Source organism: Luteibacter yeojuensis (assembly GCF_000964085.1).
Lineage (GTDB): Bacteria > Pseudomonadota > Gammaproteobacteria > Xanthomonadales > Rhodanobacteraceae > Luteibacter > Luteibacter yeojuensis_A.
Window position 1 is genome coordinate 1 of sequence record NZ_JZRB01000004.1, and the last position, 111073, is coordinate 111073.

At 67.7% G+C, this 111073-nt stretch carries 111 protein-coding genes and 1 tRNA gene (1 of these 112 cut by a window edge); 53 read left to right on the top strand and 59 right to left on the bottom strand.

From position 1 onward, the window contains the following. Positions 1-31: 31 nt before the first annotated feature. From VI08_RS02660 to VI08_RS02675, 4 genes are all read right to left on the bottom strand, one after another. Entirely contained in the window at positions 32-1054 is a 1023-nt protein-coding gene (locus tag VI08_RS02660) for a class I fructose-bisphosphate aldolase (protein WP_045827997.1), read from the bottom strand. A 114-nt stretch (positions 1055-1168) separates the two neighbouring features. After that, entirely contained in the window at positions 1169-1612 is a 444-nt protein-coding gene (locus tag VI08_RS02665) for an energy transducer TonB (RefSeq protein WP_045827998.1), read from the bottom strand. Positions 1613-1757: 145 nt separating this feature from the next. After that, the gene (gene pyk, locus VI08_RS02670) at positions 1758-3227 is read right to left on the bottom strand and encodes a pyruvate kinase (RefSeq protein WP_045827999.1); all 1470 of its coding nucleotides are present in this window, start codon (positions 3225-3227) and stop codon (positions 1758-1760) included. A 49-nt stretch (positions 3228-3276) separates the two neighbouring features. Beyond that, positions 3277-4101: a S1/P1 nuclease gene (locus VI08_RS02675; RefSeq protein ID WP_045828000.1), complete on the bottom strand. Its 825-nt coding sequence runs from the start codon at positions 4099-4101 to the stop codon at positions 3277-3279. Positions 4102-4267: 166 nt separating this feature from the next. Between VI08_RS02675 and gap the strand changes: the two genes are divergently transcribed. Further along, on the top strand, positions 4268-5284 hold the full coding sequence (gap, locus tag VI08_RS02680) for a type I glyceraldehyde-3-phosphate dehydrogenase (RefSeq protein WP_045828001.1): 1017 nt from the start codon (positions 4268-4270) through the stop codon (positions 5282-5284). Positions 5285-5389: 105 nt separating this feature from the next. Then, positions 5390-6286, top strand: coding sequence for a hypothetical protein (locus tag VI08_RS02685; protein WP_045828002.1), 897 nt, complete (start codon positions 5390-5392; stop codon positions 6284-6286). A 79-nt stretch (positions 6287-6365) separates the two neighbouring features. On the opposite strand, the gene VI08_RS02690 is transcribed toward VI08_RS02685, so the two are convergent. From VI08_RS02690 to hppD, 3 genes are all read right to left on the bottom strand, one after another. Further along, positions 6366-7346 carry a fumarylacetoacetate hydrolase family protein gene (locus VI08_RS02690; RefSeq protein WP_045828003.1) on the bottom strand — a complete coding sequence of 327 codons (981 nt, stop codon included), beginning with the start codon at positions 7344-7346 and terminating at the stop codon, positions 6366-6368. 18 nt (positions 7347-7364) lie between these two features. Beyond that, positions 7365-8675 (bottom strand): homogentisate 1,2-dioxygenase, encoded by a 1311-nt coding sequence (gene hmgA, locus VI08_RS02695; protein WP_045828004.1) that lies wholly within the window; start codon positions 8673-8675, stop codon positions 7365-7367. 122 nt (positions 8676-8797) lie between these two features. Beyond that, positions 8798-9886: a 4-hydroxyphenylpyruvate dioxygenase gene (gene hppD / locus VI08_RS02700; RefSeq protein ID WP_045828005.1), complete on the bottom strand. Its 1089-nt coding sequence runs from the start codon at positions 9884-9886 to the stop codon at positions 8798-8800. A gap of 90 nt (positions 9887-9976) precedes the next feature. On the opposite strand from hppD, the gene VI08_RS02705 reads away from it, so the two are divergent. Beyond that, positions 9977-10429, top strand: coding sequence for a MarR family winged helix-turn-helix transcriptional regulator (locus tag VI08_RS02705; RefSeq protein ID WP_045828006.1), 453 nt, complete (start codon positions 9977-9979; stop codon positions 10427-10429). A 102-nt stretch (positions 10430-10531) separates the two neighbouring features. Here VI08_RS02705 and VI08_RS02710 read toward each other — a convergent pair whose 3' ends face one another. After that, positions 10532-12037, bottom strand: coding sequence for a peptide MFS transporter (locus VI08_RS02710; RefSeq protein WP_045828007.1), 1506 nt, complete (start codon positions 12035-12037; stop codon positions 10532-10534). Between the two features lie 54 nt (positions 12038-12091). Then, positions 12092-12940: a tryptophan 2,3-dioxygenase gene (locus tag VI08_RS02715; RefSeq protein WP_045828008.1), complete on the bottom strand. Its 849-nt coding sequence runs from the start codon at positions 12938-12940 to the stop codon at positions 12092-12094. 224 nt (positions 12941-13164) lie between these two features. Between VI08_RS02715 and pdhA the strand changes: the two genes are divergently transcribed. The 4 genes from pdhA to VI08_RS02735 all read left to right on the top strand — a co-directional run bounded on the left by pdhA (position 13165) and on the right by VI08_RS02735 (position 17205). Continuing rightward, positions 13165-14244 (top strand): pyruvate dehydrogenase (acetyl-transferring) E1 component subunit alpha, encoded by a 1080-nt coding sequence (gene pdhA / locus VI08_RS02720; protein ID WP_045828009.1) that lies wholly within the window; start codon positions 13165-13167, stop codon positions 14242-14244. Positions 14245-14256: 12 nt separating this feature from the next. Beyond that, positions 14257-15237, top strand: a complete 981-nt coding sequence (locus VI08_RS02725) for an alpha-ketoacid dehydrogenase subunit beta (RefSeq protein WP_045828010.1) — start codon at positions 14257-14259, stop codon at positions 15235-15237. A gap of 13 nt (positions 15238-15250) precedes the next feature. After that, positions 15251-16636: a dihydrolipoamide acetyltransferase family protein gene (locus VI08_RS02730; protein WP_045828011.1), complete on the top strand. Its 1386-nt coding sequence runs from the start codon at positions 15251-15253 to the stop codon at positions 16634-16636. Between the two features lie 104 nt (positions 16637-16740). After that, a complete protein-coding gene (locus tag VI08_RS02735; RefSeq protein ID WP_045828012.1) occupies positions 16741-17205 on the top strand; it encodes a DUF1456 family protein in 465 nt (154 codons plus the stop codon). A 137-nt stretch (positions 17206-17342) separates the two neighbouring features. Here the strand turns inward: VI08_RS02735 and VI08_RS02740 are convergent, their stop codons facing one another. The 4 genes from VI08_RS02740 to VI08_RS02755 form a co-directional block, all read right to left on the bottom strand. Next, positions 17343-17669 (bottom strand): hypothetical protein, encoded by a 327-nt coding sequence (locus tag VI08_RS02740; protein ID WP_045828013.1) that lies wholly within the window; start codon positions 17667-17669, stop codon positions 17343-17345. Between the two features lie 5 nt (positions 17670-17674). Further along, on the bottom strand, positions 17675-19045 hold the full coding sequence (locus tag VI08_RS02745) for a tryptophan--tRNA ligase (protein ID WP_045828014.1): 1371 nt from the start codon (positions 19043-19045) through the stop codon (positions 17675-17677). A 109-nt stretch (positions 19046-19154) separates the two neighbouring features. Beyond that, entirely contained in the window at positions 19155-20075 is a 921-nt protein-coding gene (rocF, locus tag VI08_RS02750; protein ID WP_045828015.1) for an arginase, read from the bottom strand. An 8-nt stretch (positions 20076-20083) separates the two neighbouring features. After that, the gene (locus VI08_RS02755; RefSeq protein ID WP_052697638.1) at positions 20084-20476 is read right to left on the bottom strand and encodes a rhodanese-like domain-containing protein; all 393 of its coding nucleotides are present in this window, start codon (positions 20474-20476) and stop codon (positions 20084-20086) included. Positions 20477-20646: 170 nt separating this feature from the next. On the opposite strand from VI08_RS02755, the gene VI08_RS02760 reads away from it, so the two are divergent. Then, the gene (locus tag VI08_RS02760) at positions 20647-21102 is read left to right on the top strand and encodes a hypothetical protein (protein WP_045828016.1); all 456 of its coding nucleotides are present in this window, start codon (positions 20647-20649) and stop codon (positions 21100-21102) included. 107 nt (positions 21103-21209) lie between these two features. On the opposite strand, the gene VI08_RS02765 is transcribed toward VI08_RS02760, so the two are convergent. From VI08_RS02765 to VI08_RS02785, 5 genes are all read right to left on the bottom strand, one after another. Beyond that, the gene (locus VI08_RS02765; RefSeq protein ID WP_052697639.1) at positions 21210-21968 is read right to left on the bottom strand and encodes an alpha/beta hydrolase; all 759 of its coding nucleotides are present in this window, start codon (positions 21966-21968) and stop codon (positions 21210-21212) included. Between the two features lie 49 nt (positions 21969-22017). After that, positions 22018-22093: transfer RNA gene (locus VI08_RS02770), tRNA-Thr, on the bottom strand. A 16-nt stretch (positions 22094-22109) separates the two neighbouring features. Next, the gene (locus VI08_RS21605; RefSeq protein WP_045828017.1) at positions 22110-22955 is read right to left on the bottom strand and encodes an SPOR domain-containing protein; all 846 of its coding nucleotides are present in this window, start codon (positions 22953-22955) and stop codon (positions 22110-22112) included. 64 nt (positions 22956-23019) lie between these two features. Continuing rightward, the gene (locus VI08_RS02780) at positions 23020-23757 is read right to left on the bottom strand and encodes a type III pantothenate kinase (protein ID WP_045828018.1); all 738 of its coding nucleotides are present in this window, start codon (positions 23755-23757) and stop codon (positions 23020-23022) included. Further along, complete coding sequence (locus tag VI08_RS02785) at positions 23754-24734, bottom strand: biotin--[acetyl-CoA-carboxylase] ligase (protein ID WP_045828019.1); 981 nt, start codon at positions 24732-24734, stop codon at positions 23754-23756. Before VI08_RS02785 ends, VI08_RS02780 begins: the two co-directional genes overlap by 4 nt. Before the next feature lie 180 nt (positions 24735-24914). Between VI08_RS02785 and VI08_RS02790 the strand changes: the two genes are divergently transcribed. Both VI08_RS02790 and VI08_RS02795 read left to right on the top strand, forming a co-directional pair. Then, the gene (locus tag VI08_RS02790; RefSeq protein WP_045828020.1) at positions 24915-25274 is read left to right on the top strand and encodes a hypothetical protein; all 360 of its coding nucleotides are present in this window, start codon (positions 24915-24917) and stop codon (positions 25272-25274) included. Between the two features lie 23 nt (positions 25275-25297). Next, the gene (locus tag VI08_RS02795) at positions 25298-26041 is read left to right on the top strand and encodes a zinc-dependent peptidase (protein ID WP_157006265.1); all 744 of its coding nucleotides are present in this window, start codon (positions 25298-25300) and stop codon (positions 26039-26041) included. 5 nt (positions 26042-26046) lie between these two features. On the opposite strand, the gene VI08_RS02800 is transcribed toward VI08_RS02795, so the two are convergent. From VI08_RS02800 to VI08_RS02825, 6 genes are all read right to left on the bottom strand, one after another. Then, positions 26047-27435, bottom strand: a complete 1389-nt coding sequence (locus VI08_RS02800; protein WP_045828022.1) for an ATP-binding protein — start codon at positions 27433-27435, stop codon at positions 26047-26049. A gap of 54 nt (positions 27436-27489) precedes the next feature. Then, entirely contained in the window at positions 27490-28182 is a 693-nt protein-coding gene (locus VI08_RS02805; RefSeq protein WP_045828023.1) for a response regulator transcription factor, read from the bottom strand. Then, complete coding sequence (locus VI08_RS02810; protein WP_045828024.1) at positions 28182-28469, bottom strand: PepSY domain-containing protein; 288 nt, start codon at positions 28467-28469, stop codon at positions 28182-28184. Before VI08_RS02810 ends, VI08_RS02805 begins: the two co-directional genes overlap by 1 nt. A 115-nt stretch (positions 28470-28584) precedes the next feature. After that, entirely contained in the window at positions 28585-29565 is a 981-nt protein-coding gene (gene dusA, locus VI08_RS02815) for a tRNA dihydrouridine(20/20a) synthase DusA (RefSeq protein ID WP_157006268.1), read from the bottom strand. 100 nt (positions 29566-29665) lie between these two features. Further along, the gene (locus tag VI08_RS02820; protein WP_052697640.1) at positions 29666-30106 is read right to left on the bottom strand and encodes a hypothetical protein; all 441 of its coding nucleotides are present in this window, start codon (positions 30104-30106) and stop codon (positions 29666-29668) included. Between the two features lie 42 nt (positions 30107-30148). Continuing rightward, entirely contained in the window at positions 30149-30721 is a 573-nt protein-coding gene (locus VI08_RS02825) for a PH domain-containing protein (protein ID WP_157006271.1), read from the bottom strand. A 302-nt stretch (positions 30722-31023) separates the two neighbouring features. Between VI08_RS02825 and VI08_RS02830 the strand changes: the two genes are divergently transcribed. Then, positions 31024-31551, top strand: a complete 528-nt coding sequence (locus tag VI08_RS02830) for a hypothetical protein (protein WP_045828026.1) — start codon at positions 31024-31026, stop codon at positions 31549-31551. A gap of 21 nt (positions 31552-31572) precedes the next feature. On the opposite strand, the gene VI08_RS02835 is transcribed toward VI08_RS02830, so the two are convergent. Continuing rightward, the gene (locus VI08_RS02835; RefSeq protein ID WP_045828027.1) at positions 31573-31959 is read right to left on the bottom strand and encodes a VOC family protein; all 387 of its coding nucleotides are present in this window, start codon (positions 31957-31959) and stop codon (positions 31573-31575) included. A 95-nt stretch (positions 31960-32054) separates the two neighbouring features. Here VI08_RS02835 and VI08_RS02840 point away from each other — a divergent pair, with 95 nt between their 5' ends. Continuing rightward, complete coding sequence (locus VI08_RS02840) at positions 32055-32732, top strand: class I SAM-dependent methyltransferase (RefSeq protein WP_045828028.1); 678 nt, start codon at positions 32055-32057, stop codon at positions 32730-32732. Here the strand turns inward: VI08_RS02840 and VI08_RS02845 are convergent. Next, a complete protein-coding gene (locus tag VI08_RS02845; protein ID WP_045828029.1) occupies positions 32717-33640 on the bottom strand; it encodes a LysR family transcriptional regulator ArgP in 924 nt (307 codons plus the stop codon). The two genes, VI08_RS02840 and VI08_RS02845, sit on opposite strands and share 16 nt — an antisense overlap. A 77-nt stretch (positions 33641-33717) precedes the next feature. Between VI08_RS02845 and VI08_RS02850 the strand changes: the two genes are divergently transcribed. From VI08_RS02850 to VI08_RS02860, 3 genes are all read left to right on the top strand, one after another. Continuing rightward, positions 33718-34335, top strand: a complete 618-nt coding sequence (locus tag VI08_RS02850; RefSeq protein ID WP_045828030.1) for a LysE/ArgO family amino acid transporter — start codon at positions 33718-33720, stop codon at positions 34333-34335. Positions 34336-34354: 19 nt separating this feature from the next. Further along, positions 34355-34990 carry an FMN-binding negative transcriptional regulator gene (locus tag VI08_RS02855; protein WP_045828031.1) on the top strand — a complete coding sequence of 212 codons (636 nt, stop codon included), beginning with the start codon at positions 34355-34357 and terminating at the stop codon, positions 34988-34990. A 202-nt stretch (positions 34991-35192) separates the two neighbouring features. Continuing rightward, positions 35193-36197 (top strand): beta-propeller fold lactonase family protein, encoded by a 1005-nt coding sequence (locus VI08_RS02860; protein WP_052697645.1) that lies wholly within the window; start codon positions 35193-35195, stop codon positions 36195-36197. Between the two features lie 43 nt (positions 36198-36240). Here the strand turns inward: VI08_RS02860 and VI08_RS02865 are convergent, their stop codons facing one another. From VI08_RS02865 to VI08_RS02885, 5 genes are all read right to left on the bottom strand, one after another. Continuing rightward, positions 36241-36693, bottom strand: a complete 453-nt coding sequence (locus VI08_RS02865) for a DUF1801 domain-containing protein (protein ID WP_045828032.1) — start codon at positions 36691-36693, stop codon at positions 36241-36243. Beyond that, on the bottom strand, positions 36690-37073 hold the full coding sequence (locus VI08_RS02870; RefSeq protein ID WP_045828138.1) for a VOC family protein: 384 nt from the start codon (positions 37071-37073) through the stop codon (positions 36690-36692). The genes VI08_RS02865 and VI08_RS02870 overlap by 4 nt, the downstream gene beginning before the upstream one ends. Before the next feature lie 28 nt (positions 37074-37101). After that, positions 37102-37326, bottom strand: coding sequence for a helix-turn-helix transcriptional regulator (locus VI08_RS02875; RefSeq protein WP_045828033.1), 225 nt, complete (start codon positions 37324-37326; stop codon positions 37102-37104). Then, positions 37319-37735, bottom strand: coding sequence for a DUF2178 domain-containing protein (locus VI08_RS02880; protein WP_045828034.1), 417 nt, complete (start codon positions 37733-37735; stop codon positions 37319-37321). The genes VI08_RS02875 and VI08_RS02880 overlap by 8 nt, the downstream gene beginning before the upstream one ends. Positions 37736-37799: 64 nt before the next feature. After that, positions 37800-38477, bottom strand: a complete 678-nt coding sequence (locus VI08_RS02885) for a phytanoyl-CoA dioxygenase family protein (protein ID WP_052697647.1) — start codon at positions 38475-38477, stop codon at positions 37800-37802. Between the two features lie 155 nt (positions 38478-38632). On the opposite strand from VI08_RS02885, the gene VI08_RS02890 reads away from it, so the two are divergent. The 3 genes from VI08_RS02890 to VI08_RS02900 all read left to right on the top strand — a co-directional run bounded on the left by VI08_RS02890 (position 38633) and on the right by VI08_RS02900 (position 40990). Next, complete coding sequence (locus VI08_RS02890) at positions 38633-39442, top strand: plasmid replication/partition related protein (RefSeq protein ID WP_045828035.1); 810 nt, start codon at positions 38633-38635, stop codon at positions 39440-39442. A 94-nt stretch (positions 39443-39536) separates the two neighbouring features. Beyond that, the gene (locus VI08_RS02895; RefSeq protein ID WP_045828036.1) at positions 39537-40034 is read left to right on the top strand and encodes a hypothetical protein; all 498 of its coding nucleotides are present in this window, start codon (positions 39537-39539) and stop codon (positions 40032-40034) included. Between the two features lie 41 nt (positions 40035-40075). Continuing rightward, positions 40076-40990 carry a hypothetical protein gene (locus VI08_RS02900; protein WP_045828037.1) on the top strand — a complete coding sequence of 305 codons (915 nt, stop codon included), beginning with the start codon at positions 40076-40078 and terminating at the stop codon, positions 40988-40990. A gap of 66 nt (positions 40991-41056) precedes the next feature. Here the strand turns inward: VI08_RS02900 and VI08_RS02905 are convergent, their stop codons facing one another. Further along, positions 41057-41896, bottom strand: coding sequence for a methyltransferase domain-containing protein (locus VI08_RS02905; RefSeq protein ID WP_052697649.1), 840 nt, complete (start codon positions 41894-41896; stop codon positions 41057-41059). A 119-nt stretch (positions 41897-42015) separates the two neighbouring features. Here VI08_RS02905 and VI08_RS02910 point away from each other — a divergent pair, with 119 nt between their 5' ends. Beyond that, positions 42016-43797: a glycoside hydrolase family 97 protein gene (locus VI08_RS02910; RefSeq protein WP_052697650.1), complete on the top strand. Its 1782-nt coding sequence runs from the start codon at positions 42016-42018 to the stop codon at positions 43795-43797. Here VI08_RS02910 and VI08_RS02915 read toward each other — a convergent pair. Genes VI08_RS02915 through VI08_RS02925 form a run of 3 tightly spaced genes read right to left on the bottom strand, consistent with a single transcriptional unit; the run spans position 43775 to position 49887 of the window. After that, positions 43775-46804 (bottom strand): sensor histidine kinase, encoded by a 3030-nt coding sequence (locus tag VI08_RS02915; protein ID WP_052697652.1) that lies wholly within the window; start codon positions 46802-46804, stop codon positions 43775-43777. The two genes, VI08_RS02910 and VI08_RS02915, sit on opposite strands and share 23 nt — an antisense overlap. A 39-nt stretch (positions 46805-46843) precedes the next feature. After that, the gene (locus VI08_RS02920) at positions 46844-47719 is read right to left on the bottom strand and encodes an alpha/beta hydrolase (RefSeq protein ID WP_052697653.1); all 876 of its coding nucleotides are present in this window, start codon (positions 47717-47719) and stop codon (positions 46844-46846) included. Beyond that, the gene (locus VI08_RS02925; RefSeq protein WP_052697654.1) at positions 47716-49887 is read right to left on the bottom strand and encodes a hybrid sensor histidine kinase/response regulator; all 2172 of its coding nucleotides are present in this window, start codon (positions 49885-49887) and stop codon (positions 47716-47718) included. Before VI08_RS02925 ends, VI08_RS02920 begins: the two co-directional genes overlap by 4 nt. A gap of 689 nt (positions 49888-50576) precedes the next feature. On the opposite strand from VI08_RS02925, the gene VI08_RS02930 reads away from it, so the two are divergent. After that, entirely contained in the window at positions 50577-53606 is a 3030-nt protein-coding gene (locus VI08_RS02930) for a TonB-dependent receptor (RefSeq protein WP_045828038.1), read from the top strand. A gap of 105 nt (positions 53607-53711) precedes the next feature. Here the strand turns inward: VI08_RS02930 and VI08_RS02935 are convergent, their stop codons facing one another. Both VI08_RS02935 and VI08_RS02940 read right to left on the bottom strand, forming a co-directional pair. Continuing rightward, a complete protein-coding gene (locus tag VI08_RS02935; protein WP_052697655.1) occupies positions 53712-54236 on the bottom strand; it encodes a hypothetical protein in 525 nt (174 codons plus the stop codon). Beyond that, complete coding sequence (locus VI08_RS02940; RefSeq protein ID WP_045828039.1) at positions 54236-54625, bottom strand: hypothetical protein; 390 nt, start codon at positions 54623-54625, stop codon at positions 54236-54238. Before VI08_RS02940 ends, VI08_RS02935 begins: the two co-directional genes overlap by 1 nt. A gap of 242 nt (positions 54626-54867) precedes the next feature. On the opposite strand from VI08_RS02940, the gene VI08_RS02945 reads away from it, so the two are divergent. Then, positions 54868-55644: a ferredoxin--NADP reductase gene (locus VI08_RS02945; RefSeq protein ID WP_045828040.1), complete on the top strand. Its 777-nt coding sequence runs from the start codon at positions 54868-54870 to the stop codon at positions 55642-55644. A 112-nt stretch (positions 55645-55756) separates the two neighbouring features. On the opposite strand, the gene VI08_RS02950 is transcribed toward VI08_RS02945, so the two are convergent. After that, entirely contained in the window at positions 55757-56407 is a 651-nt protein-coding gene (locus VI08_RS02950; protein ID WP_045828041.1) for an RIO1 family regulatory kinase/ATPase, read from the bottom strand. 95 nt (positions 56408-56502) lie between these two features. Between VI08_RS02950 and VI08_RS02955 the strand changes: the two genes are divergently transcribed. From VI08_RS02955 to VI08_RS02965, 3 genes are all read left to right on the top strand, one after another. After that, the gene (locus VI08_RS02955; RefSeq protein WP_045828042.1) at positions 56503-57273 is read left to right on the top strand and encodes a DUF3298 and DUF4163 domain-containing protein; all 771 of its coding nucleotides are present in this window, start codon (positions 56503-56505) and stop codon (positions 57271-57273) included. Continuing rightward, positions 57273-57755: a DUF456 domain-containing protein gene (locus tag VI08_RS02960; protein WP_045828043.1), complete on the top strand. Its 483-nt coding sequence runs from the start codon at positions 57273-57275 to the stop codon at positions 57753-57755. Before VI08_RS02955 ends, VI08_RS02960 begins: the two co-directional genes overlap by 1 nt. A 72-nt stretch (positions 57756-57827) precedes the next feature. Further along, positions 57828-59594: a DUF885 domain-containing protein gene (locus VI08_RS02965; protein ID WP_045828146.1), complete on the top strand. Its 1767-nt coding sequence runs from the start codon at positions 57828-57830 to the stop codon at positions 59592-59594. A 25-nt stretch (positions 59595-59619) separates the two neighbouring features. Here VI08_RS02965 and trhA read toward each other — a convergent pair whose 3' ends face one another. After that, a complete protein-coding gene (trhA, locus tag VI08_RS02970; RefSeq protein ID WP_045828044.1) occupies positions 59620-60282 on the bottom strand; it encodes a PAQR family membrane homeostasis protein TrhA in 663 nt (220 codons plus the stop codon). A 113-nt stretch (positions 60283-60395) separates the two neighbouring features. Between trhA and VI08_RS20695 the strand changes: the two genes are divergently transcribed. Beyond that, on the top strand, positions 60396-61223 hold the full coding sequence (locus VI08_RS20695; RefSeq protein ID WP_198148826.1) for a universal stress protein: 828 nt from the start codon (positions 60396-60398) through the stop codon (positions 61221-61223). Positions 61224-61446: 223 nt separating this feature from the next. Then, entirely contained in the window at positions 61447-62112 is a 666-nt protein-coding gene (locus VI08_RS02980; RefSeq protein WP_045828045.1) for an energy transducer TonB, read from the top strand. Positions 62113-62206: 94 nt separating this feature from the next. Here the strand turns inward: VI08_RS02980 and VI08_RS02985 are convergent, their stop codons facing one another. Then, positions 62207-62497, bottom strand: coding sequence for a hypothetical protein (locus VI08_RS02985; protein ID WP_045828046.1), 291 nt, complete (start codon positions 62495-62497; stop codon positions 62207-62209). Positions 62498-62656: 159 nt separating this feature from the next. On the opposite strand from VI08_RS02985, the gene VI08_RS02990 reads away from it, so the two are divergent. Together VI08_RS02990 and VI08_RS02995 are read left to right on the top strand one after the other, a co-directional pair. Further along, complete coding sequence (locus VI08_RS02990; RefSeq protein ID WP_045828047.1) at positions 62657-63235, top strand: cysteine dioxygenase; 579 nt, start codon at positions 62657-62659, stop codon at positions 63233-63235. Between the two features lie 49 nt (positions 63236-63284). Then, positions 63285-64658 carry an FAD/NAD(P)-binding protein gene (locus VI08_RS02995; RefSeq protein ID WP_045828048.1) on the top strand — a complete coding sequence of 458 codons (1374 nt, stop codon included), beginning with the start codon at positions 63285-63287 and terminating at the stop codon, positions 64656-64658. Positions 64659-64727: 69 nt separating this feature from the next. Here VI08_RS02995 and VI08_RS03000 read toward each other — a convergent pair whose 3' ends face one another. Further along, positions 64728-65741, bottom strand: a complete 1014-nt coding sequence (locus VI08_RS03000; protein WP_045828049.1) for a zinc-binding alcohol dehydrogenase family protein — start codon at positions 65739-65741, stop codon at positions 64728-64730. Between the two features lie 100 nt (positions 65742-65841). Between VI08_RS03000 and cls the strand changes: the two genes are divergently transcribed. Further along, the gene (cls, locus tag VI08_RS03005; RefSeq protein WP_045828050.1) at positions 65842-67263 is read left to right on the top strand and encodes a cardiolipin synthase; all 1422 of its coding nucleotides are present in this window, start codon (positions 65842-65844) and stop codon (positions 67261-67263) included. A gap of 37 nt (positions 67264-67300) precedes the next feature. Beyond that, positions 67301-68068, top strand: a complete 768-nt coding sequence (locus tag VI08_RS03010) for a prolyl oligopeptidase family serine peptidase (protein WP_045828051.1) — start codon at positions 67301-67303, stop codon at positions 68066-68068. 120 nt (positions 68069-68188) lie between these two features. Here VI08_RS03010 and VI08_RS03015 read toward each other — a convergent pair whose 3' ends face one another. The 5 genes from VI08_RS03015 to VI08_RS03035 all read right to left on the bottom strand — a co-directional run bounded on the left by VI08_RS03015 (position 68189) and on the right by VI08_RS03035 (position 72893). Next, positions 68189-68581: a hypothetical protein gene (locus VI08_RS03015; RefSeq protein ID WP_045828052.1), complete on the bottom strand. Its 393-nt coding sequence runs from the start codon at positions 68579-68581 to the stop codon at positions 68189-68191. Positions 68582-68610: 29 nt separating this feature from the next. Beyond that, on the bottom strand, positions 68611-69837 hold the full coding sequence (locus tag VI08_RS03020) for an MFS transporter (protein WP_045828148.1): 1227 nt from the start codon (positions 69835-69837) through the stop codon (positions 68611-68613). A gap of 174 nt (positions 69838-70011) precedes the next feature. Beyond that, entirely contained in the window at positions 70012-71028 is a 1017-nt protein-coding gene (locus tag VI08_RS03025) for a Gfo/Idh/MocA family oxidoreductase (RefSeq protein WP_045828053.1), read from the bottom strand. 13 nt (positions 71029-71041) lie between these two features. Continuing rightward, entirely contained in the window at positions 71042-72034 is a 993-nt protein-coding gene (gene iolG / locus VI08_RS03030) for an inositol 2-dehydrogenase (protein ID WP_045828054.1), read from the bottom strand. Further along, entirely contained in the window at positions 72027-72893 is an 867-nt protein-coding gene (locus VI08_RS03035; protein ID WP_045828055.1) for a MurR/RpiR family transcriptional regulator, read from the bottom strand. Before VI08_RS03035 ends, iolG begins: the two co-directional genes overlap by 8 nt. 205 nt (positions 72894-73098) lie before the next feature. Between VI08_RS03035 and VI08_RS03040 the strand changes: the two genes are divergently transcribed. The 9 genes from VI08_RS03040 (at position 73099) to VI08_RS03080 (ending at position 84683) form a co-directional block, all read left to right on the top strand. Next, positions 73099-74142, top strand: a complete 1044-nt coding sequence (locus VI08_RS03040) for a sugar ABC transporter substrate-binding protein (RefSeq protein WP_045828056.1) — start codon at positions 73099-73101, stop codon at positions 74140-74142. A 19-nt stretch (positions 74143-74161) separates the two neighbouring features. Then, positions 74162-75322, top strand: a complete 1161-nt coding sequence (locus VI08_RS03045; protein ID WP_198148827.1) for an ABC transporter permease — start codon at positions 74162-74164, stop codon at positions 75320-75322. Between the two features lie 11 nt (positions 75323-75333). Further along, complete coding sequence (locus VI08_RS03050; protein WP_045828057.1) at positions 75334-76122, top strand: ATP-binding cassette domain-containing protein; 789 nt, start codon at positions 75334-75336, stop codon at positions 76120-76122. 15 nt (positions 76123-76137) lie between these two features. After that, positions 76138-78111, top strand: coding sequence for a bifunctional 5-dehydro-2-deoxygluconokinase/5-dehydro-2-deoxyphosphogluconate aldolase (locus tag VI08_RS03055; protein WP_045828058.1), 1974 nt, complete (start codon positions 76138-76140; stop codon positions 78109-78111). After that, positions 78108-79991, top strand: a complete 1884-nt coding sequence (gene iolD, locus VI08_RS03060; RefSeq protein ID WP_045828059.1) for a 3D-(3,5/4)-trihydroxycyclohexane-1,2-dione acylhydrolase (decyclizing) — start codon at positions 78108-78110, stop codon at positions 79989-79991. The genes VI08_RS03055 and iolD overlap by 4 nt, the downstream gene beginning before the upstream one ends. Next, complete coding sequence (gene iolE, locus VI08_RS03065; RefSeq protein WP_045828060.1) at positions 79988-80896, top strand: myo-inosose-2 dehydratase; 909 nt, start codon at positions 79988-79990, stop codon at positions 80894-80896. Before iolD ends, iolE begins: the two co-directional genes overlap by 4 nt. Beyond that, positions 80893-81690, top strand: coding sequence for a 5-deoxy-glucuronate isomerase (gene iolB / locus VI08_RS03070; protein ID WP_045828061.1), 798 nt, complete (start codon positions 80893-80895; stop codon positions 81688-81690). Before iolE ends, iolB begins: the two co-directional genes overlap by 4 nt. A gap of 24 nt (positions 81691-81714) precedes the next feature. Then, the gene (locus tag VI08_RS03075) at positions 81715-83238 is read left to right on the top strand and encodes a CoA-acylating methylmalonate-semialdehyde dehydrogenase (protein WP_045828062.1); all 1524 of its coding nucleotides are present in this window, start codon (positions 81715-81717) and stop codon (positions 83236-83238) included. 116 nt (positions 83239-83354) lie between these two features. Continuing rightward, on the top strand, positions 83355-84683 hold the full coding sequence (locus tag VI08_RS03080) for a carbohydrate porin (protein WP_045828063.1): 1329 nt from the start codon (positions 83355-83357) through the stop codon (positions 84681-84683). 93 nt (positions 84684-84776) lie between these two features. Here the strand turns inward: VI08_RS03080 and VI08_RS03085 are convergent, their stop codons facing one another. Further along, positions 84777-84968: a CPXCG motif-containing cysteine-rich protein gene (locus VI08_RS03085; RefSeq protein WP_045828064.1), complete on the bottom strand. Its 192-nt coding sequence runs from the start codon at positions 84966-84968 to the stop codon at positions 84777-84779. 39 nt (positions 84969-85007) lie between these two features. On the opposite strand from VI08_RS03085, the gene VI08_RS03090 reads away from it, so the two are divergent. From VI08_RS03090 to msrB, 4 genes are all read left to right on the top strand, one after another. Continuing rightward, entirely contained in the window at positions 85008-85715 is a 708-nt protein-coding gene (locus VI08_RS03090; protein ID WP_045828065.1) for an HAD family hydrolase, read from the top strand. Between the two features lie 40 nt (positions 85716-85755). Then, entirely contained in the window at positions 85756-86718 is a 963-nt protein-coding gene (locus tag VI08_RS03095) for a YihY/virulence factor BrkB family protein (protein WP_084621215.1), read from the top strand. Further along, entirely contained in the window at positions 86715-87038 is a 324-nt protein-coding gene (locus VI08_RS03100) for a glycine zipper 2TM domain-containing protein (RefSeq protein WP_045828066.1), read from the top strand. The genes VI08_RS03095 and VI08_RS03100 overlap by 4 nt, the downstream gene beginning before the upstream one ends. A gap of 123 nt (positions 87039-87161) precedes the next feature. After that, complete coding sequence (msrB, locus tag VI08_RS03105; protein ID WP_045828067.1) at positions 87162-87773, top strand: peptide-methionine (R)-S-oxide reductase MsrB; 612 nt, start codon at positions 87162-87164, stop codon at positions 87771-87773. A 144-nt stretch (positions 87774-87917) separates the two neighbouring features. On the opposite strand, the gene VI08_RS03110 is transcribed toward msrB, so the two are convergent. Together VI08_RS03110 and VI08_RS03115 are read right to left on the bottom strand one after the other, a co-directional pair. After that, the gene (locus VI08_RS03110; RefSeq protein WP_045828068.1) at positions 87918-90242 is read right to left on the bottom strand and encodes a S9 family peptidase; all 2325 of its coding nucleotides are present in this window, start codon (positions 90240-90242) and stop codon (positions 87918-87920) included. A 97-nt stretch (positions 90243-90339) separates the two neighbouring features. Beyond that, entirely contained in the window at positions 90340-91161 is an 822-nt protein-coding gene (locus tag VI08_RS03115; RefSeq protein ID WP_045828151.1) for an SDR family NAD(P)-dependent oxidoreductase, read from the bottom strand. Positions 91162-91316: 155 nt separating this feature from the next. Here VI08_RS03115 and VI08_RS03120 point away from each other — a divergent pair, with 155 nt between their 5' ends. After that, positions 91317-91778: a PA2169 family four-helix-bundle protein gene (locus tag VI08_RS03120; RefSeq protein WP_045828069.1), complete on the top strand. Its 462-nt coding sequence runs from the start codon at positions 91317-91319 to the stop codon at positions 91776-91778. 133 nt (positions 91779-91911) lie between these two features. Here VI08_RS03120 and VI08_RS03125 read toward each other — a convergent pair whose 3' ends face one another. The 5 genes from VI08_RS03125 to VI08_RS03145 all read right to left on the bottom strand — a co-directional run bounded on the left by VI08_RS03125 (position 91912) and on the right by VI08_RS03145 (position 96330). Then, positions 91912-92436, bottom strand: coding sequence for a hypothetical protein (locus VI08_RS03125; RefSeq protein WP_157006280.1), 525 nt, complete (start codon positions 92434-92436; stop codon positions 91912-91914). Between the two features lie 59 nt (positions 92437-92495). After that, on the bottom strand, positions 92496-93269 hold the full coding sequence (locus VI08_RS03130; RefSeq protein WP_045828071.1) for a YdcF family protein: 774 nt from the start codon (positions 93267-93269) through the stop codon (positions 92496-92498). A gap of 40 nt (positions 93270-93309) precedes the next feature. Next, positions 93310-93654: a response regulator transcription factor gene (locus VI08_RS03135; RefSeq protein ID WP_198148828.1), complete on the bottom strand. Its 345-nt coding sequence runs from the start codon at positions 93652-93654 to the stop codon at positions 93310-93312. Positions 93655-93748: 94 nt separating this feature from the next. Beyond that, positions 93749-94390 carry a response regulator transcription factor gene (locus VI08_RS03140; protein ID WP_045828073.1) on the bottom strand — a complete coding sequence of 214 codons (642 nt, stop codon included), beginning with the start codon at positions 94388-94390 and terminating at the stop codon, positions 93749-93751. Further along, entirely contained in the window at positions 94387-96330 is a 1944-nt protein-coding gene (locus tag VI08_RS03145; protein WP_045828074.1) for a PAS domain-containing sensor histidine kinase, read from the bottom strand. Before VI08_RS03145 ends, VI08_RS03140 begins: the two co-directional genes overlap by 4 nt. A 252-nt stretch (positions 96331-96582) precedes the next feature. Between VI08_RS03145 and VI08_RS03150 the strand changes: the two genes are divergently transcribed. From VI08_RS03150 to VI08_RS21610, 4 genes are all read left to right on the top strand, one after another. Continuing rightward, positions 96583-97137 (top strand): helix-turn-helix domain-containing protein, encoded by a 555-nt coding sequence (locus tag VI08_RS03150; protein ID WP_045828152.1) that lies wholly within the window; start codon positions 96583-96585, stop codon positions 97135-97137. Between the two features lie 144 nt (positions 97138-97281). Then, a complete protein-coding gene (locus VI08_RS03155) occupies positions 97282-97551 on the top strand; it encodes a hypothetical protein (RefSeq protein ID WP_052697660.1) in 270 nt (89 codons plus the stop codon). A 39-nt stretch (positions 97552-97590) separates the two neighbouring features. Beyond that, entirely contained in the window at positions 97591-98490 is a 900-nt protein-coding gene (locus VI08_RS03160; protein ID WP_045828075.1) for a hypothetical protein, read from the top strand. 4 nt (positions 98491-98494) lie between these two features. Then, positions 98495-98671: a hypothetical protein gene (locus VI08_RS21610; RefSeq protein WP_157006284.1), complete on the top strand. Its 177-nt coding sequence runs from the start codon at positions 98495-98497 to the stop codon at positions 98669-98671. Here the strand turns inward: VI08_RS21610 and VI08_RS03165 are convergent. Continuing rightward, positions 98649-100226 (bottom strand): alpha-amylase family glycosyl hydrolase, encoded by a 1578-nt coding sequence (locus VI08_RS03165; protein ID WP_045828076.1) that lies wholly within the window; start codon positions 100224-100226, stop codon positions 98649-98651. The genes VI08_RS21610 and VI08_RS03165 overlap by 23 nt on opposite strands. 148 nt (positions 100227-100374) lie before the next feature. Here VI08_RS03165 and VI08_RS03170 point away from each other — a divergent pair, with 148 nt between their 5' ends. The 3 genes from VI08_RS03170 to VI08_RS20705 all read left to right on the top strand — a co-directional run bounded on the left by VI08_RS03170 (position 100375) and on the right by VI08_RS20705 (position 103372). Then, entirely contained in the window at positions 100375-102024 is a 1650-nt protein-coding gene (locus VI08_RS03170) for an alpha-amylase family protein (RefSeq protein WP_045828077.1), read from the top strand. Between the two features lie 73 nt (positions 102025-102097). Next, positions 102098-102847 carry a helix-turn-helix transcriptional regulator gene (locus VI08_RS20700; RefSeq protein WP_052697661.1) on the top strand — a complete coding sequence of 250 codons (750 nt, stop codon included), beginning with the start codon at positions 102098-102100 and terminating at the stop codon, positions 102845-102847. Between the two features lie 81 nt (positions 102848-102928). Then, positions 102929-103372: a MarR family winged helix-turn-helix transcriptional regulator gene (locus VI08_RS20705; RefSeq protein WP_052697662.1), complete on the top strand. Its 444-nt coding sequence runs from the start codon at positions 102929-102931 to the stop codon at positions 103370-103372. Here the strand turns inward: VI08_RS20705 and rhtC are convergent. Next, positions 103369-104001 carry a threonine export protein RhtC gene (rhtC, locus tag VI08_RS03185; RefSeq protein ID WP_045828078.1) on the bottom strand — a complete coding sequence of 211 codons (633 nt, stop codon included), beginning with the start codon at positions 103999-104001 and terminating at the stop codon, positions 103369-103371. The genes VI08_RS20705 and rhtC overlap by 4 nt on opposite strands. Before the next feature lie 134 nt (positions 104002-104135). On the opposite strand from rhtC, the gene VI08_RS03190 reads away from it, so the two are divergent. Further along, positions 104136-105440 carry a NupC/NupG family nucleoside CNT transporter gene (locus VI08_RS03190; protein WP_045828079.1) on the top strand — a complete coding sequence of 435 codons (1305 nt, stop codon included), beginning with the start codon at positions 104136-104138 and terminating at the stop codon, positions 105438-105440. 3 nt (positions 105441-105443) lie between these two features. Beyond that, positions 105444-106295 carry a PfkB family carbohydrate kinase gene (locus tag VI08_RS03195; RefSeq protein WP_045828080.1) on the top strand — a complete coding sequence of 284 codons (852 nt, stop codon included), beginning with the start codon at positions 105444-105446 and terminating at the stop codon, positions 106293-106295. Between the two features lie 80 nt (positions 106296-106375). Here the strand turns inward: VI08_RS03195 and VI08_RS03200 are convergent, their stop codons facing one another. The 3 genes from VI08_RS03200 to VI08_RS03210 all read right to left on the bottom strand — a co-directional run. Further along, positions 106376-107137: a glutaminyl-peptide cyclotransferase gene (locus tag VI08_RS03200; RefSeq protein ID WP_045828081.1), complete on the bottom strand. Its 762-nt coding sequence runs from the start codon at positions 107135-107137 to the stop codon at positions 106376-106378. A 108-nt stretch (positions 107138-107245) separates the two neighbouring features. Continuing rightward, on the bottom strand, positions 107246-109864 hold the full coding sequence (locus VI08_RS03205) for a M1 family metallopeptidase (RefSeq protein ID WP_045828082.1): 2619 nt from the start codon (positions 109862-109864) through the stop codon (positions 107246-107248). A 157-nt stretch (positions 109865-110021) separates the two neighbouring features. Next, positions 110022-111073, bottom strand: the 3' portion of a protein-coding gene (locus VI08_RS03210; RefSeq protein WP_052697663.1) for a tetratricopeptide repeat protein. The gene runs 187 nt beyond the window's last position; 1052 of the gene's 1239 nt are visible here — the last part of the coding sequence; the start codon falls outside the window, past its right edge — the gene reads right to left on this strand; the stop codon is at positions 110022-110024.

Genomic DNA, 111073 nt, shown 5'->3' on the forward strand with positions numbered 1-111073 from the left:
ATCGCGCACCAGTGCGCTCCTACATTTCCTCTTACTTCTTTTTCCAGTTGCCTTGCGCAGCGAGGCTGTTTTCCTTCGCGCGCTCGACCACCGTCTTCTGCGCGGCGTCGTAGTTGGCCTTCTGGTCCTTGGCCCAGGTCTCGAGGGCGGCGGACACCAGGGCGCGGCCGTACGAGAAGCTGATGGGCCAGGGGTGCGGGCCCTGGGCGTTGATGAGGTTGAGGTGCTGGGTGGCCTGCAGGTCGGTCTGGCCGCCCGAAAGGAACACGATGCCGGCGATGGCGGCCGGCACGGCGTGCTTGAACACGCGCACGGTGGCGTCGGCCACTTCTTCTGCATCCACCTGGTCTTCCTTCGGCGCGTACTTGCCCGGGATGACCATGCTCACCTTGAGGATGAGGCCCTCGAGCATCACGCCGAAGAGGTTGAGGTTATTGAAGAGGCTGTGCAGCACTTCCTCGTGGACGAGGTAGCTGGTGTTGAGGTCCTGGACGTTGTCCTTGCCGTCCATGACGATTTCGGGCTCGACCATGGGCACCAGGCCCACTTCCTGGCACAGCGCGGCGTAACGGGCCAGCGCATGCGTGTTGGCTTCGATGGCCGCCGAGCTCGGGGTGTCCTCGCCAATGTTGATGACCGCGCGCCACTTGGCGAACTGGGCACCCAGCTTGGCGTACTCCTGCAGGCGCTCGCGCAGGCCGTCGAGGCCCTCGGTGATGAGCTCGCCCGGCGAACCGGCCAGCGGGTGCGTGCCCTTGTCGACCTTGATGCCGGGGATGATGCCGGCGGCCTTCATGGCCTCGACCATGCTGCGGCCGTCGTCGGTCTTCTGGCGGATCGTCTCGTCGAACAGGATGGCGCCGGAGATGTACTCGCCCAGGCCAGGCGCGGTGAGCAGCAGCTGGCGGTATTTGCGGCGGTTTTCTTCCGAATTCTCGAGGCCCACGGCCTCCATGCGCTTCTTGATCGTGGCGGTCGATTCGTCGACGGCGATGATGCCCTTGCCCGGCGCGACCATCGCCTGCGCGACCTGTTCGAGGTTTTCGATGCTCATGAAGACTCCGTGTAAGTAGTGGTATGCCCCGCGCTGAGGTGGGGCTTTAGTGCGAAAACCGGCGGAGTATAGGGGAATACCCCGTGGAACCTGTTGTGCGGCGCAGCCGCGGCATCAAGTGGTCTGGTAACCCGGCAGTGCGCACTGCTTGAGGATGGCGGCCTTGCGGGCGGGATCCTCGGGCAGGTTGAAGCCCACGACGTAGTACGTGGAAACCGGCTCGGCGGCGCGGTTCACGCCGGTGGGGCCGTAGCGGAAGTTCTTCACCGCGCTGGCGCCGACCTGGGCGAGGTCGCCCTCGGGCACGGTCTTGGCGGCCACGACGTTCTGCGTGCGGCCATCGGACCCGATGAGGTAGGTGACCGCCACGCAGCCCGGCTGGTCGAGGTTCTTGCCCGTGTTCGGCACATCGGCCTCGACCGACGAGTTGGTGAGCACCCAGTAATACGGCAGGCGCTCGGGGGCGACCTTGCGGGTGGTCTGCGCCGCGGCGGGGCCGGCGGCAAGCAGGAGGACGGCGGCGGCGATGGCGCCGGCTTGGAGAGTAGTGCGGATCATGACGCCCTCGATGGTGTGCCAGGGCCCAGAGTTTAACCCCGTCCGGCATTCAGAGCGTGTGGATTTGTGTTGTGGGAGCGCGCTTGCGCGCGATGGGCGGTGCGGTGGCCCCATCGCGCGCAAGCGCGCTCCCACAAGTGCGCCTTTACAGGTCGCGCAGGCTATCGGCGATGCCGTCGTCGCCGATCACCAGCAGCTTCAGCGTATTGGTGCCGCCATGGCGGCCGATGTGGTCGCCGTGGGTGAGGATGACGCGGTCGCCCTTGGCCAGCTTGCTGAGCGAGAACAGGTGCTGCAGTGCCGCGCGGGCGGTGTGCGCCGGGTCGAGGTCGCCGGTTTCGAAGGCCACCGGCTGCACGTCGCGCAGCATGAGCATGCGGCGGCGGGCCTTGTCCGACGGGCTCATGGCGTAGATGGGCACGGCGAAACGGTAGCGCGACAGCCACTGGGCGGTGGCGCCCGACTCGGTCAGCGAGACGATGGCGCGCACGCCGATCTGCGAGGCCAGCACCATGGCGGCCAGCGCGATGGCCTGGTCGGAGCGGTCGAGGCTGGTGGCGGCCGGGCGCAGGTCGTCGCGCGGCTCGAACTGGCGCTCGGCACCCAGGCAGATGCGGCGCATGGCGGCCACGGCCTTGTCCGGGTGCGCGCCCGCGGCCGATTCTTCCGAGAGCATGACCGCATCGGTGCCGTCGATGACGGCGTTGGCCACGTCGAGCACTTCGGCGCGGGTGGGGATCGGCGCACGCACCATCGACTGCAGCATCTGTGTGGCGGTGATCACCGAGCGGTTACGCATCACCGACTCGCGGATGATCTTTTTCTGAAGGCCCGGCAGCTCGGCATCGCCGATTTCCACGCCCAGGTCGCCGCGGGCCACCATGACGACGTCGGAGGCGTCGATGATTTCGCCCAGCACGGGGATGGCGTCGGCACGCTCGATCTTCGACACGATGGCGGCATCGCCACCGGCTTCGCGCATCAGGCGGCGGGCTTCGTGCAGGTCTTCGGCCTGGCGCACGAACGAGACGGCAAGGAAGTCGGCGCCCATCTCGGCGGCCAGCTTGATGTCGTTGCGGTCCTTGTCGGAAAGCGCCGACACGCTGAGGCCGCCACCCTGGCGGTTCAGGCCCTTGCGGTTCGACAGGCGGCCACCGATGGCCACGCGCGTGTGGATCTCGGTACCGGCCACGTCGACCACCGCCAGCGCGACGAGGCCGTCGTCGAGCAGCAGGATGTCGCCGGCCACGACGTCGCGCGGCAGGTCGTAGTAGCTGACGCCCACGCGGGTCTGGTCGCCGGCCGGGGCATCCGGGCGGCAATCGAGGACGAAGCTGTCGCCCGGCATGAGGTCGATGGGGCCGTCCGCGAACTTCTCGATGCGGATCTTGGGGCCCTGCAGGTCGGCGAGGATGCCCACTTCACGGCCCACGGCCTCGGCGGCCGCACGCACGGCGGCGGCGCGGGCGCGGTGGTCGTCGGGGGTGCCGTGCGACAGGTTGAGGCGAACGATATCCACGCCCTCCTCCAGGATCTTCTCGAGCATGCCCGGCGCGTCGGTGGCGGGGCCGAGGGTGGCGACGATCTTGGTGCGGCGTACCTGGATATCGGTCATCGTTTCTTACCTTTTGTCTTTGTCTTCGGGATGCGGTGGGCGCGCGGGCTCAGTCCAGCGTCTTGTTCAGCAGGGCGGCCAGCCGCGTGCCGGCTTCGCGCAGGCGCAGCTCGGCGGTGGGCAGGTACTTCGCCACATAGGCGTCATCCACCTTGTGGCTGTCGGGATAGAAGCCGGGCTGGGCCACCACCTGGCAGCTTTCCTCCGCCCACTGCGCGTAGGGATTGTCGAGCGGCGGCATGGGCTTCGGCAGCTTGACGGGGCCTTCGGCGGCGAGCTTGTCCGCGTAGGGCTTCCACTCGAGGTTCTTGGTATAGAGCATCTTTGAATCCCACACGCTGTGCAGGTTGGTGCCCTTGCCGTCGAACTGCACCTGGTATTCGTTGCCGCCCTTGTCATCGCGGTTGCCCGCGTGCAGCGGCTGGTGCACGTCGCCCACGAAATGGACCACGAACTTCAGGGCCTCGGCACGCTCGGCGTTCGACTTGCTGCGGTCGCCCAGGATGGCCACGTACTTCTCGAGGCCACCCACCACGCACTTGCCGTCGGCGCAATCCACCGGCGGGTTGTAGTGGCACCTGGGGTCGTGGAAATCGGCGTAGTGCAGCGGCGCGGTGGCCTTGCCCAGGTCTTTCTTCTCCGGGTCGTTGCGGAGGTGGTCGGGCCAGCTGGCCACGTCGGCCAGGGAGTCGTCCCCGTCGGCCTTGAGCAGGCGCTCCACCTCGGCCTTGGCCGACGGGTCGAGCTGGCGCCAGGCCAGGTCGGCCACGATGCGGTGGCCGATGTCGCCCCAGGCGCCCGCCGTACCGGCCATGGCGGCGAGGGAGAGGGCCACCAGGGTGGCGATGGTGCGGCGCTTATGGGGCGTCTTCATGGGACAGTAAACGTTTCCGGGGCGGGCCAACGGCCAAGTGTGCCACACCCGGACTGAGGGGCGAATGACAAATCGCGGCGGTGCAGCAAGCCGCCCCTGGCGCCCTTCCGTTACCATGGAGGTTTACGCCCCTCGCCCATACGCAATTCCCACCCGGAGGCAAACCATGACCATCAAGGTCGCCATCAACGGTTACGGTCGCATCGGTCGCAATGTCCTGCGATCGCTCTACGAGTCGAAGAAGAATGGCCAGGATATCCAGATCGTCGCGATCAACGATCTCGGCGACGCGGAAACCAACGCGCACCTGACCCAGTACGACACGGCCCACGGCCGTTTCCCGGGCGAAGTGTCGGTGGACGGCGGCGACCTGATCGTCAACGGCGACCGCATCAAGGTGTTCGCCGAGCGCGACCCCGCCAAGCTGCCCTGGGGCGAGCACGGCGTCGACGTGGTGCTCGAGTGCACCGGCTTCTTCACCTCGAAGGCCAAGGCCAGCGCCCACATCGCCGGCGGCGCCAAGAAGGTGATCATCTCCGCCCCGGGCGACAAGGACGTGGACGGCACCTTCGTCATCGGCGTCAACGACGACAAGCTGCACGCGGGCCTGCAGGTCATCTCCAACGCCTCGTGCACCACCAACTGCCTCGCGCCGCTCGCCAAGGTGCTGCATGAGAAGGTCGGCATCGTCCACGGCCTGATGACCACCATCCATGCCTACACCAACGACCAGGTGCTGACGGACGTCTACCACTCCGACCTGCGCCGCGCCCGTAGCGCCACGCACAGCCAGATCCCGACCAAGACCGGCGCCGCCGCCGCGGTGGGCCTGGTGCTGCCGGAGCTCAACGGCAAGCTCGACGGTTTCGCCATGCGCGTGCCGACGATCAACGTCTCGGTGGTCGACCTCACCTTCACCGCCGCCCGCGAGACGACGAAGGAAGAGATCGATGCCGCCATCAACGAAGCGGCCAACGGCAAGCTGAAGGGCATCCTCGGCGTCAACACGAAGCCGCTGGTGTCCATCGACTTCAACCACAACGCGCACTCGTCGATCTACGACGCGACGCAGACCCGCGTCATGGGCGGCACGCTGGTGAAGGTCCTCTCGTGGTACGACAACGAGTGGGGCTTCTCCAACCGCATGCTCGACATGGCCAAGGCCCTGATGGCCGCGAAGTAAGCCCCCCCCCCTGTAGGAGCGCGCCTGCGCGCGATGCTCCTACATCGAAGCGACACAGAAAAGCCCGCATACTTCGCGGGCTTTTCTTTTTCCCAAGGACCGGACATGAAACGACGCCTAGCCACCCTCGCCTGCCTGGCCTTCGCCACGCACGCCATCACCGCCGCCGCCGCCGACTGCACCGCCACCGCGCCGCCCACCGGCGAACTCATCGGCACCGGCCTGCTCGACCCGAACACCCCCGAACCCGAGCGCCAGCGGCTTGCACAGTTGCTCACCTGCACGGCTCTCGCCGGCAACGCCAACAGCATGGATGTTGCCGGCTCCCTCTACCGCTGGGGCCCGCGCCACCCGGCACATCTCTTCCCCGAAGACCACGACAAGGCCCGCGACCTGTTCACGGCCGCGGCCAGCCAGGGCCGCCGTGGCGCCATGATCAAGCTGGCCGAGCTGGAACTCGCCGACGGCCACGCGCGCGAGGCCATGGTGTGGTACCAGATCGAGAACGCTTATTACATCCGGTCGAACGGCACGCCCGGCGCGGGCGACGCGCAAAAAGGCTCGGGCTACTACACCATGCTGCTCAAGCGCATCACGGATGCGCTGGGCCCCTTCGATGAGCAGGCGCTGATCCGCGACGTCAACGGGCGCATGGCGGCGCTGGACAAGCAAATGGCGGCGAACCCGCCGCGCCCCTCCAGTGGCCCCGGGCTCGGCAAGGCCCGCATGCCCGCACGGGCGCGCCTGGGCGTCACGACCAAAGCAGAGAAGGACGACGGCGCATTCGCGCAGTATTTCGTGGAGGTGGGGCCCGACGGGTCGATCACGCGCCGCTGGCTGATCGATGCCTACCCCGACCCCGCGAGCGGCATGCGCCTGGCGCGTGCGCTCGACCAGACCCACTTCGACCCACTGCCCGCGGGTGGCAAGGACATGCGCTACGCGTTGTTGCCGGTGTCGTTGCGCAGCATCCACAACGGCGTGCAGATGCAGCAGCCTTAGTGGTGGTTGTAGGAGCCCACCCTGTGGGCGACAGCTCTTCGCGAAAAGCTGTCGCCCACAGAGTGGGCTCCTACGACTTCTAGGCCCGGCAGATATCCTGCTCGATCGAACCAAAGATGGACTCGCCGTCCTTGTTCGTGACGTCGATACGCACGGTATCGCCGAACTTCAGGAACGGCGTGGCCGGCTTGCCGTCGCGCAGGGTTTCCACCGTGCGCTGCTCGGCCAGGCACGAGGCGCCCTTGCTGGTGTCTTCGTTGGCGATGGTGCCCGAGCCGACAATGGTGCCGGCCGTGAGCGGGCGCGTCTTGGCGGCGTGGGCCACCAGCTGCGCGAAGTTGAACTGCATGTCGACGCCGCACTCGGCCTCGCCGAACCACTGGCCGTTGATCCACGTGCGCATGGGCAGGTGCAGCTTGTCGCCCTGCCAGGCATCGCCCAGCTCATCGGGCGTGACGAACACCGGCGAAAGGGCCGAGCGCGGCTTCGACTGGAGGAAGCCGAAACCCTTGGCCAGCTCGTTGGGGATGAGGCCGCGCAGCGACACATCGTTGACCAGGCCCACGAGCTGGATGTGGCCCGAGGCAACGCCCGCGTCGGCAGCCATCGGCACGTCGTCGGTGATGACGACCACCTCGGCTTCCAGGTCGATGCCGTACTCCTCACTCGGCACCACGACCGGGTCGCGCGGGCCGAGGAAGCCGGCACTGGTGGCCTGGTACATCAGCGGGTCGCTGTAGAACGACGACGGCACCTCGGCGCCGCGGGCGCGGCGCACGCGCTCCACGTGCGGCAGGTAGGCGCTGCCATCGACGAACTCATAGGCGCGCGGCAGCGGCGCGGCGAGGCGCGCCATGTCGAGCGGGAACGCGCCGCTGGCCTTGCCGGCGGCGAGGTCTTCCGCCAGCGCGTTGAGGCGCGGCGCCACGGTGTGCCAGTCGTCCAGCGCGGCCTGCATCGTGGCGGCGATGCCGGTGGCCTTCACGGCCGTGGCGAGGTCGCGGCTGACCACCACCAGGGTGCCGTCGCGGCCGCCTTCCTTCAGGGAAGCGAGTTTCATGCGTGTCCTTCGGTTTTCTCAGGCGCCGTGGGGGTCGAAGTGCTTCTTCAACCCGCGCCAGCATTCGTAATAGTCGCCCTGCAGCGCGGCGGAATCCAGCGCCTGCTGGCTCGGCCGGATGACCTTGCGGGTTTCGAACATGAAGGCCATGGTGCCCGTGATGTGGTCCGCCTTCGACACATCGGCGTTCGACGCCTTCTCGAAGCTGGCGTTATCCGGGCCGTGGCCGCTCATGCAATTGTGCAGGCTGGAGCCGCCCGGCACGAAACCACCTGCCTTCGCGTCGTAGGCCCCCGTGATCAGGCCCATGAACTCGCTGGCGATGTTGCGGTGGAAATACGGCGGCCGGAACGTGTGCTCGGCCACCAGCCAGCGCGGCGGGAAGATCACGAAATCCATGTTGGCCACGCCCGGCGTATCGCTGGCCGAGGTGAGTACGGTGAAGATGCTCGGATCCGGGTGGTCCACGGCGATGGAGCCGATGGTGTTGAAGCGGCGCAGATCGTATTTGTAGGGGGCGTAGTTGCCGTGCCACGCCACCACGTCGAGCGGCGAGTGGTTGATGTCGGCCTGCCACAGCGTGCCCTGGAACTTCGCGATGAGCGCGAAATCGCCGTCGAGGTCCTCGTACGCCGCGACCGGCGTCAGGAAATCGCGCGGGTGTGCGAGGCCGTTGGCGCCGATGGGGCCGAGATCGGGCAGGTGCAGCGGCGCGCCGAAGTTCTCGGCGATATAGCCGCGCGCCTCGCCATCGGGCAGCTCCACGAGGAACCGCACGCCGCGCGGCACCACGCCGATCTCCAGCGGCTCGAGGTCGAGCACACCCAGTTCCGTACGCACGCGCAGGCGGCCCTGCTGCGGCACGAGCAGGAGCTCGCCGTCGGCGTTGTAGAAATAACGGCCCGCCATGGAACGGTTGGCCAGGTACTGGTGGATGCCGACGCCCGCCTGCTCGGCCGGGCCGCCGTTGCCGCCCATGGTGAACAGGCCATCGACGAAGTCGGTGCCGGCCGCCGGCATGGGCAGCGGATCCCAGCGCATCTGGTTCGGCGTGGCCGGGGCCTCGTCGAAGCGATTGTGGAAGGTGGCGTGCGCCAGCGCGCGGAACGGCGAATGCTGCGCCGCTGGCAGGATGCGGTAGAGCCAGCTACGCAGGTTGCGGTGGCGTGGCGCGGTGAACGCGCTGCCGCTCAGCTGCTCCGCATAGAGGCCCTTCGCCACCTTCTGCGGCGAGTTCTGGCCCGTGGGCAGCACGCCCGCCACCGCTTCGGTGGCGAACTCGTTGCCGAAGCCGGTCTGGTAGCCGCTAGTGTCGTTTGCGTGGCTCATCGTGAGAGTTTCCCAATGTGGGAGCGCGCTTGCCCCCGAAGAGGGGGTAAACGCGCGATGGGGCGTGTCGCCGACCCTATCGCGCGCAAGCGCGCTCCCACAAGATGGTGCCAATAATTCGCTTAGATGACGCCGCGGCGCATCTGGTCGCGCTCGATCGACTCGAACAGCGCCTGGAAGTTGCCGTTGCCGAAGCCTTCGTTGCCCTTGCGCTGGATGATCTCGAAGAAGATCGGGCCGATGTTGTTCTGCGTGAAAATCTGCAGCAGCAGCTTCTTGTGCGTCTCGGGGTCGGCGTCGATCAGCAGCTTGTTCTTCTGCAGGCGCGGCACGTCTTCGCTGTGGCCCGGGATGCGGATATCGATGACTTCGAAATACGTATCGGGCGTATCGAGGAAGGCCACGTCCTTCTCGCGCATGGCTTCGACGGTTTCGTAGATGTTATCCGTGAACAGGGCGATGTGCTGGATGCCTTCGCCGTTGTATTCGCGGATGTATTCGTTGATCTGCGAGCCGTGGTCGGAGCTCTCGTTCAGCGGGATGCGCACCATGCCATCCGGTGCGGTCATCGCTTTCGACACCAGCCCGGTCTTGGCGCCCTTGATGTCGAAGTAGCGGATTTCGCGGAAGTTGAACAGGCGCTCGTAGTAATCGGACCACTTCTGCATGTTGCCGAAGTGCAGGTTATGCGTCAGGTGATCGATGAAGGTGAGGCCAAAGCCCTTCGGGTGGCGTTCGACCCCCGGGAAGAAATCGTACTCGGCGTCGAAGCAATCGCCCTTGGCGCCGTAGGTGTCGATGAGGTACAGGCAGGCGTCGCCGATGCCCTTGATGGTGGGCACGTCGAGCGCGAGCGTATCGATGAATTCCGTGACCAGCTCGGCGCCGTTCGACAGCGCGGTGGCCTGCACGTCGGTGGCCGGGCGGTTGAAGCGGATGGCGAAGCCGCAGGCGCAGGGGCCGTGTTTGGCGACGAAATCGGCCGCGAACGAAGCCGGCTCCTCGTTCACCAGGAAATTGCACTCGCCCTGGCGATAAAGCGTGATCTGCTTCGTCTTGTGCTTCGCCACGGCGATAAAACCGAGACGCGGGAACAGGTCGTGGAGTAGCTTGGCATCCGGCGCGGCAAACTCGACGAACTCGAAACCGTCGACACCCTGGGGGTTTTCGAAGGTGGTGACTTCCATACCGATATTGGGCTGGGCGCTCATAAGCGATACTCCTGGCTACGGGGGCGGCTTTCGCCGTCTACCGCGACCTTATAGTTTCACTTGTAACCAATTGCAAGGATCGGCGCAGCAATGACCCTCGAAACCGTCTCCGTCCCCGCCCACGCCCCGCTGGAGCTGGAGCATTTCCTGCCCTATCGCCTGTCGATCCTTTCGAACACGGTCAGCCAGTCGATCGCGGACGAGTACCAGGGCCGATTCCAGCTCAGCATGACGGAATGGCGCGTGATGACGATCCTGGCCCGGTTCCCGGCCAGCTCGGCCACCCAGGTGGTGGAACGCACCCGCATGGACAAGGTGGCCGTGAGCCGGGCGGTGGCCCGCCTGGTCGAGGCCGGCCGGGTCGACCGGGGCACCTACGACGGCGACAAGCGCCGCTCGGTGCTGCAGCTCTCCGAGGCCGGCTGGGCCATCCACGACGAGGTGGCCCCCCTGGCCCGCGCCCACGAGCGCGAGCTGCTGGGCAAACTCAGCGAGGACGAGAAGGCCTGGCTGGAGAAGATCCTGGACAAGCTGCTGGGCTAACGGCCACTCGATTGTAGGAGCCCGCTCGCGGGCGACATCTTTCGCGAAGACGCTACAGGGCCTGTTGCGTTTGGGCGAAAGATGTCGCGCGCAAGCGCGCTCCTACTTGATCCCGTGCATCAGCCTGTTGATCAGCGGTGCGATGAGGAACAGCAGGATGCCCGCGCCGATCAGCAGTTCGAAGCTGAAGGTGAAGCCGGACAGCGCCGAACCCACCGTCATGCCGCTTTCGCCGCTGATATGGCCGGCGAGCAGGCCCGAGAGGTTGTTGCCGATGGCGGTGGAGAGGAACCAGCCGCCCATGGCCAGGCCCACCACGCGGATGGGCGCCAGCTTCGTCACCATCGACAGGCCGATGGGCGACAGGCACAGCTCGCCGATGGTCTGGGCCACGTAGCAGGCCGCCAGCGGCCAGAACGGGATGAGGCCGCGGCCGTCGACGAGGCTCTTCAGCGCGTACATCAGCACCAGGAAGCCCAGGGCGTTGAAGATCAGGCCCAGGCCGAACTTGCGCGGGATGGAGGGCTCCATGCGGCGGCTGGCCAGCCAGGCCCAGACGATAGCCACGGGCGGTGCGAACACGAGGATGGCCGCGGAGTTCACCGACTGGAACCAGCCCACGGGGAACTCCCAGCCGAACATGATGCGGTCGACCAGGTTCTGCGCCAGGAAGTTGAACGAGCTGCCGGCCTGCTCGAAGAACATCCAGAACAGCACGTTGAAAGCGAACAGCACCAGCATGGCGATGACGCGATGGATCTGGATGGTGTCGTGGCGCACGGCTTCCAGCACCAGCATGACGGCCACGCCGACGAACAGCGCGCCCAGCAGCCACGCGATGAAGATGGCCCCGGCCTTCGCCATGAGGAGATAGACCAGCGGCACGGCGATGACGATGCCGACGATGACCGCCAGCAGGCTCTTGCCCTCGTGGCGTTCCGGCGGCGGCACGCCGACGCCCTTCAGCTGCGAACGGCCGATGAGGAACCAGATGAAGCAGATGACCATGCCGATGCCGGTGGAGGCGAACACGGCGCGGTAGTTCTGCTGCAGCGGGGTATCGGTGAGCACCGAGGCGATCCAGCCGGTGACCAGCGGGGCAAGGAAGCCGCCCAGGTTGATGCCCATGTAGAACAGGGTGAAACCGCGGTCGCGGCGCTCGTCGCCCACCGGGTAGATCTGCCCCACCAGCGAGGAGATGTTCGGCTTGAAGAGGCCGTTGCCGACGATGACGGTGGCGAGGCCCGCGAGGAAGATATCCTGCTGCGGCACCATCACCATGAACAGGCCAAGGCCCATCACCGCGGCGCCCAGCAGGATCGAGCGCTGGTAGCCCAACACGCGGTCGGCCACGTAACCGCCGAAGATGGCCGAGGCGTACACCAGCGCCAGGTAGGCGCCATAGGTGCGGCTGGCATAGCCCTGCCCCGCCGCGTCGCCGTTGAAGAACTCCGCCACGATGTACAGCGCCAGCGCCCAGCGCATGCCGTAGAACGCGAAGCGCTCCCAGAATTCGGTCATGAACAGCATCCATAGCGGACGCGGGTGGCCCATGATCTGCGGGTACTCGGGCACGTGCTGTGCCTGGCTGGGGGCGGTTGGAGTCATGGCTTCCCTTGGCGTGGATCGATGCGGGTGTTTAACACACCTTGTGGGAGCCGGTCAGGTACCCAGAAGCGTGCGGACTTCGATCAGCTCGGGGAAGAAGCTTTGTTCCAGCGCCTTGCGCAGGAAGGCCACGCCGGACGAGCCGCCGGTGCCGGGGCGGAAGCCGATGATGCGTTCCACCGTTTTCATATGGCGGAACCGCCATAGCTGGAAGTTTTCTTCGATGTCGACCAGCAGCTCACTGAGATGGTACTCAGACCAGTAGGCCGCCGTGTCCTCGTAGATGCGCTTGAGGATGGGCAGCAACGCCAGCTGGCTGCGCCAGGGCTGGGTGAAATCGCGTTCCAGCAGGTCGACCGGCACCGGGTGGCCGCGGCGGGCGAGGAAGCGCAGGTACTCGTCGTAAAGGCCGGGCGCCTCGAACACCGCTTTCAGGCGCGCATGGGCGGCCGGGTCGTGCTCGAACACAGCCAGCATGTCGCCGTGCTTGTTACCCAGCAGGAATTCGACGACCCGGTATTGCAGCGACTGGAAGCCCGACGACGGGCCCAGCACGTCGCGGAATTGCAGGTATTCGGCCGGGGTGAGCGTTTCGAGCACACCCCACTGTTCGTAGAGCTGGCGCTGGATCTGCTTGACCCGGGCAAGCACTTTCTGGGTGCCACCCAGGTCGTCGGCGCGCAGGCGCGCCAGCGCGGCGTCCAGCTCGTGGATCATCAGTTTCAGCCAGAGCTCGGCGGTCTGGTGCTGCACGATGAACAACAGCTCGTCGTGGTGCGGCGGCTGGCTCTGGGGGTGCTGCGCGGACAGGACCTGGTCCAGGCGCAGGTACTCGCCATACGTCAGCGCACCGCCAAGATCGGTGCGGATGCCGGGTTCGAGGTCGCGCTGGGGGTGGGCCATGGGTGCCTTCACATTTGGGGGGAATGGCGCGCGAACCGCGCCACGACGCCATTTCACGGGCGGCACGGGGCGGGGCCATGCTGCGCCGTGCCTTGCCGGGCCATAATACCCCTGATATCTAGTCCGGCTCGCAAGACCTGATAAGCCGTTCGCGCCCCGCTGGATGGGCCCGTCCGCTTCCCCCATCGTGCGTGTCGTTTCTAACCTTCCCCTGGGAGCGAGTCGTGTCCATCGCCGCCAAGTTCGAAATTGAATACCTGCAGTACCTTGACCAGGATGGCAAGGAAACCGGCAAGGAAATGCCCGCCTTCGCCAAGGATCTCGACCACATGGTCGAGCTCTACAAGCTCATGGTTTCCACCCGCGTGTTCGACGCCAAGTCGATCGCCCTGCAGCGCACCGGCAAGCTCGGCACGTATGCGTCGTGCCTGGGCCACGAGGCAGCGCACGTCGGCATCGGCAGCGCCATGCGCCGCGAGGATTCCCTGGCCGTGTCGTACCGCGAGTACGGCGCCCAGCTGTACCGCGGCGTGAAGCCGCGCGAGGTCTACACCTACTGGGGTGGCGACGAGCGCGGCAACGATTTCCAGGACGCCCCGGCGCACGACTTCGCCTGGTGCGTGCCCATCGGCACCCAGTGCCTGCACGCCGCCGGCTCGGCGCTGGCCTTCAAGATCCGCAAGGAACCCCGCGTGGCCGTCTGCACCATCGGTGACGGCGGCTCGTCCAAGGGCGATTTCTACGGCGCCATCAACGTCGCCGGCGCGCAGCAGCTGCCGCTCGTGGCGGTCATCGTGAACAACCAGTGGGCCATCTCGGTGCCGCGCCGCATCCAGAGCGGCTCGGGCACGCTGGCCCAGAAGGGCATCGCCGCGGGCCTGTTCTGCATCCAGGTCGACGGCAACGACATCATCGCCGTGCGCAAGGCCATGGAAGACGCGCTCGAGCGCGCCCGCTCCGGCCAGGGCGGCACGGTCATCGAGGCCGTCACCTACCGCCTCGGCGACCACACCACCGCCGACGACGCCCGCCGCTACCGTGGCGAGCAGGAAGTGAAGGACGCCTGGGAACGCGACCCGGTGCCGCGCCTGCGCAAGTGGCTCGAAGCCAAGGGCAAGTGGGATGACGCGAAGGAAGAGGCCTGGAAGGCCGAGTGCGACGACTGGATGGACAACGAAGTGAACGCGTACCTGGAAACGAAGAACCAGCCGGCGACGGCCATGTTCGATTACCTGTACGCCGAAGTCCCGGCCGACCTCGAAGCACAGCGCGAGCTCGTCGCTTCCCTCGATCGCAAGTCGTAAGGATCACCCACCATGGCACAAATCACTCTTATCGAAGCGGTGACCCAGGCGCTCGCCTACGAAATGCGCAACGACGATAGCGTCGTGGTGCTCGGCGAGGATGTCGGCGTCAACGGCGGCGTATTCCGCGCCACCCAGGGCCTGCAGGAGCAGTTCGGCGAAGAGCGCGTCATCGACACGCCGCTCGACGAAGGCACCATCGCCGGCCTCACCATCGGCCTGGCCGTGCAGGGCATGAAGCCGGTGGCCGAGGCGCAGTTCGAGGGCTTCATCTACCCGATGATGGAGCACATCGCCTGCCACGCCGCCCGCATGCGCAACCGCACGCGTGGCCGCATGACGGTGCCCGCCGTGTGGCGCGCCCCCTGGGGCGGCGGCATCCGCGCACCGGAGCACCACTCCGAGGCCAACGAGCACCTGTTCACCAACATCCCCGGCCTGCGCGTCGTCATGCCTTCCTCGCCGGCCCGCGCGTACGGCCTGCTGCTGGCCGCCATCCGCGACCCGGATCCGGTCATCTTCTTCGAGCCGAAGCGCATCTACCGCCAGTACAAGGAAGAGGTGCCCGACGACGGCGAGGCCCTGCCGCTCGACGTCTGCTTCGTGCTGCGCGATGGCACCGATGTCACGCTGGTCACCTGGGGCGCGCAGGTCAAGGAATGCCTTGAAGCCGCCGACGAGCTCGCCCAGCAGGGCATCAGCGCCGAGGTGATCGACGTCGCCACGCTGACCCCGCTCGATTTCGACACCATCGCCGAATCGGTCACCAAGACCGGCCGCTGCGTCATCGTGCACGAGGCCCCCAAGACCGCCGGCTTCGGCGCGGAAATCGCCGCCCGCCTGTCCGAAGAATGCCTGTACAGCCTGCTCGCCCCGGTCGAGCGCGTGACCGGCTTCGACACGCACATCCCGCTGTTCCGCCTGGAAATGAAGTACCTGCCCAGCGTCGAACGCATCGTCGAAGCCGCCCAGCGCACGCTCGCCGCCTCCTGAGGAATCGATAGACATGGCCGACATCAAAACCTTTTTCCTGCCCGACCTCGGCGAAGGCCTGCCCGACGCGACCGTCGTCGAGTGGCACGTCAAGGAAGGCGACACCATCAAGCTCGACGCCCCGCTGGTGTCGATGGAAACCGCCAAGGCCGTCGTCGACGTGCCGTCGCCCTACTCGGGCACCGTAAAGAAGCTGCACGGCGCCGTGGGTGACATCATCGAAACCGGCGCATCGCTGGCCGATTTCGAGATCGACCCGAACGCGCGCCAGCGCGCCGAGGCCGAATCCACTGGCCACCACCATGGCCCGAAGAAGAGCGTCGGCTCGCCCGCGGCGGATGATTCGTCAAAGGTCGTTGCCTCCGACGACGGCGGCGAGATCGACCCGCCGAAGGCCGGCGCCGACCGCGAAGACGAAGGCACCGTCGTGGGCGCCATGGTGAGCGGCAATGCCGTGCATACCGAGCAGGTCTCCAGCGCCGGTGGCGTCAAGGCCGTGCCGGCCGTGCGCGCCGCCGCCAAGAAGCTGAAGGTGGACCTCACCCGCGTGCAGCCCACCGGCGCCGGTGGCGTCATCACCATGGCCGACGTGAAGAACGCCGCCGCCAACGGCACGGCTGCCGTGGGTTCCGCTCCGGCACGCCCGGCCGCCGCCCAACACCTCGCGCCGTCGCTGCCGGAACCGGGCCCCGCCCCGACCCGCACGCCGGTGTCGCTGGCCGGCAAGGCCGTGCGCACCGCGCCCCCGGGCAAGGAGGCGATGGGCCAGCCGGAGCAGCTCAAAGGCGTCCGCCGCAACATGGCGCGCGTCATGGCCGATGCCCACGCGCAGGTCGTCCCCACCACCCTCGTCGACGACGCCGACCTGCACGCCTGGATCGGCAAGCAGGACATCACCGCGCGCCTCATCCGCGCCATCGTCGTGGCCTGCAAGGCCGTGCCGGCGCTGAACGCGTGGTTCAACGGCAAAGACCTCACCCGCACGCTGCACCCGCACGTGGATATCGGCATCGCCGTCGATACCGACGACGGCCTGTTCGTGCCGGCCCTGCGCAACGCCGACGTGCTCGACGGTGCCGGCGTCCGCGCCGCCATCAAGCGCCTGCGAGCGTCGGTCGAGGACCGCAGCATCCCGGCATCGGAGCTCTCGGGCTACACCATCAGCCTGAGCAACTTCGGCATGTTCGCCGGCCGCTACGCCACCCCGGTGGTCGTGCCGCCGACGGTCGCCATCGTCGGTGCCGGCAAGCTCAGCCACGACGTGGTCGCTGTCATGGGTGGCATCGAAGTGCACCGCCGCATGCCGCTGTCGCTCACCTTCGACCACCGCGCCGCCACCGGCGGTGAAGCCGCGCGCTTCCTGAAGGCGATGCTCGACGACCTGGGCCTGCCGAATTAAGGCCTGAAACAATGTGGGAGCGCGCTTGCGCGCGATGGGCCCCGCGGCAAGCCCATCGCGCGCAAGCGCGCTCCCACAGTCGTTTTTGGGGGTATCCTTGCGCGATGCTCAACAACGACACCCTCCGCAGCATCCGCTACATGCTCGACCTCGGCGATGTCCACGTCGTCGATATCCTCGCGCTCACCGGCTTCAAGGCCACCCGTGAAGACGTGGAGGCCTGGCTCAGGAAAGACGAGGCCGAGCCCGGCTTCGCCGCCATGCCCGACGTGGCCATGGCCCACTTCCTCGACGGCCTCATCATCCACCGCCGCGGCCGCGACGAAAGCCAGACGCCCCGCCCCGTGGAGCCGCGCGTCAACAACAACACCGTGCTGAAGAAGCTGCGCGTCGCGTTCGAGCTGAAGGAAGACGACATCCTGGCCATCATGGAGGGCGCCGGGTTCCGCGTTTCCAAGGGCGAAGTGAACGCCCTCTTCCGCCAGCCCAAGCACAGCAACTTCCGCCTCTGCGGCGACCAGTTCCTGCGCAACTTCCTCAAGGGCCTGACCCTGCGCGTGCGCGGCTAAACGGCCGACGGGTAGGAGCCCACACCCGTGGGCGACCGCTCCTCGCGATGAGCCTAATGGCAAGCACCCATCGCGCACAGGGTGCGCTCCTACATGATGAGCCTTGTGGCAAGCACCCATCGCGCACGGGTGCGCTCCTACCGCGGGCGTCGGCGCCATGTGACGTGGCGGACTAGCAGCGCCACGGCCAGCACCGCCACGAACGCCCCGTAGCCATACAGCGCTGGCACCACCTGCTGCCAGATCGCCCCACTCTTCGGCCCGAATTCATCGGCAGCGGGCAGTTCCACCGCGTCGAAGACCATCAGCGCGGCCTGGATGGAAAGCACCACCGACGCGAGCAGCGCCAGCGCGTCGAACACCCGCCGCGCGGCGGTGCGCGGCAGCGTCTTCGGGTAATGCCAATAGGCCCAGCCAAGCACGATGAGCCACGGAGCGAGCAACATCAGCGCGAGGTAGCGCATGGGCGTTATTCCTGGGCGGCGGCGAGCGCGTCGAGGGCGGCGCGGAGGCGGAGCATGGCGGCGGCGCGTGCCACCTCGTCGGGATACGGCTGGCCCTGGCCGACGATGGCACCGTCGACGAGCAGCACGACGTGGTCGCCCTGCGATTCGATGGCGGCAGCCGCGCCGCCCACCACGGAGAGCGCCTGCCGCGCGACGCCGGCGGCCTTCGGGTCGGCGAACGGCACCGACAGCAGCAGCTCCTCGCCATCCGCACCAAACAGGCGGAAGCGGAAGCTGCCATCGGCCTCGCGGAAGCTGGCGAAGCGCGGCGGCTTCGCTTTCGACGCGGGCTTGGTGGTGGCCGGCTCGACGGCCTTGGCCACCGGGCGGAACGTGCGCAGGCCCACGGCATCGCGCAGCTGCTCCAGCAACGGCACGGCGATGGCGCGGGCCTTGGCGGCACCGGCCAGCAGGATGTCTTCCATGTCGTCGGGGCGCGCCATGAGCGAGTCGTAGCGCTCGCGCATGGGGGCCACGTCGGCTTCGATGCGCTCGAACAGCACCTGCTTGGCTTCACCCCAGCCGAGGCCGCCATGCAGCGCATCCGCGAACGCGGCGGACTCCGCCGGCGTGGCGAAGGCCTTGAAGATCGTGAACAGCGCGGAATCTTCGGTCTCTTTCGGCTCACCCGGTGCGCGCGAGTCGGTGACGATCTTCATGATCGATTCGCGCAGCGCCTTCGGGCCGCCGTCGAACAACGGGATGGTGTTGTCGTAGCTCTTCGACATCTTGCGGCCATCGAGGCCGGGCAGCGTGGCCACCTGCTCCTCGATCTGCACCTCGGGCAGCACGAAGTAGTCGCGCCCGTAGATGTGGTTGAAGCGCTGTGCGATATCGCGCGCCATCTCGATGTGCTGGATCTGGTCGCGGCCCACCGGCACCTTGTTGGCGTTGAAGGCCAGGATGTCAGCGGCCATGAGCACCGGGTACATGTAGAGGCCCGCGGTGACGCCCGCATCGGCGTCCTCCTGCTCGGCCACGTTCTTGTCCACCGCGGCCTTGTAGGCGTGGGCGCGGTTGAGCAGCCCCTTGGCGGTGACGCAGGTGAGCAGCCACATCAGCTCGGGCACTTCGGGGATATCCGACTGCCGGTAAATGGTGGCGGTGTCGGGGTCCAAGCCGCCGGCCAGCCAGGTGGCCGTGATCTTCATGCGCGAGGCCGCGACGCGCGCGGCGTCGTCCGCCTTGATCAACGCGTGGTAGTCGGCCATGAAATAGAAGGCATCGACGCCGGGATCCTTGCTGGCCACGATGGCCGGGCGGATCGCGCCAGCGTAATTGCCGAGGTGCGGCGTGCCGGTGGTAGTAATGCCGGTGAGGACACGGGTACGCATGGGGGCCTTGGGTTCAGCGGACGGAAACCGGCCGAGTGTAGCCCGCCCGCCCCCGCCCGGGCGACCCCCAGGCTACCGCGCCCCCCTGTGGGAGCGCGCTCGCGCGCGATTACCGCATCAGCGTCGACTTCCCAAACAGGGACTCGACCAACTCCACCGCCAACTTCGCCGTCTGGTTCCGCTTATCGAACGCCGGGTTCAGCTCGACGATATCGAGCGAGCCCACCCGCCCCGTGTCGGCGATCATCTCCATCACCAACTGGGCCTCGCGGTAGTTCGGGCCGCCGCGCACGGTGGTGCCCACGCCCGGGGCGATGCTGGGATCGAGGAAATCGACGTCGAAGCTCACGTGCAGGTGGGTGTCGTCATCCACCCCCGCCAGCGCCTCTTCCATCGCGGCCTTGATGCCGATCTCGTCGATGTAGCGCATGTCGTAGATATCGATGCCCACCTCGTGCACGAGGCGCTTCTCGCCCTCATCCACCGAGCGGATGCCGATCTGGCGGATGACATCGGGGCTGATGGCCGGCGTGGTGCCGCCGATGCCCGTGAGCTCCGCCGGGCCGTAGCCGCAAAGGCAGGCCACCGGCATGCCGTGGATGTTGCCCGAGGGGGTGATGTCGCTGGTGTTGAAGTCGGCGTGGGCATCCAGCCACAGCACACGCAGCTTCTTGCCCTTCTCGCGGCAGTGCCGCGCCACGGCCGAGATGGAGCCGATGGCCAGGCAGTGGTCGCCACCCAGCATGATCGGCAGGTGGCCGTTTTGCAGGGCGCTGTAGATGGCCTCGTGGGTAGCCGTGTTCCACGCCACGGCGGCCTCGAGGTGCCGGTAGCCGTTGGTGGGCGGCTGCCAGGGATTGAGCGGGCCGGTGACGTTGCCGTGGTCGACGACGAGCATGCCCCGCTTCGACAGGCGCTCGGCCAGGCGTGCGACGCGCAGGGCCTCCGGGCCCATGGAGCTGCCGCGGTGGCCGGCGCCGATATCGGTGGGGACGCCAACGAGGGCGACCGAACGGGTGGTGGGGCTCATGGTCAGGCTCAGTGGTTGGGGCGTTCTTGCACCAGCGGGCGGCCATCGGCGCGCCATGCGTCGGCACTGCCTTCCAGCAGGTGCACGTTGGTGTAGCCCAGGGATTGCAGGGTGTCGCGGGCACGCGCGGCGCGCTTGCCCGATTTGCAGTAGACGACCAGTTCCTGGTCGCGCCTGGCGCCGATGGCACCGCTCCGGGCACGCACTTCATCCACCGGCACGTTCAGCGCACCGGCCAGGTGGCCATCGCGGTATTCGGCGGGGGTGCGGACATCGAGCAGCACCGGGGCATCGTGCGCCGCCATGCGCGTGGCCATGGCATCACGGGACACGTCCTGCGCCCACGCCAGCAAGGGCATGCACGACAGGCCGACCAGCAAGGGCACGCGGAGGCGGATCATCCGTGCATTTTACACCGCCCCGTGTCACAGCCACGTTGCACTGCGGCAGGGGCTGCGTAGGCGGCGGCTGACGCGAACCGCCGCCCCGCGCTGACGCGCCATGCCGGTCTACGCCGCTTATGGGGCGCTGGCGTGCTCTGGCGGAATGGAGGCCTTCCAAGGAGGAACCCATGAGTACCCGAGTCGCCGATGCCGCCCGTTCCATCTATGTCGCCTTCGCCTACCCCTTCAAGCCCATGTCACTGCTGCTCGGCATCGAGATCGAATCGCACGCCGATATCGTGCGGCTCGTCCAGCGCGGCATGCCCGCACCCATGTACCGGCGCGTGGCCGAGCGCCTTTGCATCCCCGCCAACCTCATCGCGCCCTCGCGCACGCTCACGCGCCGCCTGGCCAAGGGCCACCTCAGCGATCTCGAAACCGAGCGTGTGCTGCGCATCGTGCGGGTGTTCGTGCAAGCCATGCGTGTGCATGGGCGCGAGACGAAAACCCTGCAGTGGTTCACCACGCCCGCGGCACTTCTCTCGGGCGAACCGGCCATCGCACCGATCATCCTGGCGGCGTCGGATTCGGGGGCGCAATTCCTGCTGGCCAAGCTGATGGGCATTGTTGACCCGATGCGCTGACGAACGCAGGCCGACACAAATTCGGCCTGCGCCTACTCGCCGAGCCGATTCGGGCGACCTATAGTTTCTATAGGTCGCTCTTTCCCCCGACGCTCTTAGGTCACCGTCTACTCACTAAGCGCCGAGCACATCTCGGCCGACGACAGGATCGTATTGTGGCCAGCGTCGACATGCACCCACTGCGTCGGCGGTTGCGGCAACGCGCGTACCAGCGCCTCGGTGCGCGCGGCGGAGATGACCTCGTCGTGGATCGCCTGCAGCACGACCACCGGCACGCCGCGTAGCGTTCGCGCGGCCGCTGCACTGTCGAACGTGTCGCGCATGACCAGGCTCACGGGCAGTCCGCCCATCTTGTCGTTAGCCACGCGTTTCATGGTGTCGTACGGCGTAACCAGCCACAGCTTGTCGGGCCGGCGCGCGGCCGCGACCTGCGTGGCCACGCCCGTACCGATGCTGATGCCAAGGATGCCGACGTGCGCGTGTGTCTTGCGCACCTGGTCGACTAGCGCGATGCCGTCGGCCACGAAGTCGCGTTCACGCGGCATGCCCATCTGGCCTTCATAGCCACGGTAGGGCATGAGATAGACCGCACGCTTTGAGCACGCGTCCAGGCGCGGCGCGTAGTGCGAGAGGCTCATGCCGTTGCCACCGAATACGACCAGCGCGTCGTCGGCATCGGGATGCAGAGTCCAGCCGCGCATGACACCGTCGGGGCGCTGCACTTCGAGATCACCGAGCGGGAGGGCCGCCTGGGCGCCCGGATACAGCAGCGTATCCTGCATCGAGTACAGCGACGCCGCCGCGACGGCGGCGGTCAGCACGACGAAGGCAACGAACAGTAGCGACCAGCGGACGAGGCGTGTCATGGCGCTCCAGGCTCAAAAAAAACCCGCATCACTGCGGGCTTTCGGAGTTTGGTGCCGGCACCCGGATTCGAACTGGGGACCTACCGCTTACAAGGCGGTTGCTCTACCAACTGAGCTATGCCGGCGAAGGCGGGGAGTTTATCAGAAGCAACCGGTGGAGCGCGCTGTCACGCCCGGCGTGCGGATGCCGCGGCGGACATCGTTGCTGGCGTCGTCGGGGACGACGACATCGAGCCACCACACGGGCGTGGTCTCGGTGCGCTCGCTCATGCGGGCAGGGAAGCCGGCGGCGATGACCTCGTCGCGGCGCTTGCGCGCGTTGGCCGGGTCGTGGAACAGGCCCAGGGCCACGGAATTCTGTAACTCGCCCTGCACCGTGACAACGAAGTAGTCCTTCACGCCCTTGGCTTCGAGCCGCTTGGCCTGGGCCAGGGCGAGCTCACGCGTGGGCTGCGCGGGAAGGAAAACGCGCCAGCCGTGGGATTCGGTGGTCTGTTCCTGGCGCTGGCGGCTGCGGACGGTGCGCGACGCGAGCGCGGTGCGCGTGCTGCGCAGGTCCACCTGCGTGGCGAACGGGCCGACGGCGAGGCAGCGGTAGCTGCGCTTGGGGCTGGTGGGCACGGTGGCAGGCGGCGCCGACGTGGCGGCGGCGACCTTGGGCGCTTCACGTTGCGGTTCGGGTTCGGGGGCTGGTGCCGGCACCGGCGCGCTCGCGGCAGCGACGGGTGCCGCGGCCACCGAGGCGGAACCTGCGTGGGCCACGGCCGTGCCTGGCGAGTTCACGGCAGGCATGGCACCGGCAGATGCCGCCACGCCCGGCGCACCCGCGGCAGAACCGCCCGCAGGCACCTCGGTGAGCAGCTTCAACTCCGGCACGCCCTTGTCCGACGGTTCCACCGCGTGCGAGCCGCTCTCACCCAGCAGCAGCCAGGCGGCCACGGCGATGTTGAGGGCGATCAGCAGTACGAACAGCAAACGCAGCAGCATGGTGGCCTTGGGTGTCGAGTGGGCCTGCGCGCGTTCCCCTGTAAGAACCGGCAGCGTCTGGATTCTAGGCGGTCCGGGCCCACACGGCGAGACCACGCAACACCGCATCGGGCACGATGCTGACCGTGTGCTCGAGCAGGGGAGCCAGCAGCTCGGCATCGCCGCCGCCCAGGGTCACCGTGGGGGCACCGCCCAGCTGCGGGGCGGCGCGCCGGACGAAGCGATCGACCAGCGCGGCGCTGGCCTGCCAGCACCCGGAAGCGAGCCCATCCGCCGTGTTGTCGGCCAGGTCGCGGACGGCCCCGGCGTGGTCGGGGCGCACCTGCACGGTGGCACCCAGCACCGACTGCTGCATCAGCAGTGGGCCCGGGGCGATCCAGCCACCCAGGTGCCGGCCTTCGGCATCCAGGGCATCCAGGGTCAGCGCCGTGCCCACACTGGCGAGGACGCACGGCGCGCGGCCGGCATCCCACGCGGCGACCATGGCAAGGAAGCGATCGACACCCAGCCGGTGCGGCTCGGCGTACGCGTTGGTGACGCCGCAAGCCGATGCCGGTGTGCGTACCCACGCGGGCTCGCACCCGAAGGCGCTGCCGGCGGCGACGGCGACGGCGGTTTCGCGTGCCGGGTCGACAACGGAGGCACCGATGACCCGCGCGGGCTTCGGCCACGCCGCCCACAGCGTGGCCAGCTCGTGCGCGATATCGGCTTCCCAGCCAAACGCGCCGCGCAGCGTGAACTCGCCGCCATCGAACAAGGCGAATTTAAGCCGGGTGTTGCCCAGGTCGAGCAGCAGGATCATGCGCCGCTCCGGCGCACGGAGACTTCGGCGCTGTCGACGGTCACCAGGGTGCCATCGCCGCGGCGCACGCGCAGGGCGCCGCGCTCGTCGACGCCCTCGCCCGTGGCGACGTACTCACCGCGCGGGTCGATGATGCGCAGGGACTGGCCCTGCAGCAAGTCGTTGGCGGCGTACTCCCTGGCGAACGCGGCAAAGCCGTACCGCTCGAAGCTGCGCAGGCCCTCGGCCAGCGAACACACTACGGCGGCGGCGACACGGTTGCGGTCCGGCGGCTGGCCACCCGTGAGCGCGGCGAGATCGGTGATGGCCTGCCCCGCGCGCTCGTGCAGGCTATCGGGCAGGCGGATGTTCAAGCCCACGCCGATGATGGCCGCGCAGGGGCCGGAGTATTCGCCCGAGAGTTCGACGAGGATGCCGGCGAGCTTCGCGTTGCCGGCCAGCACGTCGTTGGGCCACTTGAGGCCGGCGGTGCGGATGCCGACCTCGTCGAGCGCACGCAGGATCATGACGCCCACGGCCAGCGACAAGCCCGACAACGATGCGAAGCCCCCGTCGAAGCGCTTCAGCACCGAGAGGTAGAGGTTCATGCCCGGCGGCGAGAGCCAGGTGCGCCCGCGGCGGCCACGCCCCGCCGACTGCGCCTCGGCCAGGCAGAACGACAGGTCGTCGAGCACCGGGTTGCGCCGCGCCAGTTCGCTGGACGTGGAATCGATCTCCCAGTGCACCTCCACCATGCCGATGTGCGGCTGCACCGCGACAGGGCAGGCTGCGCGGATGGCGGGGCCATCGAGCAGCTGGGTGGCCCAGGGCAGGCGGTAGCCACCGCCGACCTTGGCCTCCACGGGCACGCCCTTGAGGCGCAGGGCCTCGATCTGTTTCCAGACCGCGGCACGGGTGACGCCCGCCTGGCGGGCCAGGGACGCGCCGGACACGGCGTCGCCGCCGGCAAGGGCTTCGAGGAGGTCGCGTGCAAGCATGGATATGTGCCGTCGGGCCGTCAGGCCGGGGGATGGGGAAACGGAGACATCCGCCGATTCTAGGGCAGCCGGGCGGTTTTCGCCCGCCTCCGTGGCCGACGAACCGCACTGGCGCCTCCGTCAATTTTCTGCGACGATCGGTCGTCCCCCCGTTTGTCCGGGGGCCTTTGGGGTTTACCGATGAACGCCAGACCCTACATCTTCGGATGTCTGTGCCTCGTCGGTGCCACCGGCACCGCCGCCGCTTCCGACATCGACCCGATCTCCGGCCTGTTTTCCGCGGGCGGGAACATGTCGTCGTCGTTCGATAGCTCGGCCGGCCGCAGCCAGGGCGGTACCTCGCACGATTCAAGCGCCACCGGCAGCGATGTCATGTCCACGCGCCCGGGCGGCTCGTCCGGCCGCGCCAGCAATGGCGGCGGCTCGCCGGCCACCTCGTCGGCGTCGGGCGATGTCGACGACAGCACCCGCGAGGGCCCGGCCCCCGTCCGCGCGCCCGTCCCCAGCTGGCAGTCGCTGCTCCCGGGGTCCATGCTCTGATCCTACGCGCGTGGCAGTCGTTCCTGTCGCGTTTCCGTGCGCCTGTCCCGCCGGTCGATGATGCCCTTTGGCGGCAGGCTGTGGCCCGCGTGCCGCTGGCGCGCGCCCTGGATGCGCCGCGCCTGCACTACCTGCGCCAGCTCAGCGCCCTCTTCCTGCACACCAAGCGCTTCCACGCGCTGGGCGGTGCCGAGCTCGATGCGTTCTGGATGCTGGTGATCGCCATGCAGGCCAGCCTGCCCGCCCTGCCCCGTGGGCCGAAGGCGTTCAAGGGCTGGACCAACGTGCTGGTCTATCCCGGCGAGTTCAACGTGAAGCGCAGCCACCACGACGCACGCGATGGCGTGGTCACCGAGCGCGACGATACGCTGATCGGCGAAGCCTGGGATCGCGGCCCGATGGTGCTCTCGCTCTCTGACGTGAAGCTTGACGTGGAAGGGCCGTGGGATGGCTTCAACGTGGTGGTGCACGAGATGGCGCATAAGCTCGACATGCTGGCCGCGCCGGCGAACGGCGTGCCGCCGCTGCTGCCCGGCATGAACCGGCGCGAGTGGATCGCGACGATGCAAGGGGCGTTCGATGCACTGGTGAAGCAAGTCGAGCGCGGCCGCCACACGGCGATCGACCCCTACGCCGCCGAAGCGCCGGAAGAGTTCTTCGCCGTCACCAGCGAGCTGCATTTTTCGCAGCCCGCGCTGCTTCGCGAGGCCGCGCCGAAGGTGGCGAAGCTGCTTGCCTCGTTCTATGGGCCCTCGCCCGCGGGCTAGCCCGGTCAGGCCGGCGGGATGCTCACGCTGAAACGTGCGCCGCCCAGTTCCTCGGAATGGTCGACGTGCAGCGTGCCCTGGTAGGCCTTGATGATGTCCTGCACGATCGACAGGCCGATGCCGTGGCCTTGCACGCGCTCGTCGCCGCGCACGCCGCGCTGCAGGATCTTCTCGATCTTCTCGTCCGGGATGCCGGGGCCATCGTCTTCCACGATGAGCTCCAGGCCGCGGCGCCCGCTGCGGCCCTGCGGCGCCGTGCGCACGGTGAGCAGCACCCGGTGCTTCGCCCACTTGAACGCGTTCTCGACGAGGTTGCCCATCAACTCGAGCAGGTCGCCCTGCTCGCCCGGGAACGCGACGCCATCTTCCAGTTCGAACTCGCACAGCACGTTCTTGGCGGCGTAGACCTTCTCGAGACTCTGCACCAGGTCTTCCGCGTGGCCGGCGATGGGCTCTTCCGAGGCGATGGTGCGGCGGCCCGACGTGGCGGCGCGCGACAGCTGGTACGCCACGATCTCGTCCATCTTGCGCACCTGGTCGAGGATATCGCCGCGCAGCGTATGCGCATCGCCATCGGTTTCCAGCTGCGAGCGCACCACCGCGAGCGGTGTCTTCAGGCTGTGGGCCAGGTCGGCCAGGGTATCGCGGTAGCGCGAGCGCTGTTCGCGCTCGCTATCGATGAAGGCGTTGAGGCGGCGGGTGAGCACCGTCAGCTCCATCGGGTAGGGGCCATCGAGGTGGTCGCGCGTACCACGTTCGATATGGGCCAGGTCGCTGGAAACGCGGCGCAGCGGCAGCAGGCTCCAGCGCAGCAGGAACAGCTGCAGCAGCATCAGCATCATGCCGAGCATGGCCAGCCACAGGAACTGCGTGCGGCGGTAGGTGGCCACCTGGCGCTCGAACTGGTCCTCGGTCTGCGCCACCGCGAAGGTCAGCGGCACGCTGCGCTTGTCGGTGGTATCGAGCGTGACGCCCCAGCTGAAGACGTAGAGCTTGCCGCTGCGCGTCTCCACCGGCTCGAACGCCGTCTCGCCCGGCGAGAGCATGCGCACGAAATCAAAGTTGCGATCGAGCGCCGACGACGACTCCCAGCGGAACCCGTCGTTGCCGATGATGATGGCGTACAGCCCCGAGCCCCAGCGGGAGAAATCGGGGTTGGGCGCGCTATCGGGCACGGTGACCTTGCCGCCGCGCGTGATGTCGGTGCCGGCGATGTACGCGAGCGTGTAGTTGTGCAGCCGGTCGTGCATGGCCGACAGCTCGGACGCGTAGTTCGCCTTGTTCTGCGCAAGGCCGGTCAGGCCAAGGAACGCCGCCAGCGCGAAGCCGGTGGCCAGCGCCGCGCGCGCGGCCAGCGACAGGGGGCGGCGCTTGGTGGGTGGAGCGGTTTCCATGCCTGGCGGTGCCTTGGCCGCGGCCTGGCGTCATGCCAGGCCGCCGCGGTGTGCTTAGTCTTCGTCCGCTTCGTTGCGCGGGATGGCGAAACGGTAGCCGCGGCCGCGCACGGTTTCGATCGGCTTGAGCGCGCTATCCGGGTCGAGCTTGCGGCGCAGGCGGCCGATGAACACCTCGAGCACGTTCGAATCGCGGTCGAAGTCCTGCTGGTAGATGTGCTCGGTGAGGTCGGCCTTGGAGACCAGTTCACCCGCGTGGAGCATGAGGTACTCGAGCACCTTGTACTCGTAGCTGGTGAGGTCCACCTGGCGGCCTTCGACGGTGACCGTCTGGGCCGTGGTATCGAGCTTGATGGGGCCGCAGGCCAGCACCGGCTTCGACCAGCCGCTGGCGCGGCGCACCAGCGCGTTGATGCGGGCGAGCAGTTCCTCGACGTGGAACGGCTTCACCAGGTAATCGTCGGCGCCGTGCTTCAGGCCCTCCACCTTGTCCTGCCAGCTGCCGCGGGCGGTGAGGATGAGGATGGGGTAGCGCTGGCCATGCTCGCGCAGGGCCTTCACCAGGTCCATGCCCGAGAGCTTGGGCAGGCCGAGGTCGATGATGGCGAGGTCGAACGGCACCTCGCGGCCGAGGTACAGGCCTTCTTCGCCGTCCTGGGCGGCATCGACGGCGAAACCGTCGCGCTTCAGGCGGGCCGCGAGGGTTTCGCGCAGCGGGGCCTCGTCCTCAACGAGCAGGATTCGCATTAATGTCTCTCCTTGTTATCCCCGGCCGTAGCGTCCAGGGGCTTGGGGGTTTCAGTACGTAGGGGCACCACCTTCACGTGCCCGTCCAGGGTCAGGACCTTGATCCGGTATTCGGTGATGCGGCCGCGCTCGATGAGACGGGTATCCGCGGTAAGCACTTTCCCCCCGGTCTCCTTCTGCACCTTCGCCACCGCCTGTTCCAGCGTCATCGACTGCTGGGCCAGGGCGGCAAGCGGCGTGCCGGCGCAGATGGCGGCAAAAAGTAGCGGACGAAACGTGATTTTCATGTCTGGCGCGGCGTCATGCGGTCGCGCCGACTATGCCGAGCCTCGCCCGGCCCGAAGCTGAACGGATGGAAAGAAGGCGTCTATGGGTAGGCGCGGGAAGCGCCCGTGCCGCCTATCAGGCGGCCTGGCGGAACGGGGCGAGGGCCGATTCGATGAGCGCCCAGTCGGCGCCCGGCAGGTGGGCGCCTTCGCTGAGCATGCGGCGGAAGCCCCGGGCACCCGGCTCGCCCTGGTACAGGCCGAGGATGTGGCGGGTGATGTGCTTCAGTGCCGTGCCCCGGGCCAGCTCGGCCTCGATATAGATGCGCATGCGCTCGAGCACATCGGTGCGGTCGGCCAGCGGGGCACCGTAGAGCGCCGTTTCCAACTGGGCCAGCACGAACGGGTCGTGGTACGCCGCGCGGCCCAGCATCACCCCATCGACGTGGGCCAGGTGCTCCTGCACCGCCTCGACCGTGGTGATGCCGCCATTGATGACAATGGTGAGGTCGGGGAATGCCTGCTTGAGACGGTAGACCCGGCCGTAATCGAGCGGCGGGATCTCGCGGTTTTCCTTCGGGCTGAGGCCCTCGAGCCACGCCTTGCGGGCATGGACGATGAGGATCTTCACGCCCGCCTGCACCATCACCTGGGTGAAGTGCTGCAGGTCGACGTACTCATCCTGGTTATCGACGCCGATGCGGCACTTCACCGTCACCGGCACGTCGACCACGGCGGCCATGGCCCGGACGCACTCGCCCACCAGTTCGGGCTCGCGCATCAGGCAGGCGCCAAACTTGCCGGACTGCACCCGATCAGAGGGGCAACCCACGTTGAGGTTGATCTCGTCATACCCCGCCCGGGCCCCCAGGACGGCGGCCTGCGCCAGCTCGGCCGGGTCGCTGCCGCCGAGCTGCAAGGCCACGGGATGCTCCTCGTGGCTGTGCTCCAGCAGCCGCACCTGCCCACCCCGCACCAGCGCGGCACTGGTCACCATCTCGGTATAGAGACGGGCATGCGGCGACAGCAGGCGGTGGAAATAGCGGCAATGCCGATCCGTCCAATCCATCATGGGCGCGACGGTAAGGCGGAAGGCGGAAGGGTCGATGGGCTGCATGCCCGCCATTTTACCAACAACCCTCCCTGTGGGAGCGCGCTTGCGCGCGATGGCCTCCACCCTCCGCAATTGCATGGCACGGCATCGCCGCCATCCGACGTCAATCCTCGTCCATGAACCAAGCGCACCCTATGCGGTCCTGGGCGATGACAAGGATGCCGCTATCAAACGTCGCGCCAGTCGCTGGGTTCCATGTGGGGCCGACGCCGCTGCTGTCGCGAGGCAATCCAAACGTTCCATTGGTGAAATAGACGGGCGCTTGGCCGGCGAACACATCGACGAATTCGGCCGACAACTGGTCAGCCATTGTCGCGGGCATGAGCTCGCACCCATAGGCCATGTCGTGGGCCAACAGCGAACGAAGAACAGCCTTGGCGCGTTCGGGGCTGACCTCAAGATAGATGCCACTTGAGGCCGAAAGCCCGAATCGACCCGCGGCCGCCTCGACGGACGATACGACCTCGTACTTGACACCCACACGAACTTCGCCCGCTTGCCTGGCCTGGACGATACGTTGCTCGAGACCCAGCGAATCAGCCAAAACCCACTCCTGCCTGCACCATCCTCCATCGACGGCGCCCCATCAGCCCCGGCCCGTACCCGAAGCACGCGACTGGAGGATCAGATCGTAGACCTTCTTTGCGTCGCTGATGAGATCGAAGCGGGGCGCCAGTTGCTTCGATGCGCCAGGCCAGGGTACCCCGACGAAAAGTGACCGGCCCGGCATGGCGTCGTTACCGAACTGGATGGAGCCCGAGCGGTCCGGTCGCTCCGAGAGCGTGATATCGGCCATCGAGGCCAAAGGCAGGCTCTTGACCTCGCTGGTGAACAAGCCGGAGACGATGATCGCGCGTTGGTCTGTGACGCCATAGGCGGTTCGCGAGCGTACGAAGGCATCGGCGAAGAATCGCCCGATGATCATGTACAGGCCAACCAGGATGAAGGGGATGCCCCATAGACCAAAGAAGGCAGGGGCGCCCCCTTTGAGAACCGAGTATTCCCAGAAGGCGACGAAGCCGCCCCACAACAAGCTGAAGGGAATCGCCAGCGCATCGCTCGGTCGCAGCAGCAGCCCTCGTCGCGGTGTTCCACTCCACGCCAGCCATTCCCCTGGCCCAAGCTGCCGTTTTAGCAACTCAACACTTTCCTGGTTCAAAGCAAACCTCCTGTCATCGGCAGGGGGCATAGTGGCCCCCCCAACACTCACGCTTTCCCTGATCTCACTCGACCACGGGAGGCTAGCGAGCACTGCCGGGCGTGTCCAGCCCACGTCATGGCAGGGGCAAGCGCGCTGAAAACAACGCGCGGAGGGCTCGCAATCGAATGCCCCATCACGGCATCGGCCAAGACAGCGACGAGCGATGCGGACTGATCAGTCCTGACGTCCATGGCGTACACGAGGCTTGGAAGTGTGGTAGTACGCATTGATCGCGGAATCGAAGTGACGGGAGATCACGAATGAAGGCATGGGCGTTTATTGGTTGTCTCGCCCTCGCCGGGGCGGCCGTGGCTGACCCCGCGCCCAGGCCTCACCTGGTAACGCGTGTGGAAGCCACGGACGCGGCAGCCAACAGGACTGGCATCGTCCGATTCTTCGTGACAAATGATGGTGACAGCACCGCGTACACCGGTAAGAACCAATTACCCACCGTGAACGAGGATGGCAAGCTGCGCAACCCCATCATGAAGGTAACTCGAGGCGACGGCACGCCGCTGACCTATTTCGGTATTTTCGACGAGGGCTCATCCGGCCCTGAGGTTATCGAACCTGGAACGACGCGGACCTACGAGGTCGATATCGCACGCAACTTCGATATTTCGGCAGGGCTCCACCGCATTCAGTTTGACTCTTTCCTCTACTTCGACCAGCCGGCGGAGCACAGAGACGCGGCCACGATGTTCATTAGCGACAAGTCCAATACGGTGGAAGTATGGTTTACGAACGCCGCCGGCAAACCATCCGTGGTACGTCCTGTCATCGAGTGACGCGCACCACGCCCGGCCGTATCACTGCCCCGCCGGCGGTTCCCAAAGCTCCACCTTGTTGCCTTCGGGGTCCACGACCCAGGCGAACTTCCCAAACTCCGATTCGTCGACCTTGTCGAGCACGTTGCAGCCTTCTTCGCGCAGCGCCTTGACGAGGCCGTGCACGTCGGCGACGCGGTAGTTCACCATGAAGTTGGCGGTGCCCGGTTCGTAGGCGCCTTCGGCAAGGTCGCCGATGAACCACGCCGTGGTGCCGCCCACCGGCTTGCCGTCATCGTCCTTCCATTCAAACGCCGCCCCGCCCCATGACTGCACATCGACGCCGAGGTGCTGCTTGTACCAGGCCTGCAAGGCTTTCGGATCCTTCGCCTTGAAGAAGATGCCGCCAATACCGGTGACTCGTTTCATGCCGTGCTCCATCAAGGGCTTGAAGAAGGGGAACCACGGCCGGATCTTACGCTGATCCCGCGACACTGACGCTACCGACGGAAGGGCTCCCCCGCATGTCCAGTTTCGACGACCCGAACGCCGTCGCCCGCTATGCCGAAGGCCCCGTCCGGCAGGTGCCGGGCTTCCACGGCATGCAGAAGATGACCGAACTCCTGCTGGCCGAGGCCGTGCCCACCGATGGCCATGTCCTGGTGCTCGGCGCGGGTGGCGGCCTAGAGCTCAAGGCCTTCGCGGATGCGCGGCTGGGCTGGCGGTTCACCGGCGTGGACCCGTCGGCTGAGATGCTTAAGCTGGCCGCGGCCACGCTGGGGCCACTGGCACCGCGTGCGCAGCTCCATGAGGGCTATGTCGACACGGCGCCGGAAGGTCCGTTCGATGGCGCCACGTGCCTGCTTACCCTGCATTTCCTCACCGCCGATGAGCGCCTGCATACGCTCAGGGAACTGCGGCGGCGCATGAAACCGGGCGCTCCGCTGGTCATCGCGCACCACAGCTTTCCCTTGGACGATGGCGGGCGGGCGCGCTGGCTTGATCGGTACGCGGCGTTCGCGGCCGCTTCGGGCGTGCCGGAGAAGGACACGAAGAACGCGGCAGCCGCGATCAGTGCGCGGCTACCGCTGCTGCCCCCGGAACAGGACGAAGCCCTGCTTCATGAAGCGGGCTTCGAGCGGATCGAGATGTTCTATGCCGCGTTCACGTTCCGTGGGTGGGTGGCTTATAACCCCGGTTGATTCGCGTCGCCCTGGCGATGCAGCGACAGCGCGGCCACGTCCCGCAACGCATCGCTGATGTGCTGCAACGTGCTCGACCGCACGCTCGCACACTGCCAGTAAAGCGGCACGTCCAGCGTGCGCCCCTCGTCGATGATGACGATCTGCCCCGCGGCCAGCGCGGGTTCGGCGAGCAGGTCCTGGGCCAGGCACCAGCCCAGCCCGCGCCCCGCCGCCTCGACGAAACCGGTGGACGTGGGCAGGTAGTGGATGGGTGGTGATAGCTGCGCGCGGGTGATGCGGCGGACGAAACGCCACTGCAGCTCGTCCTTGCGATTGAAAACGATGATGGGCGCATGGGCCAGCGAGGCCGCATCCATGCCGTTTCGAAAATACCGCTCGGCGAATTCGGCCGATGCGATGGCGTGATAGCGCATGCGGCCGAGCGGGTAGACGTTGCACCCCTGCAGCGGCTTCCGTTCGGAGGTGACCGCGCCCAGCACGGCGCCTTCGCGCAGGTGGTCGAGGGTGTGGTCCTGGTCGTCGACGCGCACGTCGAAGACGTAGCCGTGCTCGTCGTGGAGGCGGGCCAGGGCCGTGAGGAACCATGTGTGCAGGGAGTCGTCGTTCACCGCGACGGCGATCGAGCGGGCCCTCGGTTGCCGAGCTTCTTGCGGCAGGAAATCGGCCATCGCCTCGGCTTCGAGCGCCTGCATGGGGCGCAGGCGTAGCAACAGGCGCTCGCCGGCCGCGGTGGGCTTGCACGGGGCCTGGCGCACCACGAGCACCTGGCCCAGCCGATCCTCCAGTGCCTTGATGCGCTGGGAGACGGCCGAGGGTGTGACCGCCAGGCGCCGCGCGGCGCTCTCGAAGCTGCCTTCCTCGATGATGGCGGCGAAGGCGGCGAGCTGGGGATGCAGGAGGTCCATGCGATGGATTAGCGTTTCTTAACTGGCCCAAGTTTCTTTAGTTTGTCTAAGCATGCCCCAGCCTTCAACATGGCGCCATGATCATCACCACCGCCATCGCCGGCTTCGCGGCCAGCGCCGGGCTCATCATGGCCATCGGCGCCCAGAACGCGTTCGTGCTCCGGCAGGGGCTGCAGCGCTCACACGTGGGCGTCGTCGTGGCCATCTGCGCCACGAGCGATCTGCTCCTCATCCTCCTCGGCGTGGCCGGCATCGGTGCGCTTGTGCGGCATGCGCCATGGCTCCTGGAGGCCCTCCGCTATGGCGGCGCCCTGTTCCTCGGCGCCTACGCACTGATGGCCGCCCAGCGCGCCTGGCGAGGCGGTGGCGGCATGACGGCCGAGGGCGCCAGCCAGCCAGCCTGGTACAAGGCCGCCCTCGCCTGCCTCGCCTTCACCTTCCTCAACCCGCACGTGTACCTCGACACCATGATCCTGCTGGGCAGCCTTTCCACCGGCTACCCGGGCAGCCTGCGCTGGGTATTCGCGGCGGGCGCCTGCGCGGCGAGCATTACCTGGTTCCTTGCGCTGGGCTATGGCGCGCGGCTACTTACCCCTGTGTTCCGCAACCCCACCGCCTGGCGCGTCATGGATGCGGCCGTGTCCCTGTTCATGCTGGCCCTGTGCGTGTTTTTATTGGTGCGCCCACTCTCGTAAACACACGCCAGCCATCCCCATGTATACGCCCGCCCTGTTCGCCGAGACCGACGCCGCCACGCTTCACGCCCTGCTGAGCGAGCATTCCCTGGGCATGCTGGTGACACACGGTGCCGGTGGACTCGACGCGAACCACATCCCGTTCCTCCTCGACGAGGCACGTGGCCCGGCGGGCACGCTGGTGGCCCACGTGGCACGCGCGAACGCCCTGTGGCGCGACGGCCGCGATGGCGACGAGGTGCTGGTCGTGTTCCGCGGGGCCAGCGGCTATGTATCGCCCAACTGGTACCCGAGCAAGCACGAACACCACCGCCACGTGCCCACGTGGAATTACGAGGCGGTGCACGTGCACGGCACGCTGCGCATCATCGATGATGAAAAGTACGTGCGCGGCGTAGTCGCCCGGCTCACGCGCGAGCACGAAGCGAAGCTGCCCGAACCATGGCGCATGAGCGACGCCCCCGCCGACTACCTGGCGGAGCAGCTCGCCCATATCGTCGGCATCGAGGTGGCCATCACGCGCTGGGAGGGCAAGCGGAAGCTATCGCAGAACCGCACGCCTACTGATTTCGAGGGTGCGGTGGCGGGCGTGGAAGGCAGTGGCAACGTGGCGCTGGCGGCCGCCATGCGCGGCGCGCGCAAGCCCGGCATGTGACACGAAGGTGCAACCTCGGGCGTCACGCCCGGGGAAACCGCCGGTAATGAAGCCTCGGTACCGTCAGGCATGACATGCCCACGGATCCAGCAGGCAGGACTGGGGTACGGCATGCGCAGGGAATCCATCGAACCTCCGCCCAGGCATCGCGCCACGGCGGACGTGTTCTTGCACCCCCATTCCACTCACGAGGCCCAGAATCATGACGAAGCAAGCGACCCGCCGCGCCCTTACCCTCACCCTCGCGACCGCCATGGCCGTCGCGGTGCTGCCGGCTGCGGCCGCCGGCTACCAGCCGAACAAGAATGTCTACGTCGTCAACCAGATCGACAACACCGTCTCGGTGATCGACAGCAACAACCGGGTATCGGCCACGATCCCGGTGGGTAATTTCCCGCAGGGCGTTGCGGTCAGCATCGATGGCTCCAGGCTGTTCGTTTCCAACGGCTTCGACAACACGGTTTCGGTCTTTAAAACCAGCAACAACGCCAAGCTGGCGGACATCACGGTGGGCAATTTCCCCTGGGGCCTGGTGGCCAGCCCCGACGGCCGATATGTCTATGTGGCCAACGCCAATGACAACACCGTCTCGGTCATCGACACGACTACCTACGCCACCGTCGGCGCGCCCCTGCAAGTCGGCTTCGAGCCGCATAGCGTGTCGGTCAACCTCAAGGGCGACCGCCTCTACACCTCGAACTACCAGGACAACAGCGTTAGCGTGTATGACGTGAGCAAGCCGGCCGCCGCGAAAGCCCTCGCCACGGTCGCCGTCGGCTCGCAGCCGACCAGCGTCGACGTCGGCCCGTTCGGCGCCTACGCCTACGTCACCAACAGCGGCTCGAACAGCGTGACCGTCATCGATACCAAGACCAACCAGGTAAAGCCGGCAGCCATCGCCGTCGGTAACCAGCCGTACGCGATCGCCGCGGCCGGTATCGCTTCGTTCGTTACCAACCTGGCCGATGGCACCGTGTCGGTCCTGGACCCGAGCGGGAAGACCTACGACACCGTGGCCGTGGGCAGCACACCCGATGCCGTGACCGTCAACGCCGCGACCGTGCGTGCCTACGTGGCCAACTCGGGTTCGAACACGGTCTCGGTGCTCACCCCAATCAAGCCGGGCAAGGATGGCAAGAAGTTCACCGTCGTGACGGTGCCGGTCGGTACGTTCCCGGCCGCGATCGCGTCGCAGCTGCTGCCGTAAAGGGGCGCCAGCCAAGGACGGCCACCTGCGGGGTGGCCGTTCGTCAGGGCCGCGGTGCCGCGGGCTTATTCGCCTCGGCCTTCTTGGACGCGGGTTTTCTGGTGGGAGCCTTCTTCGACGCGTTCAATGCGGCCGCGGCTTTCACCAGGGCCTTGAACTTCGCGGCATCGACCTTCGCATCCTTGCCGATATCGAGCGCACGCCGCACGTTGCCATCCAGGCTCGCATTGAACAGCTTGCCCGGGTCGGGCAGCGCCGCGCCCTTGGCGAACGTCAGCTTGATCTTGTCCTTGTAGCTTTCGCCCGTGCAAAGGATGCCGTTGTGTTCCCACACCGGCGTGCCCATCCACTTCCAGGTTTCGACCACGTCCGGCAGCGCCTCGTGGATGAGCTTGCGCATGCGTGCGAGCGCCTCGCCGCGCCAGTCGCCGAGTTCGGCGATGTGTTGGTCGATGAGGGCCGGTGCGTCGGTCGCAGGGGTGGGCTTGGTGCTCATGGCAATGACTCCACGGCGTTTCGATCGATATTGGTCCCGATCCGCCACATGACGCCAGTTGGGTCGAACAAGACAAAGTCGCGGATGGCCCACGGCTGGTCCTGCGGCGGCAACGCGCGCACGCCGTATTTTTCGGCAAGGCCCGTGGCGTCCACGTGCCGCCACCAGGCATCCACGTCGGCCACGAGCATGTGCATCATGAAATTTTCAGCGTGTTCCTTGACGTGGAATCGCTGGAGGAGGAAGGCGCATTCGCCGGCCTTGAGGTACGCCAGGCTATCGTCCGAGAAGGCCACCTCGAAGCCGAGGTCGGTGTAGAAGGCCTTGGACAAGTCAAAATCCCGCGCAGGGACGAAGGCCTTGATCTCGACGGTTTCCATGGTCATGCGGGCATCCTCCTGTGGTTGATCAGGCGCGGGTGTGCGGGCCCCACGAAAATACATCTTCCAACGGCTTGCCGAATACCTCGGCGATGCGGAACGCGCACTCCAGGCTCGGCGAGTACTTGCCCGCCTCCACCGCGGCGATGGTCTGCCGCGTGACGCCCACGCGCTCGCCCAGCTCGGCCTGGGTCATTTCGCCGGCCATGAAACGCAGCGTGCGGATGTGGTTCGTGAGCTGGCGGTCAGCCATGCCATCCGCGCCGGTAGCTGACGACGATCATGCCGTGGTGGACGATTTCCGCGATGGCGATGGCAAGCAGCGCCGCGTGGACGATGGACCAACCGCCCGCGCTGAAAGGCATCACCACGCCGACGAGGATCATGCCGGCCATGAGCACGTTGTACGCCATGGCGGACGAGCGGCTGGCGATGGCCTTGTCGCGTTCGTCTCGTTCGGCGGCCCCGCGCAGGCGGCCAGCCAGCCAGGTGCCCGCGGCAACGATGCCGAGCGACGACAGCGCCGCGGCCAGCACCATGATTTGCTGCCCCATGCTGGGCTGGCCGTGCGATTCGATATAGGCGACGGCCGCGAAGTACACGCCGAAGATCACGGCCAGTGCGCACACCCAGACCCAGGCAAAACGTTCCTGCACAAGCATGACGAACCCCTCCCGTGGTGACGGGAGGAAGGTAAGCCTCGCTTTACACCATGTCAAATATTCTTTACATCGCCGCGAGGTCACCAGCGGCATAGACGAAATGCAGCACCCGCCGCGGTGTCTCGGCCCGCGCCTTGCCCGAGGCATGCACCACCAGCGGCCGCATCGCCAGGGCGCCGCCCCGTTCGACGTGGCAGGGCACGAGGCTGCCGTGGGCGGTGGCGAGCACTTCGGCGTGCGAGAGGCGGCCGAGGCGGTGGCTGCCGGGTACCACTTCCATGGGGCCGGTGTTGGCGCTGTCGGGGTCCAGTTGCACGCGCAATGCCACGACCCCATCGAGGGTGGCCACGGGCGGCTGGGCGAACCAGATGCCCTCTTTCACCGCCCAGCCCGACCAGCCGGGCCGCTGGTGGCGCAAGGCCACGGGCACGCTGAGGTCCTGGTGGGGTGGCACGTACCAGTTGGTCGCGGCGGTCTTGGCGAACAGGGCGCACTGGATGGCGCGGGCGCCCGCGGGGAGCAACGCGGCCACCGCGGGGTGCGCCGCTAGCCGCACGGCGGTGTCGCGCACATGGGCCAGTTCGAGCATGCAGCGCGAGCCGGCGGCGGTGGGTACTTCGGTGGCCACCAGATCGGCCAGGCCATCGCATTCGTCGTCGGTGAGCAGGGGCGGCAGGATGGCGACGCCATCGCGCGCGAAGGCCGCGGCCAGGGCGCCGGGCGCCGGTATACGCATGGGCATCGATCCGTCTCCTTTCGGCATGGCGCCTGTCCTTCCCGACGCTTGGGCGAGTCTTGCGTGGCCCCGCGGCGGGCGTCAAGGAACTACGTCGCTGCATGTGAGACCCGCAGGCACTAGAATGCCGCCCCCGCCTGCCACCACCCTGCCCCGCGTCCATGCACATCGTCGTCAACGAAGACCTCAAGGCTTACATCGACCCGCTCACCGCGGATGAATACGAGGCGCTCGAGCGGAGCCTGCTCACGGAAGGCTGCCGCGACGCGCTGGTGCTGTGGGGCGATACGCTGGTGGATGGCCACAACCGCTACGGCATCTGCCGCAAGCACGACCTGCCCTTCAAAACGGTGCAAAACGAGCGCTTCCAGTCCATGGACGACGTGCACCTGTGGATGATCGAACAGCACCTGGGCCGGCGCAGCGTCTCCGATTTCCAGCGCGGCGTGCTGGCGCTGCGCAAGCGCGAGATCCTGGCGGCCCGCCGCGAGGCCGAGCCCCCGGTGAAGGACGACAACGACCTGCCCTTCGATGCCGAGGGTTCCGAGCCGGCCCGGCCGAAGGCCCCGCGCCCCAACCCCACCGAGAGCCGCAAGGAGATCGCCCGCGAGGCGCGCATCAGCGCCAACCAGGTGGGCATGATTGAGAAGATCCGGAAAGAGGCCGCCCCCGAAGTGGTCGCGGCGGTCAAATCCGGCACCCTTTCGATCAGCGCCGGCGCCGCGGTGGCCTCGCTGCCCGAGGACGAGCAGCGTGCCGCAGCCACTGGCGGCGACAAGGAGCTCAAAGACGCCGCCAAGCGCGTGCGCGAATCCAGGCGCAAGCCGCGCGAGAAGCCGTCGGGCGATGTAGTGGCCCTGCGCGAGCAGGTGGCCGAACTGGAGGCGGAGAACCGCAACCTGCGCCGCGAGATCGACGCCCTGCGCGCCCGCCTGGGCGAACCACCCCTCGGCGAGCCGGACGAGGCATGATGGCGCCGGGAACTCCGCCCCGCGCGGGTGTTCCAAGGCCCAGTACACCGGACGCTGCCCCAGGCGTTCTCAGGCAGGTCCCCCGGAGCGCCCCATGAAGTCCTTCCTCGTCGTTACCGCCCTTTCCCTGCTGGCCGGCGCCGCCATGGCGCAGGACGCCGCCGCGCAGAAGCCGCTGAACCTGAGCCTGCCGCCGAACTACGTGCCGGCCTCGTCGGCGACCACGGCCGCGCCGGCATCGGCATCCACCGCCGCCAGCGCCCCGGTCGGCTCGAAGAACGGCAAGGAAAGCGTGGCCGTCACGCCGGCCCACGCCAAGGACCCGCCGGGCACCTACTACGGCGATACCAGCGGCCGCATGCCGCAGGCCGACGTGGTCGACGATGGCCCGCAGTGCGACGATGCCACCTACAACCAGCCGCAGGTGCATGGCAGCGTCACCACCGGCGTGGTCAGCGCCAGCCACGGCGGCAGCGGCAGCTACCAGGGCGGCACGGTGAACCTCAGCCAGGCCTTCGGCAGCTGCGAGCACCCCAAGGGCGGCGTCAGCATCTCGGTCGGCGGGGCCACCGGCCACTTCCACGGCCGCTAAGCGGTAGCATCGGCGGCACCCTAGCCGCGCGAGCTGCCGCCATGCCCGTTCCCGCGTCATCCCTCTCCCAGCGCGGCCAGTTCCGCGCCCTGTACAACGGCCTGAAGAGCCAGAAGCTGCTCGATCGCACGCCGGTCATCCTCTGCGAGGGTGATTCGTGGTTTTCGAACCCGCTGTACATGAACATGCTCGACTGGATCGTTTCGCCCTCGCCGCAGGACAACGAGGCGGGGGTGCCACTGCTGGGCCAGGGCGGGCTGTTCTTCCGCGCCGAGCACAGTGGCGACCAGGCCATCCCGCAAACGGAAAACCCCAGCCGCTCGATGTTCACCAAGGACAACGTCAGCGACCTCGTCGGCTGGTTCGGCAAGTTCAATTTCGATGCCGTGTTGCTCAGCGCGGGCGGCAACGACTTCGTCGATACCTGGCTGAAGCAGGTCATGGCGGGCAAGGCCAATCTTTCCCCGCAGCAGGCACTCGACGTCATCGTGGCCACCGGGCGCTTCGACGACCTGCGCAAGGCCTATGCGTTCTTCCTCGATACGTTCCACGCCGCGAAACCGAATGTGCCGATCCTGGCGCACACCTACGACTACCCGCGGCTTATCGGCAGCGCGGCGCATCTTGGCCTTGGCAACCTCGGCATCGCCGCCCTCCTGAAGAAATCGATCGGGCCGTGGATCGGGCCGTATATCGAGCCGGTGATCCCCGGTGGCCTGCCGGCGTGGCAGGCCTTCGTGAAGCTGCTGATCGACGGGTTCGTGGAGCGGGTGCTGCAGCCGCTGAAGGAAGCGCCGGCTTACCACGGCATGTTTGATTACGTCGATTTGCGGGGGCAGTTGACCAGTGATGCGCAATGGAATGACGAGATGCACCCCAACGAGGTGGGGTTCCATGTGCTTGCCACGGTGTTTCGAGGGAAGTTGATTGGGAAGTTGCCTGTGGGTAAGCGGTGAGGTTGGCGCAAGGACATCGCGCGCAAGCGCGCTCCCACAAGGGCGCGCTCCCACAAGGGCGCGCGCTTACACTGGGTTTGCGGTGAAAATGACGATGCGGTCGTTGGCTTCGGGGTTGGCGTCGGTCGTTTTTAGCCAGGGTTGGCGGGCGAAGGTGCGGGTGCACGGGCCGAGGGCGACGACGCGTAGCGGGCGCTTGCGGGCTTCGGCTTCGATGCGGGCGGTGACGTCGCGCAGCACGGGGCCGATGAAGGGCGTGAACAGGTAGAAGATGTTCGCTTGCGTGACGTCGGCCTCGCGTGCGTCGGCACAGGTGAACACCGCTTCGGGCATGCCCAGCGCCGTGGCGGCGTGGCGGGCGCTGGCCACGTAGGCGGGTTCACGTTCCACGCCGGTGACGGTCGCGCCGCTCAGCACGCGTGCCAGCAGCGAAACATGGCCGAGGCCCGCGCCGAGGTCGAGCACGTGGTCGGCCGGCGACAGCGCGGCGCGGCGCACGGCGTCGACGATGTGCCGCATCGGCGTCGGCTGGTAGAACACCATGTCGGCCGGTGGGCGCGGGTTATCGGGCACGGGCTCCTCGATGGCGAAGACGCCGGCGAGCAGGGCGTCCAGGGCATCGTAGTGCGCGCCTGTCGGCTCGCCCACGTCGAGCCAGGGCGCCAGGGCCGCCTTGCCCCGCCCCGCGCGGATCGCCTCGCGCAGTTCGGCGAACAACACCTCGTCGGCGGCCGCCATGGCGTCGAGCAGGCATTCCGCCCGCGCACGTTCCGCCGCGGAGTCCATCGCAAGCAGCAGCAGGTCGAGCCGGTCGGCGGCATCGGCGCGCCAGCGAAAGGCAGCGGGATCGCGCCACGTGGCGTCGGTTTCCAGCAGGGCGAGGAACGCGCAAGGGACATCGGTCATGCAGCGGATGGTAACCGCGCCGGGAGTTGACGCGGTTCTCACGCGCGGGGCTGCCTGCTTGAGCGGCCACCCGCGGCTGTGGAATGCTCGCAGCCCGGCACGCCTGCCCTGGAGCCCCGATGAAGACGCCGCACCGCCTCGCCGCCCTCACCGCCCTCGTGGCCATGCCCGCCTTCGCCGCGCCGCCGCTGGCCACCATCGTGTTCCGCGACGGCGGCCGCCCGGTGCTCACCATCACCGACCCGCAAGGCCAGGGGCTGGTCGATGCCACGCTGGGCCTGCGCACCACCGCCAGCGACCTGACGCACGACCTGCGCCTCATCGGCACCACCCAGCGCAACCTCACCGAAAACTACCGGATGACCACGGGCAAGCGCCTCGTGCGCAGCGCCAACCTCACCGAGACGCGCTTTGCCCTGCAGAACGACAAGGGTGAGAAGCTCGACGTGGTGGTGCGCGTCGCGAACGACGGCGTCGCCTTCCGCTACGAACTACCCGGCGCCACGCACGTGACCGTGACCGGTGAGGCCACCAGCTACAAGCTGCCCCCCGATGCCACGGCATGGCTGCTGCCGTATACGGCCAGCTACGAGCACGAGCGTATCGAGACGACAGCGGCCACGGCGCCCACCGGCGATTACGGCTACCCATCCCTCTTCCGCAGCGGCGAGCGCTACCTGCTGCTCACCGAAGCCAATGCCGATGGCCGCTACGACGGCAGCCGCCTGTTGCACGTCGCCAACTCGCCCCTGTACGGCCTCACCCTGGCCGATGCGCGCGTGGACAGCACCGGCACCACGCCGTGGCGCACCGTGATCGCGGGCGACCTTGCCACCGTCACGCAGTCGACGCTGGTCGATGATCTGGCCGACCCGTCGAAACTCACCGATACCTCGTGGGTGAAGCCGGGCCGCGTGGCGTGGTCGTGGATCAGCGACCATGTAAGCCCCAAGAGCTTCGAGCGGCAGAAGGCGTTCGTCGACTTCGCCGCCGCCAACCGCATGCCCTACGTGCTGGTGGATGAAGGCTGGAGCGAAGCATGGGTGCCGCAGCTGGTGCAGTACGCCAACGCGAAACACGTGGATGTGCTGCTGTGGTTCCCGTGGACCACGCTGGATACGCCCGCGAAGCGCATGGCGTGGCTGACGAAGGTGAAGGGCTGGGGCGTGAAGGGCGTGAAGATCGACTTCATGGAATCGGATACGCAGGCACGGTTCCGCTGGTACGACGAGACGCTCGCGGACACAGCGCGGCTGCAGCTGATGGTGAACTTCCACGGTGCCACCATCCCGCACGGCCTGCAGCGCACCTGGCCGCACCTTATGTCGATGGAAGGCGTGCGTGGCGCGGAGAACAACCCGCCCGTGGTCGGCAACACCATCCAGCCGTTCACCCGCAACGTGGTCGGTTCGATGGATTACACACCGGTGGCGTTCGATGTCGGTACGCAGCAGGCGAGCATCGCCCATGAAGTGGCGCTGCCCATCGTGTTCGAATCGGGCTGGACACACCTGGCCGATAGCCCGGAGGCCTACCAGCGCCGGCCGAACGCGCTGATGTTCCTCGACCAGATTCCCACCGTGTGGGATGAAACGAAACTGATCGCCGGCGTGCCGGGGCAGGATGCGATCTTCGCGCGGCGCAGTGGCGACCGCTGGTTCATCGGCGCCATCGCGGCCGGTGCGCCGCGCCGCCTCAGCGTGCCGCTTGCGTCGCTGGGCGTGGGCCCCTGGCGTGCCGACATCATCCGCGACGGCACTGGCCGCGGCGACGTGGCGCGTTCGGCGCAGAACGTCACGGCCGATGGTTCGCTGAGCTTCGACGTGCCGGCCAACGGGGGCTTCGCGGCCATCCTGTGCCCGGTGGCGAAGGGCCAGTTCAAGGACGGCTGCTACCGCTAAGCGCGCCCAGCCAGCGCCGCCAGCCGCCGCGCGCGGGCATCACCCGCGCGGACGGCACCCGCACCACCACCTGCGTGCCGCCGCCCGGCGGTGACGAGATGGTGGTGCGGCCGCCCATGGCGGCGCCGCGCTCCAGCATGCCACGCAGGCCCCAGTGGCCCGGGCGCCCGGTCGCGAGCACGCCAGGTTCGATGCCGCGGCCGTCGTCGGCGATGCCAAGCACCACCTCGCCGCCCTCGCGGTAGAGCGTCACCACGATCCACGTGGCCGCAGCGTGCGCCACGGCGTTGTGCACCGCTTCGCGGGCGATGCCATACAGCTCGTCGCGCGCCAGGGGGTCCATGCCCTGCCACTCGGGCCGCGCATCGACCGTCACCGGCACCGTGTGCTCGCCCGCATAGGCGCGCGCGAGTTCGACGAGGCCGATGTCGAGCGCCACCGCATCGCCCATGTGGTCGCGCAGGTCGCGCACGCGGTCACGCGCCTCCACCAGCGATTGCTCCGCGCGGTCGAGGGCGCTTTCCATCGATACACGCAACGGATCCCCGGCGGGCACGCGGTTCGCCACCGCCTGGAAACGCATCATCAGGCCCTGGATGCTTTGCAGGAGGGTATCGTGCAATTCGCGGGCGATGCGCTCGCGCTCGGCATGGCGTTCGCGCAGGCGCTCGCGCACCTGTGCCTCCACCCTGTGCATGCGCACCAGCACCAGCAGCCAGGCGATGGCCGCGCCCAGCACGGCCGCCAGCACGGCGAACCAGGCCGTCTGGTAGAACGCCGGTGCCACGTCGATGCCCATGGCCGCACCCTGCTCGTTCCACACGCCATCCTCGTTCGCGGCGGCGACGCGGAACGTGTAGTGCCCTGGCGCGGGGTCGGTGTAAACCGCTTCGCGGTCGGTGCCGGCGTCGCGCCAGCGTGTATCCAGGCCTTCCATGCGGTAACGAAAGCGGACGCGCTCGGGCATGGAAAGGCTGGTGGCCGTGTACACGATGCGCAGCCGTTCGGTTTTCGCCGGCAGGTGCACGCGCCGCGTGGCAGGCATCCAGCCCGCGTCGGTCGCCACGCCGAGGATCGCCACGGGTGGCGGCAAGGTGTTGCGCGGCACGTCCGCCGGGTCGATCGACACGACGCCGCTCGTGGTCGCGAACCACAGCCGGCCGTCGTCGGCCATCACGGCCGTGGGCAGGGGGCGGAACTGCGCGGGCGTGCCGGGCAGGCCGTCGAGTGAATCGAAGACCGCCACCGGCACGCGGAACGACGGATCCCGGCGGGCGTGGGCCAGATCGGCGGCGCGCAGGCGCGCGATGCCTTGCGACGCGTTCGCCCATACATCGCCGGCGCGGTCGCGCACGAGGCCGGAGATGCCATGCAGGTCGCCTTCCAGCAGCAAGGGCACGGCGCGGCCGCCCGCGACGAGGTTGATGCCACGCTCGCCACCCACCCACGCCGCGTCGGCATCGGAGAGCAGCGCGGTGATGTTGCCCGTGGACAGGCCATCGCGCGCGCCGAGCACGGTATCCCGCCCGGTGCCATCACGGATGATCAGCGTGCCGCGCGCGAAGCCCATCCACAGCCGGCCCGCCGTATCGTGCATCAACACCAGGGGCGACGGATCGTTCGCCACCGCGGGCAGCGGCTCGCGATGCCACGCGCCTTGCGTGTAGTGGTAAACACCGGGGCGGTTGATGGACACCCATGCGCCGCCCTTGCCATCGCCGGCGATGGCCTGCACGCCGGTGAAATCCTCCACCGGCAACGGCGCGAACGGGCGCGGCGTATCGCCATCCAGTGTCCACACGCCCGCCGGGCCACCCAGCCACGTCGCCTGCGCGTCGCGCGCGGCGGCGGTGATCGCATGCGTGAAGTCGATGGTCGTGGCCGCCCCCGCGTCCGCGCGCATCAAGGGCCGGTTCTTGGTGCCGATCCAGATGCCCTGCCCGGCCGCTGGCACGATGGCGAAATCGGTGGCGCCCGACGGCGTCGGCGCAGGCAACAAGCGGCTTGCGCGGAAGCGATCAAGGCCGCGGCTGCCACCCACCCATATGTTCCCCTCGCGGTCCTGGATGATCGCGGTGATGTAGTCCGAGGTGAGGCCATCGCGCTCGACGAAGCGCTGCATGGCGGTGCCGTCGGGGTCGATGGCCTGCCGCGGCAGCGCGCCTGCGCGCGGCACGCGGCGCAGGCCATCGCCCAGCGTCGGCACCCACAACGCGCCGTCGCGATCGAACAGCAAGCCCGTGGACGATACGCGCAGCGTCGGGCCCGCGACGGCTGGGTCGCCCGTGGCGCGCCAGGCGGGCAACACGCCGCGGTCAACGTCGGCCGTCCACAGCGTGCCGTCGGGTGCCTCCGCGATGCGGTTCACCTTGCCCACATCGCCCGAGGCCAGCGTGAAGGTCGCCGCGCCTGGCGCCAGCCACGCGAGCGCGGTATCGGTGGCCACCCACAATCGCCCTTCGCGGTCGACCGTGAGGTTGCGCGCGCGGGCACCCGGCAGGCCCATGGCCGGGCCGGCGAGGTGCCAGCGGCCGGCGTCCAGCACCACGAGGCCCGAGAACGTGGCGCCCCACGTGCGGCCATCGGGCGTCTGCGCTATGGCGTAGACGGTGGCGGTGGGCAGGCCCGAGCCTGCGCCGTAATGGGTGGCGGTGTCGCCGTCGAGGTGGCTGGCGAAGCCGTAGCGGAAGCCCACCCACAGGCCACCGCCAGGCGGCGCGTACAGCGACGCCACGCTGGCGGCGGGGAAATCGCCCCCGCTGCGCGGCCGGTAGCGTTCGAAACGCACGCCGTCGAAGCGGTAAAGGCCGGTCTGCGTGCCCAGCCAAAGGTAGCCGTCGGCGGTCTGCGCAAGCGCTGTCACCTGCCCGGGCGCGCCTTCGCGCACGGTCCAGGCCGTGTGATAAAACTGACCGATGGTACGGTCGCGGGTATCCATGCCCCAGGCGGCGCCGGCAAGCGCGCACCAGCCGGCCATGGCGAGGATGGCCACCCGTTTGAAACCCAACACCCCAACCCCTTCGCGGCAACGCCGCAACGATACCGTTTACGTCGCCGCGCGTCGCTGGTTCGTTTGGCCGATGCCGTGGAGGAGCGCCAGCGCGTCGTCGAGCACACGGCCCGCCGCGGGCGAACGGTGCGGGTTCGCCAGCACATGGGCCGCGTGGTCGTAGCCGATGAAGCGCCGTGCCGCTGGCGGCGTGCCCAGCCACGCGAACGCCTCGCGCATCGCGGCCACCGAGGTCAGCGTATCGCTGTCGCCGGGGCCACCGTCCCACGCGCCGAAGAGCACCGGGCAACGCACCCGGGCAAGGTGTTCCGGCTGCATGCGTTCGACGAACAGCCGGGCGATGGCGCGGTAGGCGTCCGCATGCACCACCGACGACCAGTACTGGCGCTGGTAGGGGCTGCGCTCGCCTGGCGGCACCACCGGCCCTTCCAGCAACAGCGCCGCGCGCAGTTGCTCTTCGTCATGGACGCGGATGCCCGGCGACCAAGCGACCAGCGCGGCCACCTCGTCGCCGTGCGCCGCGGCCAGGTCCAGGGCCAGCGACGCGCCCATCGACGTGGCGACGAGCACGACGCGCTCGCCGAGGGCCAGCCCCACCTGGAACGCGGCTTCGGCGTCGTCGCGCCATGCCTGCGCGCTCGCGCCGGCCATGGCGAGCGGCGCATCGCTGCCATGGTCGTGCAGGCGGTTGAGGTACAGATGGGCGCCGCAGGCCGCGGCCAGCGCGCGGTGCGCCGGGTCGCCTTCGGCCTGGCTAGCCGTGAACCCGTGCAGGTAGACGACGGATAACGGCCGCCGTTCGCGGGGCACGCCGTCGAGGAACACGATACGCGCTTCGTTATCGGGCTTGAGGCCGGTGGCGCCGCGCTCGCGTTCGTCGATCCCGCCCGCGAGCGCGTCGAGCGCGCTCACGCGTTGCTGCCTGCCGTTGTCCCCGCATGGCGGCGCTGCAAGGTCACATAGTGGCCCACGGAGCGGCACAGCGCGTCCAGCTCGGCCACCGCGCCGCGCATGTCGCCGCCGGCATCGATCAGCACGCCCAGGTCGTCGCAGACACGGTGGGCACCCGGCACGCCCAGGTTGCCCAGCACGTTGCGCAAGGCGTGCAGCGCTTCGGATGCCGAAGCGATATCGCGCGCCAGCATGGCCTCGCGCAACGCATCGACATGGCCATCCGATGCCTTCGCGCACAGATCGAGGAACCCGGCGAACTCCGCGGGGCTGGCCAGCACGCGCATTTCGTCCAGCGGCGCCACGTTGCCCGTGCGGGTTTCAAAGCCGGGCAGCTCGGGCTGCCACGCCTTCGCGGCCGAGGCCAGCGAGCGCTCCGCCGCGATGGCCTCGATGATGTCCATCAGGCGCTGGGCCGCGATGGGCTTGGTGAGATAGGCGCGTGCGCCCGCCTTGAACGCGATGCGCACGGCGTCCTGGCTGGAATCCGCGCTGAGCATGACGATGGGTGGCACCGCCTGGGTGCGCCGGCGCACCTCGATGTTGGCGAGCACGTCCCAGCCGGAGCTGCCCGGCATGTGCAGGTCCATGAAGATCAGGTCGAACCGGTCGCGGTCCATCCGCGCCAGGGCCTCGTCGCCGCTGGCGCTGAACACGGCCTCGTGGCCTGCCCGCTCGAGGATGCGGCCGACGATCTCGCGGTTGGCGGCGTTGTCGTCCACCACCAGGCACCGCTGCGGCGCCACGCGGGCGCGGTGCGCATCCAGCATCTCCACCAGGGGCACGTCGGCCAGGCTGCGCGCGCCGTGGGCGGCACGCGGCAAGGGGAAGCGCCAGGTGAACACGGAGCCGCCCAGCGGGTTGTCGGTGACCTCCAGGTGCCCATTCATCTGGCTGGATACGTTACGCACGATGTAGAGGCCCAGGCCCACGCCTTCCTGGCGCCGGCTTTCGCCCACGCTCACCTGCTGGAACGGATCGAAGATGCGCTGCTTGTCCGCGTCGGCGATGCCGATGCCGGTGTCGATCACGGTGCAGGTAATGACCGGGTCGCGGCCGCCCACGCCCTCGGCCAGCTCGACCCGCACGTCGACCGTGCCGCCGGGCGGCGTGAACTTCAGGGCATTGGAGGCGAGGTTCGACAGCACCTGCTCGATGCGGCCGGGGTCGCCCGCGAACACGCCTTCGACCGAGGCATCGCGCGCCACGCTGAAGGCGATGCGCTTCTCCGCGGCGAACGGCCGGCACACGGCGCCCACGGTGGTCAGCACCTCGTCGAAGGCGAACGGCTGCTGGCGTAGCTGGAAACTGCCGCCCGCGAACGAGGCGACGTCGAGCACCGCGTTCACCCGATGCAGCAGCGCATTGGCACTGGTGGCAAGCAGCGCCACCAGGCGGCGCTGGTCGTCGTTCATCACCGTGGTATCGATCAGCGAGGCCGAGTGGATGACGGTGCTGAGCGGGGTGCGCATCTCGTGGCTCATCATCGAAATGAAGCGGTGCTGGGCTTCACGCGAGGCGATGGCCTCGGCCGAGACCTCGCGCAGGGCATCGATGACCCGGTACAGGGTCATCGGCAGCACCACGGTCAGCGCCAGCGCATACAGGGCGTAGGCGGGCCTGCTGACCCAGTAACCGTCGGGTGCGGACACCGCCAGGATGGCCACGGATGCCACCACGCTGGCGGCGAAGGCCCGGCGGCTATAGCGCGTGCCCACCGCGACGGACAGGAACGGCAGCACGGCCGTGACCGTGATGACGAGCATGAAGGCGTCATGCAGCAGCAGCGCCACCATGGCGAAGTTGGCGACCTGCCCGATCGCGTCGATGCGCGGGGTGATGTCGAGCCAGCGCGCCCTGACAACCAGCATCCACAGCGTGCTGGCGACGAACAGGCCCAAGGCCATGGGAAAGACGACGTGGGATTCCCGCGCCATATTGGGCGGCCCATCGAGCCAGGCGGCGGTCCATACGACGATGAAGCCAAGGAGCACCGTGCGCACGAGCGAGACGTGATGCTCGCGAAAGCTCGCCACGATGCGGTCGATGCGCGGGTTGCGCAACCGCTCGGCGACCTCGCTGAGCATCACCGGCCCGGCGCCATTGCCGCTACCGCGATCGATCTTCATGCCAGGCTAGCTTCCACCACTCCCCCAATACTCGCCTAGTCTATGTTTCGCGACGTGGCTGGCAAGTGGCCTGTTTCGTTTCCTTTCGCGCTGACCCTCGCCGCTTCCGCCAGGTTGCACACACCTTCGCCTTTGACCAAGTAGCCCGGCATGGACTTACGAATGCGTGGGCCAGCCTAGGCATGTACGAATTCGGCACCGATTTTTTGCGCGTTTCCTCAGCGAATCTCGGATTCTACCCCTGTTGAATTCCTTGGTCGCATCCCTGATGAGATTTAGCACGATCTAAATGTGCATGAGATGTGAACCGGAAGCGAGGTTCCAGCGAACGCCCCGCAATTTTTTTCCGGCATTTCGGAGGCTACTGCGTAACCGTTTACGTATTCCGCTGAAGCCAGCATGAAAACCCACAAATACCCATAGTTACCCAATTTTCTGGTGCGCCGCAGCAACGGTTTCGGACGGCTATACGGCCAGGCGTTGGTTAGGAATTCGTACTGGACAAGGCGAAGTTCGTCATGTACACCTGCTTGGCATTCCATTTGGATCGAGGCAAATGGATGTTTTGCGACGGAGTGCGGGGAGGGGCTTCCAAGGGCTCCGGAAAACGTAAGTGACGGGCACGTACCCGTCGCGCCGCCCCCGTGCTGCCGATTTGAGTTTCGTGGCATTTATCGTTCGGGGAAGGCATGAATAACCAGTCTCTGTTCCGCAGGACCGCACTGGCGCTCGCCGTGTGCACCTCTCTGGGTGGCGTGGGCGCCGCGTTCGCGCAGTCCACCACCGGCAACCTCAACGGCAACGTCCCGGCGGGTGCCAACCAGACCGTCGTGGTCGAGAGCGCCAGCGGCCTGCGCCGCGAAGCCGCTGTCGACGACCGCGGCCATTACTCCATCACGCAGCTTCCGCTCGGCTCCTACACGGTCACCCTGATGCGCGACGGCGCGGTGGTCGATTCGCGCAAGAACGTGGCCCTCCGCGTGGGTGCGTCCACGGATGTGTCGTTCAACGCCCCGGCCGCCGCGGCGACGTCCGCGGATGCCACCGCCCTGGGCGCCGTCACCGTCACGGGCACGGCCCTGCCCCCCGTGGACGTAACCACGGTCGATTCGCGCACCGTGATCACCTCGGAGCAGCTGGCCAAGCTGCCGCTCGGCCGTAGCGCCGAAGCCGTGGCCCGCCTGGCACCGGGCGTCGTGAACAACGGGGGCGGTTTCACCAGCGACACGGGCCGCTCGCTCGCCAGCTTCGGCGGCGCGGCATCGAACGAGAATGCGTACTACGTCAACGGCTTCAACACCACCGACCCGCTGAATGCGGCCGGCGGCCTGCAGATGCCGTATGGCGCGATCGACCAGCAAGAGGTGTACACGGGCGGCTACAGCGCCAAGTATGGCCGCTCCGACGGTGGCGTGATCAGCCAGGTCGGCAAGCGCGGTACGAACGAGTGGCACTTCGGTGCGCAGCTGATCTGGGAGCCGAACTGGGCGCGCGCATCCGGCCCGGATCTCCACTACGTCAACACGCCGGCCTCGGCGCCGGCGGGCGACCTGTACCAGCCGAAGAGCCAGAACGACAAGTGGTCGACCACGGTCAGTGCCTATGCCGGTGGCCCGTTGATCAAGGACAAGCTGTTCTTCTTCGTCGCCACCGAGTTCGAGAAGCAGGGCTATCGCAACGTCAACGCGGTGGACAGCTCCACGCCTTCCTCCACCAACTCGTACAAGAACCCGCGCTGGTACGCCAAGCTCGACTGGAACATCAATGACAACAACATCATTGAGTTCACCGACGTGGGCGACAAGCGCTCGGGCAGCGGCACGCGCTATGGCTACAACTACGTCGACATGTCGCGCACCGACCGCATCGGGCCGGTGAACGACACCAAGGTCGGCGGTGATTTCTGGGTCGGCAAGTACACCGGCTACATCACCGACAACCTGACCATCAGCGCGCAGTACGGCAAGATGTCGGTCAAGAATTACGACCAGCCGGGCGCCTATGACGACACGCTCGCCCGCGTCGACAGCTCGGGTAACCAGAACCCCGCGCTCAATGGCGGCAGCGCGATCAAGAACACGCAGGTCGCCGACATCAGCTCGCCGGGCCGCGGCAACAAGACCAACAACCTGCGCTTCGACGTGCAGTACGTCCTGGGCAACCACACGCTGTCGGCGGGTATCGACAACGTGAAGTCGCAGGTGCTCGACTTCGGCACCTTCAGCCCGGGCCCGGGTTACGCCTGGAGCTACGGTGTATCGGACGATCCGAATGAAGCCATCGACGGTACGCCGGGCCGCAACTTCGTGCCGGCGCCGGGCGGGTTCCCGAATGGCCAGGACGGTTACTGGGTCAGCAAGAACATCAACTACAACCTGGTCAACGTGCGCTCCGACCAGAAAGCGCAGTACATCGAAGACAAGTGGCAGGTGAGCGATCGCTGGCTGCTCTCGCTCGGCTTGCGCAACGACCAGTTCACCGACTACAACCAGTTCGGCAAGCCCTTCATCAAGCAGACGAGCCCGCAGTGGGCGCCGCGCATCGGTGCCGCATGGGACGTCAACGGCGATGGCAGCTTCAAGGTGTATGCCAACGCGGGGCGCTACTACCTCGGCCTGCCGCTTAACCCGGCCACGGGTGCCGCCGCGGGTTACACCGCCACGCAGCAGTACTACACCTACTCGGGCATCGCGGCCGACGGCACGCCCACCGGCCTCACGCAGTTCTCGGGCGTCGTCTCGGGCAACAACTCGTACGGCATCCCACCCGACCCGCGCACCGTCGCTGGCAAGGGCCTGAAAGCCGAGAACCAGGATGAGTTCATCCTTGGCTTCGACAAGACCCTGGGCACGAACTGGACCTATGGCGCCAAGCTGACCCAGCGCAAGCTCAACACCGTCATCGACGATTTCTGCGACATCGACCTTGTCACGGCGAAAGCCGAAGCCGAAGGCCACACCGTCGGCTCGACGAACAGCTGCTACCTCGTCAACGGTGGCCACAGCAACACGTTCACCCTGCTCGACCAGGGCGGCAACCCGTATACCGTCGATCTTTCGCGCAAGGAAATGGGCATGCCCGCGACCAAGCGCAAGTACTACAGCGTCGAGCTCTACATGGAGCACCAGTTCGACGGCGTGTGGTACGGCAAGTTCGACTACGTGTTCTCGCGCTCGTACGGCAATACCGAAGGCCAGTCGCGTACCGATTCGCGCCAGAACGGTGCCGCCGGCAGCATGGACTGGGATAACCACTACGTGATGGATTACGCCAACGGCCCGTTGGGTAATGACCACCCGCACGTGTTCAAGGCGTTCGGCTACTGGCAGTTCGCGCCGGAATGGCAGCTGTCGAGCAACTTCCAGATCGCCTCGGGCGCGCCGGAAGTGTGCCTCGGCTACTGGGGCCCGAACCAGGACGACCCCGCGCACTATGGCAGCGCCTACCACTGGTGCGATGGCCAGCCGTCGCCCCCGGGTGACAAGGGCCGCCTGCCGTGGACCTACCAGTGGGATCTCGGCGTGACTTACCGCCCGGGTTGGGCGAACGACCGCCTGGCCTTCTCGGCCAACGTGTTCAACGTCACCAACCAGCAGCGCGCCGTGTTCCGCTACCCGACCGAATGGCAGTCGCGTGGCACGCCGCACCCGCTGTATCGCAGCCCGCTGATCACGCAGGACCCGCGCTACGGCCGCCTGTCGGTCACCTACGACTTCTAACCGTGTTGTAAACCCGCTGTACCCAATCCCTGTGTGACGCTTGCGCCCTTCCTTCCGTAACCGATGCCTCCCCTGTCGGTTACGGAAGGAGCCGGGCGCATTTTTTTATTGGGTCGTCGTGACGACGGGCTTGCCATCCTTCAGCTCGAAGCGGAACGCATAGTCCAGGCTGAAGGGTGCGGTGGTGCGCGTTTCGCTGAAGTTGCCCTTCGCGTCCTCGTGCTCCTGCACCAGCGTCATGGGGGTGTAGGCCCAGTGCATGGCGGCGTCGTGCGTCGCACGGAAGAAGGCGGCATGGTTCGCGTCCGCCGGGGCATCGAGGTCGCGCACGTCGGTGACCTTGCCCGCGCCATCGACGATGACCTTGGCGTGCACCACGGCCTGCGGCAGGTTCGCCGCGATGAGGGCGGCCGGGTAAGCCGGCGGGTCGTTCGTGACGGGCTGGGCGCCGAACGAGCTCTGGCCGTTTTCCATGTGGTATTCCCCCGCGGCGCCGGCCGGCATGATCTCGTAGCTGACCTTGCCATCGCGCGGCGGCGGTGCCGGTTTCGTCGGCTCGGCCGGGGGTGCGTGGGCGCAGGCCGCGAGCAACAGGGGCACCAGGGTGGCAAGGCGCGCGCGGCGGGCCATCAGCCCTCCCCCGACGATGCCACCACCATCTCGATATAGCCGAGGATATCGGCCACCGGGATGTCGAAGACGCCAGCGTCGCCGTTATCGTAGGCCTGGCGCCATACGGCGTAGCCGTCCATCCAGGTTTCGTCGTCGTCGGCGTCGCCCACGCATTCGAGCAGGCTCTGGTCCAGCGTGGCACGGGCTACCGCCGCGTGGTGCATGGCGGTCTGGATGCCACCGGGCACGCGGTGGTTGCGCAGCTTCACGTCCAGCAGCGAGACGTGGAACACCTCGCCGTCCTCCGCTTCGATCTCTTTCTTCCGGATAACCACCCGGGATGCGTCATCGCCGGGGCGGGTGCGGTAGGTCCAGGCCTGGCCCGGGGCGTACTCGGGTCGCATCATGCGCGCCTTCTTGCTGGGTGGGGATGCCCGATCTTAGAGCACGGCGAGACGTCGAGGGGGCACGAAAGCGGCGGCCGGGGCCCGGATGCCGTATCCTTGGCGCCCTGAGCCCGCACCTACCAAGGGGTGCGGCGCCTCCGCGCCAGGCAGCGCGGCCCGTGGGCCGCTTCCCCAGCTTCCGTCCAAGCTGCCGCGCCTGGCGCGATGGCTTCGTCCCTATTTGTTCAGAGGCAACGCACACCATGGTGGCACTGGCGACCGAACGCGTCATCGACGTACATCACTGGAACGACACGCTTTTCAGCTTCCGCACCACGCGCGATCCGGGCTTCCGCTTCGAGAGCGGCCACTTCGTGATGATCGGCCTGGAAGTGGAAGGCCGCCCGCTGATGCGCGCGTATTCCATCGCCAGCGCGCACTACGAGGAGCACCTCGAGTTCTTCAGCATCAAGGTGCAGGACGGCCCGCTCACCTCGCGCCTGCAGCACCTGAAGCCGGGCGACCCGGTCATCGTCAGCCGCAAGCCCACCGGCACGCTGGTGCTCAACGACCTGAAGCCGGGCAAGCGGCTTTACCTGCTGGGTACCGGCACGGGCCTGGCGCCGTTCCTGTCGATCATCCGCGACCCGGAAACCTACGAGCGTTTCGACACCATCGTGCTTGCGCACGGCGTGCGCCACGTCAACGACCTGGCCTATTCGAAGTACATCGAGGACGACCTGCGGAACCACGAGTACCTGGGCGAAATGGTGCGCGAGAAGCTCATCTATTACCCCACGGTCACGCGTGAGGAATTTCGTAACCGCGGCCGCATCACCGATGCCATAGCCGACGGCGAGATGGCCCGCGCCACCGGCCTGCCCCAGCTGAACCCGGCCGAGGACCGCGTCATGCTCTGCGGCAGCCCGTCGATGCTGGAAGACATCTGCGTCCTCCTCGATGGCGAAGGCTTCCAGGCCTCGCCGCGCACGCGCGAGCCGGGCGATTACGTCATCGAGCGGGCGTTCGTCGAGAAGTAGCCTTTCCCGTGGATGCTTACCCTGTGGGAGCGCGCTTGCGCGCGATGGGTCTTGCCGCGAGCGCCCATCGCGCGCAAGCGCGCTCCCACATGAGGTTCTGGAAAACGCCCGGTTATTTCCGGATGCGGCCCTGGCCCTCGTTGTCCCAGTAGCCAAAGACGCGCCGGGCGATGAGCTTGTAAAGCCGCTTGCCGGTCGCCCGCCATATCCGCGAATGCGGCGCGGGCTGGGCCAGGATGGCCTGCTGGCGCACCGACAGCCGGTGGGCCGCGTAGGTGCGCTTGTGCTTGAGCAGGTGGCGCAGGTCCTCGCGCGCCAGCAGCCGGAACAGCGCGCCGCGCCGGCCGCGCGTCCACGCGATCTGGAAATCGACCAGCCCGGGCGAACCGTCCTCGCGCACCAGCCAGTTCGGCTCCTTGGCGAGGTCGTTGTGGACGATGCCGCGCCGGTGCAGCACGGCCAGCAGGCGCAGCGCATCGCGGTAGTAAGCGGGGTCGAGCGGGCGGCCCACCTGCATGGGCTGGCCGGCCATGTAGCTGCGCTCGAGCGTGCGGCCATCCCAGGCCAGCAGGCGTGGCACGCCATCGATGCCTTCGAGCCGGGCCAGCGCCCGCGCCTCGCGGGCGGCCGCGCGGCGCGCGAACCAGCGGGCCCACCAGCGCGCGGCGGCGATGTCACGGCGGATAAGCACGGTGCCATCGCGCTCGACGCGTTCGATGCGGCCAAGCTCATCGGCCTTCAGCAGGGTGGTGGTTTCCGTCATCGCGTCGTGCACGCTGTTCCTTCGTTACGTTGACATCTCCTGCGCCCTGCGGTGTCTACGCTAAGATGCGAACCTTGCAGGGAGAGAATGCCGAAATGCTGGTGCGACACATCCTGTCGCTGGTCATCGCCACCGCCGGGCTTGCCGCCTGCCGCGACGGCGCCGACCGGACGAACGGCGGGCAAACCCCACCGCCCTCGCAGGCGCGTGCGGCCAAGGATACCCGTTCCGCCGAGGATGGCCTTTATACGATGGAGCTTTCGCTGCCCGAACTGCCAGCGAAGGCCACGCCGTTGCGCCACGCCATCGACCGCTATGTCGACCGCCAGAAGCGTGCCTTCCTCGATAGCCTCGATGCCCCGGGCGCGCGTGATCGCGCCCGCGAGATCCCCTGGGACCTGAACCTCGACATCGCCGTCTCGGCCCGCACCGACCGCTTCATCAACGTGCAGGTCGATGGCTCGGCCTTCACTGGTGGCGCCCACCCCTCGCCCATCGTCGACAGCTTCACCTTCGACAAGGACGTGGGCCGCGTGGTGGGTATCCGCGAACTCTTCGCCGACCCGGATTCGGCCGAGAAGGCCTTCGCGGCCGAGGCCCGCCGCCAGCTCATCACCCAGCTGGACGACCAGGACGAGCCGCTGGCCTCCGATACCCAGCAGATCGACGAGGGCACGGCGCCGGGCAAGGACCACTACCGCGTCTTCAGCCTGCTCACGGGCCCCGACGACAAGGTGCACGGCCTCACCTTCATCTTCCCGCCGTACCAGGTGGCCGCTTACGTGGCGGGCCCGCAGGCGGTGGACGTGCCCAGCCAGGCGTTCCTGTCCTATCTGAAGCCGGAATACCGCGAGGCGTTCCGCTGATGGATGCCGCCCTGTACCTGCTCGCCGCCGCGCTTATCGTCGGCGGCATGGCCGGCGCCGTGTTGCCCGTGCTGCCGGGCATCCCCATGCTTTTCGGCGGCATCTGGCTCGCCGCCGCCGTCGATGGGTACCAGCACGTGGGCTGGGGCTGGCTCATCGCCATCGGCATCGTCGGCGCGGTGGGCGTGGCGCTCGATTTCATCTCCGCCTCGCTGGGGGCCAAGAAGATCGGTGCCACGCCGCGTGCCCTGTGGGGCGCGGGCGTGGGCACCACGGTCGGCATGTTTTTTGGCATCCCCGGGCTCATCATCGGGCCCTTCGCCGGCGCCGTGGTGGGCGAGCTGTGCTCGGGCAAGAGCATCCTGCGCTCGGCCCATGTCGGCGTCAGCACGTGGGTGGGCATGCTCGTGGGCATGCTGGCCAAGGTGGCCATCTCGTTCCTCATGCTGGGCATGGCGGGGGTCGCGCTCCTCTTCGCCTGACCCATCCGTTGGCCTATGGCGCCCGGCGCGGCACCCCGGCTAGTCTCCGGGCACTGACCTGGGGAGATGCACATGTTCCGACGACTGACCCTCGCCGCCGCGGTGACGTTCGCGGTAGGTAGCCTGCACGCCGAGGCGGCGCAGCCCGCATGGATCGCCAAAAGCAACGCCGATGCGCAGTTGCTGCTGGACATGACCGCCCGTTTCAGCCCCGAGTCCGCCACCGATATCGGCGTGAAGGGCTACGACGAGAAAACCGCCGACCTCGGCCCCGACATCGACAAGCGCCAGCGCGATGCGCTGGTGGCTATCCGCGCGAAGCTCGAAAAGCGCCTGGCCGAAGAGAAAGACCCCAACGTGCACCAGGATCTGCAGATCCTGGTGAAGCAGGTCGACGGCAACATCAAGGGCATCGACCTCAACGACAAGTACATGCTGCCGTGGTTCGATGCCGGCCAGATGATCTTCAGCGGCGAGTTCTCGCTGCTCAACGCCGAAAGCACGCCGGAACAAAACAAGGCCGCGCTCGGCCGCCTCAATTGCTACGTGGGCCTTGCCAAGGGCTGCACGCCGCTGGTGGACCAGGCCAGGGCGCGCACCACCGAGAAGCTTGGCGACAAGAAGCTGCTCGGCCCGGTCAAGGATGACGTGACCCAGAAGCTGGGCAACACGCAACGCTACGTCGACGGTATCCGCAAGCTGTTCGCCGACAAGAAAATCACCGGCACCGACGCGGCCATGGCGGCGCTCGACAGGCAGCTGAAGGATTACAACGCGTGGGTGAAGAAGACGGTGCTGCCCCGCGCACGCACCGATTTCCGCCTGCCCGAACCAATGTACGCCTACAACCTCGAGCAGGTGGGCCTGGATATCGCGCCGCGCGACCTCATCGGCCGGGCCCAGCTCGAGTTCATGGAAACCTCCTACGCGCTGCAGCAGCTCGCACCGGTCGTGGCCAAGGCCGAAGGCCTGCCCGATGGCGACTACCGCGACGTGCTGAAGGCGCTGAAGAAGAAGCAGCTCGCGAAGGACAAGGTGGTGCCGACCTACCATGACGTCATCGGCAAGATCGAGGACATCATCCGCACGCAGCGCGTCGTGGAGCTGCCCAAGCGCGAGCTGGCCATGCGCCTCGCCTCGGAAGCGGAGAACGCCCGCACGCCGGCGCCGCACATGGACCCGCCGCCTTTTATCAACAACACCGGGCAGCGCGGCACGTTCGTGCTGACGACGGGCAACCCGCCGGCGAACGGTGATGCGTCGCAGATGTACGACGACTTCACCTTCGAGGCCGCGGCGTGGACGCTCACCGCGCACGAGGGCCGCCCGGGCCACGAGCTGCAGTTCGCGGCGATGGTGGAGCAAGGCGTGTCGCTCACCCGCAGCCTGTTCGCGTTCAACAGCGTGAACGTGGAAGGCTGGGCGCTGTATGCCGAGGCCGAAATGGTGCCGTACGAGCCGCCGGCGGGGCAGTTCATCGCGCTGCAGTTCCGCCTGCTGCGCGCCGCCCGCGCCTTCCTCGATCCGATGCTCAACCTCGGCCTGGTCGACCGCGAGCGTGCACACGAGATCCTCGTCCACGACGTGGGCCTGTCCGAACCGATGGCCCGCCAGGAACTCGACCGCTACACGCTCAACTCGCCCGGCCAGGCCACGGCGTATTTCTACGGTTACTCGCGCATCCTGCAGCTGCGTGCGGAGACGCAGGTGAAGCTCGGCGCGAAGTTCGACCGCAAGGCCTTCAACGATTTCCTCATCGCCCAGGGCTTGCTGCCGCCGGAACTGCTCGCCGAAGCGGTGCGCACGCGGTTCGTGCCGGAGCAGGAAAAGAAGAAATAAACAGGCCTCCTACAACTGCATGGCTTTATCGCGGGGCGTCGGGGATGACGTAGAGCAGGATCGCCAGGTAGTGCAGCACGCTGCCTGCCAGCACGAACAGGTGCCATATGGCGTGGCCGTACGGCATGCGGCGCGAGACATAGAACGGCACGCCCGCGGTGTAGGCCAGCCCGCCTGCCAGCAGCAACATGAGCCCGCCGGTCTCCACGTTTTCGCGTAGCGGCTCGATGGCCACGATGGCGGCCCAGCCCATCAGGATGTACATGACCACCGCGGCCTTGCGGTAACGCTTGAGCAGGCCCAGCTCGGCGGCGCTGCCGAGGATGGCGAGGCCCCAGATGGTGCCGAACAGCCCCCACCCCCACGCGCCCGGCAGCGCCAGCAGCGTGAATGGCGTGTACGTGCCGGCGATGAGCAGGAAGATGGCGATGTGGTCGAGCGTGCGCATGACCCGCTTCGCCACGCTCCCGGTCACCGCGTGGTAAAGGGTGCTGGCGGTGTAGAGCAGGATCAGCGTGCTGCCGAACACCGAGCTGGCCACTACCGTGCGCACGTTGCCATACATGGCCGAGAACGCCACGAGGATGGCGAGCCCCGCGATGCTCAGCACGATGCCGAGGCCGTGGATCACGCTGCTCGCCACTTCTTCGCCGAAGCCGTAGCGCGGCTGGGCGCTGTCGAGGGTCATGGGGTTTCCGCAGTGCACAAAGTCACCGCCGAGGGTAGCGCATGCGGGTGGCGGATGCGAAACGTTCGCAACGAGGGCTTGCCTCGCGGGGCCCGGCGGTGTTCCATGCGGGCATGACCCTCGAACTCCTCCTCAACGTGCCCCGCCTGCCCCTGCAGGGCGCGGGCCTGCGCGCGGCGCTGGCCATGGCATCGCGCATCGATGCCCGGCTCGACGCCATGCATGTCGTGGACATGCCCGCCGCCGCTTTCACCGTGCCCGAGGCGGTGCCCATGCAACTGGACGCCGTGCGCCAGCGCGCCACCGAGGCCAGGGCCATCGCCAGCGACTGGGCGGCCCTGCTCGGTTCGCACGGGCTGAAGGGCAAGTGGCGGGTAGGCAACGGGGATACCGTCACCCTGCTCACCCACGCCTCGGCCGGCTACGACCTCGTCGTGATGGAACGCTCCTCGACCATGCGCGGCGATGCCCCGGTGGGCTTCGGCGTGGTCTCGCGGACCGTGTTTGGCGCCAGCCGCGGCGTGCTGGTGGTGCCCGATACCGCACCGGTGGCGTCGCTGGGCGCGAACGTGCTGGTGGCATGGAGCGGCAGCCGCGAATCCGCCCTGGCGGTACGTTCCGCCCTGCCCCTGCTGCGCAAGGCCGGCAAGGTGACGGTGATCGATGGCAGCCGCGACGAGGACGTGGGCACGTGCGCCCTGCCCGATACCGACATCTGCGGCTGGCTCGATACCCACGGCGTGAAAGCCGAAGTGCGCAAGCTCGACGAGGGCGCCTTGTCGTCGCCGGGCCCGGCGCTGCTACAGGTCGCGCACGACACCGGCGCCGACCTGATCGTCATGGGGGCATGGGGGCGGTCGCGGTTGTCGGAGCTGGTGCTGGGGGGGACAACACGGTTCCTGTTTATGCAGAGCGACGTGCCGATGCTGGTCGCGCATTGAGGCCAAGGCATCGCCGGCGAGCCGGCTCCCACACGGGTGGCTGGAATCGGTTAGTGGTGACTGGAATAGCCGTCCATATGAAACTATTGCAAGTTCCTTCGGACCCTGCCTAATCTGGACCCGGACCTGAACACGATCCCCGCCAGTCCCCGCTGGCCGTGTTCCCGACCATGCAGCACGCAACCACACGCAACACCTTCACCCACATCGAAGGAGGTGGCTCATGTCGTTCGCCCGTCCGCAGGCCCTGTCCGGCATCCATCCGGATACCGTCCGCATCGTCGCCATGAGCGCGGCGATAGCCCTCAACGCCGCCGCGCTCATCGCCGTCATGCGGCCGATGGTGGCGCAGATCGTCACGTTCAAACCGCAAAGCGTGCCCATCACGCTCATCGACCACCCGCCACCGCCCAAGCCGGCCGAGGTGCCGGTTATCAAGCTGCAACCGCTGGTGAAGGCCCCCCCCAAGGCGGTGCCGAAGCCGCCGGTGGCCGTCGCACCGCAACCCCCTGTCGAGACGGTGGTGCCCACCGACGAGGGCACGATGCAAGCGCCGCCCACGGTGCAGGTGCCGGCCACGCCAGCGCCCACCGCTGATGCGGCACCCATCGAAACCACGCTCGCCTATGTGGCGGCACCTGCGCCGAAGTATCCGGCACAGGCCATTCGCGGCCGCATGCAAGGCACGGTGACATTGCGCGTATTGGTGGATGAAACCGGCAAGCCGCTTGATGTCGTCATCGAAAGCAGCAGTGGCCACCAGGTGCTCGACGATGCGGCCAGGAAGCAGGTGCTGGCATCGTGGCGCTTCCAGCCGGCCGTCCAGAACGGCCAGCACGTGAAGGCCTGGGCGCGAATTCCGGTGACCTTCGACCTTAGATCGATCTGATCGACGAAACAGGCCATGTAGGAGCCCACACCCGTGGGCGAATGCTTCTCGCGAAGAGCTGTCGCCCACGGGGTGGGCTCCTACGGTTTGCCGCTTAGCGCGGGGCGGGCATCACGATGACGTCGGGCTTGCGGCTGGCGCGGGCGATGAGCCACACGAGGCCAACGACGAACGCGACCGGGATCAGCACGGGCAACAGGGCCAGGGCCACGACGGGCGCGATCGCCAGCATCAGCACGCCGCCGACGAGGGCACCCACCAGGCTCGCGACGATGTGGAACACGCCGCCGATGATGCCGAAGACCAGCTTGAGCAGCGCGCCCACGAGCGCGAAGGCCAGCCAGAATCCGGCGCAGAGGACGACAAGCGAGGTCAGGACGATCATGGTGTGTCTCCGTACGCAGCCGCCCCCGTGGGCGGTTCACCCCTTGGACGCGGCGGCGGGCGAAAAGGTTTATAGGGGTGTCGAAAGTCATGGGTTACGCCTGTTTAACAGGCGCCGTGATCCACTGGCGCCCTTCGAATCCCGCCGGCGTCCCGTTCCATGGGTAAGCGTTCCTCCATCATCAAGACCTTGCGGGATATCGCCTTCGACCACGCCGACGCGCCGGTGCCCGATCTCGCCTCCATGGCGCGGGATTTCGGCAGCATGCTGCACGCGCGCCACGCCGAAGTGGACGAGGCGCTGGGCGCGCTGCGCCAGCGGCGCCGTGGTTTCGAACGCTGGATGCTCGCGGAGCGCGCCACGCCTGCCATCAGCGTGCTGGTCATGGCGTGGCCACCGGGCTACGCCACGCCAGTGCACGACCACGGCGGCCTGTGGGGGCTCGAAGCCACGCTTTCGGGTGCGCTAGAGGTTGAGTCCTTCCTCAAGGATCCCCAGTTAGAGTCACTGCGCAGCATCGGCCGCACCTGGCTGGGCCCGGGCGATGCGACGTGGTTCGAGGGTACCGACGACCACGCACACCGCTGCCGCAATTTGTCGCGGCATGACACGGCGCTCACGCTTCACGTGTACGGTGGCGATCTGGCACAGTACCTCGCGTATGAGCAGCCCGGTCCTTCGGACCACTGGATCGCACGGCCGAGGCAATCGATCATCGCGGGACGCCTGACGGCCTGACGGTCTCACGGCCCTCCACCCCAAGCCATCGGGCGAAGGACCAACACGCATGTTTCAAAAGGTCGCCATCATCGGCGGTGGCGCAGCGGCGGCAACGCTGGTGAGCGAACTGCTTGAACGCAGGACGCCGAAGCCCCTCCACCTCACCTGGTTCGCCGGCAGCGCGCAGCCGGGGCGCGGCGTTGCCTACGGTACGCCCTCCGACCGCCACCTGCTCAACGTACGCGCGGCGTCCATGGGCATGTTCGTCAGCAAGCCCGGCGGCTTCCTCGAGTACGCGCAGGCGGCGAACCCGAATGTAAAGGGCTCGGATTTCCTGCCGCGCCGGCTGTACGGCGATTTCCTCCGCTCCCGCGTCGATGCCGCCGTGGCCAATGCGCGCCAGTTCGGCCATGACATCAACCTCGTGCCGTTCTGCGCGCAATCGCTGGTGCCCTCCAGCGAGGGCGTCACCATCGGCTACGGCGAGGGCGAGGAAGCCCATGCCGACGCCGCCGTGCTCGCCATCGGCTCGCTGCCGCCGCGCCCGCTCGCCGGCGTGCAGGATGCCGCCCTCGCCAGCGGCCGCTACGTCACCGACCCGTGGCCCTACCTCGCCGCCGCCGAAAGCGACGACCGGCCGCTGCGCGTGCTCGTGATCGGGCTGGGCCTCACCGCGGTCGACGTGGTGCTCGAGCTGGCCGCCCGGTGGCCACGGGCGCGCTTCACCGCGCTTTCCCGCCACGGCCACCTGCCCGAGCCGCACCTCGCCGCGGCCTCCGCGCCCAGCGACGACGGCAACGACCTCGCCGAGCAGATGCGCGACGACCCGAACATCCGCACGTGGCTGCACCGCCTGCGCGAAGCCACCGACAACGCCGACGACTGGCGCACGGTGGTCGACAGCATGCGCCCGCACACGCAGGGCCTGTGGCAGGAATTGCCCGACGGCGAAAAAGCCCGCTTCCTGCGCCATGCACGCTGGGCGTGGGAACGTGCGCGCCACCGCATGCCGCCCAAGGTGGCATCCAGCGTCGCCAGCCTGGAGAAAGCCGGCCGCTTCGAGCGCCTGCGCGGCCGCATGCAGGCGGTATCGCTGCGCATCGACGGCGATCTCGACGTCGTGCGCCGTGAAACCGGCGGCGACGCCACGGTGACCGAAACCTACGACATCGTCATCCAGACCGTGGGCCTGAACACCGACACGCTGCGCACCGAACACACGCTGATGCGCCAGCTTGTCATCGACGACCTGGTCACGCCCGATCGCATGGGCCTGGGCCTCGCGGCCCAGCCCGATGGCCACCTGCTCGATGGCGACGGCAAGCCGCGCGGCAACCTGTTCGCCATCGGCAGCCTTCTGCGCGGGGCGCTGTGGGAATCCACCGCCATCCCCGAGATCCGCAAGCAGGCGCAGGCTGTCGCGAATATGCTGGTGAAGTAAGCCTCGCTTCTGTGGGAGCGCGCTTGCGCGCGATCGCGCGCAAGCGCGCTCCCACAAGGAAGCCACGACCTAGAACCCTTCGAGCACCAGCTTTCCGATAGCGGTGCCACTCTCCAGGATCTGATGCGCGCGGCGCACGTTCGCCGCGTTGATGGTGCCCAGGTTTTCGCGCAGGGTGCTGCGGATGACACCGGCATCGACGAGGTTCGCCACCTCATCCAGCAGGTGCCCCTGCTCGCCCATGTCGTCGGTGTGGAAGCCCGAGCGGGTGAACATCGATTCCCAGTGCAGCGAGATGCTCTTGGCCTTGAGCAGGCGGATATCGATCAGCTCGGCCGGGTCGTCGATGAGGCCGACCTTGCCTTGCGGCTTCATCAGCTTCGGGAACGCGGCGAAGTGCTGCTCCGTCTTCGTCAGGCTGAGCACATAGTCGACGCCCCCGGGGGCCACGGCGAGCACCTCGCCATCCAGCGGCTTCGCATGGTCGACCACATGGTGCGCGCCCATGGCTTCCACCCACGCGCGGGTTTCCGGGCGCGATGCCGTACCGATGACCGTGAGGCCCGTCATGCGCCGCGCCAGTTGCACCGCCATCGAGCCGACGCCACCCGCGGCACCCACCACCAGCAGCGTGGCGGGCTTGCCCGGCGTGCCGTGCGGGATGCCAAGGCGGTCGAACATCAGTTCCCATGCCGTGATCGTGGTGAGCGGCATCGCCGCCGCTGCCGCCGCGCCCAGCGTCGAAGGCTTGCGGCCCACGATGCGTTCGTCGACCAGGTGGTATTCGGCGTTCGCACCCGCGCGGTCGCGGTCACCGGCGTACCACACGGCATCGCCCACCTTGAAGCGGCGTACCTCGGGGCCCACCGCGGCGACGGTGCCCACCGCATCCCAGCCCAGCACCTTGTCGGCGCCCCGCGGGTCGACGCGCTGGCGCACCTTGGTATCCACCGGGTTGACCGAAATGGCCTCGACCTTCACGAGGATGTCGCGGCCCGTGGCGTCCGGCGTGGGCAGCACCACGTCCAGGAGGCTGGCGGCGTCATCGATGGGCAGGGATTCGCGGTAGGCGACGGCTTTCATGGGTTTCGGCTCCGTGGTGGATGAGCGGTACGCGGCGGCCCGCCATCGTAGCAACCAAAATACGTTAGGCTCGGTGAAAAGGTACCGGAGCACGCCCGGCTTGATCGCTTCCCTCATCGCCCTGGCCGCCCTTGCCTTGCACTGCGCCGGCGCGCTCGCGGCCATGCACGCCGTCATGCATACGCGCACGGCGCAGGGTGCCTTTGCCTGGGTGCTCGGGCTGGTGCTGCTGCCCTATTTCACGCTGGTGCCCTACCTGTTCCTGGGCTCCAGCCACTTCGGCGGCTACGTGGACCTGCACCGCCAGCGCCAGGCACGCTTCTTCACGCTGCACGCCGAGGAAGAACGCGCCGCGCGCCCGGGCGTGGCCCCGCACCCCCCGCCGGTGCACGACCCACGCTACGCCGCCATCGGCCGCATGCTGAAGACGGCCATGCAACCGGGGAACCACCTCTCCCTGCATATCGACGGCGCCGCCGCGTTCGAGGCCATGTTCGCCGCCATGGCGCGCGCGGAACACTACGTGCTGGTGCAGTTCTTCATCATCCACGACGATGGCCTTGGCCGCCGCCTGCGCGATGCCCTGCTCGACTGCCGCCAGCGCGGCGTGCAGGTCTGCCTGCTCTACGACAGCATCGGCAGCCACGCCCTGCCCGATGCGTATGTCGATGCGCTCCGCGCCGGTGGCGTCCAGGTGCACCCGTTCGCCACGCGCCGCTTCCGCAACCGCCTGCAGCTCAACTTCCGCAACCACCGCAAGGTGGTCGTGGTGGACGGCGAGCGCGGCTTCGTCGGCGGCCTCAACGCGGGGGATGAATACCTTGGCCTGAAGCCACCGCTGGCGCCGTGGCGCGATACCCACATGCAGATCGAGGGGCCCGCCGTGGCCGACGTGCAGCGGGCCTTCGCCGAGGACTGGTACTGGGTCACCGGCGAGCGGCCGCCCTCGTTGCCACCGCCGGAACGCTGCGGCCGTGCCAGCACGATGATCGTGGCCACCGGCCCCGCCGACCGCCAGGAAAGCTGCTCGCTGTTCTTCACCCAGGCCATCCACGCCGCGCAAAAGCGGGTGTGGATCACCTCGCCCTACTTCGTGCCCGACCAGGCCGTCTTCGGGGCGCTGCGCCTGGCGGTGTTCCGCGGCGTGGACGTGCGCATCCTCATCCCCTCGCGCCCCGACCACCGCACGGTGTTCATGGCTTCCACGCTGTATGCGCACGAAGCCACCCTCGCGGGCATCCGCATGTTCCGCTACCAGCCCGGCTTCGTGCACCAGAAGGTGATGCTCATCGACCATGACACCGCCATGGTGGGCAGCATGAACCTCGATAACCGCAGCTTCCGGCTGAATTTCGAGATCTCGGCGCTGAACGTCGACGACATGTTCGCGGCCGAGGTGGAAACCATGCTGAAAGACGATTTCGCCCAGAGTGACGAAGTGAACCCGAACGACTACCGCCGCCTGCCGTACCTCAAACGCGTGGCCCTCCACGTGGCCCGGCTGTTCGACCCCGTACTGTAATCGCGCGCGAGCGCGCTCCCACAGGAGAATTCCAACGATGCTACGTACCCTGGCTTTCCTCACCGCCGCCATCGTCGCGGGTTCCGCCAGCGCCGCGCCCGCGCATTTCGCCGAGCGCAGCGTCGACGTCAAGGGCAAGACCTATCGCTACCAGGTGTTCATCCCGGCCGACACCACGAAGCACCCGGCCGTGGTGCTGTTCCTGCACGGCAGCGGCGAGCGCGGCAGCGATAACCAGAAGCAGATGACCCAGGGCCTGCCGCCGTGGCTGAAGCAGCACATGGATTTCCCGGCCGTGGTGGTGATCCCGCAGGCGCCCGACGATACCGAGTGGACCGACGAGGCCGATGCCAACATGGCGCTGGCGGCGCTGGAAAAAAGCGTGAAGGAGTTCGACGGCGACCGCAAGAAGCTGTACGTCACCGGCCTGTCGATGGGCGGGTATGGCTCATGGCAGCTCGCCGTGGATTACCCCGACAAGTTCGCCGCGGCCGCCATCATCTGCGGCGGCATCGTGCCCCTGCCCGACCCGGAGGGCCGCCGCTTGTTCCTGCAGGGCGTGCCGAAGGGCGCCGACCCGTACGCGTGGGCGGCACAGAAGATCGGCAAGACGCCGGTGTGGCTGTTTCACGGTGGCGACGACACGACGGTGCCCACCGACGAATCGCGCAAGATGAACGCGGCGCTGCAAAAGCGCGGCGCCGAAGTGAAGTACACCGAGTTCCCGGGCGTGAACCATGGCTCGTGGGAGAAGGCGTATGCCACGCCGGATCTTTGGAGCTGGATGTTCAGCCACACGCGCTAGCCGACAACCCCTGTGGGGGAACAACGCCTGTGGGAGCACACCCCCCTGTGGGAGCGCGCTTGCGCGCGATGGGGGGGGTGCCGCGAGCACCCATCGCGCGCAAGCGCGCTCCTACACGAATCACGGGTTGCGGATGTGCCCGATCAGGTCCTTGAGGCCGCCCGAGAACGCGGCCCAGCCGATGCCGGTGCCCACCAGGGCACCCATCATCTCGAACAGCACGCGCAGGCCCATCGAATCGGGGTCGTGCACGGCGGCGAGCTTCACGCGCAACAGCTGCGGTGACTGGATGGGTACGAAGTTGAAGTAGAACGAGTTCCAGATGTCCTCGCCCCCGGCGAGGAAGAACGCAAGCAACGCGGCGAGCGTGAGTTCGAGCCCGTGGCTCCAGCCGTTGGCCTTGCCGATGAGCCGCACCACCACGTAGGCAACGATGCCGGCGAGCAGCGCGATGCCGCCCACCTGCAGGGCACCGTCGATGCCGTAACCCATCCAGCTGCGATCAGATGGCATGGTGCCGACTCGTGGGGATCAAGCCGGCATTATGCCCGTGCGTTGGCGGTTTCGGGGCGCGGCGCCCGGCCGTGGCGGCTGTACAGCGAGAACGAGAGCACCGCCGCCGCCAGCGTGGCGCCACTGGCCAGCAGGAAAATGGCGGGGTAGTCGTAACGCCCTGCGACCCAGCCGCCCACGGGGCCGGTAAGGCCCAGCGCCACGTCGAGGAACACCGAGTACGCGCCCAGCGCGGCACCGCGGTTGTGGTTGCTGACGCGGCTCACCGCCTCCACGCCCAGCGCCGGGAACACCAGCGCGAAACCGGAGCCGGTAAGGGCGGCGCCGGCCAGGGCCAGGTGCGGGGTGGTGCCGAACCACATGAGCAGCAGGCCGAGGCATTCCACGACAAGCGAGGCGATGGCGACGCGGTAGCCGCCGAAGCGGTTGATCGCGTTGCCGAACACCAGGCGCACGCCAATGAAGCAGCTGCCGAACACCGACAGCGACAACGCGGCACCCTCCCAGCCCCGGCTGGCGTAATACAGCGCCACGAACGTGGAGAGGCAGCCGAAGCCGATGGAGCCCAGCGCAAGGCCCGCGCCGTAGGCATACACGCGCGACAGCACGCTCTTGAACGGCAGGCGCTCGCCATGGGTCGGTGGCACGTGCGCCTTCAGCAAGGCCAGCGGCAGCGCGATGGCGCCCAGCGCGAAGCCCACCACGCCCAGCGCGATGATGCCGTAGTGGTGCGTCAGCACCACGCCGAGCGGCGCACCCAGCGCGATGCCACCGTAGGTGGCGATGCCATTCCACGAAATGACGCGTGCAGTGTGCTCGCCGCCGATGCCGGCGATACCCCAGGTGATGGAGCCGGTACCGATCCAGCTCTCGGCAAAACCGAGGCCGAGGCGGCTCATGAGGATAAGCGCGAGCGACAGCCCGGGCATGCCAGGCGCGAGGGCGCCAAGCGCGAGGAACAGCCCGGCCAGTGCCAGCACGATGAGGCCCGCGGTAACGGCGCGTTTCGGGCCCATCGCATCCGCCATGCGCCCGGCATAGGGGCGGCTCAGCAGCGTCGCAACATATTGCGTGCTCACCGCCAGGCCGGCGATGACCGTGGAATAGCCGAGCTCGTTGTGCACATAGCCCGGCAGCACGGCCAGCGGGATGCCGATGCTGAGGTAGCACAGGAACGTGAACACGACGGCCGAGAGGATCCGGCCGGTGACGGCGAAACGCCGCCCGCGATGGGGAACAAGGGGTGGTAGGGACATGGCAACCCCATTATAAAGCGTGATGTTGCACTGCGGCATCGGGCCGCATGAAAGGATTTTCATGCGGCTGCGGCCGTTCGGTAGGAGCCCACACCCGTGGGCGACAGCCCTTGTGCGATTGGTGCGAAAAGCTGTCGCCCACGGGTGTGGGCTCCTACATGGGCGCTTGGCTGGCTAGTCGAGCAGCACCGGTTGGCCGCTTTGCTGCGATTCGCGCAGCGCGATGGCGATGCGCGTGGCTTCCACCGCGTCGTCCATGGTCAGGTCGAACGGGGTGTCGTCGAGCACCGCGTCGACGAAGTGCCTGGCCTGGGTGACGAAGGCCGGGGCGAAGCGCTCGTAGAACGACGGCAGCACGGTGTTGCGCACGCCCGCGGCATCGGAGATCTCCACGCGATCGGCGCGCGGGTTGCGGCCGATGCTCACCTTGCCGCCGGTGCCGGTGACGTCGGTGTGCGTGTCGTGGCCATGCGCCTGTGTGCGTGAGGCATAGAACATCGCCATCTGGCCGCCCTCGAACTCGACGATGGCGATGCCGTTGTCGACATCCTTGATGGCTTCCAGCGGCGGGTACATCGCCACGGTGCCCGTGGCGTACACCTTCTTCGCCTTCGGCCGGCCCAGCAGCCAGCGCGCGAGGTCCACGTCGTGGACGCTGCAGTCGAGGAAGATGCCGCCGCTGGTGGGCGCGAACTTGAGGAACGCGCCGCTCGGGTCGGCCAGGTCGGTGGTTTGCGAGTACACGAGGAAGGGCCGGCCGATGCCGCCGCCTTCGATGTGCATGAACGCATGGCGGTAGCTCTCGTCGAAGCGGCGGACGAAGCCCACCATGGCGCGCTTCGTGGCCTTCGCCGCGTGCGCGGCCGCGCGCCGGCAGTCGTCGAGCTCCAGCGACAGCGGCTTCTCGCAGAACACATGCTTGCCGGCGTCGAGCGCCTGCTCGATCTGCGCGGCGTGCAGCGACGTGGGCGTCACCAGCACCACGGCGTCGATACCGGGGTCGGCCAGCATCTGCTCGTAGGTCTCGTGCACGGTGGCGACGCCCAGCGTGTCGCGTGCCCAGGCGCGCTCGGCGTCGACCGGGCTGCATACGGCCGCCAGTTCGGCCCGTGGCACCGCCCGGGCGAGGTTTTCAGCGTAGCGCTGGCCAAGCCGGCCCAGGCCGGCCAGGCCGATACGGAGTTTGCTCATCGTCGGCGCCTCGTCAGATGGCCACGGCCACGGCCTGGCCTTCGCGCCAGGAGCGTGCGGCGGCTTCGGCCAGTTCCAGGGCCTTGATGCCATCGGCGATCGTCGTGCGCACGGGCGTGCCGGCGGCAAGCGCGTCGAAGAAATGCGCGATCTCGGCGGCATACGCCTCGCGGTAGCGCTCGAGGAAGAAATGCTCCGGCAGGTCGTGCGCGATGTTCGCGGCGGTATGCGCCACCACCTGTGTCGGCGTGACATTGCCCGCCTGCAGCATGCCCTTGCTGCCCAGTACCTCGAAACGCTGGTCGTAGCCGTAGGCCGCGCGGCGCGAGGTGTTGATCTGGCACAGCTTGCCGCTCCGCGTGCGGATGGTGACGGCCGTGGTGTCGATATCGCCGGCGCCCTCGATGGCCGGGTCGGTGAGGCAGCTGCCCGCCGCGTGCACGCTCACCGCTTCCTCGCCGAGCACCCAGCGGAAGATGTCGAAGTCGTGGATCAGCATGTCCTTGAACACGCCGCCCGAGCTCTTGATGTAATTAACCGGCGGTGCGCCCGGGTCGCGGCTGGTCACGATGAGCACTTCCGGCGTACCCACTTCGCCGTCGTCCAGGCGCTGCTTCAGCGATGAGAACGTGGGATCGAAGCGGCGCTGGAACGCGATCATGCAGGTGACGCCTGCCTTCTCCACCGCGGCCTGGCACGAGCGCGCCCGCTCCACGTCCAGGTCCACAGGCTTCTCGCAGAAAATAGCCTTGCCCGCGGCGGCGGCACGGTGGATCAGGTCGGCATGCGTATCGGTGCTGGAACCGATGACCACGGCGCCAACAGCCGGGTCATTGAGCGCCTCGTCCACGCTGGCCACCTTCGCGCCGTGTTTTTCCGCCAGTTCTTTCGCCGAGGGTTCGTGCACGTCCACCACGTAGCGCAGGCGCGCCTGTGGCTGGCGCGCCACGTTGCCGGCGTGGATCTTGCCGATGCGACCGGCACCAAAGACGGCTACTTCAATCATCGTATTCTCCTCGGGAAGTGGTTTCTTCGACTGTCAGTTCAAGCTTGTAGGCGAGCGCGACGAACAACGCCTGGCACAGGCACATGGTGCTGGTGAGGCCGCGGAAGGCGAACGCGCTGCCCTCCTTCACCTTCAGCAGGATGTCGGAGTGGCGTGCCAGGGGGCCCAGGTCGCTTTCGGTGATGGCCAGCACTTTCGCGTGGTGCTGCTGCGCGACGCGCATGGCGTAAAGGGTTTCCTTGCCGAACGGCGGGAAGCTGATGGCGATGAGCGCGTCGCCCTTGCCCATGCTGCGCAGCTGCTCGCGGAACATGCCGCCAAGGCCGCTCACCAGGTGCACGCGCTTCTTCGTGTGCTGCAGGGCGTACGCGATGTAGGTGGCGATGGCGAACGAGCGTCGCACGCCCATCACGTAGATGTTTTCCGCCGCGGCCAGCGTATCGACGGCCTGCTGGAAGCGGGCCTCGTCCAGCTCCGCCGCCAGCTCATCAAGGCCCATGCGGCTGGCGTCGATGAAGCGCGACGCGATCTCCGCCGCGGGCACGCCGCCGGCCCGGTTCTCGATGACGCTGCGGATGCGCTGCTTGTAGCTGTGCGAGGGCGAGGCGGCCGCCGTGAAGGCGTCGCGGAACACGGCCTGCATCTCGCTGAAGCCGGAATAGCCAAAGCGCTGGGCGAAGCGGACCACGGCCGACGCATGCACCCCCGCGCCCTCGGCGATCTCACCGACGCGCTGGACCATGATCGAGCTGCGATGTTCCTCAAGGTAACGGGCCACCCCCTGCAACTGGCGGGGGAGTGCCTCGAATGCCTCGGCGATGCGGCTCATCAGGGCATCGGCTTCGCTACGTTTGGCCATCGGTGGCTCCTGGCGGGGTCCGACGGCATTGATACACGCGGTGGAACATTTTTTCCATTTATTTCGATGTTGCAATGCAAGTTGCAACCGTGGAACAGCAGGTCCATGCTCGGCCCCGCTTTCGGCAAAACAGCGGCCGCAGGGCCGTCATCGCTTGATCCGTCACCCCATCCAGGCCGGCGCGCCCGGCATTCGTGGAGGCAATATGCGATTCAAACCGTTCCACGCCGCGCTCGCGGCCGCCCTCGCCCTCGGTCTCGGGCTTGCCGCCCCCGCCTCCCAGGCGGCCCCCGGCGACCGCTACGTCCTCGTCACCCACGCCGCCGACTCCGATTCCTGGTGGAACACCATCAAGAACGCGATCAAGCAGGCCGGTGAGGATTTTGGTGTCGCCGTCGATTACCGCGGCTCGGGCAATGGCGACCTGGCGGAAATGGCCCGCCAGCTCGAGTCCGCCGCCGCCCGCAACTACAAGGGCGTGTCGTTCGACATCGCCAACTTCGACCAGCTGAAGGGCCCGGCGGCCAAGGTCGCGGCGAAGGGCATCCCCATCGTCACGATCAACTCGGGCACGCCGGACGAGAGCAAGAAGATCGGCGCGATCATGCACGTGGGCCAGGGCGAATACGACGCGGGCAAGGCCGCGGGCGATCGCGCCAAGGCCGCCGGCATCAAGAGCTTCGTGTGCGTGAACCACTACGCCACCAACAACGCCTCGTTCGAGCGTTGCCAGGGCTTCGCCGACGCCATCGGCGTGAAGGACTGGCGCCAGACCTCGATGATCGACACCGGCATGGACCCGACCGTGGTCTCGTCCAAGCTCACCGCCTACCTGCGTGCCCACCCCAAGACCCAGGCCATCCTGGCGCTGGGCCCCAACGCCGCCGAGCCGGCCATCAAAGTGGTGGAAGACCTGCACCTGAAGGGCGCCATCAACTTCGGCACGTTCGATCTCTCGCCCGCGATCATCGAGGGCATCAAGAGCGGCACCATCCAGTACGCGATCGACCAGCAGCCCTACCTGCAGGGCTACATGGGCATCGCGGCGCTGGTGATCGCGCATGACCAGAACACCAAGGACCCGGCGAAGATCATCGCCGCCCTCAAGGCGAACCCGAAGTTCCAGGCCCGCCTCAAGGAGTACGACCTCAAGCCCATCTATACCGCCAACGGCGTGAGCTCGGGCCCGGCCTTCGTCACGAAGGACAACGTCGCCACGGTCGCCAAGTACGCCGGCCAGTACCGCTGAACGACGCCGGAGCAACCCCATGAGCGCCATCAACGAGAGCGTTACCAACATGATCCAGCGTCAGCGCGCCAATGCGCAGGAAGCACCGAAGCCCACGGATGAGCGCGTCCGGAAGATATCCCCGTGGCGCGTGCTGCTCGACAGGCCCGAACTGGGGTCCATCGCCGGCACCATCCTGGTCTTCGTCTTCTTCGCCTTCACCGCCGGCGACTCGGGCATGTTCGCGCTCGATGGCGTCATCAACTGGGCCAAGGTGGCGGCGTACCTCGGCATCCTTGCCGTGGGCGCCTGCCTCCTCATGATCGCCGGCGAATTCGACTTGTCGATCGGCTCGATGATCGGCTTCGCCGGCGTCGTCGTGGCCATCCCGCCCATGTACCTGGGCTGGCCGCTATGGGCCTCGGTCATCGCCGCCTTCGTGGTCTGCATGGCCCTGGGCGCGCTCAACGGCTACCTCGTCATCCGCACCAAGCTGCCTTCGTTCATCGTGACGCTGGCCTTCATGTTCATCCTGCGCGGCCTCACCCTCGTGCTTTCCACCACGTTCGCCAACAGCACCATCGTGAGCGGCGTGGGCAGCAAGTTCGACGAGGCGCCGTTCGTCCACGCGCTGTTCTCCGGAACCACGCTGCACGGGTTCTTCGCCTTCCTATCCGCCCATGGCGTGATCGAATCGTTCCCGAACGGCGAGCCCGTGGTCGGCGGCATCCCGAAAGTGCTGCTGTGGTGGATCGCGCTGGCCGTGGTCGCGGGCTTCGTCCTGGCCCGCACCCGCTTCGGCAACTGGATCTACACCGTGGGTGGCGATGCCAACGCCGCAAAAAACGTGGGCGTGCCGGTGCGCCGGGTGAAGATCTCGCTGTTCGTCCTCACCGCGTTCTGCGCCTGCCTGTTCGGCGTGCTGCAGGTGGCCGAATTCGGCTCGGCCGCTTCCGACCGCGGCCTGCAGAAGGAGTTCGAAGCCATCATCGCCGTGGTCATCGGGGGCACCCTGCTCACCGGCGGCTTCGGCTCGGTGATCGGTGCGTGCTTCGGCGCCATCATCTTCGGAGTCGTGCAGATCGGCATCTCGTACACCAACATCGATTCGGATTGGTACCGCGTGTTCCTGGGCGGCATGCTGCTCGTCGCGGTGCTCTTCAACCACTACATCCGCAGCCGCGCTGCGAGCACGAAGTGAGGGCTGCCACCATGGCCGACGATTACATCCTCGAACTCGACGACGTCAGCAAGTTCTTCGGCACCGTCATCGCCCTCCAGGGCGTCACGCTGCGGCTGAAGCGCGGCGAGGTGCACTGCCTGCTGGGCGATAACGGTGCCGGCAAGTCGACGCTCATCAAGACCCTGGCCGGCGTGCACCAGCCCAGCAGCGGCGATTACCGCGTGGAAGGCGAATCGGTGAAGTTCAAGTCACCGCGCGAAGCACTCGACCGTGGCATCGCCACGGTGTACCAGGACCTGGCCCTGGTACCACTGATGAGCGTGGCGCGTAACTTCTTCGCCGGCCGCGAGCCGCGCCGCCGCCTGTTCGGCGTCATCAACGTGCTCGACATGAAGTACGCGAACGAAACGGCACGCGACAAACTGGCCGAGATGGGCATCCATGTGCGCGACGCCGGCCAGCCGGTGGGCACCATGTCGGGCGGCGAGCGCCAGTGCCTGGCCATCGCCCGTGCCATCCACTTCGGTGCCAAGGTGCTCATCCTCGACGAGCCCACGGCGGCGCTGGGCGTGAAGCAGAGCTGCAACGTGCTGAAGCTGATCCACAAGGCGCGCGAGCGCGGCATCTCGGTCATCTTCATCACCCATAACGTGCACCACGCCTACCCCATCGCGGACAGCTTCACGCTGCTCAACCGCGGCCAGTCCATGGGCACCTTCTCCAAGGCGGATATCACCAAGGAAGAAGTGCTGGACATGATGGCCGGCGGCACCGAGATCCAGAGCCTGGTCGATGAACTGGAAGGCCGCGCGGCCTAGAGAACGAACATACCTATGCGTAGCCCCCTGCCCCGCACCACCTCCCGCCCCATCGACGTGGCCTGCCTCGGCCGCCTCGCGGTGGATCTCTACGCCCAGCAGATCGGCGCCCGCCTGGAAGACGTCACCAGCTTCGCCAAGTACCTTGGCGGCTCGTCGGCCAACGTGGCCTTCGGCACCGCGCGGCTTGGCCTGCGGTCGGCCATGCTTTCGCGGGTCGGCGACGACCAGATGGGCAGCTTCCTGCTCGAGACCCTCGCCAACGAAGGTTGCGATACCAGCCAGGTGAAGGTCGACCCCGAACGCCTCACCGCGCTGGCCATCCTCGGCATCAAGGACAGCACCAGCTTCCCGCTGCTGTTCTACCGCGAGAACTGCGCCGACATGGCACTGCAGGCCGGTGACATCGACGAAGGGTTCATCAGCCGCTGCCGCGCGCTGGCCATCACCGGCACGCACCTGTCGCAGCCGGGCGTGCTCGGCGCCTCACAGCGCGCGCTGGAGCTCGCCCGCAAGCACGACGTGCGCACCGTGCTCGACATCGACTATCGCCCGGTGCTGTGGGGCCTCACGGGTCGCGGCAACGGCGAGCAGCGTTTCGTGGCCGCCGACCATGTCACGGCGCACCTGCAGGGCATCCTGCCGCAGTTCGACCTCATCGTCGGCACCGAGGAAGAGTTCCATATCGCCGGTGGCAGCGAAGACCTGCTGGCGGCGCTTCGCGCGGTGCGCGCTGTCTCGGACGCCACGCTGATCGTGAAGCGCGGCCCGCTGGGCTGCTCCATCGTCGAGGGTCCCATTCCCACCCACATCGACGACGCACCCACCTACCGCGGTGAGCGCGTCGAGGTGCTCAACGTGCTCGGTGCCGGCGACGCGTTCCTCTCCGGCTTCCTCGCCGGCTGGCTCAGCGGCGAAAGCGTCGAGCGCGCCTGCGCGTGGGCCAACGCCTGTGGTGCCATCGTGGTCTCGCGCCACGCCTGCGCACCGTCCATGCCCGGCCGCGCCGAGCTCGATGCTTTCCTGTCTCGCGAAGGCGGTATCGCCCGCCCCGACCTCGACGCGGAGCTTTCGCACCTGCACCGTGCCGCCGTGCCACGCAAGGCATGGAACGAGCTTTACGTGTTCGCGTTCGATCACCGCACGCCGTTCTTCGAGCTGGCCCGCGAGGCGGGCGCGGATGAAGCGCGCATCCCCGCGCTGAAAACGTTGTTGGTCGAGGCGGTGGCCGCCACCGAAACGGCCAACGGCCTCGAAGGCCACGTGGGCCTGCTGGCCGACGACCGCTATGGCCAGGACGCGCTCAACGCCGCCACCGGCCGCGGCTGGTGGATCGGCCGCCCGGTGGAAGTACCCGGCTCGAACCCGCTGGAATTTGAACGCGGCCGTTCCATCGGCAGCCAGCTGGTGAGCTGGCCGCATGAGCATGTCATCAAGTGCCTGGTGCAGTTCGACCCCGATGCCGAGCCGCTGCACCGGGTGGAGCAGGAAACCCAGCTGCTCGCGCTGTACGATGCCGCGAAGCTCAGTGGCCATGAGCTGCTGCTCGAGGTCATCCCGCCCGGCTGCTCCAGCCAGGCCCAGCGCGATGTGCTGGTGCTGCGCTCGCTCAAGCGCATCTACAACCTGGGCATCAAGCCCGACTGGTGGAAGCTGTGCCCGCCCGCCGCCGATGCGTGGGCGGCTATCGACGCGCTGATCGACGAACGCGACCCGTTTTGCCGCGGCGTGCTGCTGCTTGGCCTCAACGCACCGGCGGACTCCCTCGCCGCCGGCTTCGCGGATGCGGCCAGCAGCAGCACGTGCCGTGGCTTCGCCGTGGGCCGCACGCTGTTCAGCGAACCCGCGAAGGCGTGGCTGGCCGGGCGCATCGACGACAAGGCACTCGTGGAGCAGGCCCGCGTGGCATTCGAAGGCATGATCCAGGCATGGCACAAGGCCACCCGCCGGTCGCCGGGCCGCACCGTGAAGCAAGGCGCCGCCGCATGAGCGAGACCATCCGCCTCACCACCGCCCAGGCGCTGGTCCGCTACCTGCAGGCGCTCTACGGGCGCGATGCGGATGTCGACGAGGCCGAGCCGCTGTTCGGCGGCGTCTTCGCCATCTTCGGCCACGGCAACGTGGCCGGCCTGGGCGAGGCGCTGTACGAGGTGCGCGACACGTTCCCCACGTTCCGCGCGCACAACGAACAGGCCATGGCGCATGCGGCCATCGCCTATGCCAAGGCCAGCATGCGCCGCCGCATGATGGCCGTGACCACGTCGATCGGCCCGGGCGCCACCAACCTCGTCACCGCCGCCGCGCTGGCCCACGTGAACCGCCTGCCCGTGCTGCTGCTGCCCGGCGACATCTTCGTCTCGCGCGCGCCCGACCCGGTACTGCAGCAGCTGGAGGATTTCAGCGACGGCACGGTGTCGGTCAACGACTGCTTCCGCCCCGTGTCGCGCTACTTCGACCGCATCATGCGCCCGGAGCAACTGCTCACCGCGCTGCCCCGCGCGGTGCGCGCGCTCACCGACCCCGCGCTATGCGGCCCGGTGACGCTCGCCCTGCCGCAGGATGTGCAGGCCGAGGCCTACGACTGGCCAGTGGCTTTTTTCGAGCCGCGCGAAATCGTGTTCCGTGCGCCGCAGCCCACCGACGACGAGCTCATGGCCGCCCTCGATGCCATCGAGGCATCCGAGCGGCCGGTGATGATCCTTGGCGGCGGCGCCCTGTATGCCAGGGCCACCCCTGAAATCCTTGCCTTCGCCGACAAGCACGGCGTGCCTGTATGCGAGACGCAGGCCGGCAAGGGCGCCATGCCGTGGAACCACCCGTTGCAGCTGGGCCCGGCCGGCGTCTGTGGCTCCACCGCGGCAAACGCCCTGCTGCGCGACGCCGACCTCATCATCGCGGTGGGCACGCGCCTGCAGGACTTCACCACGGGCTCGAACGCCTTGTTCCGCCACGTACCCATCGTCTCGGTCAATGTGAACGCGTTCGACGCGCTCAAGGGCAACGGCATCGAGGTGATCGGCGACGCCGCCCAGGTGCTCGATGACCTCACCTTCGGGCTGGAAGACTGGGCCGCGCCGGAAACCTGGACCGAACGCGCCCGCGGTGCCGCCCTCGCGTGGGTGGATATCGTGACCCGCATCACCAGCCAGCGTGCCGCGCCCCCGGGCCGGCTGCCGTACGACGGCGAGGTCATCGGCGCCGTGCAGCGCTCTTCGCCCACGTCGGCCATGGGCGATATCGTCGTCTGCGCCGCAGGCACGCTGCCCGCCGAGCTGGAGAAACTGTGGCGCACGGAAACCCCGGGCGGCTACCACATGGAATACGGCTACTCGTGCATGGGCTACGAGATCGCCGGCGGCCTGGGCGTGAAGATGGCCGAGCCCGGGCGCGAGGTGATCGTCATGGTCGGCGACGGCAGCTACCTCATGATGAATTCCGAGATCGCCACCTCGGTGATGCTCGACGCGAAGCTCATCATCGTGCTGCTCGACAACCGCGGCTACGGCTGCATCAACCGCCTGCAGCAGGCGGTGGGCGGCGCGCCGTTCAACAACATGTTCGACAACTGCCTGCAAGGCGCGCACGGTGCACCTCGCATCGATTTCGCGGCGCACGCGCGCTCGCTGGGTGCCATCGCCGAGCACGTCGCCGATATCGCGGGCCTGGAAGCCGCGCTGGAACGCGCGCGCGCCGCCGACCGCACCTACCTCATCAGCATCGACACGGACCACACCCGCACCACCGACGAGGGCGGCGCGTGGTGGGACGTGGCGGTGCCCGAAGTCTCCACGCGGGGAGCCGTGCGCGATGCGCGCGCCGGCTACGAAACCGCCATCGCGGGCCGCAAGGCCGGGAACACGCCAGCATGAAGAACGACCCCATCCGCATCGGCATCAACCCCATTTCGTGGAGCAACGACGACCTGCCGTCGCTGGGCGGCGAGACGCCGCTTTCCACCGCGCTCACCGAAGGCAAGGCCATCGGCTACGAAGGCTTCGAGCTGGGCAACAAGTTCCCGAAAGAACCCGAGGCGCTGCGCGACCTGATGGCGGGCTACGGCCTCGACGTGGTAAGCGGCTGGTATTCCGGCCGCGCCGCGGTACGCCCCGCGAAAGAGGAAATCGTTGCCGTCGGCAAGCACCTGCGCCTCCTGGCCGAAAACGGCTGCAAGGTGATGGTGTACGGCGAGGTGGCCAACGCCATCCAGGGCGAGCCGCAGCCGCTGTACAAGCGCCCGCGCCTGCGCACGGCCGATGAGTGGAAGCGCTACGGCGACAACCTCACCGAGTTCGCGAAGTTCACGCTCGCGCACGGCGTGCGCCTGGCCTACCACCACCACATGGGCGCCTACGTGGAATCGCCCGACGACGTGGACCAGCTCATGGCACACACCGGCGAGGAGGTGGGCCTGCTCTTCGACAGCGGCCATACCTACTTCGGTGGCGGCGACCCGCTCGCGGTGCTGGACAAGCACATCGGCCGCATCTGCCACGTCCACTGCAAGGACGTGCGCCCGGGCGTGGTTCGCATGGCACGCAACCGGCACTGGACCTTCCTGCAGTCGGTGCTCAACGGCGCATTCACGGTGCCGGGCGATGGCGTCATCGACTTCGCCGGTATCATCGCCAGCCTCAAGCGCCACGGGTACCAGGGCTGGCTGGTGGTCGAGGCGGAGCAGGACCCGGCCGTGGCGCCCAGCTACGCGTTCGCGGAGAAGGGCTACCAGACCCTGCGCCAGCTGCTCGACCGCGAACCGGTGAAGGAGGTCGCATGAGCCTGCTCGTCAAGGCCGCCGCCCAGGGCGAGGCCATCGTCACCGTCACCCCGGAATCGGCCCACTGGAAACACGTGGGCTTCGCCGCCCGCCGCGTGAAGGCCGGCGACACCACCACCATCACGCTGCCCGCGGACCGCGAGGGCTGCCTGGTGGTGCTCACGGGCACCGTCGACATCAGCGTGGCCGGCCGCGACTGGACGCACCTCGGCGGCCGTGCCAGCGTCTTCGACGACCGCTCGCCACACGCGGTGTACGCGCCGCCGTCGTCCACCTACAGGGTGACGGCACGCGACGATGCGGAACTCGCGCTCGCCTCGGCGCCGGCCACGGGCCGCTTCGAGGCGCGCCTGATCGAGCCGGCAAGCATGAAGCGCTCCGTGCGCGGCACGGGCGCCAACACGCGCTACGTGTGCGACATCCTGCCCGAGACCGAACCCGCCGAAGCGCTGCTGGTGGTGGAGGTCCTCACGCCGGCCGGGCATTCCTCCAGCTACCCGCCGCACAAGCACGACACCGACAACCTGCCGGAAGAGAGCGTGCTGGAGGAAACCTACTACCACCGCATCGACCCGCCGCAGGGCTTCGCGTTCCAGCGCGTGTACACCGACGAGCGCGACATCGACGAATCCATGGCCGTGGGCAACCACGACGTGGTGATGGTGCCGCGTGGCTACCACCCGGTGGTGATGCCGCATGGCTACCGCGGCTACTACCTCAATGTCATGGCCGGTCCGCGCCGCGAATGGCACTTCCGCAACGACCCCGCCCACGAATGGATGATCGCGCGCTAAGCGCGCGACGGAGACACACGACCCATGTCCGCCCAGCCTGAAACCAGCACCCTCTACCGCATCGGCCACTTCATCGCCGGCAAGACCTACGCCGGCTCGCCCAGTGGCACCGCCCCCGTCTACAACCCCGCCAGCGGCCGCGTCGCCGCCGAGGTGGACCTGGCATCGGCCGGCGACGTGGACGCTGCCGTCAAGGCCGCCCACGCCGCGTTCCGCGCGTGGTCGGAAACGCCGCCGCTGAAGCGCGCCCGTGTCATGTTCCGCTTCAAGGAACTGATCGAACGCGACATGGACCGCCTCGCCCGCGTCATCGTGGCCGAGCACGGCAAGGTGCTCTCCGATGCGAAGGGCGAGCTGGTGCGTGGCCTCGAGGTGGTCGAGTACGCCTGCGGCATACCCGAGCTGCTGAAGGGCGAATACACCGAGCAGATCGCCAACGGCATCGACGCGTGGACCATGCGCCAGGCCATTGGCGTGTGCGCGGGCATCACGCCGTTCAACTTCCCGGCCATGGTGCCCATGTGGATGTTCCCGATGGCCATCGCCTGCGGCAACACGTTCGTGCTGAAGCCCTCGGAACGCGACCCGTCGCTCGCCGTGGAGCTTGCCGTGCTGCTGAAGGAAGCGGGCCTGCCCGATGGCGTGTTCAATGTGGTGCACGGCGACAAGGCCGCGGTGGATGCGCTGCTGGACCACGACCTGGTACGCGCGGTGAGCTTCGTGGGCTCCACGCCCATCGCCGAGTACATCTACGCGCGCGGCACGGCGAAGGGCAAGCGCGTGCAGGCGCTGGGCGGCGCGAAGAACCACATGATCATCATGCCCGACGCCGACCTCGACAAGACCGCCGACGCATTGATGGGCGCGGGCTACGGCGCGGCGGGCGAACGCTGCATGGCCATCTCGGTGGCCGTGGCGGTGGGCGAGGCCACCGCCGATGCACTCGTCGCGAAGCTGAAGCCGCGCGTCGAGGCACTGCGCATCGGCCAGGGCCTGGATGAGACCGTCGAGATGGGTCCCGTCGTCACCGCCGTGCATCGCGACCGCATCACGGGCTACATCGACGATGGCGAGGCGGCGGGCGCGGCGCTCGTGGTCGACGGCCGCGGCTACCAGGTGCCGGGTTGCGAGCAGGGTTTCTTCGTGGGCGGCACGCTGTTCGATCGCGTCACGCCGCAGATGAAGATCTACAAGGAAGAAATCTTCGGCCCCGTGCTGTGCGTGGTGCGCGTGCCGGATTTCGCTACGGCGCTGGAACTTGTCGACGCGCACGAATATGGCAATGGCACGGCCATCTTCACGCGGGATGGACAGGTGGCGCGCGAATTTGCGCATCGGGTGCAAGTCGGCATGATCGGCATCAACGTGCCCATTCCTGTACCGATGGCGTTCCACAGCTTCGGTGGCTGGAAAAAAAGCCTCATGGGCGATCACCACGCGCACGGACCCGAGTCGGTGCGTTTCTACACCCGGCAGAAGGCCGTTACACAGCGTTGGCTGAACCACGATGAAAGCGCGGGCGCTGTATTTGCGATGCCCACCCATTAGTACGACAAATATTGATTATGATTCGTCGGTTGTGCACACCGAACATGGTGCGATGCAACTGAGATAAACAAAAACCACGTACGAAAAAAAGTAATTATTTTCAGGGAGAAGGGTTCATGCTTACGAATCTGATCAAGCGTCCCCTCGCCGGCGTCATCCTGGCAGGGCTCGCGTTCGCCGGCGCTGCCCACGCCGACGATTCGCCGAGTGCCATCGGCAGCAGCAACAGCAAGTATTTCTTCGGGGACTGGAACGGCGAGCGCACGCGCCTCGAAGAAAAAGGCATCACCTTCGACTTCGGCTACGGCTTCGAAGCCGCGCACAACTACTCCGGCGGCGACCGCAACATCACCCGCTACACCGACCAGTGGAAATTCGGTGCCGCGTTCGATCTGCAGAAGCTCTGGGGCTGGGACGGCGCCAAGTTCAACATCATGGTCACCGACCGTAACGGCCGCGACATCGGTGCCGACGCCAACATCGGCAACAACCAGCTGATCCAGGAAGTGTACGGCCGCGGCCAGACCTGGCACCTCACGGTGCTGTCGCTGGAGCAGAAGTTCTTCGACGGCCGCCTCACGTGGAAACTCGGCCGCCTGCCGGTCGGCGAGGACATCAACAACTTCTCGTGCGACTTCATGAACCTGTCGTTCTGCGGCGCCCAGCCGGGCAACATCGTGGGCGACTACTGGATCAACTGGCCGACCAGCCAGTGGGCCACCGTGCTGAAGTACAACACCAGCGATGATACGTTCATCCAGCTGGCGGGTTACCAGATGAACCCGAAGTACCCGGACGACAGCTACGCGCGGCACAAGGGCCTCGTGCCTGATTTCCCGAGCGGCACCACCGGCGCCCTCATCCCGCTCGAGTTCGGCTGGAAGCCCAGCATCAACGGCCTGCCGGGTTCGTACCGTGTTGGCGTCTGGTACAACACCTCGAAGGGCGACGACCTGTACCTCAACGACCAGCACCAGCCGCTCGCCGAGTTCGGTGGCACGCCGCTGCAGCACGATTCCCGCCGCGGTGCGTGGATCACGTTCCAGCAGCAGGTCACCGGCACCGCCGGCGGCAAGGGCGCCACGGTGTTCCTGAACATCACGGCCGCGGACCACGCCACGTCCGCCACCAACGCCCAGGTGGCGTTCGGCACGGAGTACAAGGGCATCTTCGACCGCCCCAACGACTTCGTCGGCGCGGCCATCGCCTTCACCCATGCCAATGGCTACGCGGCGCGCAACCAGCGCCTGCTGAACCAGCTGAACCCGGATAACCCGGCCATCGTCAACGACGGGTCGGAGAAGGTGGCTGAAGTGTTCTACAGCTGGTCGCCGATCCCCTCGATCGCCATCCGCCCGAACCTGCAGTACATCAAGGACCCGGGCGGCAGCAACAAGCGCGACGACGCGTTCATCCTGGGCCTGAAGACCAGCATCGCGTTCTGATCCAGCCCACGTAGGAGCCCACCCCGTGGGCGACAGCGTTTGGCGATGAGCTGCGGCTTTTCGCTAAAAGCTGTCGCCCACCGGTGTGGGCTCCTACCCGTCGTTTTCGGCGCTGGCGGTGAGCTCGAAGCTGCCATCGCCCTCGTCGACGACCAGCCGCATCACGATGGGGCGGCAGCATACCTGGCAGTCCTCGATGTAGCCCTGGCTGCCGGCCGAGGTATCCACGGCCACCTCGATGGTCTCCCCGCAATAGGGGCAGGCGATATCAGTGAATTCATACATGGCGGTATCCTATCGCGGCATGCAACCCGGGATAGCCCCATGATCGACCTCATCGGCTTCGACGGCGACGATACGCTCTGGCACAGCCAGGAGTATTACGACCGCGCGCAGGACACCTTCGAAGCCATCCTCGGCAAGTACATCGACCTCGACAGCGGCAACCTGCGCGATAGCCTGCTGGCCACCGAGCGCGGCAACATCGCCCTGTTCGGCTACGGCGCCAAGGGCATGGCCCTCTCGATGATCGAATCCGCCATCGAGCTGACCGATGGCCGCATCGAGGCCCGCGATATCCACCGCATCGTCAAGCTGGGCAAGGATGTGCTCGCGCACCCCGTGGAGCTCCTGCCGGGCATCCGCGACGCCGTCCACCGCGTGGCCCAGACCCACCGGGTGGTGCTGATCACCAAGGGCGACCTGTTCCACCAGGAGTACAAGGTGGCCCGCTGCGGACTGGCCGACGTGTTCCACCGCATCGAGATCGTCTCGGAGAAGGACCCGGCCGCCTACGAGCGCCTGTTCCGCGAGTTCGAGGTCACCGCCGACCGGTTCGCCATGGTGGGCAATTCCCTCAAGTCGGATATCCAGCCCGTGGTGGAGCTGGGCGGCTGGGGCGTGTACATGCCCTACCACAGCACCTGGGCCCATGAGGTGGTCACCGGGTTCAACATGACCGACAGGGTCATCGAGGTCCACGGCGCCGAGGCCATCCCCGAGGCCATCGGCCGGATGGACGCCGCGGCCTGAGTCCACGTTTTTTTCGCGCGGCACCGCCCACCCTATCCGCATGGACCGCAGGATCAACCTAGGCTTCCAGGTCGTGAAGACCACCGCGAAGGGCTTCAGCGACGATGAGCTGATGACCCGCGCGGCTGCCCTCGCCTTCTATTCCGCCCTCTCGTTCGCCCCGCTGCTGGTGCTGCTGCTTTGGGTGGTGGCCTCGTTGCGGCCCGAATGGCAGGCGCAGCTCATCGACGGCCTGAACGGGCTGGTGGGCCAGCGCGCGTCCGGTGCCGTCGCCCTGGTCATCGAGAACGCCAAGCAGCGGCCCAGCGTGGGCAGCATGGCCGGCCTGATCGGCCTGGGCGTGACCCTGGTGGGTGCCTCGGCGGTCTTCGCCCAGTTGCAGGGCGCCCTGAACCGGGTGTGGAGCCTACAACCGCGGCCCGGCAATACCAGCCGCGCCATCCTGGGCTGGCTGCGGGCCCGCCTGCATGCGCTGGGCCTGCTGCTGTCACTGGCGTTCCTGCTGGTCATCTCGTTTTCGGCCAGCGCGCTTATCGCCGTGTTCGTCCGCGGCGGCACGGTGGGCTGGCATGCCCTGGAGATGGTGATCTCCTTCGCTGTGTTCGTCCTGATCTTCGGCGCGATCTACAAGGTGCTGCCTGACGCGATCATTGAATGGCGCGACGCGCTGATCGGCGCCTCGCTCACGGCCCTGCTCTTTGTCATCGGCAAGTACGCCATCGGCATCTACCTCGAGCGCAGCAACGTGGGCGGCCCCTACGGGCCCGCGGGTGGCGTGGTGGTGTTGCTGGTGTGGGTGTATTACTCGGCGCTTATCCTGCTGCTGGGCGCGGAACTCACCGAAGCCGTAGCCGAGGCGCGCGGAACCCCAATTAAACCGCGGCCATACGCCATGTCGGTGAAGCGCGTGGATCCGGCCCCTGTTGACCCCTCCATCACGACGGCGGCGGTATCCCTGAAACCCGCTAACGACACACGCGTTGATAAGGAGGACCCCTCATGAAGAAGCCTCTCATGGCCCTGGTGGCAGCCACCCTCGCCTTCGGCGCCGTCGCGCCGGCGTTCGCACGGCACCAGGTGTGCGAAGACGTCGAGACCAAGCAGATCAATTCCAAGGACAACAACCGCCTGATTGGCACGGGCGTGGGCGCCGTCGCCGGCGGCCTGCTGGGCAACCAGGTGGGTGGCGGCAAGGGCAAGACGCTGGCCACCGTGGGCGGCGCCGTCGCCGGCGGCGTGGTGGGTAACCAGGTGCAGAAGAACCACCAGGACAAGAACGCTACGTACCGGACGGAGCGGCGGTGTCATTGGGTTGAGGATTGAGGCAGGGCATCGCGCGCGAGCGCGCTCCCACAGGGGTTGCGGCTCGGGTGTAAGGTTGGGGCCGCGAGGGCGGTCTATTGGGAAGGGCGCCAGCGGGCGCCCTTCCTTGCTTCCGGAGGTCCCATGCGCCGCCATGATCCTGAACGCCGCCGTTTCCTGTCCGTTTTCGCCGTGACCGCGGCCGCGGCGTCCTCGCTCCCGTTCATCTTCAAGGCCACCCGGCCCGCGGTGGCCGCCGAGGCGCCGAAGCCGATGCAGGCCGGCAACGTCACGCTGGATTGCTTCGCGCCCGACAAGAAGCCGCTGGGCAGCTGCGTGGAGGCGAAGGTGGTGATGACCGACGAGCAGTGGCGGCAGAAGCTGGATTCGCGCTCGTACTACGTCACGCGCCACGAGGGCACCGAGCCGGCCTACACCGGGCCCGGCTGGAACCGGCATGACAATGGCCTGTACCGTTGCATCGGCTGCGATACCGCGCTGTTCGATTCAGCGACGAAGTTTGATTCCGGCACGGGCTGGCCGAGTTTTTGGCAACCGATCTCGAAGCGGAACATCGTGCAGACCGACGACCGCAGCCTGGTGGAAGACCGCACGGCGGTGAGTTGCGCCCGTTGCGGCGCGCATCTTGGGCATGTGTTTGACGATGGCCCGGATCCGACGGGCTTGCGCTACTGCATGAATGCGGTGGCCATGCACTTCGTGCCGGTGCCTGGGGTGCATATCACCTTGTCTTAAAAGCCACTGAGACCAAAAGACTGTGGGAGCGCGCTTGCGCGCGATGGGTTGTGTCGCAAGAGCCATCGCGCGCAAGCGCGCTCCCACAAGGTAACGGCCCACAAGATCCGGGCAAGAAAAAGGGCCCCAGGGGCCCTTTTCGTTTTAGTGCTCGATCGGGGTGAGCTTGAATTCCTTCGGGGGTGTTTCGCCCTTCAGGTAGCGCACGAAGTAATCCCAGCGGCGGCGCGTCATGTACTGCGTGGCGGCACCGTAGCCGTGGTGGGCGTTGGGGATCATGACCAGGTCGAAATCCTTGTTCGCCTTGATCAGCGCATCGACCACCAGCAGGGTTTCGTACGGCGGCACGTTATCGTCCGAGGTACCGTGCGCCAGCATGAGGTGGCCCTTCAGGCCGTCCACCCACTTCTGGTTCGCCTGGTCGTCGTAGTTCGACTTGCCGTCCTTGTCCTTGACCAGCAGGCCCTGCCACTTCTCGGCCCAGTCGTCTTCGTAGTTGCGGTTGTCGTGGTTGCCCGATTCCGAGATGCCCACCTTGAAGGTATCGGCGTAGCGGAACATGGCCGTGGCGGTGGCGTTGCCGCCGCCGGAGTGGCCCCAGATGCCGACGCGGTCGCCATCGATCCACGTGTTCTGCTTCACCAGCTGCTTCACGGCCGCGACCTGGTCGGGCAGCGTGTTGTCACCGATGTTCTGGAAATACGCATCGTGGAACGCCTTCGAGCGCAGCGGCGTGCCCATGCCGTCAACGGCCACCACCACGAAGCCGAGTTCGGCCAGCGCCTGGTTATCGCCGTGCGACGGCACGAAGCTGCGCGTGCGCACCGAACCCACCTGCGGGCCCGGGTAGATGTAGACCACCAGCGGGTATTTCTTCGACGGGTCGAACTTCGACGGCTTGAACATCTGGCCGTAGAGGTCGGTCTTGCCATCGCGCGCCTTCACGGTGAACGCGGTGGGGGCGACCCAGCCGGCGGCCTTGAGGCGCGAGATATCGGCCCTGGCCACTTCCTTCACGACGGCGCCGGTATCGCTGCGGCGGACCACGGCGACGGGCGGCGTGTTGATATCGCTGTACGAATCGAAGAAGTACGTGCCGTCCTTCGACATCGACACGGTGTGGTCGAACTTCTCCGGGGTCAGCAGGGTGAGGTTCGAGCCATCGAAGTTCACCTTGTAGAACGACTGGAAGTACGGATCGACGCCCTTCTCGCGGCCCACGCCACGGAACCAAATGGTCTTCGTCTTCGGGTCGATATGCAGCACCTGGGTGACGTTCCAGTCGCCCTTGGTGATCTGCTTCTCAAGCTTGCCCGTCTTCAGGCTGTAGGCGTACAGGTGGCCCCAGTTGCTGCGCTCGGAGAACCAGATGACCTGATCGGTCTCGGGCACGTACTGCCAGTTGGCGTTCTCGAAGCCGCCCTCGAAGTACGTCTTGGCTTTTTCGTCGAACACGGTGCGGACATCGCCCGTCTCCGGGTTGGCCAGGCGCACCCATTCGTGCGTGTGGTCGCGCGCGGTGGAAACGAACGCGATGCTCTTGCCATCGGCCGACCAGCGCACGTCGTCCCATACGCCGGGGCTGCACGAGACATCGTCGCACACCGTGGAGCGGTGCTGGTCAGGCTGCATCTTGAAGCGCACGGTCTTCTTCGTCGGCACGTCGATGACGACGCGCTCGATCATGGTCACGTCTTTGTCGCCCGGCAGCGGGTACTTCCAGGTATCGACCGTGGGGTGGCCCACGTTGACGCTGACCGTGGTCATTTCGCCGGTCTTGCGCTGGTCCTGCTGGAACGTGGCCAGCTTCTTCGAATCCGGCGACCACACCACGATGGCTTCGTCGGTGTGCTTCCAGCCGGCGTTGTCGGTGGCGTAGCCGAAATCCTTGATGCCATCGGTGGTGAGCTGCGTCTCGGCGCCCGTGGCCACGTCGCGCACCCACAGGTTCCAGTCGCGCACGAAGGCCTCGGACTTGCCATCGGGCGACTTCAGGCCCGGCTCCTCGCCGTAGGGCTTGCCGTTCGGGTCTTTCTTCACCGCGGCCAGCTCGCACTTGCCCATGGCCTTGTCGCACACGTAGTGCTTGCCGCCCGAGGTGATGTCGAGGCCATCATCCGGGCGCACGACGAAATCGGTGACCGGCAGCTTGGCCGGGTCGACCTTCTTGCCGGTGGACGCGGCGAGGGCCTTGGCCACCTTCTCGCGATCGAAAGCGGGCGTGGCCTTGCCGGTGCCAAGGTCGACGGTGATGAACTGGTCGCCGTCCTTGTCATGGTCGCGATACCAGAAGTGGGTATCGTCGAGCCACTTCACGCGCTGCACCGAGTGGTCCACCAGCGGCATGGTGTTGTTCGCCAGCATCGCGTCGGCGCGGCGGTAATCGTCGACGCTTACGGTCTGGGCGGAAACGGCCCCGGCGAGGCCGAGGAGGACGGCGCCCGCGAGCGCCGGGTAATGCTTGGACATGGGTAACCCCTTGGCGGAACGTGTCGGCGCGGAGGGCGCCGCGAACCGGACGAGGCTAGCCCCCGTCACCGCCCCGGGCGTATGCCATAGGTCATGGTCAGCCCTGCCCGCCCCGCTCGCGCCGCACCCGGAAGCGCCGGCCCTGCCGCTCGGTCATCTTCAGCGCCAGCCCATCGGGCAGCACCTTGAACAGCCACTTGATGAAGCGGTTCATCCGGCCGTTGACGTACACGGGCTTACCGGCTTCCACGGCATCCAGCCCCTCGCGGGCCACCGTGGCGGCGTCCATCCACATGTAGCCAGGCATCTTCGAGACGAGGGGGCGCGCCCCGTTGACATCGTGGAACTCGGAGTAGGTGAAACCCGGGCACAGCGCGGTCACATGCACACCGGTGCCGGCCGCCTCGAGCGCCAGCGACTGCGAGAACCGGATGAGGTAGGCTTTGGAGGCGCCGTACAGCGTGTGGCCCGCGGACCCCGGCACGAGGCCCGCCAGCGAGGCGACGTTGACGATGCGGCCGTAGCCGCGTGCCTTCATGCCCGGCAAGAGGCGCCAGGCCAGTTCGGTCGGTGCGGCCATCATCACCTGGATGAAGGCCGCGTGTGCCTCCCACGGCTGCTCGTCGAGGTAACCGGTAAGGCCATAGCCCGCGTTGTTGATGAGCACGTCGATGTGCAGGCCCTGGTCGCCCAGCGCCGCGACGAGGGCTTCGGCGGCGTCGGTACGGGCAAGGTCGAGCGGCGCCACGATGGCCTCGATGGCATGGCGCTCGCGCAGCTCGGCCGCGAGCGCTTCGAGGCGGTCGGTGCGGCGCGCGGTGAGCACCACGTCGAAGCCGCGGCGGGCCAGTTCGCGGGCGAAGGCCTCGCCGATGCCGGCAGAGGCGCCGGTGACGAGGGCGCGGCGGTTCGATGCCATGGCAGGTTCCTTGGTGGCGTGAGGCGTGATGGCCGAGTATGCCTGCTGCGCGTATGAACGCGGGCCGTGCGTGGTGGCGAGGGCCACGCGATGTTCACGCGGCGCACCCGGTGCCGGACGCGATGCTGGCCGCCCACCCCCAAGGAGCCACGCCCATGACTGCAACGACCGAACACGACATCAAGGTGCTCAACAACCTGATCGAAACCACGATCGACAGCGCCGAGGGCTACGGTGAGGCCGCGAAGGACGCGCATAACACCCGTTATGCCGCGGCCTTCCAGCTGCGCGCCGCCGAGCGCCGCCAGGTGGCGCAGCGCCTGCAGCAGCAGGTGCGTTCGCTGGGCGGTAACCCTGAGGACGACGGCACGGTGCTCGCCAAGGCGCACCGCATGTTCGTCGAACTGCGCGCGAAGATCGGCTCGAAGGATGACGTCGCCATCGTCGACGAAGTGGAACGCGGCGAAGACCACATCAAGGCGAAGTACGAAGACGCCATGAAGGACAGCGACGTCACCGCCGGCACGCGCTCGCTCATCAACGAATCGTACGTGTCGGTGAAGACCGGCCACGACCAGATGCGCGACCTGAAGCATTCGCTGCACGGTTCGCACTGACAGTAGCGGTGGTTAATGAAAAGGCCCCGGCTAACGCCGGGGCCTTTGCTGTCTCTGTAGGAGCCCACCCTGTGGGCGAAAGCTTTTCGCGAAGAGCTGTCGCCCACGGAGTGGGCTCCTGCAGGGGCCGCGTTTATTTGGCAGCGTCGTCCTGTGCCATCAGGGCGTTGATCTGGCCCTTGTGCGATTCGTAGAAGGCCACGTTCTTCTGGTTGACCTTCGACTGGTCGACGTACTGCGCCATCTGCGGGTTGTTCTTCGCTTCCGACGCGATGGCCGCGTTGGTGACGGCGAGGTTGGCCAGCATGAAATCACGCGGGGTGAAGCCGTGCTTCTGGATCAGCGGCCCGATGCGCGGGTCGGAGTCGGTGACGGTCTTGGCCAGGTCGTCGAGCGAATGGATCTTCGAGAAATCGGTTTCGGCATCCTTCGGCTTGATGCCCTGCTTCTTCGCATCCTGCGACACCGCCACGAGGCGGTTGAACACGTCGTCGGTGAGGTTGTAGTTCTGGATGGCCGCGCGGTCGGACGCAGGAATCTGCGACGCGGGGTTGACGGCCGGCGCAGGCGCCGCCTGGGGCGCGGCCTGCTGCGCGAACGCCGACGGGGCGAGGGTAGCGGTGGCCAGCAGCGCGGCGAAAACGTAGCGGAACTTCACGGGCATCTCCTTGGGTTCGGTCCGTGGCTGGACGGTGCGCCAGCATAAAGGGCCAAATGTTAGCTATGTGTCTGCGTGGTCACGTTTTCTTCAGGAACCCGGGGCACGTTCCAGCCCAGCGCGTTGTACACGTGGTAACGCCACACGCCCACGTATTCGTGCAGGGCGAAGTCGGCGAAGAAGAGGTTTTCCGTACCCGGCAGCCAGTCGTAGCGGGCGGCGACGTAATCGCCGCGGACGGGCTCGGCGCGGATGCCGAAATGGGCGAAGTAGAGCACCGCCCGCTTCAGGTGGATGGCCGACGACACCAGCACCACCTTGTCCGCGCCATAGGCCTTCAGCAGCGGCTGGCTGTTCTGCGCGTTCTGGAACGTGTTCATGCTGCGCGCCTCGAGCATCATGTCGCCGCGCGGCACGCCCAGCCGGCCGAGCGTGATGGCGTAGGTATCGGCTTCGGCCAGGCCGGTGCGCATGGCGTCGCCACCGCTCACCTCCACCTTGCAATCGGCGCCCGTGGCCTTGCACGCACGGTAAAGCTCCGCCGTGCGCAGGATGCGGCCATCGGCATAAAGGCTGGGCTCGACGCCACCGGCGCCCGTGCGCACCGTGCCGGCACCCAGCAGGATGATGGCGTTCTTCTGCCCCCAGCCAGCCACATCGGGCGCGAACCCCGATTGCAGGTTGCCGAGCAGGAAGGCGGTGAGCGGACCGCAGCCAGCGAAGAACAGCCACGCCACGGCAAACACCACCAGCGTGGATGCCGCGCGGCGTCGACGGCGCCAGCCCAGAATCGCGGCGACGAGGAGCAGGACGAGGAACAGGGTCAGGATCATGGGGCCCGAGCGTATCAGAGAGCCATGAAACAAGATCGTGTCAGCGCGCGGCCAGCGCCTTTTCGAGACAGGTGGCAAGCGCACTGCCGGCGAAGGGCTTGCCGAGGTAGCAGAACGCGCCCGCCGCCATCACCGTCTGGCGGATCGCATCGTCGGGGTAGCCGGAAACGAACACCATGGGGTAGGTGCGGCCGCGGGCCAGCAGGCGCCGCTGCAGGTCGGTGCCATCCATGCCAGGCATGTGCACGTCGGAGACCAGGCAATCGACCCCTTCATCGCCGCCGGGGCGGAGGAAATCCTCGGCGGAGGCAAAGCCCCGCGCCTCGTGCCCCAGCGACCGGACCAGGCTCGCGGTGGCCACGCGCACCGCGTCGTCGTCGTCCACGATCGCCACAATCCTGTTCGCGGCCAAACTGCGATCCTCGTCACGCGCTACTGCTGCGCGGGCCTACAGTGCGCCGCCGGGCCCGCGATGGGAATCATACGGAGGTGTGGTCGCCCAATGCTTCCGCGTGGCGCACCAGGTCGGCCAGCGAGCGCACGCCCATCTTGCGCATGACGTTGCCACGGTGGATTTTCACCGTGATTTCGGACAAACCCAGCAACGCGCCCACCTGCTTGTTCATCAGGCCGGCGGTGACATGGCGCATCACTTCGCGCTCGCGTGGCGTGAGCGACGCGTAGGCCGTGCGCACGGCCGACAGCGCATGCGTCTCGCGGCGGCTGGCGGCGTCGCGCTCGATCGCCGCGGCCACCGCGTCGAGCATGTCCTGGTCGCGGAACGGCTTGGCGAGGAAATCCAGCGCGCCCGCTTTCATGGCGCGCACGGACATGGGGATATCGCCGTGCCCGGTCATGAACACGATGGGCAGGCTGTTCTCCATGGCCGCCAGCTGCGATTGGAAATCGAGGCCGCTGACACCCGGCAGGCGCACGTCGAGCACCAGGCAACCGGGCGCGGCGGCGTTCTCGCGGGCAAGGAAATCGGCGGCGCTGCCGAAGGTGGCCACCGCCAGGCCCACGGAGCGGAACAACGATGCCAGCGCCTCGCGCACCGCCTGGTCGTCGTCGACGACGCAGACGACGGGCACCAGGGCCACGGCAGGCATCGGCTGGGTCATGCGCGGGCCTCCTCGGCCACCGCGAGCGGCAGCGTGAAATGGAAGGTAGCCCCCCCGCCGGGGCGATTGGTCGCCCACAGGCGCCCACCGTGAGATTCCACGGTCGAACGGCAGATGGCAAGCCCCATGCCCATGCCACCGCCGCGGCTAGTCACGAAGGCGTCGAAAAGGTGGGCGGCGATATCGTCCGGGATGCCCGTGCCGGTGTCCTCCACCTCGACGAGGAGCGTGCCGGGGTCGCTGGCCTGCGCACGCAGGGTCAGCTCGCGCGCGCCGGGCACGCTGCCCATGGCCCGGATGGCGTTGGCCATCAGGTTCACCACCACCTGTTGCAGCTGCACGCGGTCGCCGTGCGGCGTGGGCGTCTCGTGCTCCATGTCGATGGTGAGCGTGATGCGGTGCCGGGCCAGTTCGCCGTCGAGCAGGCGCGCGCATTCCCCGGCCAGGCTGCGCAGGCAGAAGGCGGCGTGCTGGCGCGGTTCCTTGCTCGCCAGCGAGCGCACGCGGTTCACCACGTCGCTGGCCCGGCGCGCATCGCGCACCACGCGCTCGATGCCCTCGCAGGCCTCGGCCAGGTCCGGCGCGTCGCGGCGCAGCCAGCGCAACGCGGCTTCGCCGTGGGTGACGATGGCGGCCAGCGGCTGGTTCACCTCGTGCGCGATGGTGGCGCTCATCTCGCCGAGGGCGGTGACGCGCGCCGCCTGGGCCAGTTCGCTTTGCACCGCGATGAGCGCGTGCTCGGCGCGCTTGCGGGCGGTGATGTCGACGACACTGACCAGCACGCGGTCGTAGCGCGTGGGGCCCAGCGGCATGCTGACGGCGAACAGCACGTCCACCCGTTCGCCCTTCAGGTTCATGAGGTGGGTTTCGCCCTCCGCCGCACCGGTGCCGTCAAACACCGTGAGCAGCACCTGGGCGAACGTACGGTCACTCCCGGGCAGGAAGCGGTCGAGTGGGCCCAGCAAGTCGTCGCGGCTGTGCGCGCCCAGCAGGCGTACCGTGGCCGCGTTCACGTCGGTCACCCGCGTGAGCGCGCAGGCATCGCGGACGAACGCCGGGTGTTTGTCGAGGTACGCGGCAAGATCCACCACGCCCTGCTCGCGTAGCTGCGCGATGCGCCCCACCACCAGGGTGTAATCCTCCTCCCAGAACGAGAACCGCGCGCTTTCGAAAATGGCGCGGTAGCGGCGCTCGCTTTCCCCCAGCGCCGCGTCGGCGGCGCGCCGCGCGGTGATGTCGGTGCCCGCCTCGAGGATGAGCTGCGCGCGGCCCGCGCCATCGCGCAGCAAGGCGCAACGCGCCTCGACCAGCACGATGCGCCCGTCGCGGTGCTGCTGGATCAGCTCGCCCTCCCAGCGGCCCTCGTTGAACACGTGCGCATCCATCTCGGCGCGGTTGCCGGCGAACGCCGTGGCCAGCAGCTCGCTGGCGCGGCGGCCGATCGCCTCGCGCGCCGTATAGCCATACAGCGCTTCCGCGCCACCGTTCCATTCCACGATGACATCGTCGGTATCGCGCACGTAGATCGAATCGTGCGTGAGGTCGATGAGGCTGGCCTGGCGGATGATGGTGGCCATGCGCGCACTGCCACGCAGCGCGAGTACACCCGTGACGATGATGGCTGCGAGGCTGACCAGGCAGCGCAGCAGGGCCGCGTCGGGCGCGGGCCAGCCATGGCCGTGCGCATACGAGGCCACGGTGAGGGCGCAACACCCCGCGGCGGCCGCGATGATGGCGCCGCGCTGGGCACCCGCGGCGACCAGCAACACCACCACGAGGTAGACCACGGCCACGGCGCCCTGCAGGGCGGTGAAGGTATCGACGACGAACACGCCCAAAGCCAGCAGCGTGGCCAGCGCCACGCGCCAGCCCGAGGCAGCCCGGCGCGGCCCGGCGAGGGTGCGGGCGGGGTCGGGCGCGGGGGCGGCAGGTCGGGGCATCCGGTGGCTCGTCGCGGTGGTCTTATACGGATTCGGCCGAAATCGTGGAGAAAACGCCCTTGGGTGTCTTGCACGCCGGTGATGGTTTTTGACCGTTACGGCATGACCGTTACAAGAAAGGGGGCGAAGGTCCAAATCATCCTTAGGTATGGGCCCCCAGAGCCCAACGTAGAATTCTGCCGACCCCGCCAGCGCGCATAGGCTCCCACCATGGGCCCCGTGCCCATGCCCCTGCCCCTGCGGAGCCCGACCATGCACCCTGACACCCTTGCCTGCGCCGCGCCGGCGCCCCAGGCCCCGTCGGCCACCGCCGACGAACCCACCGTGGCGCGCCTGCTCGAACAGGCCCTGGTAGCCGTCGAAACCGATCTTGCCACCACCCGCGCCTGCGTGGCCCGGGTGGCCGCCCTGCTCGAGAAAGCCGAGGCGCCCGTGGCCGCCGATGCCGGCGCCCGCCGCCGGGTTGGCGCCGGGCTGGCCCCGTGGCAAGCCCGCCGGGTGGCCGCGCACGTGGACGATAACCTGGGCTTCGCCATCACCATCGACCACCTCGCCACCCTGGCCGGCCTAAGCAGCAGTTATTTCTGCCGGGCGTTCAAGGATACCTTCGGCGAGCCGCCGCACGCCTACATCATGCGCAAGCGCGTGGAACGCGCCCAGCACCTGATGCTGCAGACCCGCGAGCCGCTCAGCCAGATCGCCCTGGCCTGCGGCCTCTCCGACCAGGCCCACCTGTGCAACCTCTTCCGCCGCCTGGTGGGCCAGAGCCCCAGCCACTGGCGCCGTGCCCAGTGGCAGGAAGCCTGAGCGCACGCGCCCGGGCCATGCCTTCCGGTACAAGCGCCCGCGCGCGCCGGGCGCCTACACTGCCCATGGTCCGGGCAGAAAGGATGGGGACAGGGAAATTGGGCACCTTGCCGTCGATGTCTTGTGTGGGTCGAGGTTAAACACATGTCATACGCCCCCGTTGTCGATATCCGTTCCGCCACGCCGGTGCCCACGAAGGCACACGCCTGGCACGTGCTGCGCGAGGCCTCGCGCATCGAACCCGACGAAGCCACGCGCATCGCGTGGTACCGCGACGAGCCCATCGCCACGCTGGGGCGCCACACCGCGGAATCGCTGGTGGCGATGGGGCGCTACCTCGACGTGCTCGATTTCCTGCGCGGCGTCCGCCTCGACCTCGGCCTCGAACCCTCCCACGGCTTCGGGGCGTTCTAACCACGTATCGGCGATCCCGGTTCGCGATACCCTGCGGGCATGTCGATCGACGAAGCCCGCCTCACCGGCACGGAAGACCCCCTCAGCGCCGAGCGCGCCTACGAGCTCTACTGGGCGGAGCTGCTCGGCGACGCCCCCCGTTTCACCTGCGCCGGTACCGGCTGCAGCGCGCCCCTCACCTGCGCCTGCCTGACGAAGCCCGAGCAGACGCTGCTCATCCGGCCCTATTTCCGCTCCCACCGCCTGGACGACCACGCCCCCACCTGCGAGGTGGTGCACGGCCGTGGCGAGGCAAAACCCGCCAGGGGTGCCGACGTGTTCGAGGCCGAACGCCCCGCGGGGCATTTCCGCGCCCCGGCGGCGGCGCCGGCACGGCGTGCGACGCCCGCCGGTGGCGGCACGCACGCCACGCGGCCGCGGCCCAGCCACTACTACCGGCTCTCGTCGCTGGTGCAGAAGTTCCTCGAGCATCGGCGCGACAAGGACCTGGCCGAGGCGCCGGTCACCATCGGTGGCGAGACCACCACGTACGAAGCGCTGTTTCGCAACGTCTACCGGCAGAAAGTGGCCGACCACCTGCAGACCCGGGCGGTGTGGTGGGGCACCGCCTCGCTGCGCGCCACGAAGGACGGGGGCTACTACCTGCGATTCACGCGGCCGTTCCGGCATGGCGACGAGCTGCTGAAGCCCACCATCACGCTCACGGCGAAGGATGTGGACGCCTACCCCGTGCGCAAGCTGCTGCGTGCCCGCCTCGACAAGCTCATCGCGGAGCACGAGGGATACTGCGTGGTGTTCGCCTGGGCGAAGCCGTGGATGCCGAAGGATGCCGAGAAGCCGTTCGTGCGCTTCTACATCGATAACCTCGACCACATCGACGTGCGCAGCCCCGAAATCCTCGAAGAACTGAAGAACACATCGCGCATCACGCCCGCCTGAGCCCATGCCCCGAACCCGCCGCTTCCGCCTGCCCTTCACCCGCCACCCGCGCGATGCGTCGCGCGATTTCGACGATGCAAGCTACGACGGTGGCATGTCCGGTGGCGCGTACACGAAGCACATCGTGGCAGGCGTGGCCGTGCTGATCGTGCTTGTCGCTATCCTGCGGCTGGTGCTCTGACGATCCGCGCCTCGTCGCCCTCGAGCGGGCCACGGGCACCGGCGCCGTGCGTCGACAGCACCACCTCGCCCACCAGCGGCACCGGCGGCTCGGCTGCCGCATGGGTGAAGTTCAGCGCCACGATGAAGCGCTCGTCGCCCTCGGTGCGCGCATAGACCAGCACCGCATGGCTGCAGCCCAGCACCTGGACGGCGCCATGGCTCAGCGCCGGGTGCGCGCGGCGCAGCACGAGCAACTGGCGGTAAAGCCATAGCAACGAGCCGGGGTCGCCTTCCTGGCTCTCCACGTTGATGGCCGCCACGTCGCCGCCGATGGGCAGCCATGGGATACCCCGGGTGAAGCCAGCGCCTTCGCGCGGGAACCAGCGCATGGGCGTGCGCTGGGGATCGCGCCCCAGCCCCTTGCCCGGCTCGTTGCGCTCGAACGGGTCGCGCACATCGGCGGCGGGGATGGCGATATCGCGCATCCCGATCTCGTCGCCGTAATACATCGTGGGCGTGCCGCGCAGGGTCAGCAGCAACACCGCGGCCACGCGCGCCTGCGCATCACCCACGCGCGTGGCAAGCCGCGGCTTGTCGTGGTTGCCCAGCACCCAGTTCGGCCAGCCGCCCTTCGGCAGCGCCGCCTCGTAACGCTCGATCAGGCCGCCGATGAACGACGCATCCCACGGTGCGCCGATCAGCAGGAAATTGAACGGCAGGTTCGCGCCTTTCAGGTCCTCGCCGTAGTAGGCGACGATGCGTTCCAGCGGCAGGTACAACTCGCCGATCAGCACGCGCTCGGGGAACTCATCGACCACGGCGCGCATGGCCGCGACGATGCCCTGGGTCTCGGGCAGGTCGGCGATATGCGTGGGCAGGAAGCGGTTCGCGGTGGCGTCCACGCCCTCGCGGTACGCCGGGTTCGGCGGGTTGTCGCGGAACGCCGCGTCCTTCAGCACGTGGTAGATCACGTCCACGCGGAAGCCATCGACCCCACGGCGCAGCCAGAACCGCATGGCGTCATACATGGCCTCGCGCACCACGGGGTTGCGCCAGTTGAGGTCGGGCTGCCTGTCGAGGAACAGGTGCAGGTAGTACTGCCCCGTGGCTTCGTCGAACGCCCACGCGCTGCCGCCGAAGTTCGACAGCCAGTTGTTCGGCGGGCCGCCGCCGGGCGCCGGATCGCGCCAGATGTACCAGTCGCGGAACGCGCTATCGCGCGAACGGCGGCTTTCGCGGAACCAGGGGTGTTCGTCCGAACTGTGGTTCGGCACGAAATCCAGGATCACCCGCAGGCCGAGGGCGTGCGCATCGGCCAGCAAGGCATCCATGGCGTCGATGTCGCCAAACAGGGGGTCGATGCCACGGTAATCGCTGACGTCGTAGCCGAAATCGGCCATGGGCGATGGGAACACCGGCGAGATCCACACCGCATCCACGCCCAGCCCCGCCAGGTACGGCAATTTGCCGCGAATGCCCTCGAGATCGCCGATGCCATCGCCATTGGCGTCGGCAAACGAACGGGGATAGACCTGGTATACGACGCCGTCCCGCCACCATACGCGTTCGGTCACGCGGATCTCCTTCGGAGAAGTGAAGGGTGATGAGTAAGTAGTTAAGAGTGAAGAGCGAGTAGTGAAGCGGGTGGACGCCGCGCCACGACTGCCGCGTCACCCTCCACCCGTCACGCTTGACTCTTAACCCTTGACTCTTCACGCCCCCATGATCAACGACCTCTGGTACAAGAACGCGGTCATCTACTGCCTTTCCGTCGCCACGTTCCAGGACTCGAACGGTGATGGCGTCGGCGATTTCCAGGGCCTGGGCCGGCGCCTCGATTACCTGCAGGGGCTGGGCGTCACGGCCGTGTGGCTCATGCCGTTCCAGACCTCGCCGGGCCGCGACGGCGGCTACGACATCGCCGACTATTACAACGTCGACCCACGCTTCGGCACGCTTGGCGACTTCGTGGAGTTCACCCACGCGGCGCGCCAGCGCGGCATGCGCGTGCTGATCGACCTGGTGGTCAACCATACCTCCGACCAGCACCCCTGGTTCCGTGAAGCCTGTCGCGATCCGTCATCGAAGTACCGCGGCTGGTACGTCTGGTCGAAGACGAAACCCGCGAACGCGGACGAGGGCATGGTGTTCCCCGGCGTGCAGAAAAGCACGTGGACCTACGAGAAGCGCGCGAAGGCCTGGTACTTCCACCGCTTCTACGATTTCCAGCCCGACCTGGATACCTCGAACCCTTATGTCCAGGCCGAGATCCTGAAGATCATGGGCTTCTGGACGCAGCTGGGTGTCTCCGGGTTCCGCATGGATGCCGTGCCCTTCGTCATCGCGACGAAGGGTGCCGACGTACGCAAGCCGAAGGAGCAGTTCGACATGTTGCGCTCGTTCCGCGAGCTGCTGCAGTGGCGGCAGGGCGACGCGATCATCCTGGCGGAGGCCAACGTGCTGCCGAAGGATGATCTCGAATACTTCGGCGAGGACGGCGACCGCCTGCAGATGATGTTCAACTTCCAGGTGAACCAGACCCTGTTCTACGCACTGGCCGCGGGCGACGTGCGCCCGTTGGCCGGTGCGCTGGAAAAAACCAAGCCGCGCCCGGCGACCGGGCAATGGGCCTTGTTCCTGCGCAACCATGATGAACTCGACCTGGGCCGGCTCACCGCGCGCCAGCGCGAACGCGTGTTCGCCGCATTCGGGCCCGACAAGGACATGCAGCTGTACGACCGTGGCATCCGCCGGCGGCTGGCGCCCATGCTGCGCAACGACCGCCGGCGGCTCGAGCTTGCCTACAGCCTCATGCTGACGCTGCCCGGAACGCCGGTGCTGCGCTACGGCGACGAGATCGGCATGGGCGACGACCTGTCGCTGCCCGAGCGCGAATGCGCGCGCACGCCCATGCAATGGTCCACCGAGCCGCTGGCGGGGTTCACCGACGCGAAGCGCAGCGCGGCACCGGTGATCAAGGAAGGCCCGTTCGGCTACCCGCATGTCAACGTGGCCGCCCAGCGCCGCGACCCCGATTCCCTCCTCAACTGGATGGAGCGCGTGGTGCGCATGCGCAAGGAGATCCTCGAGATACCCTGGGGCGACTTCGAGGTGTTGCCACTGGACGATAACGCGGTGCTGATGGTGCGCTACACGTGGCGTGGCAACGCCGTGGTGTTCCTGCACAACCTGGGCGACGCGCCCGTGGAGGTGGCCTTCGCCCTGGCGGCGCCGCTTACCAATGTCCTCTCCGCCGACCACAGCCAGCCCGACGAACGCGGGCACCACCGCATCCTGCTCGAGCCCTACGGCTACCGCTGGTTCCGCGAGGGCGGGCTGGGTTACATCCTGCGCCGGAAAGAGGTCGACTAACCCTTTCGGGGGTAGGCGGTGGTCCTTGCGTGCGCAATGCTTCAACCCCCACCCGATACCGTGAGGGTCGGCCATGTACCGCGCCGAGATCGCCTGCCCCGTCAGCTTCCCGCGCACGCCCACGCTCGTGGTCGACCTCGCGCAGCGTTCCGCCACCCTCGACCGCCCGGCCGAGGGCGCGCATGTGCAGGCGCTGCGCGACCGCTCGCTCCTCACCGAGGTGATCCTCGGGCCCGGGGATGGCGCGGGCGACGACCTGCTGCTGGTCTACCGCACCATCGGCGCCCATGACCCCGGGGCGGGCGCCATCCTGTTCCGCCGCGCGCCGGGCGCCGCCGACATCGTCCACCCGCCCGCCGTGCGCAGCCTGGCCCAGGTGCTGTTCGATTCGCTGGATGCCGAGGAGCCGAACACCCCGCTGCTGGCCCACGTGGCCATGGCCCTGCGCACGCTCGTGCCGGCGCCCCCGCGCGATGAGCCGGGCGCCGTCCGCGGTGGCCTCGCGCAGTGGCAGCAGCGCCGCGCCATCGCCTACATGGAACAGCGCCTGGACCAGAGTTTCCCCGTCGCCGACGTGGCCGACGCGTGCGGGCTCTCGGTGAACCACTTCTCGCGCGCCTTCCGCCGCAGCATGGGCAAGCCACCCCACCGCTGGCTGCTGGATCGCCGCATCACCCGCGCCCGCGAGTTATTGCGCGACACCGACCTCGCGCTGGCGGATATCGCCCTTGCCTGCGGGTTCGCCGAGCAGAGCCACTTCACCCGGGTCTTCACCCGCCTGGTGGGCATGCCGCCGGGGGCGTGGCGTCGCGCATCCGAGTAAAAAGGGCCGGTTCCGTCAATTTCACCCGTGGCGGGGTTGCGTATGATGAGCGGCATACCATCAGCAAGGCTCCCTCCCCCCATGAGTCCGGACCCCGCAGCCGCCACGCTCCACCTCGGCCGCGACCTTATGCTGGCCGGCTCGCGCCTGCGCGATGCCGTCGGCCGCCGCGCCCAGCGCGAGTTCGGCATCACCGCCCTGCAGGGCGACATGCTGTTGTTGCTGGCCACCCACGGCAGCATGATCTCCACCGAACTGGCGGCCGCCTGCGGCGTCAACGCCAGCACGGTCACGCACGCCGTCGATGCCGGCATCGAGCGCGGGCTGATGAAGCGCACCCGCAACGAAGCCGACCGGCGCCTCGTCGACATCGGCCTGACCCCGGCAGGCAAACGCATGGCGGGGCGGGTGCGCGCGCTGCTGGCCGACGTGGCGCGCGCGGCGCTGGAGGGGCTGGGCGCCCCGCAGATGGTGCTGCTGGCCGAGAGCCTGGCCCAGGTGAGCCGCAACCTCGATCGCGATTAAAGGGCCCGGCGGTCCAGGATCAGGTGCAGGCCGAAGGCCACGAAGATGACGCCGGCACCGCCATCGATCCACCGGCTGGCCCGCACATAGCCGCGGCGCATGGCCGGCAGGGCGAAGATGGCCGCCACGACGCCGAACCACAGGGCCGTCTCCATCGTGACCATGGCCCACAGGCCCCAGCGGGCGCCGGTCGTCACGCCCTCCCCGACGAACGCCGAGAAGATGGAGGCGAAGTAGATGGCGGCCTTGGGGTTGGCCAGGTTGGTCAGCAGGCCACGCAGCAGGGCCCGGCCGGGGCTGGAATCGCGGACATCCACCGTGGGCACCGCTGCGTCGGGCTTCGCCTTCCAGGCAGCCCGCAGCATCTGGATACCCATCCAGCACAGGTAGGCGCCGCCCGCGATGGCGATGCCCTGGCCCAGCCACGCCAGGCGGTGCAACAGCAGCTGCAGGCCCAGCAGGGCCAGGGCGGCCCACACGGCCACGCCCAGGGCGATGCCGACGACCCCGGCGATGGCCTCGCGCCGCGAACGGCTGGCCGCCAGCTGGCTGACGAAGAAGAAATCCGGGCCGGGGGTGATGAGCGCCACGAGCTGGACGATGGCGAGGGTGAGGAAGATGTGGGACATGGGGGGGAGTATACGGTCTCCGCTTTCACGCTTTTTTCGCACCGCGCCTTGCCCCGCCTGCCCCCCGTCCCGTAACCTCCCGTTTTCTATGCGGTCACGGGGCTACCCCCGGGCTTTTGAAGGGGTACGTCACGATGCTGGGTCTGCTGGGCCACGTTCTGTTTGGCCTGTTCGGTTTGGCGGTGCTCGTGGGCATCGCGTTCTGCTTCTCCAACAACAAGCGCTCCGTCGACTGGAAGCTGGTCGCCACGGGCATCGCCCTGCAGATCGCGTTCGCGGCCGTGGTGCTGAAGGTGCCGCTGGGCCGCGACGTGTTCGACGCCATCGCCACCGGCTTCGTGCGCCTGCTCGATTACGTCGAAGTGGGCTCGCGCTTCATCTTCGGCAGCCTGCTCGACACCAGCAAGTTCGGCGTCATCTTCGCCGTCAAGGTGCTGCCCACCATCATTTTCTTCGCCGCACTCACCGGCGTGCTGTACCACCTGGGCGTGATGCAGCAGATCGTGAAGGGCATGGCGTGGGTCATCACCAAGGTGATGCGCGTCTCCGGCGCGGAAACCACCAGCGTCTGCGCCAGCGTGTTCATCGGCCAGACCGAGGCCCCGCTCACCATCAAGCCCTACATCGAGCGGATGACCCAGGCCGAACTCATGACCGTCATGATCGGCGGCATGGCGCACATCGCCGGCTCGGTCATGGCCGCCTACGTGGCCATGCTCGGCGGCGACGACCCGGCGTCGCGCATGTTCTACGCCAAGCACCTGCTCACCGCATCGGTCATGGCCGCGCCGGCCACGATGGTGCTGGCCAAGATCCTCGTGCCTGAAACGCAGGAGCCGCTCACCCGCGGCACCGTCAAGATCGATGTGGAGAAGACCACCGCCAACGTCATCGACGCGGCCGCCACCGGCGCCGGCGATGGCCTGAAGCTGGCCCTGAACGTCGGCGCCATGCTGCTGGCCTTCATCGCCCTTATCGCGCTCATCAACGGCCCGGTGCAGTGGGTCGGCACCATCGGTGGCGAGCACAGCATCAATGCGTGGCTCTCGGCCAACGCCGGCCACCCGGTCGCGTTCAGCCTCGAAACCATCTTCGGCTGGGTGCTCGCGCCCGTGGCGTGGCTCATCGGCGTGCCCTGGCACGACGCCACCATGGTCGGCAGCTTCATCGGCGAGAAAGTCGTCATCAACGAGTTCGTCGCCTACGCCGACCTCGCCAAGCACCTGCCCGACCTGATGCCGGAAAGCCGGCTCATCGCCACCTACGCGCTGTGCGGCTTCGCCAACTTCTCGTCCATCGCCATCCAGATCGGCGGCATCGGCGGCCTGGCCCCGAACCGCCGCGCCGACCTGGCCCGCCTGGGCCTGCGCGCCGTGCTGGGCGGCTCCATCGCCACCTTCATGACGGCCACCATCGCCGGCGTGCTCGAGCGCTTCTGATCCATGGCCGGCATCCGCCTGCTGGTGGTCGGCGGGTATAGCGAGGAAGAGCGCTGGCACGTGCCGCGCCTGCCGCGCCCGGGCGAGCCCGCCCACGCCGAATCGTTCGACCGGCGCCCCGGCGGCAAGGCTTTCCACCAGGCCGTAGCCGGGGCGCATGCCGGCGTCGGCACCGGGCTCATCGCCGCCATCGGCGACGACGTCATCGACCCGTCCGGCCTGCCGCCCCTCGTGGATGCGCGCTGGCAGGTGGTCCAGGGCGTGCGCACGGGGCGCAGCGGGTTGTTCGAAGACGCGCGCGGGCAGTCGCTCGCCGTGCTGTCCTCCGGCGCCAACGACCACCTGTCGGCCGCGTTCGTCGCGGCGCAGGGCGATCTGTTCGATTCGGCCTCGGTGCTGCTCGCATCCGCGGAAGCGAACGTGGATACGGTGAATGCCGCGCTGGAATTCGCTGGCGCGAAACGCCTGCTGCGCATACTCGACCCGGGCCCCCTGCCGCCGCGCCTGTCGGTACGCGAGTTCGCCAGCACCGACGTGCTGCTGCTCGGCCTGCACGAGTTCGCCCAGGCCACCGGCCGCTTCCTCAACATCGACATCACCGCCCAGGCCGTCACCGGCATGGACGACACCACGATCAACGCCCTCGCCCGCCGCCTGTGCGCCGGCACGGTGGTGGTGTCACTCGACAAGAGCTGCCTCGTCTCCCACGGCGCCGACCGCCACGACGACCACGCCGATGTCTACCGCCTGCCCACATGCGGGCATGGCGATGCGTTCAAGGGCACGCTGGCCGCGCGCCTCACGGCACCCGGCTGCTTCCGCGATGCGCTGCAGGCGGCCTGCGAGCACCACTAATGTAGGAGCCCACACCCGTGGGCGACAGCTCCTCGCGAAGCGCTGTCGCCCACGGCGTGGGCTCCTACACGGGGGTGGCGTTATCGGGTTACTTTGATTTCGTAGAGGTTCGGCCAGCGTTTGCCGGTGACGAAGAGGCGGTCGTTTTTTTCGTCGTATGCGATGCCGTTGAGTACGGCATCCGGATCGGCGGCCTTGCCTTGTTGCTTCACCAGGGGCGTGAGGTCGATCCAGTCGATGACGTGGCCGGTCTTCGGGTCGATGCGCGCGATGCGCGGGGTTTGCCACACGTTGGCGTAGATGACGCCCTTCACCCATTCGAGTTCGTTCACCTGCTGCACGGGCACGCCGTTGTCGGTGACGGTGATGCTGCCGGTCTGCCGGAAGGTATCGGGGTCGAGCACGCGGATGGTGGGCGTGCCGTCGCTCATGTAGAGGTGGGTGGCGTCGCGCGTGAGCGCCCAGCCTTCGCCGCTGTAGCGAATGGTGCCCTTGAGCTCGAAGCTGGTGCGGTCGTAGAGGAAGCCCACGCCCTGCTGCCAGGTGAGCTGGAGCAGGTAGGGGCCCGCGAAGATGATGCCTTCGCCGAAGAAGCCCTGGGGGACGTCGCGCTGCTGGACGATCTCGCCCGTCGCCAGCGTGACCTTGCGCACGCCCGCGCCGTCGTATTCACCCGTGCTTTCGTAGAGGTAGCCGCCGTCGTAGAAGAGGCCTTCGGTGAAGGCCTTCGGGTCGTGCGGGTAGCGGTGGACGACGGTATAGCCGCGGGTGGGGGCTTCCCTGGCCAGGGCCGGAAGGCTGGCAAGGGCAGCGGCGAGGATGGCGAGGTGGCGGAGGTTCATGGCGGCTTGGGATGAGAAAACAACTGTGGGAGCGCGCTGGCGCGCGATGGAGGGTACCGCAAACCCCATCGCGCGCAAGCGCGCTCCCACACGATCAAGCGCCGTCTTTTAGCCGTTCTTTTTCAGCCAGGCGTCCACCGCCGGCAGGCGCTGGTCGCGGACCATCATGCGGTACTGGATGGTGGTGACGGTGGTCTCGGCGTCGCGGCGCGAGCCTTCGGCGATGTACTTCGCCGCGAATGCCTTGACCTTGTCGATCGTCGCCTTGTCCATCGACATGCCGGCGATGGCGGGGTAGTAGCGCGCCGTCGAGGTGCTGTCGATGAACTTGTCCATCTGCGCCTTGTGGGCCACGGCGAAATCGAACGCCATTTCCGGGTGCAGGCGCGAAACGCCACGGATGAGCGAGGCGCTGTTGGTGGCACCCGGCTCGTCGGTGAGGGCGAGGTCGAGCGCGCGCTGCGCCAGCGCGTCGTCGCGCGGGGCCGAGAGCATGCCGTACAGGCGATCCTTCACCAGCGGGGTCTTCTCCGCCTTGGCCTGTTCGTGCAGCTTATCCCACGTGGCCGCGTCGGCATTGGTGGCGACCACCGCGAGGATCGTCTTGCGCAGCTCCGGCGGCATGCTGTTTTTCTCGAAGCGGCTGCGCGCCTCGGCGACCACCTTGGCATCGCCCAGGAAGCCCAGCGTGCCGATCAGCGACGAGCGCAGGATGGCCACGGGCGCTTCCTCGCCCTTCTTCGCTTCCCAGCCCACCTGGTCGAGCTTGGGCGAGAGGCGTGCGATGGCGTACTTGCGGAACACCGCCTGGCGCTTCGCGTCACCCTGGTAGTAGGTGTCGAGCGTGGCGAGGTTGCCGGCCACTTCTTCCCACAGCTGCGGCGAGGCGTCGAGCGGCGTGGCCTTGATGAGGTCGAGGACATCGGAGGTCGGCTGCTGGCCGACCATGCCCTGCGCCCACGTATCGCTCATGACGCCAAGCTGGTCGATCGGCTCGAGCTTCGTGAACGCGCCCTGCAACTGCTTGAACTGCGCCGGCGCGTACAGCGTGCGGTAGTAACCGGTCTGGCCGGCGTTGACGATGACGGGGCCGCAGCCGGCGACGGTGAGCGTGCCCTTGCCATCGAGCAGCGTGCTGGCGGTGGCGCCGCCCAGCGTCTTCGCGATGACCGGCACGTGCCACGCCAGCGGCTTCTTGTCCGGGCGGTCGCGGGTGAACTCACCCTGCGACAGCGTCAGCGTGGTGGAGCCCCCGGCGCACGACACCGATTCCACCTTCACCTGCGGGATACCCGGCTGCAGGGTGAAGTCGTGCGCGATCTGGGTCACCGGCTTGCCGGCCGCCGCGTCGATCTCCTTCCACAGGTCGTCGGAAACGGTGTTGCCGTAAGCGTGGGCCTTGATGTACGCCTGCACGCCCTTGCGCCATGCATCGGGGCCCACGTAGGCCTCGAGCATGCGGATGACCGATTCGCCCTTCGCATAGGTGATGGCGTCGAAGGCCTGGCTGGCCTGTTCCACCGTTTCCACGTGCTGCACCACCGGGTGGGTGGTGACCACGCCGTCGCGGCCCATCGCGCCTTCGCGCGAGCCCACGGCCTCGAGGTTGGTGTGCCATTCCGGGTGCAGGCGTTCGGTGGTGCGCGAGGCGAGCCACGAGGCAAAGCCTTCGTTGAGCCACAGGTCGTCCCACCACTGCATGGTGACCAGGTCGCCGAACCACTGGTGCGCCATCTCATGCGCGGCGGTGTTGAACACCTCTTCCTTGTCGCCCTGGGTGGAGATGCTCGGGTCGAGCAGCAGCGCGTACTCGAAGGTGTAGATGGCGCCCCAGTTCTCCATGGCCGAGAAGAACTGGCTCTGGCCCGGGCTGGCGATGTTGTCGAGCTTCGGTAGCGGGTACGGCACGCCGAAGTAATCGTTGTATTCCTTCAGCACGGCGGAGCCGGAGTCCAGCGTGAACTGGGCCTGCGAGGTGAGGCCCTTCTGCGTGATGACGCCGATCTCGACGCCTTCGCTCTTCGTGGTGATGCGATCGAACTCGCCCATGCCGAAGAAGACGAGGTAGGTGGACATCTTCGGCGACTGGCCAAAGGTCCACTTCACCATGCCGTTGCCCACGTCCTTCTTCGACGCGGCCGGCATGTTGCTCACGGCCATGTCGGCGGTGGGCACCGTGGCATCGAGGGTAAAGGTGGCCTTGTAGTTCGGCTCATCCCACGACGGGATGAAGCGGCGGGCGTCGGAGTTCTCGAACTGCGTGTATAGCGCGCGCTTCTTGCCGGCGGCCTTGGTGTCGTAATCGATGGCGAACAAGCCGTTGGCCTGCGTACCGATCTTGCCGGTGTAATCCATCGACAGGCGGTAGGCGCCCGCGGCGAGCGGCTTGGCGAAGGTAAAGGTGGCGGTCTGGTTTTCCGCATCCACCGAGACCTTGGGCGCACCGATGCTCGCCTTGCCCTTCGCGGGGGCGAGCTTGACGTTGGCGAACGTCATGTCGATGGCGTTGAGCGTGATGGTGTTGGTGGCTTCCAGCACGTCGATGCTGATGGCCACCTTGCCGTCGAAAGTGAGCTTGTCGGCGTGTGGCACGACCGAGACATCGTAGTGCGACGGGCGCACGGTGCGCGGCAGCTGGGTGGTGGCGAGCTTGGCGTCGGCGGCGGCCGCGAGGGAGGACACGCCGGCGAGCGCGAGGGCTATCGCGCTGACGAGAGACTTACGCATGGGAAACCCCTGGTGGTGGACCACGCGATGGTCTGCCGGGGGCGGGAGGTTTAGATAGCGCCGGAAGTCATGTTCGTAAAATCATGCGGGCGGCCAGGGGCATCGCCAGCAAGCTGGCTCCCACAAATGGCTACTTTGCTGGCTTCCACAGGTGGGGTTACCAGAGTTTCCACCAAGTGCGTTTTTCCAGGCGCTTCAGCGCCTTCAGGTGGCCGCGGGAGGCGGCCTTGCGGTACCACGCGCGGGCGATGGCGGCGTTGGTGGGCACACCGTCGCCCTGGTCGTGCAGGCGGCCGAGCTCGTACTGGGCATCGGGCAGGCCCTGGCCGGCGGCCATGCGCAGCAGGCGCAGCACCTCCTCGATGTTCCGCGGTACGCCGCGGCCGCCGTCGATCATCCGGGCCAGCGCGTACTGCGCCTGCGGGTGCCCCTTCTCGGCGGCCAGCGCGAGCCAGCGCACCGCGTCGGGGTCGTTGCGCGCCACGCCGTCGCCGGTGGCGAGGCGCATGCCCAACTGGTACTGGCCGGCGGCATCCTGCGGGCCGGCGGCAGCCTGGCGCGCGGTGACATCGGGCGCCGCCGCTTCAGCGTCCAGCTCGGCCAGGCGCTGTTTCGCTTCGCTATCGCCCTGCGCGGCCGCCTGGCCGAACCAATGCCGGGCCTGCTCGCGGTCGGCGGCCAGGCCACTGGCCTCGAGGTACATCTTGCCGAGCGTGAACTGGGCGATGCTGTTGCCAAGTTCGGCGGCGCGGCGGTAATGGTGCGCACCCATGGCGGCGTTGCGGGCCACGCCCACGCCATCGACATACATGTGGGCGATGCTGCACAAGGCGTCGGCGTAGCCACGGGTGGCCGGGTCGCCGCGGTCGATGGCCTTGCTGTAGAACGCGAAGGCCAGCTCGGCGTCACGCGGTACGCCCCGGCCGAAGTAGTGGGAAACACCCAGGTTGACGCAGGCCTGGGCATGCCCCTGGTCGGCGGCCATGCCCCACCACTGCAGGGCTTTCTGGCGGTCGGCGGCCACGCCGTGGCCGCGTGCGTAGAGGGTGCCCAGCGCGCACTGGGCTTCGGCGTGGCCGGATTCGGCGGCGCGGCGGTACCACGCCGCGGCCTCGGCCGGGTCGCGCAGCACACCCAGGCCCTCGGCGAACTGCAGGGCCAGGCGCACCTGGCCATCGAGGTGGCCCTGCTCGGCGGCGCGGCGCAGCC

Bases quoted from the DNA above. Each gene is read 5' to 3' on its own strand.
- VI08_RS03150 (WP_045828152.1), top strand. From the start codon at position 96,583: ATGCACCCTGACACCCTTGCCTGCGCCGCGCCGGCGCCCCAGGCCCCG.
- VI08_RS03140 (WP_045828073.1), bottom strand. From the start codon at position 94,390: ATGACCCAGCCGATGCCTGCCGTGGCCCTGGTGCCCGTCGTCTGCGTC.
- VI08_RS21605 (WP_045828017.1), bottom strand. From the start codon at position 22,955: ATGCTGCTGCGTTTGCTGTTCGTACTGCTGATCGCCCTCAACATCGCC.
- VI08_RS02690 (WP_045828003.1), bottom strand. From the start codon at position 7,346: ATGAAACTCGCTTCCCTGAAGGAAGGCGGCCGCGACGGCACCCTGGTG.
- rocF (WP_045828015.1), bottom strand. From the start codon at position 20,075: ATGAGCCCCACCACCCGTTCGGTCGCCCTCGTTGGCGTCCCCACCGAT.
- VI08_RS03205 (WP_045828082.1), bottom strand. From the start codon at position 109,864: ATGCGTAAGTCTCTCGTCAGCGCGATAGCCCTCGCGCTCGCCGGCGTG.
- VI08_RS03045 (WP_198148827.1), top strand. From the start codon at position 74,162: ATGAGCGCCATCAACGAGAGCGTTACCAACATGATCCAGCGTCAGCGC.
- VI08_RS02995 (WP_045828048.1), top strand. From the start codon at position 63,285: ATGTTTCAAAAGGTCGCCATCATCGGCGGTGGCGCAGCGGCGGCAACG.
- VI08_RS02665 (WP_045827998.1), bottom strand. From the start codon at position 1,612: ATGATCCGCACTACTCTCCAAGCCGGCGCCATCGCCGCCGCCGTCCTC.
- VI08_RS02710 (WP_045828007.1), bottom strand. From the start codon at position 12,037: ATGACTCCAACCGCCCCCAGCCAGGCACAGCACGTGCCCGAGTACCCG.
- VI08_RS03110 (WP_045828068.1), bottom strand. From the start codon at position 90,242: ATGTCCAAGCATTACCCGGCGCTCGCGGGCGCCGTCCTCCTCGGCCTC.
- VI08_RS02800 (WP_045828022.1), bottom strand. From the start codon at position 27,435: ATGGAAACCGCTCCACCCACCAAGCGCCGCCCCCTGTCGCTGGCCGCG.
- VI08_RS02880 (WP_045828034.1), bottom strand. From the start codon at position 37,735: ATGCTTGTGCAGGAACGTTTTGCCTGGGTCTGGGTGTGCGCACTGGCC.
- VI08_RS02965 (WP_045828146.1), top strand. From the start codon at position 57,828: ATGTTCCGACGACTGACCCTCGCCGCCGCGGTGACGTTCGCGGTAGGT.
- VI08_RS02740 (WP_045828013.1), bottom strand. From the start codon at position 17,669: ATGCGCTACCTCGCGCTGATGTTGCTCGCTCCGTGGCTCATCGTGCTT.
- VI08_RS02735 (WP_045828012.1), top strand. From the start codon at position 16,741: ATGCTCAACAACGACACCCTCCGCAGCATCCGCTACATGCTCGACCTC.
- VI08_RS03200 (WP_045828081.1), bottom strand. From the start codon at position 107,137: ATGAACCTCCGCCACCTCGCCATCCTCGCCGCTGCCCTTGCCAGCCTT.
- VI08_RS02895 (WP_045828036.1), top strand. From the start codon at position 39,537: ATGAAGTCCTTCCTCGTCGTTACCGCCCTTTCCCTGCTGGCCGGCGCC.
- VI08_RS02905 (WP_052697649.1), bottom strand. From the start codon at position 41,896: ATGACCGATGTCCCTTGCGCGTTCCTCGCCCTGCTGGAAACCGACGCC.
- VI08_RS02980 (WP_045828045.1), top strand. From the start codon at position 61,447: ATGTCGTTCGCCCGTCCGCAGGCCCTGTCCGGCATCCATCCGGATACC.
- VI08_RS03155 (WP_052697660.1), top strand. From the start codon at position 97,282: ATGTCATACGCCCCCGTTGTCGATATCCGTTCCGCCACGCCGGTGCCC.
- VI08_RS02745 (WP_045828014.1), bottom strand. From the start codon at position 19,045: ATGCGTACCCGTGTCCTCACCGGCATTACTACCACCGGCACGCCGCAC.
- rhtC (WP_045828078.1), bottom strand. From the start codon at position 104,001: ATGTCCCACATCTTCCTCACCCTCGCCATCGTCCAGCTCGTGGCGCTC.
- VI08_RS02660 (WP_045827997.1), bottom strand. From the start codon at position 1,054: ATGAGCATCGAAAACCTCGAACAGGTCGCGCAGGCGATGGTCGCGCCG.
- VI08_RS02725 (WP_045828010.1), top strand. From the start codon at position 14,257: ATGGCACAAATCACTCTTATCGAAGCGGTGACCCAGGCGCTCGCCTAC.
- dusA (WP_157006268.1), bottom strand. From the start codon at position 29,565: ATGCAGCCCATCGACCCTTCCGCCTTCCGCCTTACCGTCGCGCCCATG.
- VI08_RS02855 (WP_045828031.1), top strand. From the start codon at position 34,355: ATGTATACGCCCGCCCTGTTCGCCGAGACCGACGCCGCCACGCTTCAC.
- hmgA (WP_045828004.1), bottom strand. From the start codon at position 8,675: ATGAGCCACGCAAACGACACTAGCGGCTACCAGACCGGCTTCGGCAAC.
- VI08_RS03035 (WP_045828055.1), bottom strand. From the start codon at position 72,893: ATGGCCAAACGTAGCGAAGCCGATGCCCTGATGAGCCGCATCGCCGAG.
- iolG (WP_045828054.1), bottom strand. From the start codon at position 72,034: ATGATTGAAGTAGCCGTCTTTGGTGCCGGTCGCATCGGCAAGATCCAC.
- iolE (WP_045828060.1), top strand. From the start codon at position 79,988: ATGAAGAACGACCCCATCCGCATCGGCATCAACCCCATTTCGTGGAGC.
- VI08_RS02790 (WP_045828020.1), top strand. From the start codon at position 24,915: ATGAACGCCAGACCCTACATCTTCGGATGTCTGTGCCTCGTCGGTGCC.
- VI08_RS02810 (WP_045828024.1), bottom strand. From the start codon at position 28,469: ATGAAAATCACGTTTCGTCCGCTACTTTTTGCCGCCATCTGCGCCGGC.
- VI08_RS02990 (WP_045828047.1), top strand. From the start codon at position 62,657: ATGGGTAAGCGTTCCTCCATCATCAAGACCTTGCGGGATATCGCCTTC.
- trhA (WP_045828044.1), bottom strand. From the start codon at position 60,282: ATGACCCTCGACAGCGCCCAGCCGCGCTACGGCTTCGGCGAAGAAGTG.
- VI08_RS02940 (WP_045828039.1), bottom strand. From the start codon at position 54,625: ATGATGCGACCCGAGTACGCCCCGGGCCAGGCCTGGACCTACCGCACC.
- VI08_RS03090 (WP_045828065.1), top strand. From the start codon at position 85,008: ATGATCGACCTCATCGGCTTCGACGGCGACGATACGCTCTGGCACAGC.
- VI08_RS02910 (WP_052697650.1), top strand. From the start codon at position 42,016: ATGAAGACGCCGCACCGCCTCGCCGCCCTCACCGCCCTCGTGGCCATG.
- VI08_RS02850 (WP_045828030.1), top strand. From the start codon at position 33,718: ATGATCATCACCACCGCCATCGCCGGCTTCGCGGCCAGCGCCGGGCTC.
- VI08_RS02780 (WP_045828018.1), bottom strand. From the start codon at position 23,757: ATGATCCTGCTGCTCGACCTGGGCAACACCCGGCTTAAATTCGCCTTG.
- VI08_RS02960 (WP_045828043.1), top strand. From the start codon at position 57,273: ATGGATGCCGCCCTGTACCTGCTCGCCGCCGCGCTTATCGTCGGCGGC.
- VI08_RS02870 (WP_045828138.1), bottom strand. From the start codon at position 37,073: ATGGAAACCGTCGAGATCAAGGCCTTCGTCCCTGCGCGGGATTTTGAC.
- iolB (WP_045828061.1), top strand. From the start codon at position 80,893: ATGAGCCTGCTCGTCAAGGCCGCCGCCCAGGGCGAGGCCATCGTCACC.
- VI08_RS03015 (WP_045828052.1), bottom strand. From the start codon at position 68,581: ATGCCATCTGATCGCAGCTGGATGGGTTACGGCATCGACGGTGCCCTG.
- VI08_RS03020 (WP_045828148.1), bottom strand. From the start codon at position 69,837: ATGTCCCTACCACCCCTTGTTCCCCATCGCGGGCGGCGTTTCGCCGTC.
- VI08_RS03025 (WP_045828053.1), bottom strand. From the start codon at position 71,028: ATGAGCAAACTCCGTATCGGCCTGGCCGGCCTGGGCCGGCTTGGCCAG.
- VI08_RS02930 (WP_045828038.1), top strand. From the start codon at position 50,577: ATGAATAACCAGTCTCTGTTCCGCAGGACCGCACTGGCGCTCGCCGTG.
- VI08_RS02890 (WP_045828035.1), top strand. From the start codon at position 38,633: ATGCACATCGTCGTCAACGAAGACCTCAAGGCTTACATCGACCCGCTC.
- VI08_RS02955 (WP_045828042.1), top strand. From the start codon at position 56,503: ATGCTGGTGCGACACATCCTGTCGCTGGTCATCGCCACCGCCGGGCTT.
- VI08_RS03000 (WP_045828049.1), bottom strand. From the start codon at position 65,741: ATGAAAGCCGTCGCCTACCGCGAATCCCTGCCCATCGATGACGCCGCC.
- VI08_RS02755 (WP_052697638.1), bottom strand. From the start codon at position 20,476: ATGATCCGCCTCCGCGTGCCCTTGCTGGTCGGCCTGTCGTGCATGCCC.
- VI08_RS02935 (WP_052697655.1), bottom strand. From the start codon at position 54,236: ATGGCCCGCCGCGCGCGCCTTGCCACCCTGGTGCCCCTGTTGCTCGCG.
- VI08_RS02830 (WP_045828026.1), top strand. From the start codon at position 31,024: ATGAAGGCATGGGCGTTTATTGGTTGTCTCGCCCTCGCCGGGGCGGCC.
- VI08_RS20705 (WP_052697662.1), top strand. From the start codon at position 102,929: ATGAGTCCGGACCCCGCAGCCGCCACGCTCCACCTCGGCCGCGACCTT.
- VI08_RS02730 (WP_045828011.1), top strand. From the start codon at position 15,251: ATGGCCGACATCAAAACCTTTTTCCTGCCCGACCTCGGCGAAGGCCTG.
- VI08_RS20695 (WP_198148826.1), top strand. From the start codon at position 60,396: ATGACCCTCGAACTCCTCCTCAACGTGCCCCGCCTGCCCCTGCAGGGC.
- VI08_RS03195 (WP_045828080.1), top strand. From the start codon at position 105,444: ATGGCCGGCATCCGCCTGCTGGTGGTCGGCGGGTATAGCGAGGAAGAG.
- msrB (WP_045828067.1), top strand. From the start codon at position 87,162: ATGCGCCGCCATGATCCTGAACGCCGCCGTTTCCTGTCCGTTTTCGCC.
- VI08_RS03190 (WP_045828079.1), top strand. From the start codon at position 104,136: ATGCTGGGTCTGCTGGGCCACGTTCTGTTTGGCCTGTTCGGTTTGGCG.
- VI08_RS02925 (WP_052697654.1), bottom strand. From the start codon at position 49,887: ATGAAGATCGATCGCGGTAGCGGCAATGGCGCCGGGCCGGTGATGCTC.
- VI08_RS02765 (WP_052697639.1), bottom strand. From the start codon at position 21,968: ATGACACGCCTCGTCCGCTGGTCGCTACTGTTCGTTGCCTTCGTCGTG.
- VI08_RS03010 (WP_045828051.1), top strand. From the start codon at position 67,301: ATGCTACGTACCCTGGCTTTCCTCACCGCCGCCATCGTCGCGGGTTCC.
- VI08_RS02685 (WP_045828002.1), top strand. From the start codon at position 5,390: ATGAAACGACGCCTAGCCACCCTCGCCTGCCTGGCCTTCGCCACGCAC.
- VI08_RS03160 (WP_045828075.1), top strand. From the start codon at position 97,591: ATGTCGATCGACGAAGCCCGCCTCACCGGCACGGAAGACCCCCTCAGC.
- VI08_RS02900 (WP_045828037.1), top strand. From the start codon at position 40,076: ATGCCCGTTCCCGCGTCATCCCTCTCCCAGCGCGGCCAGTTCCGCGCC.
- VI08_RS02875 (WP_045828033.1), bottom strand. From the start codon at position 37,326: ATGGCTGACCGCCAGCTCACGAACCACATCCGCACGCTGCGTTTCATG.
- VI08_RS02985 (WP_045828046.1), bottom strand. From the start codon at position 62,497: ATGATCGTCCTGACCTCGCTTGTCGTCCTCTGCGCCGGATTCTGGCTG.
- hppD (WP_045828005.1), bottom strand. From the start codon at position 9,886: ATGAGCGCCCAGCCCAATATCGGTATGGAAGTCACCACCTTCGAAAAC.
- VI08_RS03170 (WP_045828077.1), top strand. From the start codon at position 100,375: ATGATCAACGACCTCTGGTACAAGAACGCGGTCATCTACTGCCTTTCC.
- VI08_RS02840 (WP_045828028.1), top strand. From the start codon at position 32,055: ATGTCCAGTTTCGACGACCCGAACGCCGTCGCCCGCTATGCCGAAGGC.
- gap (WP_045828001.1), top strand. From the start codon at position 4,268: ATGACCATCAAGGTCGCCATCAACGGTTACGGTCGCATCGGTCGCAAT.
- VI08_RS03075 (WP_045828062.1), top strand. From the start codon at position 81,715: ATGTCCGCCCAGCCTGAAACCAGCACCCTCTACCGCATCGGCCACTTC.
- VI08_RS03095 (WP_084621215.1), top strand. From the start codon at position 85,756: ATGGACCGCAGGATCAACCTAGGCTTCCAGGTCGTGAAGACCACCGCG.
- VI08_RS02865 (WP_045828032.1), bottom strand. From the start codon at position 36,693: ATGAGCACCAAGCCCACCCCTGCGACCGACGCACCGGCCCTCATCGAC.
- VI08_RS02805 (WP_045828023.1), bottom strand. From the start codon at position 28,182: ATGCGAATCCTGCTCGTTGAGGACGAGGCCCCGCTGCGCGAAACCCTC.
- pyk (WP_045827999.1), bottom strand. From the start codon at position 3,227: ATGACCGATATCCAGGTACGCCGCACCAAGATCGTCGCCACCCTCGGC.
- VI08_RS03120 (WP_045828069.1), top strand. From the start codon at position 91,317: ATGACTGCAACGACCGAACACGACATCAAGGTGCTCAACAACCTGATC.
- iolD (WP_045828059.1), top strand. From the start codon at position 78,108: ATGAGCGAGACCATCCGCCTCACCACCGCCCAGGCGCTGGTCCGCTAC.
- VI08_RS02950 (WP_045828041.1), bottom strand. From the start codon at position 56,407: ATGACGGAAACCACCACCCTGCTGAAGGCCGATGAGCTTGGCCGCATC.
- VI08_RS03050 (WP_045828057.1), top strand. From the start codon at position 75,334: ATGGCCGACGATTACATCCTCGAACTCGACGACGTCAGCAAGTTCTTC.
- VI08_RS03130 (WP_045828071.1), bottom strand. From the start codon at position 93,269: ATGATCCTGACCCTGTTCCTCGTCCTGCTCCTCGTCGCCGCGATTCTG.
- VI08_RS03085 (WP_045828064.1), bottom strand. From the start codon at position 84,968: ATGTATGAATTCACTGATATCGCCTGCCCCTATTGCGGGGAGACCATC.
- VI08_RS02945 (WP_045828040.1), top strand. From the start codon at position 54,868: ATGGTGGCACTGGCGACCGAACGCGTCATCGACGTACATCACTGGAAC.
- VI08_RS02860 (WP_052697645.1), top strand. From the start codon at position 35,193: ATGACGAAGCAAGCGACCCGCCGCGCCCTTACCCTCACCCTCGCGACC.
- VI08_RS21610 (WP_157006284.1), top strand. From the start codon at position 98,495: ATGCCCCGAACCCGCCGCTTCCGCCTGCCCTTCACCCGCCACCCGCGC.
- VI08_RS02675 (WP_045828000.1), bottom strand. From the start codon at position 4,101: ATGAAGACGCCCCATAAGCGCCGCACCATCGCCACCCTGGTGGCCCTC.
- VI08_RS02835 (WP_045828027.1), bottom strand. From the start codon at position 31,959: ATGAAACGAGTCACCGGTATTGGCGGCATCTTCTTCAAGGCGAAGGAT.
- VI08_RS03100 (WP_045828066.1), top strand. From the start codon at position 86,715: ATGAAGAAGCCTCTCATGGCCCTGGTGGCAGCCACCCTCGCCTTCGGC.
- VI08_RS03055 (WP_045828058.1), top strand. From the start codon at position 76,138: ATGCGTAGCCCCCTGCCCCGCACCACCTCCCGCCCCATCGACGTGGCC.
- VI08_RS20700 (WP_052697661.1), top strand. From the start codon at position 102,098: ATGTACCGCGCCGAGATCGCCTGCCCCGTCAGCTTCCCGCGCACGCCC.
- VI08_RS03145 (WP_045828074.1), bottom strand. From the start codon at position 96,330: ATGCCCCGACCTGCCGCCCCCGCGCCCGACCCCGCCCGCACCCTCGCC.
- VI08_RS02785 (WP_045828019.1), bottom strand. From the start codon at position 24,734: ATGCTTGCACGCGACCTCCTCGAAGCCCTTGCCGGCGGCGACGCCGTG.
- VI08_RS02760 (WP_045828016.1), top strand. From the start codon at position 20,647: ATGAGTACCCGAGTCGCCGATGCCGCCCGTTCCATCTATGTCGCCTTC.
- VI08_RS03115 (WP_045828151.1), bottom strand. From the start codon at position 91,161: ATGGCATCGAACCGCCGCGCCCTCGTCACCGGCGCCTCTGCCGGCATC.
- VI08_RS03040 (WP_045828056.1), top strand. From the start codon at position 73,099: ATGCGATTCAAACCGTTCCACGCCGCGCTCGCGGCCGCCCTCGCCCTC.
- VI08_RS03080 (WP_045828063.1), top strand. From the start codon at position 83,355: ATGCTTACGAATCTGATCAAGCGTCCCCTCGCCGGCGTCATCCTGGCA.
- VI08_RS02845 (WP_045828029.1), bottom strand. From the start codon at position 33,640: ATGGACCTCCTGCATCCCCAGCTCGCCGCCTTCGCCGCCATCATCGAG.
- VI08_RS02715 (WP_045828008.1), bottom strand. From the start codon at position 12,940: ATGGCCCACCCCCAGCGCGACCTCGAACCCGGCATCCGCACCGATCTT.
- VI08_RS02705 (WP_045828006.1), top strand. From the start codon at position 9,977: ATGACCCTCGAAACCGTCTCCGTCCCCGCCCACGCCCCGCTGGAGCTG.
- VI08_RS02885 (WP_052697647.1), bottom strand. From the start codon at position 38,477: ATGCCCATGCGTATACCGGCGCCCGGCGCCCTGGCCGCGGCCTTCGCG.